A 94,759-nucleotide genomic window follows, 5' to 3' on the forward strand; every position below is an offset into this window, starting at 1 on the left:
CGGCGTTGATCTTGACGCGCAGGCCGGCAGCGGTCGCGGCCCGGATCCCCTCCAGCACCTGGGGCAGGCGGCCCCACCGGGTGATCGCCGCGAACTTGTCGGCGTCCAGCGTGTCCAGCGACACGTTTACGCGCCGCACGCCGATATCGGCCAGTTCCGCCGCGTGGCGGGCCAGCTGGCTGCCGTTGGTGGTCAGGGTCAGCTCGTCCAGGCCGTTCCCCAGGTGACGTGACACGTTGCGGAAAAAGCCCATGATGCCGCGACGGACCAGTGGCTCTCCTCCGGTGATGCGCAGCTTGCGCACGCCCAGGCCGATGAAGGCGGTGGACAGGCGGTCCAGCTCCTCCAGCGTCAGGAGATCGGCCTTGGGCAGGAACTGCATGTGTTCTGGCCATGCAATAGACGCATCGGAAATCGCAGCGGTCGGTGACCGACACCCGCAGATAGGTGATGGGGCGGGCAAACGGGTCGATCAGGGGCGGGTGCATGTCCATCCCCCATACCTAGGCGCGCCCGACCCCGGTCACAAGGCGGGGATTCGTGGGTCGGGTGGTGGACCTTGCCACGCTTGCGTGACTAATCTGCGGCAACGATGATCGAAGGAGACGCCGATGCGCCTGATCCCCCTTGCCGTCCTGGGCCTGTCGCTCGCCGGATGCACCCAGATGGCCGCGACGATGAACCCGGCCCGAAGCGCCCAAGGCGACGGCGGCCCAGACCGCGGCCCGCGACGGCCGTGACGCGCGCGCCCAGCCCCCGGCCCGCGGCACGCGCGACACCCGCACAGCTGGACACCACGACGCCCGAACAGCGCGAAGCCGCCGCCCAGGCTCCGGCGACGGCCGAGACGCGGCTTGGCACGACGTCGGATCGCTTGGCAACCCGTCCGAGGGTGGGTTCTGGATGAAGACGCCCCTGGTCGATGCGCCGGTGCAGGGGCGCATCGTGAACCCCGCCACAGGCAAGTCGGCGCAGGTCGAGTTGCGGCCCCCTGTCGGGATCGGGCACGGGCAGCCAGGTGTTCGCTGCCGGCACTGCAGCTGCTGGGCGTGCCCGCTGACCGACCTGCCGACGCTGGAAGTCTACCGCTCCTGATCGCCGTCAGGGCGGGGCGCGTCGTCGGATTGCGGCGCGTCCTCGGCCTGGGGTTCAGGCTGCGGTTCGGGCGCGACCATCGCTTCGGTGGGCGCTGTGCCAAACGGCGACGCGGTCCGGGTCGCGCTTTTCCAGGTTGCGCAGCCACAGCTTGGCCGCCTGACGCACGCCGCCGTGACGGTCGGACGCCAGGCGCAGCATCAGCTGCAGAACCTTTTCCCCGAATCTCCAGGTCCTCGGGTTTGGGGTTGTTCATCTTGGCCCAGGGCAGCGTGGCCAGCATCACGCCCGGCGCAGCCACGGGTTCCGGTTGCCGGCCCATGCCGTGATCTGATCCAGGCGGGTCGGATCGGCGACCACGCGACGGCGCGGCGGCGGTCATCACAGCATCGTCGATCTCGGCCCCGTCGATCTGCGGCGCCCAGTCCATGATCGCGGCCCAGGCCGCGTCGTCGGGCCGCATCCGGGCCTGCACCAGCAGGCGGGCGGCGGCCAGGCGCGCCTCGTGGATGTCGCTGGTCCACAGCGCCTCGGCCAGCGCGATGCGCGCGTCCAGATCGCGTTCCGCGCGCCATTCGGCGACGACCTCCTCCAGCGCGGCGGGGGTGATGCCCAGGGTCTCTCGATCACGCTTGTGGCGTGCACTGGCGCGGGCGGCGCGTTCGGGGTCGGCCAGGTCGCGCAGCCGGTCCAGTTCCTGCATGGGATTCTCCAATCCGTGATTGGCCCCCTTCTAGGGCGCGGGGGGCGCCGGCCTCAAGATGATGGTGGCAGGGGCGCGCCGGGCGGGCTAAAAGGCGCGGCAAAAACCACGAGGTAGGCCCATGTCGCATTCCGCAGACCCCCGTCCGATGACCGCCCGCCCCACCGGCCCCCTGTCGGGCGAGGCGCTGGTGCCGGGGGACAAGTCGATCAGCCACCGCGCCCTGATCCTGGGCGCGATGGCCGTCGGGAGAGACGCGCATCACCGGCCTGCTGGAAGGCCAGGACGTGCTGGACACTGCCCGCGCTATGCAGGCGCTTGGCGCGCAGGTGACGCAGCACGGGCCGGGAGAGTGGTCGGTGCATGGTGTGGGCGTGGGCGGCTTCTCCAGCCCGGCCGAGGTGATCGATTGCGGCAATTCGGGCACCGGCGTGCGTCTGATCATGGGTGCGGTCGCGACCCACGCCCGATCAGTGTGACCTTCACCGGCGACGCCAGCCTGTCGCGTCGTCCGATGGCGCGGGTGACGGACCCGCTGTCGCAGTTCGGCACCCAGATCACCGCGCGAGAGGGGGGGCGTCCTGCCCATCACCATCCAGGGCGCGGCCGATCCGGTGCCCGTCCACCTATCGCACCCCCGTGGCCAGCGCCCAGATCAAGTCGGCGATCCTGCTGGCCGGCTGAACGCGCCGGGGGACACGGTTGTGATCGAATCCGAACCGACGCGCGATCATTCCGAACGCATGCTGGCCGGTTTCGGCGCCCAGATCCGGACCGAGACCACGCCTGACGGCCACAAGATCACCCTGACTGGCCGCCCCGAACTGCGCCCGCAGCCCGTGGCGGTGCCGCGCGATCCGTCCAGCGCGGCCTTTCCGGTGGCTGCGGCGCTGATCGTGCCGGGGTCCGAAAATTCGCGTGCCGGGCGTCAGCCGCAACCCGACGCGGGACGGCCTGTACGTGACCCTGCTGGAGATGGGCGCCGACATCACCTTCGAGAACCCGCGCGAGGAGGGCGGAGAGCCCGTGGCCGACCTGCTGGTGCGCCACGGCCCGCTGAAGGGCGTGACCGTCCCTGCCGATCGTGCGGCCAGCATGATCGACGAATTCCCGATCCTGTCGGTGATCGCCGCGTTCGCCGAAGGCACCACGGTCATGAACGGCGTCGCGAACTGCGCGTCAAGGAAAGCGACCGGATCGACGCGATGGCCGTGGGCCTGCGCGCGAACGGCGTCACGGTCGAGGATACGCGCGACACCATGACCGTTCACGGCGCGGCGCAGGTGGCGGGCGGCGGCCATGCGGTGACCCATCTGGACCACCGCATCGCCATGAGCTTCCTGATCCTGGGCCTTGCGACCCAGCAGCCCGTCACCATCGACGACGCGGGGCCGATCACCACGTCCTTCCCCGACTTCGTGCCGCTGATGACCCGCTTGGGCGCGACGCTGGACTAGGCGGGATAGCCGATCCCGGCCAGGGATCGGCGGATCTCGTCCAGGATGGCGGGGTCGTCGATGGTGGCGGGCGCCTTGACCGTCTCGCCGTCGGCGATCTTAGCCATGGGTCGCGCGCAGGATCTTGCCCGACCCGCGTCTTGGGCAGGCGGTCGACGACGCAGGCGGTCTTGAAGGCCGCGACGGGCCCGATGCGGTCGCGGACCATGCGCACCACCTCGGCCACGACCTGGGCATGCTCGGTCTCGACCCCCTTCTTCAGGCACAGAAGGCCCAGGGGTGCCTGTCCCTTCAGCGGATCGGCGACCCCGATCACCGCGCAATTCCGCGACGGCGGGATGGCTGGACAGGACCTCCTCCATGCTGCCCGTCGACAGGCGGTGGCCCGCGACGTTGATGACGTCGTCGGTGCGGGCCATGATCCAGACATAGCCATCATCGTCGACGTAACCCGCATCGCCTGTCTCATAGAAGCCGGGGAAATGCTGCAGATAGGCCGCGGTTGAACCGATCCTCGGCGTTCCACAGCGTGGGCAGGGTGCCGGGCGGCAGGGGCAGCTTGATCGCGATCGCGCCCAGGGTGCCGGGGGCGACCGGGTGCCCGGCCTCGTCCAGGACCTGCACGTCGTAGCCGGGCATGGGTAGGGTCGGGCTGCCCTTTTTTACGGGCATCAGCCCCGCACCGAAGGGGTTCGCGGCGATGGGCCAGCCGGTCTCCGTCTGCCACCAGTGGTCGATCACCGGCACCTTGACCCGATCCTCGGCCCAGGTGACGGTGTCGGGGTCGGCGCGTTCGCCCGCCAGGAACAGGGCCTGCAGGCCGGACAGGTCGTACTTGCCGACCAGTCGGCCCTCCGGGTCGTCGCGCTTGACCGCACGGATGGCGGTGGGCGCGGTGAAGAAGGACTTGACCTTGTGATCCGCGATCACCCGCCAGAACGTGCCTGCGTCGGGGGTGCCGACGGGTTTGCCTTCGAACACCACGGTCGTCGCGCCCCGCGATCAGCGGTCCATAGACGATATAGCTGTGCCCCACGACCCAGCCCACGTCGGACGCGACCCAGAACACGTCGCCCGGCCCGATGCCGTAGATGTTGGGCACGCTCCACGCCAGGGCGACCAGATGCCCCGCGGTTATGGCGCACGACACCCTTGGGCTGGCCCGTCGTCCCTGAGGTGTAGAGGATATAGGCCGGGTGGTTCCCCTCGACCGGGACGCAGTCGGCGGGCTGCGCGTCCGCCACCGCCTGGCGCCAGTCCAGATCGCGGCCCGCCACCATGTCGGCCGTGCATTCGGGGCGCTGGAACACGATGGTGAAGTCCGGCTTGTGGGCGGCCTCGTCTATGGCGCGGTCCATCAGCGGCTTGTAGGGGACCACGCGACCTGGCTCCAGCCCGCAGCTTGCGGCGATGATCGCGCGGGGCTTGGCGTCGTCGATGCGCACCGCCAGTTCATGCGCGGCGAACCCGCCGAAGACGACCGAGTGGATGGCCCCGATCCGGGCGCAGGCCAGCATCGCCTGCAGCGCCTCGGGGATCATTGGCATGTAGATGATGACCCGGTCGCCCTTGCCGATGCCGCGCGCGGCCAGCACACCCGCCAGCCGGGCCACCTGGTCCTGCAGCTGGGCATAGGTCAGGCGACTGACGCTGCCGGTCATCGGGCTGTCATGGATCACCGCCAGGCGGTCGCCGTGACCGGCCGCGACATGGCGGTCGATGGCGTTCCAGCAGGTGTTCACCATGCCGTCGGCGAACCATTCCCCGGCGGGACCCTGGTCGAAATGCGCGCGGCTTGGGGGCTGGGTCCAGTCGATGGCATCGGCGGCCTGCATCCAGAACGCCTCGGGATCGGCCTTCCAGCGCGCGTAGAGATCTTGATAGGACATGGACTCCCCTCCCTGAACCTGGGTTTTGTTACGCAGGAAGGGGGGCGTCGCGCAACCTTGTTAGCGGCGTGACAGTGCGCTGATTAGCAGAAATCCGGCGATCGGGTTTGCAAACAGAACGGCGCAGCAAAGCCTCCATTGCCGCGCCGAAGTATTTGCAAAAATGCCGGCGAATCAGCCGTAATGCGTGACCGGTGTGCCGGCCAGCACCGACATGTTCAGCAGGCCGCGCGTGGTGATCGAGGGTGTCACGATATGGGCGCGGTTGCCCATGCCCATCAGGATCGGCCCGACCTCCAGGCCGCCCGCGCGCATCTTCAGCGCGTTGCGGACGCCCGATGCGGCGTCGGTGCCCGCAAAGACCAGCACGTTCGCCACACCCTGCAGCCGCGAGGTCGGGAAGATGCGTTCGCGCAGTTCGGGGTCCAGCGCCGCGTCCACATGCATCTCTCCGTCATACATGAAGTCGGGCTCGCGTGCGTCCAGCAGCGTCAGGGCGTCGCGCATCTTGCGGCCGGAATAGCTGTCGGTGTTGCCGAACTGCGAATGGCTGCACAGGGCGATCTTGGGCGTCAGGCCGAACCGGCGGACGTGACGCGCGGCGCCCATCACCGTCTCCATGACCTGCTGGGGCGTGGGGTCGTTGTGGCACTGGGTGTCCGCGATGAACAGCGGCCCGTCTTCCAGGATGATCATCGACAGCGCGCCGACCGGGTGCAGCCCGTCACGGGCCAGGATCTGGCGCACGTATTGCAGGTGCCAGCTGTACTGTCCGAACGTGCCGCAGATCAGGCTGTCGGCCTCGGCCCGGTGCACCATGACGGCGCCGATGGCGGTGGTGTTGGTGCGCATGATCGCGCGGGCGATGTCGGGGCTGACCCCGCGCCGCGCCATGATGCCGTGATACGTTTCCCAATAGTCGCGATAGCGGGGGTCGTTCTCGGGGTTCACGATCTCGAAGTCGACATCCGGACGGATCGGCAGGCCCGCGCGTTCGGCGCGGGTGGCGATCACGTCGGGGCGGCCGATCAGGATCGGGACGTCGGTCGTCTCCTCCAGCATGGCGTTGGCGGCGCGCAGGACACGTTCGTCCTCGCCCTCGGCAAAGACGATGCGGCGCGTGGCGGTGGCCGCGGCCTCGAAGACCGGGCGCATGATCAGCGCCGATCGGAAGACCGACCCGTCAAGCTTCTGCTTGTAGGCGGCCATGTCGTCCAGGGGCCGGGTCGCAACGCCCGTCTCCATCGCGGCGCGGGCCACGGCGGATGACACGACGCCCATCAGGCGTGGATCGAAGGGCTTGGGGATCAGATAGTCGGCGCCGAAGGTCAGCGTCTCGCCGCGATAGGCGGCGGCGGCCTCGGCCGCGGTGGTCGCGCGGGCCAGGGCGGCGATGCCCTCGATGCAGGCGATCTTCATCTCGTCGTTGATCGTGGTCGCGCCGACGTCCAGCGCGCCGCGGAAGATGAAGGGGAAGCACAGGACATTGTTGACCTGGTTCGGGAAATCGCTGCGTCCGGTGGCGATGATCGCGTCGGGGGCGACGGCGCGGGCCGCGTCGGGGTCGATTTCCGGGTTCGGGTTCGCCAGCGCGAAAGATGATCGGGCGCGGGGCCATGCGACCGACCATCTCGGGCGTCAGAACGCCCGGACCGGACAGGCCCAGGAACAGGTCGGCGCCGTCGATCACCTCGGTCAGGCTGCGCTTGTCCGAGGCTTGGGCATAGGCGGCCTTCTGCGGGTTCATGTCCAGCTCGCGACCCTCATGGACCAGGCCGTGGATGTCGCACAGCCAGACGTTCTCCGCGCTTGACGCCCAGTTTCAGCAGCATGTTCAGGCAGGCGATGCCCGCCGCCCGCCGCCGGTCGAGACGATCTTGATGTCCTCGAACCGCTTGCCGGCGATGCGCAGCGCATTGGTCGCGGCCGCGCCCACCACGATGGCGGTGCCGTGCTGGTCGTCGTGAAAGACCGGGATGTTTCATCCGCTCGCGGCAGATCTGTTCGACGATGAAGCAGTCGGGGGCCTTGATGTCCTCCAGGTTCACCGCGCCGAAGGTCGGCTCCAGCGCGCAGACGATCTCGGCCAGCTTGACCGGATCGGGCTCGTTCACCTCGATGTCGAAGCAGTCGATGTTGGCGAATTTCTTGAACAGGACCGCCTTGCCCTCCATCACCGGCTTGGAGGCCAGCGCGCCGATGTTGCCCAGGCCCAGGACGGCCGTGCCGTTTGAGATGACGGCCACCAGGTTGCCCTTGGTGGTATAAGCGTGCGGCGGTTGCGGGATCGGCCTTGATCTCCAGGCAGGCTTCGGCGACGCCGGGGGAATAGGCGCGGGCCAGGTCGCGGCCATTGGCCATCGGCTTGGTCGCGCGGATCTCCAGTTTGCCCGGTCGCGGGAACTCGTGATAATCCAGCGCGGCCTGTCTTGCGCTGTCCTGCCTGCGGTCTTCCATCTTTCGCCCCTCCGGTTTCGGAATTGGTTTACCGTTAAACCATTCTGACGTCGGGGAACAGCGGGGTTCTGCGCGCCCGCGCGCGTCTTGCACAACCCCGCCCGCGGGCGCAGATTGGCGGCCAGATCGAACGGGGTGAACCATGACGACGTCATTGCTGGATGCGGCGCGCGACGTGCGCGAACGGGCCTATGTGCCCTATTCGAAATTCAAGGTCGGCGCTGCCATCCGTGGCGCGTCGGGCACGGTCTATAGCGGCTGCAACGTCGAGAACGTGGCCTATCCCGAAGGCACCTGCGCCGAGGCCGGGGCCATTGCCGCGATGGTCGCCGCCGGAGAGACGCAGCTGATCGAGGTCGCCGTCATCGCCGACAGCCCGACCCCCGTGCCGCCCTGCGGCGGCTGCCGCCAGAAGCTGGCGGAATTCGCGTCCGCAGAGGTGCCGGTCCTGCTGGCCACGACCGACGGCGCGCAGATGCACACGACCGTGGGCGACCTGCTGCCCGGCCGGTTCGACGCGGGCCACATGGCGCGCACATGACCGATCCGCGACCTGTCATATCGGCGATCCGCGACGGGCGGGGCCTGGACGGGCCGGGCGCGGCGCTGATTGCGCAGGGGCTGGCCGACGGGTCGGTCAGCGACGCGCAGGCGGGTGCCTTTGCGATGGCGGTGCTGACCAAGGGCGTCGGACCGGCGGGCCGCGTGGCGCTGACGCGCGCCATGCGTGATTCGGGGCATGTCCTGCAGTGGGACCTGTCGGGTCCGGTGGTGGACAAGCATTCGACCGGCGGCATCGGCGATACGGTGTCGCTGGTGCTGGCGCCGCTTCTGGCCGCGCGCGGGGTGTTCGTGCCGATGATCTCGGGTCGCGGCCTGGGCCATACGGGTGGCACGCTGGACAAGCTTTGAGGCGATCTCCGGCTATCTGTGCGACCAGCCGGAGGACGACTTCCGCCGCATCGTGCGCACCGTCGGCTGCGCGATCGTGGCGGCCACGGGCGACGTGGCCCCTGCGGACCGTCGCCTGTACGCGATCCGCGACGAATCGGGGACGGTGGAATCGATCGACCTGATCACCGCGTCGATCCTGTCGAAGAAGCTGGCGGCGGGGCTGGATGCGCTGGTCCTGGACGTCAAGGCGGGGTCGGGCGCCATCCTGAAGAAGGCCGACAGCGCCGGTCGCCTGGCCCAGGCCCTGGTCGAGACCGCGAACGGGGCGGACTGCCGCACGTCTGCCTTCATCACCGACATGGATCAGCCGCTGGCCCGCAGCGCCGGCAATGCGCTGGAGATCCACGAGGCGATCCGCGCCCTGCGGGGCGAGGCCGGGGCGCTGCGCGACCTGACGCTGGCGCTGGCGGCGGAATGCCTGACGCTGGCCGGACGGTCCGCGGACGGTCTGGCCGACACGCTGGACAGCGGCGCCGCGGCCGAGGTGTTCGGCCGCATGGTCGCGGCCCAGGGCGGACCGCGCGACCTGCTGGACCGCCCCGAGGCGCATCTGGCCCGTGCGCCGCTGATCCTGCCCATTCCCGCGCCAGACGCGGGGCGCGTGGGGCGCATCGACGTGACCGCGCTTGGCCACGCGGTGCTGGCGCTTGGCGGCGGGCGCGTGCGCGCGGCCGAGGCGATCGACCACCGCGTGGGCCTGGACCGCCTGGCCAAGCTGGGAGAGGAGGTCGGCCCCGACCGCCCCCTGGGCATGGTTCACGCCGCCGACGACACGGCGGCACAGGTGGCCATCGCCGCCGTGCAGGCCGCCTATGTCCTGGGCGACGGCCAGCCCGGCCCACTGATCCGCGACCGGATCGTCGCATGAGCCGGGCGTTCCTGATCGTCATGGACAGCGTGGGCATCGGCGGCGCGCCCGATGCCCACGCCTTCTTCAACGACGGTCGCCCCGATACCGGTGCGAACACCGTCGGGCATATCGCGCAGTCCCGTCCGTTGCGGATGCCGGTGCTGGACGGGCTGGGGTTTGGGGCGGCGGTGCGGACTGGCCTCGGGTATCGATGCGCCGGGTCTGGGCGCCGAACCCCGCGGCCTGTGGGGTGCGGCATCCGAGGTGTCGCGCGGCAAGGACACCCCCTCTGGCCACTGGGAGATCGCGGGCGTCCCCGTGCCGTGGGACTGGACGTACTTCCCCGACGCCGACCCCGCCTTTCCTGCCGACGTGACCGCGCGGATCTGCCAGCTGGCAGGGACCGACGGCATCCTGGGCAATTGCCACGCATCGGGGACGCAGGTCATCGACGACTTCGGCGCCCGGCATCTGCAGACCGGCTGGCCGATCTGCTATACCTCGGCCGACAGCGTGCTGCAGATCGCGGCGCATGAGGAGGCGTTCGGCCTGGACCGCCTGATCGCGCTGTGCCGCGACCTGTCACCGATGCTGCACGCGATGCGCGTGGGCCGGGTCATCGCGCGCCCATTTGTTGGCCAACCAGGCGCGTTCCGTCGCACCGGCAACCGCCGCGATTTCGCGATCGCGCCGCCGGCGACACCATCCTGGACATCGCGCAGGGTGCGGGGCGGGTCACCCATGCCATCGGCAAGATCGGCGACATCTTCAGCCATCGCGGCATCACCCGCCTGCACAAGGGCGAAGATGACGCGACCCTGGCCGAATACCTGGTCCGGCTCGGCACCCAGGCCGAACCCGGCAGCCTGACATTCGCCAACTTCGTCGAATTCGACACCAATTTCGGCCACAGGCGGGACATTCCCGGCTATGCCACGCAACTGGAATGGTTCGACGGCGTCGCGGGCCGGTTCCTGGCGACGCTGTCGCCCGGCGATCTGGCAATCTTCACCGCCGATCACGGCAATGACCCGTCCTGGTCCGGCACCGACCACACCCGCGAACGCGCGCCCGTGCTGGGCTGGGGCGCGGGCGTGCGCGGCGTGGGGCAGGTGGGTTTTGCCGATATCGGCGCCTCGATCCTTGCCCATCTGGGGCTGCCCGCCCCCCAACACGGGACATCATTCCTATGAAGAAGATCGAACTGCACCTGCATCTGGAGGGTGCCGCGCCACCCGATTTCATCCGCGGCCTGGCCAAGGAAAAACGCGCCGACCTGTCCGGCGTCTTCGACGAGCGCGGGCATTACGCCTATGACGACTTTCCGGGCTTCCTGCGATGCTACGAGGCCGCGACCAGCGTCATCAACGGCCCGCGCGACTATGCCCGCCTGCTGGCCGAGGTGCTTGACCGCTGCGCTGAGGAGGGCGTGGTCTATGCGGAACTGTTCGTCTCGCCGGAATTCTGCGGCGGTGCGGACCTGTCGGCCTGGCGCGATCATCTGGCCGCGATGACCGAGGTTGCGGACCGCGCCCGGGCGGACGGCATCGACAGCCGCGGCATCGTCACCGCGATCCGTCACTTCGGCGCGGATCGTGCGCGCAAAACTGCGCGCTGTGCTGCCGAGACCGCGGGCGGCTGGATCACCGGCTTTGGCATGGGCGGGGCCGAACAGGTCGGCCGCGCCACCGATTACGGCTGGAGCTTTGACTGCGCTGCAGAGGCCGGGTTGGGCCTGACCTGCCATGCAGGCGAATGGGGCGGTCCCGACAGCGTCCGGCAGGCGCTGGACCTGGGCTGCACCCGCATCGGGCATGGCGTGCAGGCGATCGACGACCCTGCGCTGGTGCGCGACCTGGTCGAGCGCGGCGTGACGCTGGAGGTGTGTCCGGGATCGAACATCGCGCTTGGGGTCTATCCGTCCTGGGTCGCCCATCCCATCGCGCGGCTGGCCGATGCCGGGGTGCGGGTCACCGTGTCCACCGACGATCCGCCGTTCTTCCACACGACGATGCGCCATGAGTACGATCGGCTTGCGTCGACCTTTGGCTGGGGCGATACCGAGTTCCGACAGATCAACCAGTGGGCTGCCGACGCCGCGTTCTGCGACGCGTCCACCCGCGACCGCCTGAAAAAGGAATTCGCCTGATGCAACACCTGACCGTCGTCGACCACCCGCTGGTTCAGCACAAGCTGTCGATCATGCGCCAGAAAGAGGTGTCCACCGCCGGTTTCCGCCGCCTTCTGCGCGAGATCAGCCTGCTTCTGGCCTATGAGGTCACGCGAGAGCTGGAGCTGACCACCATGCACATCGAGACGCCCATGTGCGAGATGGAGGCCCCCACGCTGGAGGGCAAGAAGCTGGCCCTGATCTCGATCCTGCGGGCCGGAAACGGGCTGATGGACGGCATCCTGGAGCTGATCCCCGGCGCGCGCGTGGGCTTTGTCGGACTCTATCGCGACCCCGAGACGCTGAAGCCGGTCGAATACTACTGCAAGGTGCCGCGCGAACTGGACGCGCGGATGACCATCGTGGTGGACCCGATGCTGGCCACGGGCAATTCGTCGGTCGCGGCCATCGACATGCTGAAAGAGCGCGGCGCCAAGAACATGCGCTTCCTGTGCCTGTTGGCTGCGCCCGAAGGCGTCGAACGCATGCGCGAGGCGCATCCGGACGTGCCGATCTTCACGGCGGCGCTGGACGAACGACTGGACGATCACGGCTATATCGTCCCGGGCCTGGGCGATGCCGGCGACCGGATGTTCGGCACGAAATAAGGCCGCCCGTTAACCGCCGTTTCACGGTTCTGCGCTAGGTCTGGGGCAGGACAACGGAATGGATGGCAGATGATCGGGCACTTGCGGGTCTTGGCGATGCTTTTGCTGGGCGGGGCGGCGCAGGCCGCTCCGACGCCACCGCCCCCCGCCGATTTCGCGGGGACGCAGTATATCGACGGCAACGGCTGCGTCTTCACCCGCAGCGGCGCCGACTGGACCGCGCGTCAGGATGGGCAGGGGCAGGCGCTGTGCGGCTTTCCCCCCAGCCTGGACGTCCGGCGCACGGACCCGCTGACCGAACGGGCGCTGCCGCTGACCCAGGCACCGCCGCCGGATGTCGAAACCCTGCTGCTGGAACAGCTGTCGCGCGACCTGCGCCCCGGCGAATGGACCGCGGACCCGGCCCCGGCCGAGACCCGCGCGGAACCGGCCGCGTCGCGGGTGCCCGATCCGATCCACACCGCGCTGCAGGATGCCCTGACCATGGCGCCGACGCTGCGCGAGGCCACCGGCCTGTCGGGCAGCCCGGAGCTGTGCGCGCGTCTTGGCTATAAGCCGGACCCGTCGGCATCCGCGCAGGGCTCTACCTTGGGGTTGTGTCCCGGCATGCGCGCGGCCACCGCGACGGCGTCTTTGACCACGGGAGTTACCGCGGCACCGCCACAGCCAGAGCCGGCAGCCATCAGGACGGCCCCCGCGGCGCGGCCGACCGTTGCCGCGACCCCGCGCGCCACCGCCCGTCGTGCGGCCTCACCGACCCCTGCGGCGCCCGTCGCCGCCGCGCCCAAGCCGGTGGCTGTGCCGGGACCAGAGATGATCCCGGCATCGGCGCGGTATGTTCAGGTCGGTGCCTATGGCGACGAGGGGAACGCGATGATCGTGCTGCGGGCGCTGGCCGCGCGCGGCTATCCGACGGGGCAGGGGCGGACAACGGATGGAACGAAACCGCTGCGGCTGATCATGGCGGGACCCTTCACCGACCGCCAGGCCCTGATCGCCGCGCTGAACGATCTGCGGGCGAACGGCTATCCCAAGGCGGTGGCGCGCTAGGCGCTGCGCACCGCCTCGATCATACGGGCGACGTTGTCGGGATCGGCGTCAGGGGTGATCCCGTGACCCAAGTTGAAGACATGCGGACCGCCGCGCAGGGCGCGGGTGATCCGCTGCGCCTCGGCGACAAGTTCGGGCCCGCCCGTGACCATGTGCCGCGGGTCCATGTTGCCTTGGACGCAGCCCTCGGTCTGGACGTGGCGGGCGGCCCAATCGGTCGACACTGAATTGTCCAGCGCGACGCAGTCGGCTCCGACCGCCGCCCGAAACCCGACATAACGCTCGCCCGCCTCACGGGGGAATGCGATTACAGGCACGCCGGGATGGCGCGCCTTCAGCGCGGCGATGATCCGCTTGGCCGGGGCAATCGCGAAGTCATCGAAATCCTGGCCCTTCAGGCTGCCGGCCCAGCTGTCGAACAGCTTGACGACTTCGGCGCCGGCCTCGATCTGGCGTGACAGGTAATGGATCGTGGCATCCGTGATCAGGTCGATCAACGCGGCGAATGTCGCGCGGTCCTGATCCTTCAGCAGATGCGCCGGTCCCTGATCCTTGGTGCCGCGGCCGGCGACCATGTAGGTCGCGACCGTCCATGGCGCGCCGGCAAAGCCGATCAGCGTGGTTTCCCGCGGCAGTTCGCGCGACAGGATCCGAAGCGTCTCATAGACGGGTGCCAGCTGCGCATCGACCTGATCCGCCGGTTTCAGCCGCGCCAAATCCGACGCGCTGGTCACGGTGGACAGCCGCGGTCCCTCTCCGGTGACGAACCACAGGTCGGCGCCCAAGGCCTGGGGGATCAGCAGGATGTCGGCAAAAAGGATCGCGGCATCAAAGCCAAAGCGGCGGATCGGCTGCAGGGTGACCTCGGCGGCAAGGTCGGGATTGTAGCACAGCGACAGGAAATCGCCCGCCTGCGCGCGCGTCGCACGGTACTCCGGCAGATAACGCCCGGCTTGACGCATCATCCAGATCGGCGGGGTGGGCAGGGTCTCGCCGGCCAGGGCGCGCAGCAGAAGTTTGGTCATGGGGCCTCCTGCGCCCCTTGAAGGTCAGGCGACAGGCGTTGTCAAGCGCAGCCCCGGCGGCTATGCCGTGGCGCATGAAACAGATGCCCACTCCCACCCGACCGCTTCGGATCGGCACGCGCGGATCGGTCCTGGCCTTGGCGCAGGCCCATGAGACGCGCGATCGCCTGATGGCTGCCCATGGCCTGCCGCAGGACGCGTTCCAGATCATTCCGATCAAGACCACCGGCGACCGCGTCCTGGACCGCCCCCTGTCGCAGATCGGCGGCAAGGGCCTGTTCACCCGCGAGATCGAGGAGGCCTTGACCGAGGGCGCGATCGACATCGCCGTGCATTCGATGAAGGACATGCCCACGCTGCAACCGGACGGCTTGGTGATCGACTGCCTGCTGCCGCGAGAGGATGTCCGGGACGCCTTTGTCAGCCCGCACGTAGCCTCGATCACCGCGCTGCCGCAGGGCGCGGTCGTGGGCTCCTCCAGCCTGCGCCGCCGCGCCCAATTGGCACACCGTCGTCCAGATCTGCAGTTGGTGGAATTTCGGGGGAATGTGCAGACGCGCCTGCAGAAGCTTGCGGACGGGGTTGCCGTGGCAACCTTCCTGGCAATGGCGGGACTGTCGCGGCTGGACATGCGTCACGTCGCCCAAAGCGCCATCGATCCGGACGAGATGCTGCCCGCGGTCGCACAGGGGGCCATCGGTATCGAGCGCCGTGCCGACGATCAGGGCTGTGTGATGCTGCTGTCGTCGATCAACGATCCGCTGACGGCGCTGCGGATTGAGGCAGAGCGCGCGTTCCTGCGCCGCTTGGACGGGTCCTGCCAGACGCCCATCGCGGGGCTTGCCACGCTGGATGGTGACCGCATGACGCTGCGTGGTGAAATCCTGCGCCCGGATGGCAGCGAGGTCGTCGCCGGTGTTCGTAATGGTCTGACATCGGATGGTGCGGCCATGGGAACGGATCTGGCGGAAGAGCTGCTGTCCCGCGCCGGACCCGGCTTTCTGATCGCCTGAGAATATGCCGGGGCACAGCCCCGGCAAGCGAGTCAATAGCTGCGGATCAGTCCGACCAGCCGGCCCTGGATGCGCACGCGGTCTTCGGGAAGAAGCCGCGTCTCGTAGGCCGGATTGGCGGCCTCCAGCGCGATCATCGATCCTTTGCGGCGATAGCGCTTCAGGGTGGCTTCCTGATTGTCCACCAAGGCCACGATGATGTCGCCCGTCTCTGCGGTATCCTGTTCGCGGATCACTACGACATCGCCATCGTTGATGCCGGCCTCGATCATCGAATCGCCGGTCACCTCAAGCGCGTAGTGATGTTCACGGCCCGACAGCATCGTTCCCGGCACCGCGACATGGTGCGACACTTCCGAAATCGCCTCGATCGGCACACCGGCGGCGATACGGCCCATCAGGGGCAACTGAACCGCAGGGCTGTCGACGACCGTCATCGCGCCGCGCGGGCGGGCGGGGCGCGTGTTCGAGATGACGCGCGGCGCGAAGGCCGGACGCGTCTCTTCGGGGGCGGCGTCGGTCAGGTGGGACAGGGCGTCGGGCAGGCGAAGCACCTCGAGCGCGCGGGCGCGGTGCGGCAGGCGCCGGATGAAGCCTCGCTCTTCCAGCGCGGTCACCAGCCTATGAATCCCGGACTTGGACCGCAGGTCCAAAGCATCCTTCATCTCGTCGAAGGAAGGCGGCACGCCGTCCCGCGCCATCCGCCTTTGGATGAACTCAAGCAGTTGGATCTGCTTTTTCGTCAACATGGCCCGCCCTTTTCTTCGTGTTCCGCGTCTGTTCTAGCTTATCCACAGAATCGCGTCAATCAGTTGACCGTGAAAGGGTGAAAAAACAGTTAACTAGCGGCAAGGGGGATGTAGTCGACCAGATCGCCCGCCGATCTGGCCGGATCATGCGGCGGACGAACCAGCAGCGCATTCGCCTGCGCCATCAGCGCCAGCCGTGCCGAATCCTGATCCGCAAAGGGCGCGATCAGGGGCAGGTCCTCGCCCGCAGCCAATGTCGCCCGCAGGTAGTGCTGACGGGGTCCTTCAGCCGGCAGGTCGTGGGCCAGCCTTGCCTTGCGCAACGGCGCATCCGCCAGAAGCCCCTGCATCGCGCGGATCAAAGGTTGCATGAACAGAACCGCGCAAACTATTGCCGAAACGGGATTTCCCGGCAGGCCTAGCATGGCGCCTTTCGCCATCCGGCCCGCCATCAGCGGCTTTCCGGGACGCAGCGCGACCTTGTAGAAGGCCTGGTCGATACCGTGTTCCTGCGCCATCTTGCCGATCAGGTCATGGTCGCCGACCGATGCGCCGCCGATGGTGACCAGCAGATCCGCGTCCGCCGCCGCGCGGAAACTGGCACGCAGGCTGTCCTCGGTGTCGCGCGCGATCGGCAGGATATGCGGCTCACCGCCAGCATCACGGACCATGGCCGCAATGGCCAAGTCGTTCGAGCTGATGATCTGACCCTCCGCAGGGTCCGTGCCGGGGGGAACCAGTTCGTCTCCGCCCGCCAGGATGGCAACGCGGGGGCGCGCGGCGACCGTGACATTGTCAACGTTCATCGCGGCCAGCAGACCGATATGGGCCGCGCCCAGGATGATCCCCGGCGCGACGGTATCGCCTTGCGCAAAGTCGTTGCCGCGCGCCCGGATGTTGCTGCCCCCGGATCGGGTCACAATGCGGATCACGTCGCCGTTGCGGTCCACGTTCTCCTGCAGTTCGACATGGTCAAAGCCTTGCGGCACCGGTGCACCGGTGAAGATGCGGATGGCGGTGCCCGGGCGGGCAGTGCCGACCCACGGATGGCCTGCCGCGCTGGTGCCGATCACGGTCAGGGCGTCGTCCAGATCGGCCGCCCGCATCGCAAAGCCGTCCATCGCGGACGCATCGAAGGGTGGCTGGGCCAGCCGGGACACGGCGGGCTGCAGCAGGGCGCGGCCATGAGCGTCGGCCAGGGACACAACCTCGGGGCGCGGCGGGTTGGCAAGCGCCAGAACGCGTTCAAGGGCCTCGGCGACCGAGATCATTGCGGCGCCTCGTACGGGCCGGACTTGCCGCCATCCTTGCGCAGCAGGCGGATGTCTTGAATTTCCATCGACTTCTGCGCCGCCTTCAGCATGTCGTATACGGTCAGGCAGGCGGTGGTGACGGCGGTCAACGCCTCCATCTCGACCCCGGTGCGGCCGGTGGTGCGGACGGTCGCGGTGACGCGGATACCGGGCAGGTCTGGATCGGCCACAAGGTCGACAGCGACCTTGGCCAGCGCCAGCGGATGGCACAGCGGGATCAGATCGGCGGTGCGCTTTGCGCCCATGATGCCCGCCAGGCGCGCCACGCCCAGCACGTCGCCCTTGGCCACACCCCCCTGCGCCAGGGATAGCGTTTCCGGAGTCATGATCACGCAGCCCGTGGCCACGGCCTCGCGCGCGGTTTCGGACTTGGCCGAGATGTCGACCATATGCGCCTGACCGGCGGCGTCGAAATGCGTCAGGGTCATGCTGCGACGTCCAGGATGGCGCGGGTGGCGGCGGTCACGTCGGCCTGACGCATCAGGCTCTCCCCGATCAGGAAGCGCCGCGCGCCGGTCTGCATCATCGCGCCCAGGTCCGCCGGGGTGAACAGTCCGCTTTCGCAGACCAGCTGGCGGTCGTCGGGGATGCGCGGTGCAAGGTCGCGCGTCACATCAAGTGTGACCTCGAAGGTCTTGAGATTGCGGTTGTTCACGCCGATCAACGGCGATTTCAGGCGCAGGGCGCGGTCCAGTTCGGGCGCGTCATGCACCTCGATCAGGACATCCATGCCCCAGCCCATAGCCGCATCCTCCAAGTCGCGGGCCTGGGCGTCGTCGACCGAGGCCATGATGATCAGGATGCAATCCGCGCCCCAGGCCCTGGCCTCTGTCACCTGATAGGTGTCATAGAGGAAATCCTTGCGCAGCGCCGGCAGGTCGCAGGCGGCGCGCGCGGCCGTCAGGAACGCGGGCGCGCCCTGAAAGCTGGGGCCGTCGGTCAGCACCGACAGGCAGGCCGCGCCGCCCGCCTGATAGGCGCGGGCCACCGACGGCGGATCGAAATCGGGCCGGATTAGGCCCTTGGACGGGCTGGCCTTCTTGATCTCGGCGATCAGGGCGGGGCCGCCGGCTGCGGCCCGGTCCAGCGCGCGGGCAAAGCCGCGGGGGGCGTCGGCCGCACGGGCCTGCGCGTCGAGGTCGGCCAGCGGACGCGCAGCCTTGGCGGCGGCGATCTCTTCCAGCTTATAGGCCTTGATCTTGTCCAGAATATCCATGCCCCCGTTCTATCCCCACCGCGCGGGCGGGGAAAGGGGGCGCGGCGGTCAGCCGGTCCAGTCGATGGGCGCACGCCCCTGGTCCGTCAGCCAGTCGTTGATCCGGCTGAAGGGCCGCGATCCAAAGAACCCGCGCCGAGCTGACAGGGGCGAGGGATGGGCCGTGGCGATCACCAGATCCTGCGCGCGCGGCAGGCCCGCCACCGCTTTGCGCGCGTGATTGCCCCACAGCAGGAAGGCCAGCGGACCGTGCGCCTGCGCCTCGGCAACGGCCTGGCGGGCCAGCCGTTCCCAGCCCCAGCCCGCATGGGCCCCGGCCTGTCCCGGCGCGACCGACAGCGCGGTGTTCAGCAACAGCACGCCCTGACGCGCCCAATGCGACAGATCACCTGTCGCGGGCGCATCGCCCAGGTCGTCGCGCAGCTCGGCAAAGATATTGCGCAGCGACCGGGGCAGCGGCGTGTCGGGCGTGACCGAGAATGCCAGCCCGTTCGCATGGCCCGGTGTCGGATAGGGATCCTGACCCAGGATCACGACGCGCACATCCCGCGGCGATGTCGCCTGCAGGGCCGCGAAGATCCGATCAGGCCCGGGCAGGAACGCAGTGTCCGCCAGCCGGTCGCGGATCGCCGGCCAGTCGTCCCGAAAGAACGGCAGATGCGCCCAGTCCGACGGAGGGGTCACGATTCGGGTGCGCCGGTGACCTGCGCCAGCGCCACCAGCCGCGCCTTTGCCGCGCCGCTGTCCAGCGATTCGGCGGCCATCCGGGCCCCGTCGCGCAGGTCGGAAACCTGCCCCGCGATCAGCAGCGCAGCGGCCGCGTTCAGCAGCACCGCGTCGCGATAGGCGCCCCGTTCGCCGTCCAGCAGGGCCCGGAAGGCCGCGGCATTGTGCGACGGCTCTCCGCCCACGATCGCGGCGAAGGGGTGACGGGAAAGGCCCGCATCCTCGGGGGCGATGGTGAATTCGGTGATCTGGCCGTCCTGCAGCGCGGCCACGTCGCTGTCCTCGGCGATCGACAGCTCGTCCGTGCCGTCGCCGCCATGCACCAGCCAGGCCGATGTCGACCCCAGGTCGCGCAGCACCTCGGCCATGGGGCGCAGCCAGTCGGCACTGAACGCGCCGGTCAGCTGGCGGCGGACCCCGGCCGGATTGGTCAGCGGTCCCAAAAGGTTGAAGACGGTGCGCGTGCCTAGTTCGGTCCGGGGCGGGCCGACATGGCGCATCGCCGGGTGGTGCATCGGCGCCATCATGAAGCAGATGCCCGCCTGGTCCAGCGCGCGCTGCGCCACGGCGGGGCCGCCCAGCACGTTAATGCCCATCTGGGTCAGCGCATCGGCCGCCCCGGACTTCGACGACAGGTTTCGGTTGCCGTGCTTGGCCACGGGTACGCCGGCCCCCGCCACGACAAAGGCCGTCGCGGTCGAGATGTTCAGCGTCCCCTTGCCGTCGCCGCCGGTGCCCACGATGTCCATCGCGCCGTCAGGTGCGGTGACGCGGTTCATGCGGGCGCGCATGGCGCGGGCGGCCGCCGCGATCTCGTCCACGGTTTCGCCGCGCACGCGCAAGGCCATCAGCAGGCCGCCGATCTGGGCGGGGGTCGCCGCACCGTCGAACAGCGCAGAGAAGGCGGCCTCGGCCTCGGTTCCCGTCAGGGGGCGTTCGGCGGCAAGGCCGATCAGGGGTCGGATGTCCGTCATGCGGCGTCCTTGCGGACGGTGCAGCGGTCCAGGAAATTGCGGATCATCTCGTGTCCGAACTGCGAGGCGATGGATTCGGGGTGGAACTGCACGCCCTCGATCGGCAGGTCGGAATGGATCAGGCCCATGATCGTGCCGTCGTCCGACGTCGCGGTGACGCGCAGGCAGTTCGGCAGGGTCTCGGGTTCGACGGTCAGCGAATGATAGCGGGTGGCGTTCAGCGGCGATTGCAGCCCCGAAAATACGCCCGTACCGTCATGGCTGATCGCGTCGACCTTGCCGTGCAGGATGCGGTTGGCGCGCACGACGCGACCGCCGAACGCCTCTCCGATCGCCTGGTGGCCCAGGCAGACCCCGAACAGCGGCACGGCGCGGTCCGCAGCCGCGCGGATCAGGTCCAGGCAGATCCCGGCCTGCGCCGGATCGCACGGCCCCGGAGAGATCACGATCCCGTCCGGCGCCATCGCCAGGGCCTCGTCCACGGTGATCTGGTCGTTGCGGCGCACGACGACCTCGGCCCCGGCCTCGCCCATGTAATGGACAAGGTTCCAGGTGAAGCTGTCGTAATTGTCGATCAGAAGGATCATCGATGCACCTTGCGGCCAGAAGAAGGGGGGCGGTTTCCCCCGGAAAAAGCGTCCGCTATAGATGGGCCAAAGCGCCACCGGGGGTCAAGACCGGGCGGACGCACAGCACGGACGGGGCAGGGATGGCACGGGGATTTCTGGCGGGGGCGGCGACGGGCGGGCTGGTTGGAGTCCTGGCGCTGGCCGGGCTGTCGCTGGCGGTGCCGCTGGCGCAGCCGGGGCGCGACGCGCTGTCGATCGGCATGCCGATCGGGTCCGAATTCGGACGCGGGGGCGACGTCTCGCCGACCTTGCCCGCGCCCAGTGCGGCCAGCCTGCGCGATGCGGCCACGCCCGCCGCGGTGCCCGCACCCCAGGATGAACCGGCCCCCGTGACGAATGACACGATGCGCCCCAGCCTGCAGCCCACGGACCGCATGCCGGCGCAACCCGCCCCCGACATGGCCGCCGATGCGCCAGGCCTGACCCTGCGCGGCGATACGCCGGTGACGGTGACCGGCCCCGCGCCCCAGCCCGCGATCCGCGCGGCGCAGGACGGATTGCCGCGGATCGCGCCGTCGGACGATCTGCCGATGGACCGGGCGCCCGTGATGCCCGCGCCGGCGCTGGACCTGTCGCTGCCGCCGGACCTGACCGACCTTCGCAGAATGGAACGAGACTGACATGCGCCCGCTAAACCCCGCCCTTGCCGCGACCTTTGCCCCCCCGGTGATGGAGGCGCGCCGCTGGCTGAGCGGCGTCAGCTTCCCCGCCGACCGACCCCTGATCAATGTCAGCCAGGCCGCACCCGTCGATCCGCCGCCCGAAGGGCTGCGCCGGGCCATCGCCGAGGCGGCCCTGCACCGACCCGAGGCGCATCTGTACGGCCCCGTCCTGGGCAACAGCGATCTGCGCGATGCCGTGGCGGCGCAGTTCTCCGCCGCCTATGGTGGTGCGCTGACAGGGACCAACGTCGCGATCACCCAAGGGTGCAACCAGGCGTTCTGCGCGGTCATGGCGACGCTGGCCGGGCAGGGCGATCAGGTGATCGTGCCGACGCCCTGGTACTTCAATCACAAGATGTGGCTGGACATGGCGGGCGTCGCCACGGTCCCGCTGCCCTGCGGGGCCGACATGCTGCCCGACCCCGATCACGCGGCCGCGTTGATCACGCCCGCCACGCGGGCGATCGTGCTGGTCACGCCGAACAATCCGTCGGGCGCGGAATACCCGGCCGATCTGGTGGGGCGGTTCTTCGATCTGGCGCAGGCGCACGGGATCGCGCTGGTGGTGGACGAGACCTATCGCGATTTCGACAGCCGCGACGGGGCACCGCACGACCTGCTGACCCGGCCTGGCTGGGACGGGACGCTGATCCAACTCTACAGCTTTTCCAAGGCCTATCGCCTGACCGGGCATCGTGTCGGCGCCATCGTCGCCGGCATCGAGCGGCTGCAGCAGGTCGAGAAGTTCTTGGACACCGTGGCCATCTCTCCGTCGCAATTGGGTCAGATCGGCGCGGTCTGGGGGATGGAGCACCTGCAGGACTGGCTGGCCGGAGAGCGGGCCGAGATCCTGGCGCGCCGCGCCGCCGCCGCGGCCGCCCTTGGCGCCTTGCCCGGCTGGCGGTTGAAAAGCGCGGGGGCGTATTTCGCATGGGTCGAACACCCGTTCGCCGAAGGCTCGGCCGACCTGGCGCGGCGGATGGTGCGGGACGCAGGCGTCCTGGCGCTGCCCGGAACGATGTTCACGCCCGAGGGCGACGCCACGGGCCCGCGCCACCTACGCATCGCCTTTGCCAATGTCGATGCGGCCGGAATCGCGGCGCTGGCGGACCGGCTGGCCGGCCTTTCGGCCTGATCCACTTGTGGCTGACCCGCCCGCGCCCTAAAGACGGGCGGGACACGACCACGAGGAAGGCCGCGCCATGTCACAGCTGCGTACCAAGGGCAAATCGACCATCGTCTGGATCCTGATGGGTCTGATGGTGCTGGGGCTGGGAGGCTTTGGCATCACCAGCTTTTCGGGCGGCACGACCGAGATCGGATCGGTCGGCGACACCAAGATCACCGCCGACGACTATGCTCGCGCCCTGCAATCGGAAATGCGCGCCTTTTCCCAGCAGACCGGCCAGCAGATCACCATGCAGCAGGCGCAACAGATGGGGCTGGCGCAGTCGGTGCAGGCCAACCTGATCGCGGCGGCCGCGCTGGCGGAACAGGCGCGCGCCATCGGCGTGTCGGTGGGCGATGCGCAGGTCGCGCAGACGATCATGCAGGCGGGTGCGTTCCAGGGCCCGAACGGGTCGTTCGACCGTGCCGCCTATGCCGAGGTGCTGCGCCGCGAGAACCTGACCGAGGCCGATTTCGAGGCGACCGTGCGCGACGACGAGGCGCGCCTGCTTTTGCAGCGCGCCGTCGTGGGCGGCGTGACCGCGCCGGCGCCGATGGTCGACCAGACCGCGCGCTGGCTGCTGGAGACGCGCGATTTCAGCTGGCGCGAACTGACCGAGGACGAGTTGCCCGCGCCCGTGGCCGAGCCCGACGACGCGACGCTGCGCGCCTGGCATGCGGCCAATGGCGACCGCTTCACCGCGCCCGAGACGCGCGCGATCACCTATGCCTGGGTGACGCCCGACATGCTGTCCTCCGAGGTGCAGCTGGACGAAGCCGCGCTGCGCGACACCTATCAGCTGAACATCGACCAGTTCCAGCGCCCCGCGCGCCGGATGGTCAGCCGCCTGGTCTTCCCCGACGAGGCGCAGGCGCAGGCCGCCCGCGAGCAGATCGACGCCAACACCGCGCCCTTCGAATCCTTCGTCCTGCAGCGCGGACTGACGTTGGACGACGTCGATCTTGGCGAGGTGACCGAGGCGCAGCTGGGTTCCGCGGCTGAGGCCGTGTTCGCACTGGACCAGCCGGGGGTCGTGGGTCCCCTGCAGACCGATCTGGGCCCTGCGCTGTTTTCGGTGAACGCGATCCTGGACCCCGTCGACATTCCCTTCGAGGAAGCGCGCGAAGGCCTGCGCGGAGAGGCGGCGCTGTCCGCTGCCGCGCGCCAGATCCAGGACCGCATCGCGGATCTGGAGGACGCGCTGGCAAGCGGCGCGACGCTGGAGGAGCTGGCCGAGGATACCGAGCTGGAACTGGGCCAGATCGACTGGACCGCCGACGCGGTGCCGGCCGAGGGCAGCATCGCCGGATACGAGGCGTTTCGCGAACGTGCCGCCCAGATGGAAAGCACCGATTTCCCCGAACTGGCCGAACTGGCGGATGGCGGCGTCTTCGCGATGCGCCTGGACGAGATCGTGCCCCCGACCCTGCGCCCCTTCGAGGAGGTCCGCGACGAGGTTCTGGCCGATTGGCGCCGCGCCGAGGTCCAGCGCCAGCTGCTGGAACTGGCCGCCGATCTGAGCCTGGCCGAGGTCGCCCAGACCGAAGCCACCGCGGACGAGGCGCAGGCCGACGACGCCTCCGCCTGGACGACCGAAACCGGCTTGGCGCGCAGCGACTGGATGGACGGACTGCCCCCGCAGCTGCTGTCGCAGGCCTTTGCCGTGACCGAACCCGGTCAGGCCGAGGTCGTCGATGCGGGCGACCGGGTGTTCGTCGTGCGGCTTGACCAGATCAACGATGCCGACCTGTCCCAGCCCGATGCGGCACAGGTGCTGGACGGGGTGCGGTCGCGTCTGGATCAGTCGCTGCAGGTCGACCTGTTCGACTATTACGCCCGCTATGCGCAGCGCCAGTCCGCGGTCGAATTGAACCAGTCCGCGATCAACGCCATCAACGCCCAGGTCCAGTGATGCAGCTGACGCCGGAATTTCCGCAGTTCGAGGCCGAATGGGCCGCAGGTCGCAACCAGCTGGTGACCATCCGGCTGGCCGCGGACCTGGACACCCCGGTCAGCCTGATGCTGAAGCTGGCCGAGGCCGCACCGCAGAGCTTCATGCTGGAATCGGTCACGGGCGGAGAGCTGCGCGGCCGCTATTCGATCGTCGGCATGAAGCCCGACCTGGTCTGGGAATGCCGCGACGGTCAGGCGCGGATCAACCGGCAGGCGCGGTTCTCTCAGGACTTCGAGGATGATCCCCGCCCGGCGCTGGACAGCCTTCGGGCGCTGATCGCGGAAAGCCTGATCGACACGATGCCCGAGGGCGTGCCGCCGGTCGCGGCGGGCCTGTTCGGCTATCTGGGCTATGACATGATCCGGCTGGTCGAGGATCTGCCGGATGTAAATCCCGATCCGCTGGATCTGCCGGACGCGATGATGATGCGCCCTTCGGTCGTGGCCGTGCTGGACGGCGTGAAGGGAGAGGTGACCCTGTGTGCCCCGGCTTGGCATGACGGTACCGACAACGCGCGCGCCGCCTATGCGCGCGCCGCGGAACGGGTCATGGACGCGCTGCGCTCGCTTGACCGGCAGCCGTCAGAGCCGCGGGTGATGGGCGACGACACGCAGATCGGCGCGCCGGTGTCCAATTTCGCCAAGCCCGATTATCTGGCCGCGATCGAGACCGCCAAGGATTACATCCGAGCGGGCGACATCTTTCAGGTGGTTCCCAGCCAGCGGTGGCGGATGGACTTTCCGCTGCCGCCCTTTGCGCTTTACCGCAGCCTGCGGCGGACCAACCCGTCGCCCTTCATGTTCTTCCTGAACATGGGCGGTTTCCAGATCGTCGGTGCAAGCCCCGAGATCCTGGTCCGCCTGCGCGACGGAGAGGTGACGATCCGCCCCATTGCCGGAACGCGGCCCCGCGGCGCGGACGAGGCGCAGGATCGTGCGCTGGAGGCCGATCTTCTGTCCGACCAGAAGGAATTGGCCGAACACCTGATGTTGTTGGATTTGGGCCGCAACGACGTGGGTCGCGTCGCCAGGCCCGGCACCGTCCGCCCGACCGAGCAGTTCGTGATCGAACGCTATAGCCATGTCATGCACATCGTGTCCAACGTTGTCGGAGAGTTGCGGGAGGGCGAGGACGCGCTGTCCGCGCTGTTGGCAGGCCTGCCTGCCGGAACGGTGTCGGGCGCGCCCAAGGTCCGCGCGATGCAGATCATCGACGAGCTGGAGCCTGAAAAGCGGGGCGTCTATGGCGGCGCGGTCGGCTATTTCGCGGCCAATGGCGAGATGGACATGTGCATCGCGTTGCGCACCGGCGTGGTCAAGGACAAGGCGCTGTATATTCAGGCTGGCGGGGGCGTCGTCTACGACAGCGACCCCGAAGCGGAGTTCGAGGAAACGGTGAACAAAAGCCGTGCCCTGCAGCGCGCCGCAGAAGGCGCGTCGCGGTTCGTCCGCGGAAACAGCTGAGCGCAACGAAAAACGGCGGCCAAAGGGCCGCCGTTCTTTCGTCAGGATCGCAGATCAGTTGGCGGGTGCGGTCTCGGTCGTCGTACCGTCTGCCGGTTCCGTTGCCATCGTATCCGCCGGCTCGGTCGCCATCGTGTCGGCGGGTTCAGCCATACCATCGGCGGGTTCGGCCGCCATGTCACCTGCAGGTTCGGTCGCCATCGTGTCGGCAGGCGGAGTCGCGGTGCCGGTAGCCATTGGGTCTGCGGCAGGGGCCGCTGCCGGATCAGCGGCCGGGTCGCTCATCATGTCGCCGGCCGGGGCTTCCTGATCGCGGAACACGTATTCCGGTGCGGCCTCAGCCTCTTCGCGGGTCAGATCGCTGGTGATCTCCTGCGCGTCCGAGTTGATCGTCAGGTCGGCCCACGGCAGGGCGATCTGCTTCTGGCCGATGCCGAGGAAACCACCCACGCCGATGATCGCGGCCTTCATCTCGCCGGTGTCACCGTCCACGATCAGGTCGCTGATCGAGCCGATATCGGTGCCATCAGGGGACGTCACGCTGGCGCCGGTGATCCAGTCGATGCGCCATTCGTTCTCAGCCTGCTGAACCTCGACCTTTTCCGCGGCGGATGCGGCGGCGGCGGCTTCATCGGCGTTTTCGGTGGCCATGTCATCCGTGGCCATGTCACCCGTCGCCATGTCGCCGGATCCGGCGTCGGTCATGGGGGCGGTTTCGGCAGGCTCCATCGCGGGATCAGCGGCGGGTGCCGTGTCCTGCGCGAATGCCGCGCCAAGGGTCAGAGGCAGAGCAAGGGTGGTGGTCAAAAGCAGCTTACGCATGTCTTTGGTCTCCTGTGTGTGCCTTGCGGGTTGCTTGGGCAGCCCGCCATTGGGTGCTTAATGCACCGGCATCACGTCAGGTTCCCGCCCTGTCGGTGACAGAAATGTCAGGGGTTCGCCAAGCCCCTGATATCGTTTCAGTCTTCTCCGCGGAAAGGTTGCACGTACTGCAATGCCATGTCCCATGGGAAGAAGATCCAGGTGTCCTGGCTGACCTCGGTCACATAGCTGGCGACCATCGGCTTGCCCTTGGGCTTGGCATAGACGGTGGCCAAATGTGCCTTGGGATACATCTCGCGGATCAGTTCCAGCGTTCGTCCCGAATCAACCAGGTCGTCCACGACCAGGATGCCCTCGCCGTCGCCCATCAGCTCGGGGTCGGGGCGCTTGAGGACCTCCAGCTGGCCCTGGCCCGCTTCCGTGCCGACGCCCTTGTAGGAGCGGATCGAGATCGTGTCGATGGTCCGGATGTCCAGTTCCCGCGCGACGATCATCGCGGGGACAAGCCCGCCGCGAGTCACGGCGACCACGGCCCGCCATTCGGTGCCGTCCATGCGCCATGCCAGGGCGCGCGCGTCGCGGTGCAGCTGGTCCCAGCTGACATGGAAGCCTTTTTCGTGCGGCAGGCGGTCGTTCATCGTTGTCTCCTTCACGGGCGCAGGACCAGGGACAGGCCGAGGGCGGCGATCGCCAGCCCGGCCCCCCGGTCGATCCAGAATTTCAGGGCCGCATAGCGCCGCCGCAACAGCGGCAGGGCCATCAGGCTGGCCAGTGCGGTATAGAAGAACAGCTCGACCGACAAGGCCACGGCATAGATGGCGCCCTTGTCGGCGACACTCAGCGCGGCGGGGAAGATCGACAGCAGCACGGCGGAGTAGAACAGCGCCGGTTTCGGGTTCGACAGGTTCAGTGCCATGCCGGACCACAGGCTCATCCCGCCCGCCGCGGCGTCGGGCATCGGGTCACGGGCGTGGATCCACATCAGGATGCCGATGCGGATCAGATAGGCCCCGCCCAACAGTTTCAGCAGGATCAGGGTCCAGGGGGCGACGCGGAACAGGGCTGTCAGTCCCAGCAGCGCGACCAGGCACCAGACCGATGCGCCGATCGCCAAGCCCCACCCATAGGTCAGCGCGCGCCTGCGCCCCAGGGCAAAGGCGCCCTGGCTGACGGCGATCACGCCGGGTCCGGGCGACAGGATCGCGGCCGACAGCGTGGCCACGAAGATGCCCATCTGTTCGGCCGTGATCTGGATCATCGGGGCGGCGTGTCCGTCAGTCCTTCTTGACGGTCGCGATGTCGGGGGCGTCGACAGCCTTCATGCCCACGACGTGATATCCGGCATCGACGTGGTGCGTCTCGCCGGTCACGCCGGCACCAAGGCGCGACAGAAGGTACAGGGCGGAATTGCCGACATCCTCCTGCGTGACATTGCGACGCAGCGGAGAGTTCAGTTCGTTCCACTTCATGATGTAACGGAAGTCGCCGATGCCGCTGGCGGCCAGCGTCTTGATCGGACCGGCGCTGATCGCGTTGACGCGGATGTTGTCCTTGCCGAAATCCTCGGCCAGATAGCGGACGGAGGCCTCAAGCGCGGCCTTGGCGACGCCCATCACGTTGTAATGCGGCATGACGCGTTCGGCGCCGTAATAGGTCAGCGTCAGCATCGACCCGCCATCCTTCATCATCGCGGCCGCGCGGCGCGCGACGGCGGTGAAGGAATAGACCGAAATGTCCATCGTCATCAGGAAGTTGTCGCGTGTCGTCTCGGCATAGCGGCCGCGCAGCTGGTCCTTGTCCGAAAAGCCGATGGCATGAACGACGAAATCCAGCCCGTCCCATTTCGCACCCAGATCCGCGAACAGGGTGTCGATCGATGCCTCGTTCGAGACGTCGCAGGGCAGCACCGTGTCCGACCCCAGCTGCGCCGCCAGCGGATCGACGCGCTTCTTCAGCGCATCGCCCTGATAGCTGAACGCCAGTTCCGCACCCTCGGCCGCCAAGGCCTTGGCGATGCCCCAGGCAATCGACTTGTCGTTGGCCAATCCCATGATGAGACCGCGCTTGCCGGCCATCAGGCCGGGCCTCTGCTCGCTTGACATGTCCTGTCCCTCACGCTTTCAACCGTTTCAAAGGTGATTAGGGCAAGTGTCCTGTCGCAGCAAGCACAAGGAATGCGCGATGAGTGATCGGACCGGAATCTTTGCGGGCGACGACCCGTTCGACATCGCCCGCGCCTGGCTGGAAGAGGCGCGGGCGTCCGAGCCCAACGACCCGAATGCCATCGCGCTGGCCAGCGTCGATGCAGACGGGCTGCCGGATGTGCGGATGGTCCTGCTCAAGGATATCGACGGGCAGGGGCTGGACGGATCCTTCATCTTCTATACCAACTATGACAGCGCCAAGGGCCGCCAGATCGAGGCATCGGGCAAGGCGGCCTTCGTGATGCACTGGAAATCGCTGCACCGGCAGATCCGCGTGCGCGGCACCGTCACCCGAGAGGACGGACTCCAGGCCGACGCCTATTACGACAGCCGCGCGCTGCAGAGCAGGTTAGGGGCTTGGGCCTCGCGCCAGTCGCAACCGCTGGATGCCCGCGCGACGCTGGTGGCCGAGGCCGCCAAGGCCGGGCTGCGCCACGGTCCGCGCCCCGCGCGGCCGCCATTCTGGGGCGGCTATCGCATCACTCCGTCACATCTGGAATTCTGGGCAGACGGCGCGTTTCGCTTGCACGACCGGTTCCGGTGGACCCGCGACGCGGATGCCGGATGGTCGGTCGAACGGCTCTATCCATGACCTGCCGCGATATGTCGTCGCAGGAACGGAACCAACTTTTGTTAACCTCGTTGGCATAGTCTCGCCTCCAAGCCACTGTTGTGTTGTAGTCAGTGGAGGGGGTCATTACTGTCCTAGGACAATCGGCTAGCGTGAATACGGAAATGCGATGACAGAAGACGGCAGCCTCAAGCTGGTGACAGGGTTGGTCAAGTGGTTTGACCCCTCGAAGGGCTATGGCTTCATTCTGGACGAAAACGGCGGCAGCGATATTCTGTTGCACGGCAACGTGTTGCGCAATTTCGGCCGCAGTTCTGTCGCCGATCAGTCACGCGTGCAGGTGCTGGTGCAGCATACCAGCCGCGGCGTGCAGGCCGCAGAGGTCGTTTCGGTCGAGCCACCCGCCACCGACGGACAGGCCCCCATCGCCGACCTCGATATCGACATCATCGAGAACCTCGACAGCCTGCCGCTGCGTCCGGCGCGCGTGAAATGGTTCGACAAATCCAAGGGCTTCGGGTTCGCCAACATCTTCGGTTACTCCGAGGATGTCTTCATCCATATCGAGGTGCTGCGCCATTCCGGTTTTGCAGACCTTGCCATCGGGGAGGCGCTTTGCCTGCGCATCGTCGAGGGCCCGCGTGGTCTCATGGCGGCACAGATCGCGGCATGGGATGCGGCGCAGACGGCCCATGACGAAAAGGCACAGGCCGAATCGCTTCACAACTCGCTTCCCCATGTTGCGGAGTAGCCTTGCAGTCGCCCTGTTGCTGGCGCTGGCTGTGCCGCTTGCGGCCCAACCCATCGTCCCGGCAGCCGATGCGCAATGCAGGTCGGATGCGGCGCTGATTCGCACAACTGGCGACACGGCTCTATCTTTTCAGATCGAGGTTGCCGACACACCCGAATCACGGGCCCAAGGCCTGATGTTCCGCAGAAACCTGCCTGCGGGAGAGGGGATGCTGTTCGTCTATCCGGAACCCCAGCCGGTCAGTTTCTGGATGCGTAACACGCTGATCCCGCTTGACCTGATCTTCTTCGACGAAACCGGCGTGATCCGTCATATTCACCGCAACGCCCGCCCCTTGGACGAAACGCCGATCCCCGGCGCCGCCGTTGGCGATCCGCGGCCGGATCGCCTGATGGTCCTGGAAATCGCAGGAGGCGAGGCGGCAAGGCTGGGCCTTACCACCGGCCAGCAACTGGCCCATCCCGCGCTGGATCGCACTACCGCAGCTTGGCCATGCCGCTAGGGCTTTCCACCGCCGCGCCCTTGCGCTAAAGCGCGGGTGTCGGGGCGTAGCGCAGCCTGGTAGCGCGACGGTTTTGGGAACCGTAGGCCGTAGGTTCGAATCCTATCGCCCCGACCACCGAACACCGCGATTCTTATGGTGTGTTGCGCGCCCGCTTACGCGGTATTCTCTCGATTTTTGCTCAGAACCTATCGCGATCAAACGATCATCTGTTCAATGCCAAGGCGTTGGCATCGATCATCTCGTCCCAAAGCGTGGCGAACATCGCATCGGGAGCCGTGCTTCGGCCATGCATCAGCGGATAGGCAAGAAAGTGCGGTCGTTCGGTGTCGGGCCGGGTGGAGGCGAAATAGCGTTCCGCCAGCCCGCACAGAACGTCATCCGGCTTGACCGCCGCCATCATCTCCTGATGAAAGAACGGCGTGCGGCAGAAGACGATCTTGCGCCAGTAACGTGCCAACTCTGTCAACAGCGACCGAAAGAACGAGTCGCCAAAGATCATTAGGGTCCGCGGCGTTACCGATTTCGGGGACGATATCAGGTGCATGATTCCCATGTTCCCGGCCTGAACCCCATTGGCAGCCGAGGCGATCTGGGGGTGTACCATCGGCGAACGCCTGATCTCGCTGATTTTCGGCGTGCATTGTGTACCCAGGTCCCCCACGTATTCTCTTTCCGGACCCATGCTGGATGTAAGATCAGCCAGAACCTTGCTTGCATCGATATGCAAAGTTCGTTCAGCCACATCGGCGGCCAGATGCATGTTCGCGACGGGAGTGTAGTGACTGTCAGTCATGCTCAGCCGATCATTCCGCCCGAACAGATGGTCGATCGGATAAAGCAGATCGTTGGGCCGCGCGTCAGATGGCATCGAGCGTTCGAATATCGATCGATACCCGAGCCCTGCCGTGACGGCGTTCAGAACGATCGGATCGGGAAACACCCATTGGGAATAGGTTCAGCCGTTCTCATCCGCCCACTGCTTCCGCGTGCGATGATTGCGTCTGAAAATCTCGATGCGCTCCTCCGGCACCGTAGAACTGCCGCGTTCGAACATCTGCGCGACCCCGTGATTTCCGCCGACAAGCACAAGCCGCCCGTCCTCCAGGCGACGTATATGGGGCGGCACCGTCACGTCGGGTTGCGCAATCATCGGGATGTGTCCTTTTCGACTGTCATGCCCCTCTCAGTACCGTTCCGCAGCCTGACGTTTCAAGTTGTGACAGAACCGCATGGCGGGCCGCACCGCGACGCCCAACTAAGCCCGTGCTGAGGCATCGGGTGGCAGCCGCGGTTCTTCCGCGGTCCGAACATGAAAAAGGGGCCACGTGGGCCCCTTGCTTTCGGTGATTTTGCTGACGCTATGCGGCCTTCTGGGCGTCCAGTTCGCTGACGACGGGACGGGTGCCGTCTTCGCGGGCATAGTATCCGTACATCTGATCCAGTGCGGCATCGGCCTGCTGGCTGCGCTTGCGGTCCGCGATGCTCAGCGGCTTCTGGGTCTGGTTCGACATTGTCATTCTCCGATCAGGGCGTTTCCTCCCGTGACCGTCAGATATTGACTGCCCAGTCAAAATGAAACCGCCCTGACGCAAGGTCAGAGCGGATGCAGGGCAGCCATGCAATGCGGTCAACTCAGCCGATGCGCAGCATCCGATGCTTTTTCTTGCCGACCGAGATCTTGATGCCGCGCTCCAGCGCGGCCTGGTCCAAGGGCATCTGCGGATCGGTGACAGGCGCGTTGTCGGCGCGCAGGCCGCCTTCGGCCACCAGACGCTTGACCTCCTTGCCGCTGGCGACGATGCCCGACTGGACCAGGGCCTGCGCGATGGTGACGCCTTGCGCCTGATCGGCGGGCAGTACCGCGACCTCCAGATCGCCGCCCGCGCCGCCGTCCTGAAAGACGCTGCGCGCGGTCGCCTCGGCGCTGGCGGCGGCATCGGCGCCGTGCAACAGGGTCGTCACTTCGTTGGCCAGACGGACCTTGGCCTCGTTGATCTCGGACCCCTGCAGGGCGCCCATGCGGTCGCATTCGTCCACCGGCAGTTCGGTGTACAGCTTCAGGAACCGGCCCACATCGGCATCGGTGGTGTTGCGCCAGAACTGCCAGAACTCATAAGGCGACAGCATGTCCGCCGACAGCCAGGTCGCCCCGCCCGCCGACTTTCCCATCTTGCGCCCGTCGCTGGTCGTCAGCAGCGGAGAGGTCAGGCCCCAGACCTGCCGGTCGTCCACGCGCCGCGTCAGGTCGATGCCGTTGACGATGTTGCCCCATTGGTCCGACCCGCCCATCTGCAGCACGCAGCTATGGCGGCGGTTCAGCTCCAGGAAGTCGTAGGCCTGCAGGATCATGTAGTTGAATTCCAGGAAGCTCAGCGACTGTTCTCGGTCCAGCCGGGACTTGACCGATTCGAAAGACAGCATCCTGTTGACGCTGAAGTGCCGGCCGATGTCGCGCAGGAAGGTCAGGTAGTTCAGGCCGTCCAGCCATTCGGCGTTGTTCAGCATCACCGCCCCGTCGGGGCCGTAATCCAGATAGCGAGCGAAGACCCGGCCCATTCCGTCGATATTGGCCTGGATCGCGGCATCGTCCAGAAGCGGGCGTTCGTCGCTGCGGAAGGACGGATCGCCGACCTTGGTCGTGCCGCCGCCCATCAGGGTCAGGGGCTTGTTGCCGGTCTTCTGGAACCAGCGCAGCATCATGATGTTCAGCAGGTGCCCGACATGCAGGCTGGCCGCCGTCGCGTCATAGCCGATATAGGCCGTGACCGGTCCCGCCAGCAGCGCCTGATCCAGCCCGGCGTAATCCGTGCAGTCGGCCAGATAGCCGCGTTCGGACATGATGCGCAGGAAGTCGGATTTGGGCTGGTATGTCATGGGCTTCATCCTTGTGTATCCGCGCGATATACAGGCAGGAGCAGCGAAGGAAAAGCGATGATCCGGGCTTTGGGGATGATGTCGGGCACGTCGCTGGACGGTGTCGACGCGGCGATGATCGAAACCGACGGGGTGCGGATCGGCGGCTTTGGGGACAGCGCCTTTCGTGCGTTCGGCGACAACGAATCGGCCGTGCTTCATGCGGGGCTGGGCCTGTGGCCCGACGCGCCGGAGGTGGCGGAGCTGGCGCAGCTGGTCCAGGCGGCCCATGCCGATCTGGCACGGCAGTTTCCAGATGCGCAGCTGATCGGGTTTCACGGCCAGACGCTGGCCCACGATCCGCGCGGGCGCGGCACGCATCAGGCGGGTGACGGCGCGGCGCTGGCGCGCATGACGGATCGCCCCGTGGTCTGGGATTTCCGGTCCGAGGATGTGCGTCAGGGAGGCGAGGGCGCGCCTTTGGTACCGTTCTTTCATTGGGCCTGCGCGAACTGGGCCGTGGGGCAGGGGTGCCTGCCCGCGGCCCCCGTGGCGTTCCTGAACCTGGGCGGCGTCGGCAACATCAGCTGGGTGGACCCCACGGCCCCCGCACCCGAGACCGCCGGTGCCTGCGTCGCCTTCGACACTGGGCCTGCCAACGCGCCATTGAACGACCTGATGCGCCGGCGCCGCCGTCAGTCGCGGGACGAAGGCGGCGCACTGGCGGCCAGCGGCACCGCCGATCAGGACATCGTCGCGACGTTCCTGGATGATCCGTGGTTCCGGCGACCCGCCCCTAAATCCTTGGATCGCGATCAGTTCGCTGGCCTGACCCGCGCGGTTGCCCCGCTGTCCGATGCCGATGCGGCAGCGACGCTGGTGTCGGCACTGGCCGGATCGGTTGCGGCAGGCATGGCGTGGCTGCCCGCGATGCCTGCGCAGGTTCTGGTCTGCGGCGGGGGGCGCCACAACACGGCCATCATGGATGCGCTGACAGCAACGTTGCCCGTGCCCGTCCGACCGGTCGAGGCGATCGGTCTGAACGGCGACATGCTGGAGGCGCAGGCCTTCGGCTGGCTGGCGGTACGGGTGCTGCGGGGGCTGCCCATATCGGGGCCGATGACCACGGGCGTTCCGGCACCGGTCTGCGGCGGACGGATCAGCCACCCACGATCACGTGACTAGATCATACAAATGTTTAGGGAACGGTCTTCGAAATGCCCGCGTTGATGCAGTGAAGATGACGAAAAGACGTCATCGAAACAAGGAATTGATGCGGAGATCTAGAATGAAAACCCTCATGATGACGACGGCTGCGGCTCTGGCATTTGCGGCTCCGGTGTTCGCACAGGACGCGGCGACGCCCCCGGCCACCGACGCCATGCCGGCCGAGACGATGCCCGCAGAAACGATGCCCGCAGAGACCATGCCGGCGGATACCATGCCCGCCGAAACGATGCCCGCCGACGAGATGGCGACCGACATGAGCGACATGGAAGTGACGCTGTCGGCCGAGAATCCCGGCATCACAGCGTCGTGGCTGCAGGGCCGCGCGATCTACACGACCAACCAGCCGTCGACCACCGAATGGACCGATGCAACGGGCGATGCCGTTCCGGGTGACTGGAACGAGATCGCGACTGTGTCCGACATCGTGATGTCACCGGACGGTCAGGTCATGGGCTACATCGCCGACATCGGCGGTTTCCTGGGCATGGGCACGCACACCGTGCTGCTGGACCGCGATGTCCTGAACATGGCGATGTTCGGCGACGACACGGTTCTGGCGACCAACTACAGCCAGGAAGAACTGGAAGCGCTGCCGGAATTCGACATGGAAACCGTCCGCGACTGATCCCACCCGGTTTGTTTACAAGTTTCTTGGTTCATCGGGGCGCCCATCGGGCGCCCCTTTTGCGTTCTTTGCACCGTAATTTCAAAGATTTGCCCGAATGTGGCAAAATTCGTTCAACGCGCCCTTGACGCCGCGCGGCGGTCTGCGTAAACCCCGGCCTACTCCGGCGGGCGATCGTCCGGGGGATGAGTTGGGCGGTTGTAGCTCAGTTGGTTAGAGTACCGGCCTGTCACGCCGGGGGTCGCGGGTTCGAGCCCCGTCAACCGCGCCACAACTCATCATTCGCCCGAAGGAAATGCGCGGTTGTAGCTCAGTTGGTTAGAGTACCGGCCTGTCACGCCGGGGGTCGCGGGTTCGAGCCCCGTCAACCGCGCCATTTCTTCCCTTCCCCTTCTCGGCAGGATCACGCTAAGACAGCGTCGATTTTGCGTATCGGAGGAAGCGATGACGGACATGGTCCAAGCCCGGCAACTGATCGACGCCCTTGGCGCTGCCGCCCGAGAGGCCGCGGTGGTTCTGGCGCAGACCCCAGCCGGACCGAAACGCATGGCCCTGCTGTCCGCCGCCGACGCCATTACCGCCCATGCTCCTGATATCCTGGCGGCCAACGCCCGTGATCTGGACTTCGCGCGCGAAAAGGGGCTGTCGGATGCGATGCTGGACCGGCTGCGTCTGAACGGCGCACGCATCGCCGCGATCGCGCAAAGCCTGCGCGAGGTTGCCGAACAGGATGATCCGGTGGGGCAGGTCATCGCGGAATGGGACCGGCCCACGGGGCTGCATATCCGCCGCGTGCGCACGCCCATCGGCGTGATCGGGGTCATCTATGAAAGCCGGCCGAACGTGACCGCCGATGCGGGGGCGCTGGCGTTGAAGTCCGGAAATGCGGTGATCCTGCGCGGTGGTTCGGAAAGCCTGCATTCCAGCGGCGCGATCCATGCCTGCATGGTCGAGGGCCTTCGCGCGGCGGGCCTGCCGGAAACCGCCATCCAGATGGTGCCCACGCGCGACCGCGCGGCGGTCAGCGCCATGCTGGGCGCGCAGGGGCTGATCGACGTGATCATCCCGCGCGGCGGCAAGGGGCTGGTCGGGCTGGTTCAGGACCAGGCCCGCGTGCCGGTCTTTGCGCATCTGGAGGGGATCTGCCACATCTATGCCGACGCCGCGGCCGATCTGGAAAAGGCGCGGCGCGTAGTGCTGAACGCCAAGACGCGGCGCACCGGTGTCTGCGGGTCGGCCGAATGCCTGCTGATCGACAGGGCGTTCCATGACCGCCATGGCGCCGTCCTGATCCGAGACCTGCTGGAGGCGGGGGTCGAGGTGCGTGCCGATGGCGATTTGGCGCGCATCCCCGGCACCGTGCCGGCCAAGCCCGACGATTTCGGGCGCGAGTTCCTGGACATGATCATCGCCGCCAAGCTGGTGGACGGGGTCGAGGAGGCCATCGCCCATATCCGCCGCCATGGCAGCCAGCACACCGAATCGATCCTGACCGAGGATGACGCAACTGCCGAGCGTTTCTTTGCCGGGCTGGACAGCGCGATCCTGATGCGGAACGCCTCGACCCAGTTCGCGGACGGTGGAGAGTTTTGGCATGGGCGCCGAGATCGGCATCGCCACGGGCAAGATGCATGCCCGCGGGCCGGTGGGGGCGGAACAGTTGACCAGCTTCAAATATCTGGTCACGGGCGACGGGACGATCCGCGCCTAGAACGCGATCTCGCCCCCGGTGTCGTCGAATTCATGGCGCAGGGGGCGGTTCTCGGCCCGCGCGGCCTCGGCCAGCAGGGCGAAATGCACCTCGGACGGGGCCAGGGTGCGGGGTTGCGGGCCGTCCAGCCAGCCCCACAGGGTCGGGTCGACCTTGCTGCGGTCGCATTCCGCGACCAACCGCCATTGCGGACCATCGCGCAGCACGATCACCCGGCCGCCCCAGGGCATCGCGCTTTCCATGCACATCACCGCCAGCACCAGCATGCGGATCTCGGGCCGCGCGAAATCGCCTGCGGCGTCCAGGGTGATCGTCAGGCGGCCCTGTGCGGCGATCCCGTCCAGCAGACGGCGCAGCTCGGCCAGGCCGATCCGCTGTTCGCCCTGCGCCATGCCGAACGCCATGCGATAGGCTTGGATGCGCGCGCGTGCCGCGCCCACCGCTTCGGAGATCAGGCGCAGTTCAGGGGATTGGGCCAGGCCCGGAAAATCGGGCGACATCTCCAGCAGCTCGACCCCGTTGCCGATGGCCCCCAGGGGCGACACCAGGTCATGGCACAGCCGCGATCCCAGCAGTGCGGCCAGATCGCCCGCAGCGATCCGCGTTGTATCGACCGTCATGTATGATTACCTTCCAAAATGCAGAGAAATGGAGTTTTCGCGGTGAACGATATCCTTGAACCCGGCATGATCGTGCGTCATCCCGGCGCGCCCGAATGGGGCGAGGGGCAGGTCCAGTCCCGGATCGGCGACCGCATCACCGTGAACTTTACCGAGGCCGGCAAGCAGGTCATCGACGGACGCCGCGTGGCGTTGCAGATCCTGCGCATGGGCGACATGTAAACTCCTGATATTGCTTGCGCGACGATGCAACTGAAGGTTGCGCGATGCAAGCGGAACTTGGGTCGCACGTGTTGCATTGGCCGCGCGGCTTTCCTAGACAGGCCGCAGCCCAAGCACCGAGGCCATCGTGAACCGCGCCGACCCTGCCTTTTTCCAGATCCGCCTTGCCACGACGCCCCGCGACCTGATGGCCGCGCAGCGCCTGCGCTATCGCGTGTTCGTCGAGGAGCTGGGCGGCACCGGCCCGCTGGTCGATCACGACGCCCGGCTGGAACGGGACGAGTTCGACCCCGTCGTCGACCACCTGTGCCTGATCGACACGCGCCGCGACGCGGAGGCGCTGGATCACGTGGTCGGCGTCTATCGCCTGCTGCGCAGCGATGTGGCGGCCGATTTTGGGCGGTTCTACTGCGACGGCGAATACGACCTGGCCCCGCTGCGCGACAGCGGCCGACCGCTGCTGGAACTGGGGCGGTCCTGTGTCGATCCCGATCACCGGGGCGGGGCGGCGATGTTCCTGATGTGGAACGCGCTGGCCGATTACGTGCTGGACCACGGCATCCAGATCCTGTTCGGCGTGGCCAGCTTTCACGGCACGGACCCGACGCTGCTGGCACCGTCGCTGTCCTGGCTGCACCACAATCACCTGGCCCCGCCGGACCTGCGGCCCCGCGCGCGGCCCGACGGGTTCCAGACCATGGACCTGATCGCCCCCGACCGCCTGGACCGGCGCGAGGCGTTGGTCGGGATGCCCGCGCTGATCAAGGCCTATCTGCGCCTTGGCGGTCTGGTGGGCGAGGGGGCGTTCATCGACCGTGCCTTCAACACGACCGACGTGTTCCTGCTGATGGACACGGGCGCGATGTCCGCCAAGCACAAGCAGTTCTACGAAAGCCGCTGGCAGCCGACATGAGCCCGACCTGGCGCGATGCCGAACCGCCTGTGCCGGCCCCCCCGCGCGGGCTGCGCGACTGGCTGCGGGTGATCCGCCGCGGCGTGCCGGCGGTTTCTGGTGCTGATGCTGGGCGTGCTGCTGATCCTGCCGCTGCGCGGGATCGAGCGACTGGTGCATGGCCGCCGCCGCCCCTGGACCGGACCGCATGTCCAGATCGTCTGCCGCTTGGTTCTGGCCTGCATCGGCTTGAGTTGGCGGCGCGAGGGGACGCCCCTGCGAGGCCCCGGCGCGGTCGTGGCGAACCATTCCAGCTGGCTGGACATCCTGACGCTGAACGCCGCCCTGCCGGTCTTCTTCGTCAGCAAGGCCGAGGTCGCCCGCTGGCCCGGCATCAACGTCCTGACCCGCGTGACCGACACGCATTTCGTGACGCGCGATCCGAAACTGGCCCGCGCGCAGGCGCTGGAATTCGCCGAACGCATCCGCGCCGGGCATCGCCTGCTGTTCTTCCCCGAAGGCACGTCCAGCGACGGACGCCGCGTCCTGCCGTTCAAGCCGACCCTGTTCCAGGGGTTTCTGGCCGACGACCTGCCCGCCGGTCTGGCGATCCAGCCGGTCAGTGCCGTGTATCACGCGCCGCCGGGGCAGGACCCGCGATTCTATGGCTGGTGGGCGGATATGGATCTGGGGCCGCACCTGCTGTCGATTCTTGCGGCAAGACGCCACGGGCATGTGACCGTCCGGCTGCACCCCCCCGATTCCCGTCGCAGGAAACGACCGCAAGACCCTTTCGGCAGCATGCTATTCTGCGATAGAAGCCGATTTTCGCGGTCTTGCCACACCGGCCTGAAACCGACGGGCCGACCCCTGTCAAGACCTTGCCAGCCGCGTTCTGACGCTATATCTGGTGTCCAACCCTGAACAAACCACCAAGGAATGAGCGTATGACCCGCTTTGCCGCCCCCATCGCAGAACAGATCTGGGACATGAAGTACCGGATGAAGGATTCCGAGGGGCAGGCCGTCGACGGGTCGGTCGAGGACAGCTGGCGTCGCGTCGCGCGCGACCTGGCGCGCGTGGAAAGCGACCCGGCCAAGTGGGAGGACAAGTTCTATTCCGCGCTGGAGGACTTCAAGTACCTGCCCGCGGGCCGCATCCTGGCCGGTGCCGGAACGGGCCGGTCGGTCACGCTGTTCAACTGCTTCGTCATGGGCACCATTCCCGACAGCATGGGTGGCATCTTCGACATGCTGAAGGAGGCCGCGCTGACCATGCAGCAGGGCGGCGGCATCGGTTACGACTTCAGCACGATCCGCCCGCGGGGTGCGGTGGTCAAGGGCGTGGCGGCCGATGCGTCGGGTCCGCTGTCCTTCATGGATGTCTGGGACGCGATGTGCCGCACGATCATGTCGGCCGGCTCGCGCCGTGGCGCGATGATGGCGACGATGCGCTGCGACCACCCGGACGTGGAACAGTTCATCGTGGCCAAGCAGGACAGTGCGCGCCTGCGCATGTTCAACCTGTCGGTGCTGATCACCGACGACTTCATGGATGCCGTGCGCGCCGATGCGCCCTGGGACCTGAAGTTCGAGGGTCGGGTCTACAGCACCGTCCAGGCGCTGGACCTGTGGAACCGGATCATGAAGGCGACCTATGATTTCGCCGAGCCGGGCGTGATCTTCATCGACCGGATCAACAAGGCCAACAACCTGTCCTATGTCGAGACGATCGCGGCCACCAACCCCTGCGGCGAGCAGCCCCTGCCGCCCTATGGCGCCTGCCTGCTGGGCTCGATCAACCTGGCCCGTCTGGTCACGAATCCGTTCACCGAGACGGCCGAACTGGATCCCGAAGGCCTGGACGATCTGGTCCGCACGGCGGTCCGGATGATGGACAACGTGGTCGACGCATCGAAATTCCCGCTGGACGCGCAGGCCGAGGAGGCCCGCAACAAGCGTCGCATCGGCCTGGGCGTGACCGGTCTGGCGGACGCGCTGCTGATGCTGGGCCTGCGCTACGGCGCCGATGACGCGGTCGCGCAGACCCGCGTCTGGATGAAGGCCATCGCCCGGTCGGCCTATCTGGCATCCGTCGACCTGGCCAAGGAGAAGGGCGCCTTCCCGCTGTTCGACGCCAAGAAATACCTGGCCTCGGGGCTTCATGTCCAAGATGGACGCCGACGTCCGCGACGCGATCGCCAAGCACGGCATCCGCAATGCCCTGCTGACCTCGATCGCGCCGACGGGCACGATCAGCCTCTATGCCGGCAACGTGTCGTCGGGGATCGAGCCGGTCTTCGCCTATGCCTACAAGCGCAAGGTCCTGCAGAAGGACGGTTCGCGGACCGAGGAGGAGGTCGTCGATTACGCAGTGCAGATGTGGCGCGACCTGAAGGGCGACGCGGCGCTGCCCGATTACTTCGTGAACGCACAGACGCTGGCGCCCAAGGACCACGTCGCCATGCAGGCCGCGGCGCAGGAATGGGTCGACAGCTCGATCTCGAAGACCATCAACTGCCCCGAGGACATCAGCTTCGAGGCGTTCAAGGACGTTTACATGGCGGCCTGGGATCTGGGCTGCAAAGGCTGCACGACCTATCGTCCGAATGACGTGACCGGCTCGGTGCTGTCCGTCAGCGAGACGACCGAAAAGGCGCCGGAGGCCGACAAGGGCGCGGATGTCGTCTATCTGACCGAGCCGTTGGACCGCCCCGCGGCCCTGGAGGGTGCCACCTATAAGCTGAAATGGCCGGGGTCGGAGCACGCGATCTACATCACGATCAACGACATCATCCACGGCAACCACCGCCGCCCGTTCGAAATCTTCATCAACTCCAAGAACATGGAGCACTACGCCTGGACGGTCGCGCTGACGCGTATGGTCTCGGCCGTGTTCCGCCGCGGGGGCGACGTGTCCTTCGTGGTCGAGGAGCTGAAGGCAGTCTTTGATCCGCGCGGCGGGGCATGGATGCAGGGCCGCTATGTCCCCTCGATCCTGGCGGCCATCGGCGGCGTGATCGAACGCCACCTGATCGAGACGGGCTTCCTGGCGGGCGAAGGGCTGGGCCTCAAGTCCGACCCGCAGGCCGAAGTGATGGCCGTGGGCGAGGCGCCGCGCGGCCCCGCCTGCTCCAGCTGCGGTCAATACGGGATGCGCATGGTCGAGGGCTGCATGACCTGCCCCAGCTGCGGCCATTCCAAATGCGGATGATCTGAAGCGTTCTTCAAGCGATCATAAGAAAAAAGGCGGTCCATCTGGGCCGCCTTTTGTTCATGATCAGCGCAGTCCTACGCGTCTGGCGATTGATATCGTCGCGGGATGAGGCGCTATGAGGGGGCAGGGGTCGGCGAACATGGACCACCGGAGATGGGTGCAGCTCCGCTGATCCACATGCCGCATCACGAGCATGCCAATGCGTCACGCGCGTTTATGATCAGCCACCGACACCGTCAGACGCGCTGCCTCACCGCGATGGTCATTTGCCCTTGGCAGCAACGGCCGCCGAGACGACATCCTTGGTGCTGGGCGCCGAAGCGTTCGTCTTGGGCTTCTGCTTCTTCGGCTTCTTTTCGTCGCGTTTGCGTTTGTCCATGCCCTTGGCCATGTTCGTCTCTCCAATAGCCGCCGGGGACCGGCGGGTGGAAACGATACGCCATTGCAGGAAAAAGGATAGACACGTCGGCGGCATCACCGCCGTTTCGGGGCGATCAAGGCTCGAAGCCTGGCTCGTACTCGACGAAGGCGCTCATGCACAGATCGGCGCAGGGGTCTTTCGGGGCGGCGCAGGCGGACAGCGCCAGGATGGCACAGAGGGACAGGCGAAACATGATACTGACTCCGATACTATCGAAGCCTTATATAGGTCATTTGTTCAATTTGCTAACCTGTCTTTCCGGTCAGGACAGGCATCGCCTCTATCTGCCGCGTGGCGCCGCATAGACCGCCGCCCAGTAGCGCGTGCGCCCATCCGCGCCAAGTGCCTGCCCGATGCCGAAGTTGCTGACCTGTGGGATCATGATGTTCGAGACATGGCCCGCAGAGGCGTTCCATTCCGCCAGAACCCGATCCAGGCCGAAGGGCCCCGCGGCGATGTTTTCCGCAGTGACGGTGGGCGCATAGCCAAGCGCCTTGACCCGCTGCGACGGGCCAGAGCTGCGGCTGCCCGCATGGGTCATGCGGCCGCGTTGCGCCATGTCGCAGGCATGCCGTGCCGCGGCGCGCGCCAGCAGATCGTTCGCCTGCACCGGGGGCAGGCCGGATCGCCGCCGGAGCGCGTTGGTCGCCCGCACCCCGGCCGCCTGCTGGTCCGCCGTCGTGGCAGGGCAGGTGGCAGGACCGGGCGCCGAGGCTTGGACGTCGATCGTCGATGCCGGCCCGGTCGGGGCCGATGCACAAGCAGCCGTCAGCAGCGCCAAGGTCAGCACCCCGCAACGACCGTAGGGACCAGATGCCAACATCAGGAGCTCCCGTCATGATTGCATTATATGTCATTTGACACGCATAAGGCATGCCCTGTCACCTATTTTGTGCAGACCTTGGCCGAAACTGTCAGCGCGGCGGAACTTGGGCGGCAGACGGCTCCACCACCGTGCGGTCATGGGCGCGGCGCTGTCAGCGATCCGGCGGGCGCGTCGGTTCGCCGCGGCACCATCATGGGCGGACCCATAGCACATCACGCATGCTGCGCGTTTACCCGGATGTCCGGCCTTGGAGACGACCAGTATCTACGTGCGTCACCCGCCATCGGCAGCGGCCAAGTGAAAGTGCTAGATGGCCGCAACGGGGGAGCACCGGCCGCAGACCTGCGCCATGTGCCATTCCACGGTGCCCCCCGCATGATTGAAAGCACCGAATGTCGGCATTCCCGGCCCGTCGGCAATGGCCATAGGTCACTGCCTCGCGGCCGTCCGTCGGGCGCAGCAGATAGGACTATCCGGCGACGTTGGGGCAGGAGATATCCGCCCAACTGCCCTCGTCCGGTGGCGACCGGTCGATCACGCGGCAATCGCGCGCCGGATCGTTCGTTGTTTAGATGTAGGTCAGCCCGCCCAGGCAGGGTGGGCCAAGGCGATCAGGATCGCTGCGGCGCATCGTGTCATCAATCCTCTCTGGCCGTGGTTCCGGCAGAGGAATGCGCGGGGGCGGGCATGGGTCTCGACCAAGACGGACGCCTTGACGCAGGGGACAAGGGTCACGACTGTTGACCTGCGCGTTCCAAAAAACCATCTAGGATGACAAGACCGCCCGGTGCCATGGCCGGGGCGGGGCCCCTGACATGGATTGACGATGACGCGGTACCTGTCCTCCTCGACGCTCGCCTTTCTGGCGATCCTGGGCTTTCTGGCCTTCTGGATCGGCGGCGGCATGCTGAACCGTGAACCCCCCGCCGAGGCCGCCCCGGTCGAGGTGGCGGTTCCCCATGTCGCGGCCAGCATGTCCGTCGCCGAGGAGATCGTGCCGCGGACGGTGCTGTTCGGCAATGTCGTCCCGGACCAGACGTCGATCCTGCGGGCACGCACCGCAGGGATCGTCGAGGAGGTCGTGCGCCAAGGCCACATCGCCGATCAGGGCGAGCAATTGGCGCTGCTGTCGGCAGACGACCGCGAAGCCGGCGTGGCGCGCGCCGAGGCGGCCGTGGGGTCGGCCGAGCGCGACTATGACGCCGCGCGGCAGTTGCGGGAACGGGGCGTGACCTCGGAGGCGGAGCTGCAGTCGCGCTTCGCACAGCTGGAATCGGCCCGGGCCGAACTGCGCGCGGCCCAGCTGGAACTGCAGAACACCCGCCTGACCGCCCCGATCAGCGGCACCGTCAGCAACGTCATGGCCGAACTGGGCAGCTTCGTGGATGCCGGCGGAGAGGTCCTTGAGATCGTGCGCAACGATCCCCTGATCGCCCAGATCGAGGTCCGCCAGTCCGAGATCACCTCGGTCGCGCTTGGCCAATCCGCACAGGTCGTGTTCCAGGGCGGCCGCGAGGCCGAGGGCCGCGTGCGCTTCATCGCGCCGGTCGCCACGGCCGAGACGCGCACCTTCCGCGTCGAGGTCGAGGTTCCGAACCCCGACAATGCCGTGCCCGCGGGCCTGAGTGCGCAGATATCGCTGGCGATGGACGCGGTGCGCGCGCATCGGCTGTCGCCGGCGCTGATCCGGCTGGATGACGCCGGTCGGATCGGCGTGTTCGTTGTGGCCGAAGACGGCCAGACCCTGCGTTTCGCGCCGGTCCAGATCGTGCAGGCCCGCGCCGAGGCGATCTGGGTCACCGGGCTGGAGGACCGCGCGCGGGTCGTCACCATCTCTCAGGGCGCGCTGAGCGACGGGCAGCAGGCCCGCGTCAGCGACACGCCCGAACCCTATCGCGATGTCGTGGGCGACGGGGCGACCGATGCGGCGGCGCTGCTGGGCACGGCCCAGGCATCTGACGCCGTGGCCAGACCATGAACGGGATCATCGCGGCGGGCTTTTCCCGCGCCCGCACGGTGATGATGGTGATGGTGGGCCTGCTGCTGGCGGGCTTTACGGCCTATGTCACCATCCCCAAGGAATCGATGCCCGAGGTCGACATCCCGATCTTCATCGTGAACGTCACCTATAGCGGCGTCAGCGCCGAGGATGCCGCCACCCTGCTGGCCGAACCGATCGAGCGACAGGTGAACGCGCTGGAGGGGCTGCGGCGGATGGAGACCGTGGCCAGCGAGGGTTTCGCCTCGGTCACATTGGAGTTCCGCCCCGGCTTCGATCAGGCGCAGGCGTTGCAGTCGGTCAAGGATGCGGTCGATGACGCGGGCCCGGACATTCCGCCCGAGGCCGACGGCCCCTTCGTGCGCGAGATCGACATGGCGCTGTTCCCGATCCTGACGGTGGCGCTGTCGGGCCCCGTCCCGGAACGCGAGCTGATCCGCCTTGGCCGCGCGTTGAGCGACGAGATCGAGACCGTCAGCGGCGTCCTGCAGGCCGACCTGACCGGAGAGCGCGAGGACCAGTTGGAGATCCTGATCGATCCGCTGGCGCTGGAGACCTATGGCATCTCTCCGGGGCAACTGTCGCAGGCGATCCAGGCCAACAACCAGCTGATCGCGGCGGGGTCATTCGACACCGGGGCTGGCCGCATCGGGGTGTCGATCCCCGGCACCGTCGTCCGCCTGGATGAGATCATGTCGATCCCGGTGCTGGTCGACGGGGCCACCGTGCTGCGCGTTCAGGACGTGGCCGAGGTGCGTCAGACTTTTAAAGATCCGGTCAGCTTTGCCCGCATCGACGGACAGCCCGCCCTCGCCATCGACGTGCGCAAGACGGTGGGCGCGAACGTGATCGACACCGTCGCCGCGGTCCGCAACGTGGTGGCGCAGACCCGCGCCGACTGGCCCGAACAGGTCGGCGTCGTCTTCATGAACGACCAGTCCAAGGAGATGCGCACCCTTCTGTCGGACCTGCAGAACAACGTGATCGCGGCAGTCGTGCTGGTGATGCTGGTCACCGTGCTGTTTCTGGGCTTGCGTGCATCGCTGCTGGTGGCGGTGGCCATCCCGGGATCGTTCCTGGGCGGCATCCTGATCATCTGGGCGCTTGGCTTCACGCTGAACGTGATCGTGCTGTTCGCGCTGATCCTGGTGGTCGGCATGCTGGTCGACGGCGCCATCGTGGTGGTCGAGATGGGCGAACGCCTGATCGCCAAGGGTCATGGCAAGGCCGAGGCCTATCTGCTGGCGGCGCAGCGGATGGCCTGGCCGATCACCTCGTCCACCGCGACCACGCTGGCGGTGTTCTTTCCGCTGCTGTTCTGGCCGGGGTTGGCCGGGCAGTTCATGTTCTATCTGCCCGCCACGATGATCGCCACGCTGCTGATGTCGCTGCTGATGGCGCTGGTCTTCGTGCCTGTGACGGGCAGCGTCGTGGGCGGGGGGCAGGCGCTGCCGCCCGAACCCGATGCCGACGACACGTCGGGCGCGATGGCGCGCCTGTCGATCTGGACCATCGCGCGGCCAGGCGCCACGTTGGGACTGTCGATCCTGACGGTGCTGGTGATCCTCTATGCCTATTCGCACCTGAACCGCGGGGTCGAGTTCTTTCCCGAGACCGACGCCGAGCGCGCGCAGGTCCAGATCACCGCGAATGGCAACCTCTCCGTCCAGGAGAGCGACCGACTGGTGCGCCTGATCGAGGAACAGGTTCTGGGTTTCGAGGGCATCGAGCGCGTCTATTCCCGCACCATCGGCAGCGTCGAGGAGCGTGTCCGCTCCAGCCTCTCCAGCGACGTGATCGGCCAGATTCAGGTCGAGTTCACCGACTGGCGCACCCGCGCCCCCTCGACCGAGGTGATCGACCAGCTGCGCGCCGCCACGGCGGAGGTGCCGGGCCTGGGCATCCAGATCGAGGCCGCGGCATCCGGGCCCGGTGCGTCCCGCCCGGTCCAGATCGAGATATCGGCCTCCAATCGCCCGGCGCTGCAGCAGGCGTCGGCCAAGATCGAACAGCTGATGCAGGCGCAGGGCCGCTTCGTGGACATCGCCAACGACACGCCCCGACCCAACCCCGAGATCCGGCTGGTCGTCGACCGAGAGGAATCGGCGCGCTTCGGCATCGACATGAACACCATCGGCACCGCGGTCCAGCTGCTGACGACGGGGGTGAACCTGGGCACCTACCTGCCCGATTTCGCCGATGATGAGGTCGACATCGCCCTGCGCTATCCGTCAGATCAGCGCAATCTGGAGAACCTGTCGTCGCTGCGCGTCGCAGGACCGTCGGGTGCGCAGGTGCCAATCTCCAACATGGTGCAGATGATCCCGGCGCCGGCACCCTCCGCCATCACCCGCATCGCCGCGAGAGAGACCCAGACCCTGACCGCGGACCTGGCCCCGGGCGCCACGCTGCAGGCCGAGCTGGCGCTCATCCAGGCCAGCATCGACCAGGCCGATCTGCCCGACGACGTCGAGGTCACGTTCGGAGGAGAGATCGAGGACCAGCAGGAGGCGATGACCTTCCTGATGGGGGCGTTCGTCGCGGCGATCTTTCTGATGTTCACCATCCTGCTGATCCAGATGAACAGCTTTTATCAGGCGTTGCTGGTGCTGACGGCGATCGTGTTCTCGATCTCGGGGGTGTTCCTTGGGCTGATGGTCCGGCAGGAAGCGTTCTCGATCGTGATGAGCGGCATCGGCATCATGGCCTTGGCTGGCGTCGTGGTAAACAACAACATCGTGCTGATCGACGCCTACAACGAATATCGCGGGGCCGGCGACGACCCGGACCGCGCGGCGCGGCGTGCGGCATCGGAACGGGTGCGTCCGGTGCTGTTGACGGCCGGCACGACGGTCATTGGCCTGGTGCCGATGGTGCTGGGCATGACCATCGATTTCACCGGCCGCGACCTGTTCCTCGGCGCGCCTTCGGGCCAGTTCTGGATCCAGCTGTCGACGGGGATCGCAGGGGGCCTGGTAGTTGCAACGGCGGTCACGCTGATCCTGACGCCGACGCTGCTGGCCTGGGACGGACGCAGGCGCGTTCGCAGGCAGGCGCGACGCGCGGCGGCGCAGCCCGCGGAATAAGGCGGGTCGCCCGATGGGGCGGCCCGACCGTCGTTCAGTCGAAGGCGCGGTCGGTGATGGTCGACACCCACGCCCCTTCCGGGGCGGCCTGGATCACCGGGTCGGACCCGCCCGACAGCAGGATATCGACGGTGCGCTGGTAATCGGCCTCGGCCAGGGTGCCGTCCGAACCTTCCAGCAGCTTGGCTATCTCGGTCATCATGCGGGTCTGATGCTCCAGGGTCTGTGCGCCGGTCTCGTCGTTGTCCAGGACGATCTGGGCGGCCTCCTCGGGGTTCTCGGCCGCGTATTGCCAGCCTCGCATGCTGGCGCGGACAAAGCCCACCAGGTCGGTCACCTTCTCGCTGTCCTCCAGCGTCTCCTCCAGCACATAGAGGCCGTCCTCAAGGGTGGCCACGCCCTGATCCTCGTACTTGAAGGTCACCAGGTCGTTCTCGGCGATGCCGGCGTCGATCACCTGCCAGTACTCGTTGTAGGTCATCGTGCTGATGCAGGCCGCCTGTTTCTGCAGCAGGGGATCGACGTTGAAGCCCTGCTTCAGCACGGTCACACCCTCGGGGCCGCCCTCGGTCGACAGGCCAAGCGTGTTCATCCAGGACAGGAACGGATATTCGTTGCCCGCGAACCAGACGCCCAGGGTCTTGCCCGCGAAATCGGTCGCCGGATCGCTGATGCCGCTTTCCTTCAGACAGGTCAGCATCATGCCCGACGCCTTGAAGGGCTGGGCAATGTTCACCATCGGCAGGCCCTTTTCCCGCGCCGCCAGCGCCGCCGGCATCCATTCGACGATCACGTCCGCGCCGCCGCCGGCCAGGACCTGGGTCGGGGCGATGTCAGGACCGCCCGGCAGGATGGTCAGGTTGACGCCCTCTTCCTCATAGAAACCCTTTTCCTGCGCGACGTAATAGCCCGCGAACTGGGCCTGCGTGACCCATTTCAGCTGCAGTGTCAGATCGCCCGCCTGCGCCCCTCCGGCCATCAGCGCAAGGGCCGCGGCCCCGGTCATTAGTCGTGTCATTTCCCGTCTCTCCTGTTGGTGGGATCCGCCCCGGATGGGGATGCGGCCCCGGTTAGTTGCGCTGCGACGGGTGCCAGAACGTCACCTTCTTTTCGATCAGCGCAACGATGCCATAGAACAGCGTTCCCGCCAGCGCCGCCACGACAATTTCGGCCCAGACCAGCGGCAGGTCCAGACGCCCCACCGCGGTCGAGATGCGGAAACCCATGCCGCGCGTCGGGCTGCCGAAGAATTCGGCAACGATCGCCCCGATCAGGGCCAGCGTGGTGGTGATCTTCAACCCGTTGAACAGAAAAGGCATCGCGGCGGGCAGACGCAGCTTCCACAGCGCAGCGCCATAGGGGGCGGCCCAGCTGGCCATCAGGTCGCGCTGCATCGCGTCGGTGGCGCGCAGGCCCGCAACCATGTTCACCAGGATCGGGAAGAAGACCATCACCACCACGACCGCGGCCTTGGATTGCCAGTCGAATCCGAACCACATCACCAGGATTGGGGCGATGCCGACGATGGGCAGGGCGGCGACGAAATTGCCGATGGGCAGCAGCCCGCGCTGCAGGAAGGGGCTGCGGTCGATGGCGATGGAGGTGAGGACCGCCGCTGCCGCCCCGATCAACCAGCCGGTCAGCGCCCCCTTGAGGATCGTCTGGATGAAATCGGTCCACAGAATGCCGGTATTGGCAGCGAAACTGGCCGCGATCTGGCTGGGTGCGGGCAGGATCACGGTCGGGATCGCATAGGCGCGGACCGCCATCTCCCACAGCAGGATGATCGTGCCGCCAAAGATGATCGGCACGACGGCGCGCGTGGCGGGCGTGTCGAACCCGGCCAGCCAGGCGTTGAACAGCCACGCGATCAGCCATACCGCCAACAGCGGCGCGGCCGTCGGCGCCAGCCAGTGCGCGGCGACCAAGGCGACGATGCCCCCCGCGACCGCCTGGATGTTCTGCAGGAACCAATAGGTCCGACCAAGACGCAGCTCTGTCATCGTGCCAACCCCATGCGGCTGAGGGTGCGTCGCTCCAGCCATCCGACGATGGCGACAAGGCCCGCGGCCAGCAGGGCCGCGACGAACAGCGCCGACCAGATCTGAACGGTCTGGCCGTAATAGCTGCCTGACAGCAGGCGCGCGCCCAGGCCCGCGGTCGCCCCGGCGGGCAGTTCGCCCACGATGGTGCCGACCAGCGCCGCGGCGATCGCGACCTTGAGGCTGGCGAACAGGTAGGGCAGCGACGACGGCAGCCGCAGCCGCCAGAAGACCTGGGCGTTGCTGGCGCTCCAGCTGCGCATCTGGTCCAGCTGCATCGCATCGGGGGTGCGCAGGCCCTTGACCATGCCGACCAGCACCGGAAAGAACGAAAGCCATGCGGCGATGATCGCCTTGGGCAAAAGGCCCGTGACACCCATGCTGGACAGGACCACGATGACCATCGGCGCGATGGCCAGGATCGGAACGGTCTGGCTGGCCACGGCCCAGGGCATGACCGACTGGTCCATGCTGCGGCTGTGGACGATGCCGACCGCCAGCAGGATGCCCGCGCCGGTGCCGATGGCAAAGCCTGCCAGCGTCGCGGACAGGGTCACCCAAGCATGCCAGACCAGGCTGCGGCGCGAGGTGATGGCCTGACCGGCCAGCCCCTCCCACAGGCCGACGGCCACCTGGTGGGGCGCGGGCAGCACGGGTCGTTCCTGCACCAGGGTGCGCGCGACAAGGTCGGGCAGGGTCAGCGTCACCTCGGCCCGGGCGGCCTGGTCACGCTCCCACTGGGCGTTCATGCGGATCGCGGCCAGGTACCATACGGCGACGATGGCCAGCAGCACCGTCATCACGGGCACAAGCCGTCCCCTAGTCATGGCTGTGTCCGTCGCGCAGCCCCTCGCGGACCTCATGGGCCAGGGCGATGAATTCGGGCGTGTCGCGGATGTCCAGCGGACGGTCCGGGGGCAGGGTGCTTTCGATCACGCGCGTGATGCGGCCCGGGCGCGGCGACATGACGACGATCTTGGTCGACAGATAGACCGCCTCGGGAATCGAATGCGTGACAAAGCTGATAGTCTTGCCGGTCTTGCGCCATAGCGCCAGCAGCGCCTCGTTCAGCCGGTCGCGCACGATCTCGTCCAATGCGCCGAAGGGTTCGTCCATCAGCAAGATGTCGGCGTCGAAGGCCAGCGCACGTGCGATGCTGGCGCGCTGCTGCATGCCGCCCGACAGCTGCCACGGAAACTTGCCGCCAAAGCCCGACAGTTCGACCAGGTCCATGACCCGTGCGATGCGTTCCGCGCGATCAGCCTTTGAAAACCCCATGATCTCCAGCGGCAGAGAGATGTTCCCCGCGATCGTCCGCCACGGATAAAGCCCCGGCGCCTGGAACACGTACCCATAGGCGCGCGCCCGTCGGGCCGCGTCCGGCTCCATCCCGTTGACGCGCAGGGTGCCGTCGGTGGGCGTCTCCAGCGCGGCGATGCTGCGCAGGAACGTGGTCTTGCCGCATCCCGACGGCCCGATAAAGCTGACGAATTCGCCGGGTGCGATGGACAGGTCCACGTCCTTGAGGGCGTGCACCGGCCCGTCGGCGGTCTGGAAGGTCAGGCTGACGCCGCTTGCCTCGATGACGGTCAAGTCACACCCCGCTTGCGGGAATGCCGCCGCGCTGGACCGGGCGCGGCGCGGTCAGGTCCTTCCAGGCGGACAGCGCGCGGTTCACCTGACCGCGCGGCTCGCGGGCCACGAATTCGCCGTGCCCCTCGCGGCTGTCGACCTTGCCCTCGGTCACCGCGACGACGCCGCGGGTCAGGGTGAACCGCGGCAGGCCCTTGACGGTCTGCCCCTCGAACACGTTGTAATCGATCGCGGATTGCTGGACACCGGCGGTGATCGTCTTGGTCGCCTCGGGGTCCCAGACCACCAGGTCCGCGTCGCTGCCGACCAGGACCGCTCCCTTTTTCGGGTACATCCCCAGGATCTTGGCGATGTTGGTCGAGGTGACGGCCACGAACTCGTTCGGCGTCAGCCGCCCCGTGCCGACCCCATGCGTCCACAGCATCGGCATCCGATCCTCAAGGCCCCCGGTGCCGTTCGGAATCTTGGTGAAATCGCCGATGCCGGTACGTTTCTGATCGGTTGTGAAGGCGCAATGGTCGGTCGCCACGACCGACAGGCTGCCCGACTGCAGACCGGCCCACAGGCTGTCCTGGTGCTGCTTATTGCGGAACGGCGGCGACATGACTCGGCGTGCGGCATGATCCCAATCCGCGTTGAAATACTCGGATTCGTCCAGTGTCAGGTGCTGGATCAGCGGCTCGCCCCAGACCCGCTTGCCTTGGGCGCGAGCCCGGCGGATCGCCTCATGGCTGTCCTCGCAGCTGACATGGACCACGTACAGCGGCACACCCGCCATGTCAGCCACCATGATCGCGCGGTTCGTGGCCTCGCCCTCGACCTGGGGCGGGCGGGAATAGGCATGGGCCTCGGGGCCGGTGTTCCCCTCAGCCAGCAGTCGTGCGGACAGTTCTGCCACGACATCGCCGTTCTCGGCATGGACCATCGCCACGCCGCCCAGATCGCCCACCCGACGGAACGACGCGAACAGCTCGTCGTCATTCACCATCAAGGCGCCCTTGTAGGCCATGAAGTGCTTGAAGCTGGTGATGCCGCGGTCCACGACCGCCTGCATCTCGTCGAACACCTGCTGGCCCCACCACGTGACCGCCATGTGATAGCTGTAATCGCAATGCGCGCGCCCGGACTTGTTGTCCCACATCTGCAACGCATCCAGCAGTCCCTGGCCCGGCGACGGCAGCGCGAAATCCACGACCATCGTCGTGCCGCCCGCCAGTGCCGCCCGCGTCCCGCTCTCGAAATCGTCGGCCGAATAGGTGCCCATGAAGGGCATCTCCAGATGCGTGTGCGGGTCGATCCCGCCCGGCATGACCAGGCAGCCGCCCGCGTCCAGGACGGTGTCACCGACCAGCCCCTGACCAATCGCGGCAATACGCCCCCCCTCGATCAGCACGTCGGCCTGATAGCTCAGATCCGCCGTAACGATGGTTCCGCCCCTGATGACCGTGCTCATGGCATCCCTCTTCTTCTTTGTCCAAATACCTTGGGGGTCCGGGGGTGAAACCCCCGGCCACGGTCCGCGTCAGCGGACGATCTCGGCGGCGTCCAGCACCGCGTGCAGCAGCACGTCGCATCCCGCACGCGCCCAGTCCGGCGTGATCGCCTCGGCCTCGTTGTGGCTCAGCCCGCCTTCGCAGGGGCACATGATCATCACTGTCGGCGCAACCTTGGCAATCCAGCAGGCGTCATGCCCCGCGCCCGACACGACATCCATGTGGCTATATCCCAGCTTCTCGGCCGCGCCGCGCACCTTGCCGACCAGGTCGGAATCAAAGGTCACCGGGTCGAAATGCCCGACCGGCTCGATCTCGATCCCCAGCCCCAGTTCCGCGGCGATCTCAGCGGCCTCCGCTTCCAACCTCGACCGCATCGATGTCAGCTTCTCCAGATCGGGCGACCGGAAATCGATGCAGAACACCGCCTTTCCCGGAATGACATTGCGGCTGTTCGGAAAAAGGTTGGCTTGGCCGACGGCGCCGACCGCATCCGGCTGGTGGCCCATCGCGATGCGATGCACCGCCTCTATGATCCGCGCCATGCCAAGGCCCGCATTCACGCGCATCGCCATGGGCGTGCTGCCCGTATGGGCGTCCTTGCCGGTCAGCGTCACCTGCAGCCACCACAGTCCCTGGCCATGGGTGACCACGCCGATCTGCTTGCCCGCTGCCTCAAGGATCGGGCCCTGTTCGATATGCAGTTCGAACATCGCGTGGATCTTGCGGTCGCCCGGCGCTTCGGTTCCGCGCCAGCCGATCCTGTCCAACTCGTCGCCGAAACGCTTGCCATCGGCATCCTGACGGCTGTTGGCGTAATCCTCGGTCAAGACGCCCGCAAAGACGCCCGACGCCAACATGGCGGGCGCGAAACGCGCGCCTTCCTCGTTGGTCCAGTTCGTCACCACGATGGGGCGGCGCGTGCGGATGCCCAGGTCCCGGATCGACCGGATCACCTCCAGCCCGGCAAGGACGCCCAGCACCCCGTCATAGCGCCCGCCGGTCGGCTGCGTGTCCAGGTGGCTGCCGATATAGACGGGGTCCAGATCGGGCTCGGCCCCCTCATGGCGCATGAACATGCTGCCCATCCGGTCGACGCCCATCGTCATGCCGGCTTCTTCGCACCAGCGCTGGAAAAGGCTACGTCCCTCGGCATCGGCATCGGTCAGGGTCTGGCGGTTGCAGCCGCCCGCGATGCCGGGGCCGATCTGGGCCATCTGGTCCAGACTGTCCCACAGCCGGTCGCCATCGACGGTCATGTTCGCAGCCGTCATCACGCCACTTGCGTCGCTCATTTGCAGTCCTTCCTGTCGGGCCGCCCCGTTCTGTCGCGGGGTCGGCTGGATGGGTTTGGCCGCTTACGCGGCGGTCTTCAGCACCTCGCCAAGCGTGCCGATCAGATGATCGATCTGCGCCTCGCTGATGATCAGGGGCGGCGACATGGCGATGATGTCGCCCGTCACGCGGATCAGGATGCCGGCCTCGAACGCGCGCACGAAGATGTCGAAGGCGCGCTTGCCCGGCTGACCCTCGATCGGCGCCAGCTCCACGGCGCCGATCAGGCCCATGTTGCGGATGTCGATCACGTTCGGATGGTCCCGCAGCCCGTGGATCGCCTCTTGCCAATAGGTTTCCAGCGACGCGGCGCGCGTCAGCAGACCTTCCTCGGCATAGGTGTCCAGGGTTGCGATGGCCGCCGCGCAGCTGATCGGGTTCCCGGAATAGGTATAGCCGTGGAACAGTTCGATGATGTGCTCGGGGCCCTGCATGAACGCGTCATAGATCTCCGCGGTGGCCAAGACCGCGCCCATCGGGATCACGCCGTTGGTCAGGCCCTTGGCGCAGGTGATCATGTCGGGGACAACGCCGAAATGCTGGGCCGCGAAGGGGCTGCCCAAGCGTCCGAAACCGGTGATCACCTCGTCGAAGATCAGCAGGATGCCGTGCTTTTTCGTGATCGCGCGCAGCTTTTCCAGATAGCCCTTGGGTGGCATCAGGACGCCGGTCGAACCGGCCATCGGCTCGACGATGACGGCGGCGATCGTCTCGGCTCCGTGCAGGGCCACGATGCGCTCCAGCTCGTCGGCCAGGTTGGCGCCGTGTTCCGGCTGCCCCTTGGTGAAGACGTTCTCGGGCAGATGGGTGTGGGGCATGTGGTCGACGCCCGCCAGCAGGGTGCCGAAATGGCGGCGGTTGTTCACGATGCCCCCGACCGAAATCCCACCGAAGCCCACGCCGTGATAGCCCCGCTCGCGCCCGATCAACCGCGTGCGGGCCGCGTCGCCCCGCGCCCGGTGATAGGCCAGCGCGATCTTCAGCGCGGTATCGACGGCCTCGCTGCCCGAATTCGTGTAGAAGACATGGTCCATCCCGTCGGGCGCGATGTCCACGATGCGGTTGGCCAGCTCGAACGCCAGCGGATGGCCCATCTGGAAGGCGGGGGCATAATCCAGCTCTCCGACCTGGGCCCGCACGGCCTCGGTGATCTTCGGGCGGCAGTGGCCGGCGTTGCAGCACCACAGGCCTGCCGTCCCGTCCAGGATCTGGCGACCGTCTGCGGCCGTGTAATGCATGTCCTTGGACGCAACCAACATCCGCGGCGCCGACTTGAACTGACGGTTCGCGGTATAGGGCATCCAGAAGGCGCGCAGGTCATTCGGGGCGGGCTTGCGGTCAAGCGGCATGGGCATCGTCCTCACGGATTATTGACCAAACGGTCAGGATCAGGCTAGCACGGGGCAGGGGGCAGTCAAGCGTCCTGACAAGCCGGGTGACAATTCCGACCGATCTGCCCAAAATCGGATCATGCCAGAGCCGGAGCTTCGATGACAGAGACCAGCATGCCCCAGATGACCCGGATTCAGCAGAAAAACAGGGAGCTGATCCTGAACGGGGCGTTGGAGGCGTTTTCGGCCAACGGACTGCGCGGCGCGACCATCGACCAGATCGCGCGGGCAGCGGGCCTGTCCAAGCCGAACGTCTTGTATTACTTCGGCTCCAAGGACGAAATCCACAAGGCGCTGCTGACGACCCTGCTGGAGATGTGGCTGGCGCCGATGCGCCAGATCGACCCCGACGGAGAGCCGCTGGCCGAGGTGCTGCGCTATGTGCAGGCCAAGCTGTCGATGTCGCAGGATTATCCCCGCGAAAGCCGCCTGTTCGCCCATGAGATCCTGCAGGGCGCGCCGCATCTGACCGAAATCCTGGGCGGCGATCTGCGACAGATCGTCGACCGAACGGTCGCGGTTCTGGAAGGCTGGATGGACCAAGGGCTGCTCGCGCGGGTCGAGCCGCGCCACCTGATCTTCTCGATCTGGTCGATGACCCAGCACTATGCCGATTTCGAGACGCAGGTCCGCGCCGTTCTGGGAGACGGTCGCGACCCCGTGGCCGAGGGTGCGGCATTCCTGGACGATCTGTACCGAAAGCTGCTGACGCCTTAGCTGGGCTTGTCCAGCATTTCGGCCGCCGTCAGGATCAGCGACAGGTTCTCATGCGCTGCGGCGATGAAATCCTCGCGCGCGCCCGACACCCAATCCTTGGTCGCGGCGTTCGTCGCGGCGATGATCGCGGCGGCCAAAATCTCGATCACGCGTTCGTCCGACCCGGGCATCCGCCGATGCAGCAGCGTACGCATCTGCGCACGGCGCGCCAGCATGGCGCTGTTGCGCAGCGCCTCCAGCTTGGGGTCCTTGTCGGACAGGGCCAGCATCGCGCCGATCAGCTCGCGTTCGTTCAGATATCGGGCCAGATGCGCCTCGATCAGCAGGCCCAGATCCTCGATCAGGCGACCCTTGCCCGCGATGAAGATCTCGGACGCCTCCGGCGGATAGTCGGGCGGCGGACCCATCAGGGCCGCCTCCTTGTAAGGGTAGTAGTTGAAGAAGGTCCGCGTGCTGATGCCCGCATGTCGGGCGATCGCCTCGGTCGTGACATTGGGAAGACCGTCGCGGACGGCCAGTTCGATGGCTGCGGCCTGGATTTTCTTGGCGGTTTTGAAACGGCGCGTCTCGAGAGGGCTCATGCAGGTCCGATCTTGTCTTGTTGTTCCGGCCAGCGTCGCAAGCCAGCGTTGCGGCGGCAAGCCCGAAAAATGCGGAAAACGCCGTCTGCGGATGGCAGAGGGCGTTTGCGCCTTGCGAAAAGGTCGTCTGAAATCAGCTGCCCCAGGTGCGGACGGGACCGCAATCCATGTGCACGAAGTTCGACCGGCTGTAGCGTCCCACGCCACCGGCGCGGCAAGCCACGGCAGCCTGGTACATCTGACCGACCGACCGCGACTTCAGCCGCAGGTCGGCCGCCTTGCCCGTCAGGTGCAGCGAGTTCTGCGCCACGCCGCTGGACTGCCGCCGCAGCATCGCGTTGGTGCGGGGCGAGCGGTATCCCGACAGCATCATGTAGGGTTCGTTGGTCTGCAGCAGGCGCGAGGATGCGGCCGCCACGTCGATCATCCGCGGGTCGATGCCGATCACCTCGCCCGTGCGCCAGTCGCGCATGAAGACGTTGATCTCGTTCAGGGCCTCACGGATGTATTTCCCGTCGACCCAATAGACCGTGTCGATGCTCTCGCCGGTCCGGCCGTTGTACATCTTGACCCGCCGCATGTCGCCCGCATTGCCGCGCAAAAATCCGAAGGCATTCGCCATCACCGGGGTCGCCGCAACACTGGTTGCCGCGAACACACCCAAGATGCCGCGACGGGAGATAATGTCCATTGTCATGTCAGATCGCCTGTCCTGCTTCGTTTTTTTAAGCCGGCGACACGTCGCGGCCTGTCGTGGTTTATCCCCGACCTGATTAACAATATGTCAAAAGCGCGTGCGCGACGAAACGGATTCTGCCGGGATGGCCGATCCTAACCCGAATTTCGGCAAGATTTCGCCTAAAACGGGTAATGTTGCACATCGGCGGCGGCGCTGTGACGTTTTGGCAACCACTGCTTTTCCACTGCACAAACAGATGCGTGGGGTGTGGCGCGCGCACGGCGGTCGTGGGACAATACGGGCAGAATTTCGGAGGTTCAGATGGCGGTTCGAATGGTCCGGGGCGTGCTGGCGCTGACACTGGCAGGGGTCGTCGGCTGGCTTCCCGTTGCGTCCGTCGCACGCGAACCTCTCGCTGCCGTGAGCGTGGCCGCGGCGCCACGGCTGGATTTCACGCCGCAACAGATGGCCTTGGCGCTGGCAGTGTCGGACGATGCCGATCTTGCCTCGTTCTATGGCAGCAACGGATTGCGCCCGATCTTCCTTGGCCCCGAGGGAGAGGCCCGGCGACTCGCTTTGCGGGACGCGATCGGGAACGCCACGCGCCACGGCATCCCCGTTGCCCGATACCAGCCCGACCGCCTGACGGCGACCGAAGGCCTTGCGGCCGAGATAGCCCAAGCCCATGCCCTGTCGCGCCTGCTGCGCGATCTGACCGGCGGCGTGCTGAACCCAATGCGCGTCGACCCCGAGATCAAGCGACAGCCCGTGCGGACCGCGGTTGTCCCGCTGCTGGCGCGGTTCGAGGCGGCGGCGGATCCTGCGGCGGTCCTTGCCGGGGCCGGACCGGACCATCCGGCCTATCTTGCGCTGCAACACGCGCTGTCCGGGCCGGCCGATCTGGTGGTGCCGCAGAGCCTACCAAGGATTGCGACCGGTGTCTGGCGGCCAGGCCAAAGGGCCGCGGCGATCGCCGACCTGCGCACGCGCCTGGCGGCCATCGGGTTTGCCGCCGATGCGCCGGATGCCACGCTGTATGACGATGCCCTTGCGCGGGCGGTCTCGGATTATCAGCGTGCGGCCGGCCTACCGGATGACGGCGTCGCGGGCCCGCGGACCATCGCGGCGCTGAACGGCGATGGCGGCACCGGACAGGACGCGCGGCAACGCGCGATCCTGGTGGCGATGGAGCGGATGCGCTGGATGGCGTCCGAGGATCTGGACAGCCGCCATGTCTGGGTGAACATCCCGGAATTCAGCACGACCATCGTGGAAGACGGGGCCGAGGTGTTCCGCACTCGCAGCGTCATGGGCAAGGACACGCCCGAGATGCGCACGCCCGAATTTTCCGAGATGATGGCCAATGTCGTGGTCAATCCCAGCTGGAACGTGCCGCGGTCCATCGCCGTTCGCGACTATCTGCCCCGCCTGCAGGCGAACCGCCATGCGCTGTCGCATCTGGACGTGGTGGATGGCGCGGGGCGGGTGCTGGCGCGGGACGGCATCGACTTTGGCCGCTATAGCGCCGCCAGCTTTCCGTTCAGGCTGCGCCAGAAGCCAAGCGACGACAATGCCCTTGGCGTGGTCAAGTTCATCTTTCCCAATCCCTGGAACATCTATCTGCACGACACGCCCTCCAAGCACCTGTTTGCGAACCGGGTGCGGGCGGAATCGAATGGCTGCATCCGCATCGGCGACCCGGTCGATCTGGCCCGTGCGCTGCTGTCGCGCCAGACCGATGATCCGGCTGCCATGTTTCAGCGCGCCCGCGACCGGGAACGCGAGACCTGGCTGAAGCTGACGCCGCCGGTTCCCGTGCATCTGGTCTATTTCACCGCCTGGCCCGGCCCGGATGGGCGCATCCGGCTGTTCGACGACATCTATGGTCGCGACGCCCGCATCTGGGAGGCGCTGCAGGCCCAGGGCTTTGGCGCGGCAGCGCCCGCCATGGTCGCGGACCTGAACCCGGGGTTGTGACCCGCCCCGGAACGCGGGCACTGGAAGCAGCCTTGCAAACAGGCTAAGTCCTTGCGCGAAAGGGGGGCCATGGTCCTGACGATGGGTGAGCTGGCGCGGGCTCTGGACGCGCAATGCTGGGGGCGACCAGTCGATCCGCGTGACGGGTGCGGCGGAACCCGCGGCGGTCGGTCCGGTCGACGCGGATGGCGGCACGCTGGCCATGGCCATGGCGCCCAAATACGCCGAGGCGTTTGAAGCCCGGCAGCATCGCCATCCTTGCCGAAGGGATGGACCCCGAGGCTTATGGCCTGAAGGCCGCCATCTTTGCCCCCCGCCCGCGGCTGGTCATGGCCGGTCTGACGCGGGCCTTCGACCGCGGCCCGGACATTGCGCCGGGCATTCATCCGACCGCGGTCATCGACCCCACGGCCACGATCGGCGACGGCGCGGCCATTGCGCCGTTTGTCGTCATCGGCGCGCATGTGCGGATCGGGCAGGGCGCCCGCATCGGGGCGCATGTCAGCATCGGTCGCGGCGCCCGCATCGGCGATCAGGCACTGATCCATCCGGGCGTGCGGATCGGCCATGACGTGACCGCGGGCGACCGTCTGATCGTGCAGCCGGGCGCGTCCATCGGCGGAGACGGGTTTTCCTTCGTCACCCCCGAGGAGTCGGGGATCGAGGAGATCCGCCGCACCCTGGGTGCCCGTGCCGCGGTCAACCAGCAGCACTGGACGCGCATCCATTCGCTTGGCGCGGTCGAGCTGGGTCATGACGTCGAGATCGGCGCGAACGCCACCATCGACCGCGGCACGATCCGGTCGACCCGCGTGGGCGACGGCACCAAGATCGACAACCTGGTGATGCTGGGCCACAACGTCGTCGTGGGCCGTGACTGCCTGCTGTGCAGCCAGGTGGGCGTAGCCGGATCGTCGGTGATCGGCGACAGGGTCGTGCTGGCCGGGCAGGTGGGCGTCAACGACAACATCCAGATCGGGGACGACGTCATCGCGGGCGGTGCCGCCAAGATCTTCACCCGCGTGCCGGCAGGCCGGGTGATCCTGGGCAACCCCGCGGTCAAGATGGAGACCCAGCTGGAGATCCAGAAGGCCATGCGGCGGCTGCCGCGTTTCGCACAACAGCTGTCCAAGCTTCAGGAAACCGTTACACGCCTGTTGGAAAAGGGCTGAACAGGAGGCGACATGACAGACGACATCACGCAGCGCATTCGGGCCATCATCGCGGAACAGGCGATGCTGGAACCCGACCAGATCACCGATGACGCGACCCCCGCCGAACTGGGCATCGACAGTCTGGGCCTGGTCGAATCGATCTTTGCCATCGAGGAAGAGTTCGACATCTCGATCCCGTTCAATGCGAACGAGCCCGAGAAGTCCGACTTCGACATCTCGAACATGGGCACGATCATCGCCGCGGTGCATCGGCTGGTCGCGGAAAAGGCGGAATGACCGCCCCCGTGGACGAGGCGCTGATCGACGCAGGCCGCGCGGCACCCGCGATCCGGCCTGCGGCCGAGACGACCGGCCGCGGCGGGCTGCGCCGCGTGGTGATCACCGGCGCCGGCACGATCAACGCGCTTGGCCACGATGTCGCCACCACCCTAGAGGCGTTCCGCGAGGGTCGCTGCGGGATCACGCAGCTGGATTTTCGCGATGTCGATCGCCTGTCGATCCAGATCGGTGGACAGGTCCACGACTGGACGCCCGAGACCTATTTCAACCGCCAGCAGATCCTGCTCTATGACAAGTTCACCCAGTTCACCCTGCTGGCTGCCAAGCAGGCGGTCGAGCAGTCGGGCCTGCACTTTCAGGGCGCGCTTGGCCTGCGGTCGGGGGTCATCCTGGGCACGGCCGGCGGTGGGCTGAATACCTGGGACGAGAACTATCGCGCCGTCTATGAGGAGGGGAAGAACCGCGTCCATCCCTTCGTGGTCCCCAAGCTGATGAACAATGCCGCGGCCAGCCATGTCAGCATGGAGTTCGGCCTGCGCGGCCCCGCCTTCACCGTCGCCACCGCCTGCGCCAGCAGCAATCATGCGATGGGCCTGGCGTTCCAGATGGTGCGGTCGGGCGCGGCCGACGTCATGCTGTCGGGCGGGTCCGATGCGATGCTGTGCTTTGGCGGCGTCAAGGCATGGGAGGGGCTGCGCGTGATGTCCAAGGACGCCTGCCGCCCCTTCAGCGCCAATCGCAACGGCATGGTCCAGGGCGAAGGCGCAGGCGTCTTCGTCTTCGAGGATTTCGAACACGCCCGGGCGCGTGGCGCCGAGATCCTGGCCGAGGTCGTGGGCTTTGCCATGTCGTCGGATGCGCAGGACATCGTCATGCCATCGGCCCAGGGCGCCGAGCGAGCGATCACCGGGGCGATGGTCGATGCCGGCCTGAACCGCGAGGATATCGGCTATATCAATGCCCACGGAACGGGTACTGCCGCAAATGACAAAACGGAATGTGCGGCGGTCGCCCATGCCTTTGGCCATCACGCGGACCGGTTGATGATGTCGTCGACCAAGTCGATGCACGGCCATCTGATCGGCGGCACCGGCGCGGTCGAACTGCTGGCCTGCATCATGGCGCTGCGCGACGGGGTGATCGCGCCCACGATCGGCTATCAGGAGGCCGACCCCGAATGCGCGCTGGACGTCGTTCCCAACGAGGCCCGTGAGGCGCGGGTCGATGCCGTCCTGTCCAATGCCTTCGCCTTTGGCGGACTGAACGCGGTCATCGCCCTGCGCCGCGTCTGATCGTCATGGGGGACACATGAAAAAGGCCGCGCCCAGGGGACGCGGCCTTTTCCGTTCATGCGATGGCAGGGGCGATCACTCGGCCGGTGCGTCCTCGGCGGGGGCATCCTCTGCCGGTTCTGCATCGGCGGCCGGGGCGGGCGCCGGTGCGGCGGCATAGGCGGCCAGTTCATCGAACGCGGCGGTGAAGCCGGTCAGCGACATGCTCAGCTGGACCGGCGAATCCGGGTCGCCGCCGAAGGGCAGCAGCTGCACGGCCGCGGTGCTGCCGGCCTTCATGCTTGCCAGTTCCTGGTTGGTGAAGCCAAGGCGCGCGACGCAGCCGACCGGCGCGCAGAAGCTGAACGGATAGCCGCGCATCTCGCCTGATCCGATCTGGAAGCCCAGGCCGTCGATCAGGTCCGTCTCCAGCGGCGCAACCAAGGTGGCGCCGGCAGCGACGTCGCCGTTCGACAGCGGAACCATGGTCAGTTCGGCAACCGGGTTGTCGTCGGCATCGGTCAGCAGCTTGTACATCTCGCACGGATCCTTGCCTTGATCGGCGCGGATGCAGCGGATGGTCCAATCGCCATGCTCGGACTTGGCGTAGTAGCTGCCAGGTCCGTTCGGATCGCGCGCGGGCTGACCCGCGGGCGCGTTCTCGGCCGCGGGGGCATCGGCGGGCACGGCTGGCGTCTGTGCATCGGCAGGTGCGGTGGCCGGCGCGTCTGCGGCGGGGGCATCTGCGGCGGGTGCGGCGGTCGCGGGCGCATCGGCGGCGGGGGCTTCCGCCGCGGGGGTTTCGGGCATGGCCGGCGCCGGGGTGTCCTGGGCGAATGCGGGCCCGGTGATCAGGGCGAGGGCGGCCAACAGCGCGTGCGAATGTCTGATGAACATCAATCTTTCTTTCTTTTGCTCAACGCATTGCGGCTGATCTAGCACGGCGCCGGGGCCTTGTCAGTCCCCTGCCAAGACACGCGTTGTCACCAACCCTTGAGGTCGGGACATTGCACGGGATTGCGCATTGAAAAAGTTGCGTGGGAACCGAACCGGCCTGACACGCGTCATGAATTGACGCGAAAGGCCGTGGCTTTCACCACGGCCCCCGACGCGTTGCGTTATTCTCCCTGCCGGACTGGCCGGTCATCATTGAGACGCACGCTAATCGCGTTGGCGTGATCCGTCAACGGTCTATGGATTTTCCCCCGATCACATAAAAAAAGCCGCGCCCGAGGGCGCGGCAGTCCAACAGGGAGGAAGGTCCGGGTCACGGCTGCGATCCGGACAACTTCACCTTGCCATGAAAGCGTTAAAATTGTCTTTTCAAGGCGTGCGTTGCGCAATTTGTTGGTGGGGGATGCGATGGGCCCGGTTCTGGACCTGGATGCGGGAACGATCTTCGTGGGCGGCGCCGGCGCCGGATACGCCACCCCCGAGACGATGCTGCTGAAGCTGGCAAACCGGCACGGGCTGGTCGCGGGTGCGACGGGGACGGGCAAGACCGTCACCCTGCAGACCTTGGCCGAAAGCCTGTCGGCTGCGGGCGTTCCGGTGTTCCTGGCGGATGTGAAGGGCGACCTAGCGGGGCTGGCCAAGGCAGGATCGGATCAAGGCAAGTTGCACGAGCCTTTCCTTGCGAGGGCCGGTCAGATCGGGATCGATCTGACATATGCATCCTATCCGGTGACATTCTGGGATGTCTGGGGACAGCAGGGCCATCCCGTCCGCACCACGCCGGCCGAGATGGGACCGCTGCTGCTGTCGCGCCTGCTGGACCTGACGGAGGCGCAGGAGGGAGTCATGGCGATCGCCTTCCGCGTCGCCGACGAGGAGGGGCTGCCGCTTCTGGACCTCAAAGACCTGCAGTCGATGCTTGTCTGGGTCGGACAGAACGCCGCCGACCTGTCGACGCGCTATGGCAATGTCAGCACCGCCAGCGTTGGCGCGATCCAGCGCGCGCTGCTGGTGCTGGAGACCGAAGGCGGAGCGAACCTGTTTGGCGAGCCGGCGCTGGCACTGACCGACATCATCCGTCAGGACGCGGACGGGCGCGGTGTCATCAGCATCCTGTCGGCAGAGCGCCTGATGAACGCACCTCGCCTGTACGCGACATTCCTGCTGTGGCTGTTGTCGGAGCTCTTCGAGCAGCTGCCCGAAGTGGGCGATCCGGACAAGCCCCGCGTCGCGTTCTTCTTTGACGAGGCGCATCTGCTGTTCGACGACGCGCCGAAGGCCCTGATCGAAAAGGTCGAGCGGGTGGCACGATTGATCCGGTCGAAAGGCGTCAGCATCTGGTTCGTCACCCAGAACCCCGCCGACATTCCCGAATCGGTGCTTGGCCAATTGGGCAACCGGGTTCAGCACGCGCTGCGTGCGTTCACTGCCAAGGATCAGAAAGCCTTGCGCGATGCGGCGCAGAACTATCGGACCAACCCCGATTTAGACATCGCCGAGACGATTCAGCAGGTGGGGACGGGCGAGGCCGTGACCTCGTTCCTGCAGCAGAAGGGTGTGCCGGGCATCGCGCAGCGGACGCTGATCCGACCGCCGTTCAGTCAGGTCGGCCCGATCACGGACCAGGAGCGCGCAGCGATCCGGGCCACGTCCCCGATGGGGCCGAAATACGACACTGCCCTGGATCGTGATTCCGCGCATGAGATGCTGGCACGAAAGACCCAGGCCGCAGCCCAGGCGGCCAGTGCGAAGAAGGATGACGACGGGTTGTTCGACATGCCCGCCGGTGCGGGACGGGGGCGACCATATCAGGCGCCGGCACGCGAGAAGGCTGCCCCACGCGGGCGGTCCGACAGCATCGTGCAGACCTTTGGCAAGAGCCTTGCCCGGCAGTTGGGGACCCGGACCGGGCAGGCGCTGGTCCGGGGCGTTCTGGGTTCCCTGATCAAGAAGCGCTGATGGTCACAGCGCGATGGCCGTGGCCGGCATCGGCGCGGCATCGATCGCGGCACGCATCTCTGCCAGGATGGCGATGACCAGCAGGACGTGGCGGCGCAGGTCGTATTCGGCGGCCTGGGTGACGCGCATGTCGTTCTGGATCTGCTCCTCGGCCCGCAGGCGGGACAGGACGGCGCCCGGCGCAGGGCAGCGGTCGCTGCGCAGCAGGCGGGGCAGGTCGCGATCGCGCTTCCAGGTCTTCTGACCTTCGCGGGCGGCCCGGATCAGCGTTCCGGGACGGCGCAGGCCCTGATTCGTCGGGCGGGGGCGAAAAACGATCACGTTCGAGACTGCGGTCATGGGGCTGATCCTTTGCGTTTGCCACGAGGTCACCTTCACACAACCTTGAGGTGTGTTGCCAAAAGCCCTGCCGCAGCGCGCGGTGGAGCAAGGTTTCTTTAGGAATTGTTAGGGAATGTTGCGGCTATGTGCAGAAACACCCTGTTAACCACAGGGAAAGATTTCAACCCAGGGTAGTCTACTGCCGGGCTGCCCGAGGACGACAAGGGACCTGACATGACCATATTGACCGGTGATTTCGCAATCCACACGGGCATCGCGGAGCACCGTGCGCAGGTGCAAGGGCAGACCTGCGCGCAAGACGACCTGAGCGAGGACGCGCGTCTTTACCTGCGCCATGTCGACCAGGGGGTGACGATCCGTGCCCTGGCGCGCGAGGCCGGTGTTCATGCCTCGACCATCCTCCGCCGCATCCGCCGGTTCGAGGCGCGCCGCGACGATCCGCTGGTGGATGCCGCGCTGGCACCGCGGGCCGAGGGGGCCAATGCGCCTGATGAGCGTCAGGCCCTGCGCGTGCTGCGCCGGTTGGCAGAGCCGGGTGCGTGCATGGCATCGGCCCCCGGCATGGACAAGGCGATCGTCACGCGCGACGACATCCGTACCGCCGTTCTGGAACGCGCCCTGGCAGAGATGATGGCGCTGAAGGGATGGGTCGTGCAGACACGGGGCGGGGGGCGCATCCAGCGCTATGTCATCGCGCCGGCAGGGCGCGAGGCCCTGCGCCAGATGCTGCGGTCGCCCCGCCAGCGCAGCGCCGTGCCGGGGCCATCGTCGTTTGCGGACGCCCACCCGGTCCACGAGGACGCCCAACCCGTCCACGGCATGGCCGAGGCCCAGGCGGCGTTTGACCACGGCGACCGTCACCGGGTGTGGGAGGATCGCGTGATAGACGACCCCGAGGATGGCCGCCGTCGCCAGACCCGGGTGAACATCGCGGAAAGCCCGCTTCTGGTGCTGGCGCGGCGGCGTGACCATGATGGGCAGGCATTCCTGACCCCGGGCATGGTCACCGCGGGCGAACGCCTGCGCGAGGATTTCGAGTTGGCCCAGATGGGTCCGCGCGTCACCCAGAACTGGGACGGCTTCATGACCTCGGGGATCGACGTGTCGCGTGGCGGCGGCGGTTATCGCGGCGGATCGGAATCCGCGCGCGACCGGGTGGCCGTCGCGCTGCGCGACCTGGGTCCGGGCATGGGCGACATCGTCCTTCGGGTGTGCTGCTTTCTGGAGGGGATCGAGATGACGGAACGGCGTCTTGGCTGGTCCGCACGGTCTGGAAAAATCGTCCTGCGTCTGGCCCTGATGCGGCTGGAGCGGCACTATGAGGAAACCTACGGCAAGGGATCGCGGCTGATCGGCTGAAGGTCATTGCCGCAGACGGGGACTGGTCGATAAGATGGTGGGCGTTGACCGCGCGTCGTTGATCAGGCCCCCTTATGAATATCACCCTGCGCCAGCTGCACTATTTCTTGTCCCTGGCGCAGCACACCCATTTCACACGCGCCGCCGAATCGATCAACGTCACGCAACCCGCGCTGTCCATGCAGATCCGCGCGCTGGAGGAGGAGATCGGCGCCCGCCTGGTCGAACGCACCCCGCAAGGTGTCGTCCTGACCCCGCAGGGCCGCGCGCTGCAGGACCACGCCCAACGGGTCATGGCCGCGATGACCGATCTGGAACAGGACCTGCGGCAGCCGGGGCAGGGCGGCCGGTTGATGCTGGGCATGATCCCCACCGTCGCGCCCTATCTGCTGCCCGAGGCGCTGCCCCTTTTGCGGGCGCGCGACATCGGGCGCGACCTGCATCTGCGCGAGGCGCAGACAGACCGCCTGTTGGACGAACTGCAGGCGGGGCGGCTGGATGCCATCGTTGTCGCCAGCCCGCCTGAGGGGCCTGGCCTGCAGGCCATACCGCTGTTCGCCGACCGCTTTCTGCTGGCCGGCAGCGCGGCGCGAATCGCCGATCTGCGCAGCCGACCGCTGTCCCCTGACGCGCTGGATCCCGGCCAACTTCTGTTGCTGGACGAGGGGCATTGCCTGGGGGACCAGGCCCTGGAGGTCTGCGGGCTGAACCGCCGCGCGGCGCGATTGGACCTGGGGGCTGCGTCGCTGTCGACCCTGTGCCGCCTTGCCGCGCAGGGCATGGGCCTGACCTTCCTGCCCGAGATCGCCCGCCGGCAGGAGCTGGCCGCGGCACCCGGTCTGACGGCCGTCAGATTTCCCGACCCCCAGCCCGCGCGGCAGGTCATGCTGATGCGCCGCGCATCGACTCCGGGGCAGGGCTGGTTCGACGATCTGGCCCGCCTGCTGACCGCGGCGGCGCGGCCGCTGCTGGATCTGGGCTGACCGCAAGGCAGCCATGTGGACGCAGGGGCAGGGGATGCGTTGCCAAATCGTTGCAAAGCCCCTATTTCTGCCCGAACCGCGACCGAAAGGACCATGACCTTGCGCGACCTCAGGATCCCGGATCAGCGCCACCCGGAAAAGGCGCACCGACCCGATCAGGCCCAGCCCAAGAAGCCGGACTGGATTCGCGTCAAGGCGCCCACCTCTGCGGGGTACAAGCAGACGCGCGACCTGCTGCGCGAGAACCGCCTGTCAACCGTCTGCGAGGAGGCGGGCTGTCCCAATGTCGGCGAATGCTGGAGCCAGGGCCACGCCACCATGATGATCATGGGCGAGATCTGCACCCGCGGCTGCACGTTCTGCAACGTCGCGACGGGCAAGCCGCAGGCGCTGGACACGTTCGAACCCGGCCGCGTCGCCCATGCCGTGCAGAAGCTGGGTCTGAACCACGTCGTGATCACCAGCGTCGATCGCGACGACTTGGACGATGGCGGGGCCGAGCATTTTGCCCAGACCATCCGGGCGATCCGACACCGCTCTCCGACCTCCACGATCGAGGTGCTGGTGCCCGACTTTCTGAAGTCAAAGCCTGGCGCCTTGGAGACCGTGGTCGAGGCGCGTCCCGATGTGTTCAACCACAACCTTGAAACGGTGCCGGGCCTGTACCCGGAGGTCCGTCCCGGCGCCCGCTATTTCCATTCGCTGCGCCTGCTGCAGCGGGTCAAGGAACTGGACCCGTCGATGTTCACCAAATCCGGCATCATGGTCGGATTGGGAGAGGATCGCCAAGGCGTGCTGCAGGTCATGGACGACATGCGCGCGGCTGACATCGACTTCATCACCATCGGCCAGTATCTGCAGCCCAGCCCCAAGCACCATCGTGTCGACCGCTTCGTCACGCCCGAGGAATTTTCGGGCTATGAGAAGGCCGCCTATGGCAAGGGTTTCCTGATGGTCTCGGCGACGCCGCTGACCCGGTCGTCGTATCATGCGGGCGATGACTTTGCGCAGCTTCGCGACGCACGACTGGTCAAGCTGGGTCGCGCCTGAGGCCGCGGGGCAGGGGGCGCACGCCGCCCCTTGCAAATCGCCGCGACTGGATTTACGCCAAGCCCAACGGTCCGCACGGACCGCCGCCGAAAGGGCGCCGGGACCAGTCCGGGGGCGTGGCGGAATGGTAGACGCGACGGATTCAAAATCCGTTTCAGCAATGAGTGCCGGTTCGAGTCCGGCCGCCCCTACCACGCCCTTTCGCGTTCAACACTGGCAAAGATTTTGCTGCAGTGCGGGAACAATCCAGACCCTGTGACGGTTTGTCCATCGACGGTGACAAGACGCCGATGAAAGGACATTACCATGGCACATAACCCCACTGCTGACGACATCAAACGCGACGCCCGTTCGGCTGCGAACGAAGCCCACGGCGACCTGAAGGATGGTGCCCGCAAGATCGCGGACGACGTTCGTGACACCGCACGCGAACTGTCCGACAACTCGGGTGCGGCACGCCTGAAAGAGCGTGGCGCAGCACTGGCCGATGATGCCGTCGAAACGGGCAAGTACTATGCCGAACGCGCCCGCGAGACCGGTCAGGATTATGCCGACCGCGCGCGTCTGGAAGCAGAGCGCCTGTACGAAGCAGGCCAGCAGAAGGCGACCGAAGTCGCGCATTACGCCGAAGAGCGTTATGACGAAGTGTCCGAGATGGTTCGCCGCAACCCGGCGCAGGCCTTGGGTATCGCGGCCGGTGTCGGCTTCCTGGTCGGTCTGCTGATCTCGCGTCGCTGAGGTCGGGCATATGTTCGATTTCGCCCGACGCGTTCAGGAAGCTGTCGGCGACACGGTCCGGCGCACGGCCATGAAGGCCGTCGCCGGAATGGTCGGACTGATGGCTGGCGGATTCTTGACGGCTGCCTTGTGGTCGTGGCTTGCCAACGATCTGGATTGGGGCTCGACCTTGGCGTCGTTGACCATCGGAGTAGGATTGATCCTGCTGATGATCATCCTTCTGGCCATGTCGGCTAAGCGCAAGCACACTATGCCGACAACCGATGATCTAAAACGTGAGGTTGAAGCTCGGGTTTCTTTGGCGACCGATGCGGCGGCGACGCGTGCGCGGGCGGAGGCCACGCGAATTGTCGAACTGGCCGAAGCGAAGGCACATTCGCTGATGGATCAGGCTGGCTCTCGCGCGACCAAACTTGCTTCGGATGCCGAGGAAAAGTTGTTTGGCAGCGTCCGCAATACCGCCCGCGCGGCCGGTCTGACGTCGTCCAACGTTACTGCTGCAAAGGAGTCGTTTCAAAACGGCGCGCATCAGTTACGCCAAGCGACCGACAGCAATGCTGGAACGATGACGAAGCTGGTTGGAGCGTTCGCTGTCGGTGTCACGTTGGCCGCAGCAATGCAGGAACGTCGACACGACAGGATGGATTACGACCCCGACGACATGATGTGAAAAAGGGCGCCTCGGCGCCCTTTTTTTGTTCCAGATCAGGCATTTGCCTCGCGGATCTTGTTGGCCGCGTCCTTGTCGAACGCGACGCCCTTTTTTTCCAACAGCTGATCAAGCTCTCCTGACAATGTCATCTCGGTGATGATGTCGCAGCCACCCACGAACTCACCCTTGACGTAAAGCTGGGGAATGGTGGGCCAGTCGGAGAAATCCTTGATCCCTTGGCGGATGTCAGCGTCCGACAATACGTTCACGCCCTCGTAAGGCACGCCCATATAGTTCAGAACGCCGGCAACTCTGCTCGAAAAACCGCATTGGGGCATCTCGGGCGTGCCTTTCATGAACAGGACCACATCGTTGCGGTCGATCATGTCTTGGATGCGCGTGTTCGCGTCGCTCATATCGGCAATCCTTGTAATGGGGCAGGGGGCGCGTCAGTCTGGCGCCTTGGTGGTCAGGGCAAGCGCATGCAACTCTCCGGCGGGGCCGTCCATCTTGCCCTGAAGGGCGGCATAGACGGCGCGCTGTTGCTGCACGCGGTTCAGCCCGCGAAAGCTTTCGTCGATAACTTCGGCGGCATAGTGGTTTCCATCACCGGCCAGATCAGTGATCGTGATCTTTGCCTGGGGAAAAGAGACCCGCAGAAGGGCCTCGATATCATGCGCTTCCATGGCCATGGGCGGATCCTTGTCTTTGTCACACATGATGTAGGGGATGCCGGCAAGGGCTGCAAGACCGGCACGAAAACGGCCGCGTTCCAGAGAAACGCGGCCGCCACGATTAATCTTATCAAGGTTTACTGCGTTGCGCTGACCGCACCCACGGTTCCGCCGACAACCGCGCCGGCCGGACCCGCCACGGCCGCACCGCCAAGACCGCCGGTCGCAGCGCGCTCGCCAACCGTCGTCCCGCATGCAGAAAGCGCCAGCATCGCGCCGCACAGACCCACAGCTACATATTTCATGATGAATGTCCTTTGATGTCAGGTTCTGTCAAACAGACGCAAACCAAGGGTCACAGGTTCCGGGATTGCCGTAGAAAGGCGGTCGAAAGCAGGGGGACGCGTTTTGGTGATAATCTGTATTATGTACCATAAAAGTCTTTCCGGTTAGCCTTTCAACCTTTTCACCACTTGTCCCTATGGCACGCATCTTTCAAGGTTCCGGAAAATGGATCGGAGGATCACATGGCCGTATCGCCACCCGTCTGCGATTTCGATGCGCCTTGGCACGACTTTGCGCTGCGCGATACGGACGGATGCGTCGTGACGCTTTCGCAGGTCGCCGGATCGCGCGGGACGCTGGTGATGTTCATCTGCAACCATTGCCCCTATGTCAGGTCGATCCTGGACCGCATCGTCCGCGATGCGCATGCGCTGATGGACCACGGCATCGGCGTCGTTGCCATATCTTCGAACGACGTCGCGGCCTATCCGGAGGATAGCCCGGCGCATATGAAGGACTTGGCGCAGCGAAACGGTTTTCGCTTTCCCTACCTGTATGATGCGGATCAGTCGATCGCACGGGCCTATGGCGCCGAATGCACGCCTGACTTTTTTGGCTATTCCGCCGACGGTCGGTTGCAGTATCGCGGTCGACTGGATGCCTCGACCCGCACGGCGGCGGCGACGGACGCCCGCCGCGACCTTTATCTGGCCATGGTGCAGATCGCGGAAACCGGGCAAGGTCCGCGCGATCAAGTTGCATCAATGGGATGCTCGATCAAATGGAAGGCCGCATGACCATGGACAGACCCTGCCCGATCATATTCGACCTGGACGGCACGCTGATCGACAGCGCGCCCGACATCCACGCCTGCGTGAACGCGGTCCTGCGACAGCATCAGATCGCACCGCTGCCCCTGGCGCGGGTGCGCAGCTTCATCGGTGGCGGGGTCGAGCTGCTGTGGACCCGGATCATCGCCGCCTGCGGTATCGAGCCGGTGCATCGGCCCGCGCTGATCGCGGCCTTCATGGCGCGCTATCATGATGCCACGGCCCTGACGCGCCTGTTTCCGGGCGTTATCGAGGCTGTAGGGCGGCTGGCCGATGCGGGTCATCCCTTGGGCATCTGCACCAACAAGCCGATGGGCCCGACGCGCCGCGTGCTGCAGCATTTCGCGCTGGATCGTCTGTTTTCCTGTCGTTGTCGGAGGGGACAGCCTGCCGCAGCGCAAGCCCGACCCCGCGCCCTTGCGCCTGGCCCTGCAAATGCTGGGCGTGGAGGGGAATGCACCCCGTGCGCTCTATGTCGGTGACAGTGAATTTGACGCGAATTGCGCGGCGGCGGTGCCAGTGCCGTTCCTGATCTATTCGGGCGGCTATCGCATGACGCCCATCGCCGATCTGCCGCATCACGCGGCCTTCGATCGCTTTGACGATCTGCCAGGTCTGGTGGATCAGGCGATGGCGCTCTAGGCAGCCGGCTTGACAACCGGCGGCGAAAGACGCCACTTCGGGGCGGACCCGTGCACGAAAGGCCCCATGATGGATCTGCGCCAAATCAGCCCCAACCTCGCCGTCTCTCCGCAGATCCTGCCCGAGGATGTCCCGGCCTTGGCCGACGCGGGTTTCAAGGTCCTGGTCAACAACCGCCCCGACGAGGAGGTCGAGGCCGAGATCGATCACGATGCGATGGCGCAGGCGGCAGAGGCTGCCGGAATGCGTTATCATTACCTGCCGTTCCACCCGGGCCAGATCACGCCGCAGCTGATCGCGGATTTCGGGACGGCGACCGTGGGACAGGGGCCGGTGATCGCATATTGCCGGTCCGGCAACCGCAGCACGGTCCTGTGGGCCCTGACGCAGGCCGGGCGCATGCCCGAGGATGAGATCCTGAAGACGGCCGACGCCGCCGGGTATGACCTCAGCGGCGTGCGACCGCTGATCGCATCGCTGGCCAGCCGCAAGGGCTAGACCGGGCAGGGCAGTCCCCCCTGCCCTGCCCCGTGTCGTCAGGCAGGCACGCCAAATGACCGCTTGACATTTGCGGTCCAACCAAGTCCGGAAAGATCGTCGGCGCGAATCGCCGGGCGCTTCATCACGCTCGGCTTTTCGCCCATCATGGCGACCGGATCGGCCGCGCGCTGGTCCTCGGACATGCCGCGCCATGTCAGGCTTGCGCGGTTGATGATCTTGTCACCGAACTGCGCGACAAGGGCCGCGTGTTCCTCCGCGGACAGCGGCTCCTTCTGGACATCGCGGAACTGTACCGTCCATCCGTTGTCCTGCAGGTCGGCCTGCGCCTTCTGGCAGGTCGAACAATGGGCAAGGCCGTACATCGTCAGCGTCTTGGACATGGATACCTCGTCAGATTAAGGGAACGAAGGGCACGCCGCAGGCAGTCAGGGTCAGGGTCGCCAGCAGGGCAAGGGTCAGGCGCATCGGTCGTGGTCCTTCATGGGTCAGGCCCGATGTATCGCCCCCCGCAGCAGGTGCCACAAGTCACAAATCGTCGCTGCCAGGGTCGTGGAACTGCGCGCGCACCCGGCGCATCGCCCACCAGACGCCCAGCACCGTCAGGGGCGTCAGCACGGCGACGACCAGCGTCTTGTCCAGCCCCGCGCGCCCTGCCAGCGGCGCCAGCGCATAGCTCAGCAGGCCCACCGCGTAATAGCTGATGGCGACGACCGACAGCCCCTCAACGGTGTGCTGCAGCCGCAGCTGCATGTCGGCGCGGCGGTCCATGCGGTGCATGATCTTCTGGTTCTGGGCGCTGCGTTCGACATCGACGCGCGTGCGCAGCAGCTCGGCCGCGCGGGCTGTGCGTTCCAGCATCGTGGCCAGCCGCCGTTCCGCCGATTTCGCCGTGCGCATGGCCGGCTGGTACCGTCTGCGCATGAATTCGGTCAGCATCTGGCGGTCCAGGAACCGCGTCTCCCGCAGGGCGGCAATCCGGTCATGCACGATCGCCTCATAGGCGCTGTTGGCGCCGAACCGGAAGGAATGCAGGACAGCCTGCGCCTCCAGCTGGGTCGAGACCGCCAGCAGGTCAGGCAGCAGCTGTTCGGCGGGCTGCGCGTCGTCGGTCATCGATTCCAGGATCGCGGTCAGGCGCGGCTCCAGCTCGTTCAGGCGGTTGACCAGACCGCGCGCGCGTCCAAGGCCCAGCATCGACATGGCGCGATAGGTCTCCAGCTCGACCAAGCGATGCACCAGGCGCCCGATGCGGCCGTCCGACGTGCCGGGCCGCACGAAGATCGCGAACCGCATCCAGCCATCCGCGTCGATGCGGAAATCACCCGCGACCATCGCGGTCTCGTCCAGCGCCCAGATCGCGGCCAGGCTGTCGCGCGCGAACCAGCCGTCGATGCGGGCCAGCGCCTCGGCCGGGTCATCGGGCAGCAGGTCGACCTGGATCATCACCGCCGCGACGCGCTTGCCAGGCGCGGCGTGCTGCCAGGCGTCGGGAAAGATCGCCGCCGCCGATGGATCGAACGGACGGATCGGAAGACCCGGCGTCATCGCCATATAGGTCACAAACTCGGTGTGGCTCTCCCATTTCAGTTCGTGACGGCCAAGCTGGCCCTGATAGTGGCTGTCATCGGGATCGGGGCGTGGACCGCCATGGCGGCTGACCAGCTCGCCCAGATGCGCGAGATCCTGTGCCCGGTCGCGGTTGGCGGCGTCGCGCGGTTCCTTGAACGCCACGAAGACCGCGGTCGCCGGCGCGGTGATCCGCGGCGAGGGCCGGGCATGCAGTTCGTTGACCAGCGCATAACGCAGGGGATGTTCTGTGGCCGGGTTCATCTGCCGCTCCTGAAGACGGGGCAACGGCCCCTGCCCCATTTCAAGACCACCGCGACAGGCGGCACAAGTGGGAACGCCCGCCGGCTGTGAACCGGCGGGCGTCCGTGGCACGATTGCGCCGGATCAGTCGATCATGGGCAGCAGCTTGTTGATGCTGTCCTTGGCGTCGCCATAGAACATCCGGGTGTTCTCCTTGAAGAACAGCGGGTTCTCGATGCCGCTATAGCCGGTGCCCTGCCCGCGCTTGGACACGAAGACCTGCTTGGCGCGCCACACCTCCAGCACGGGCATGCCGGCGATGGGGCTGTTCGGATCGTCTTGGGCCGCGGGGTTCACGATGTCATTGGACCCGATGATGATGACGACGTCGGTCGAGGGGAAATCCTCGTTGATCTCGTCCATCTCCAGCACGATGTCATAGGGGACCTTGGCCTCGGCCAGCAGCACGTTCATGTGGCCCGGCAGACGCCCCGCGACGGGGTGGATGGCGAAGCGCACCGTCTTGCCCGCCGCGCGCAGCTTGCGCGTCAGTTCGCTGACCGCGCCCTGCGCCTGCGCCACGGCCATGCCATAGCCCGGCACGATCACGACGCTGTCCGCCTCGTTCAGCGCGGATGCCACGCCGTCCGCATCGATGGCGATCTGTTCGCCCTCGATCTCGGCTGCGGGGCCGGTCTCTCCGCCGAAACCGCCCAGGATCACGCTGACGAAGTTCCGGTTCATCGCCTTGCACATGATGTATGACAGGATCGCACCCGACGATCCGACCAGCGCGCCCGTCACGATCAGCAGATCGTTCGACAGGGTAAAGCCGATCATCGCCGCCGCCCAACCGGAATAGCTGTTCAGCATCGACACCACGACCGGCATGTCCGCGCCGCCGATGCCCATGATCAGGTGATAGCCGATGAAGAACGCCAGCAGCGTCACCAGGATCAGCCAGAACACCGCCGGACCGACGCCGGTGAAATACAGCACCCCGATCAGCAGCGACAGCGCCAGCGCGCCCGCGTTCAGCATGTGGCCGCCCGGCAGCTTCTTGGGCTTGCCGTCGACACGGCCCGCCAGCTTGCCGAAGGCCACGACCGACCCGGTGAAGGTCACCGCGCCGATAAAGATGCCCAGGAAGACCTCGATCTTCAGCATGGCGATCTCGGGGGCGGTCTTGTGGGCCAGCAGGGCCGCAAAACCGGTCAGTTCGGCCTCGAACCCTTCGGCACGCAGGCGCAGGACGCGCGACAGCTCGATCTGGGCGTTGAAGCCGACAAAGACCGCGGCCAGACCGACCAGCGAATGCATCGCCGCGACCAACTGGGGCATCTCGGTCATCTGCACGCGCTTGGCGACCAGCCAGCCGCCCGTCCCGCCGATGGCGATCATGATCAGCGACAGCAGCCAGTTGCCCGCGCCCGGCCCGAACAGCGTCGCAACGACCGCAAGGCCCATGCCGACGATGCCGTACCAGATCGCGCGCTTGGCGCTTTCCTGTCCCGACAGCCCGCCAAGCGACAGGATGAACAGGACCGAGGCGACCACATAGGCCGCAGTGGTGAATCCGTATTCCATTGTCCCGACCCCTTACGACTTCTGGAACATGGCAAGCATGCGCCGGGTGACCATGAAGCCACCAAAGATGTTGACCGATGCCATCAGCACGGCCAGCGCGCCCAGGATCACGACCCAGGCCGATCCCGACCCGATCTGCATCAGCGCGCCCAGGATGATGATCGAACTGATCGCGTTCGTGATGGCCATCAGCGGCGTGTGCAGCGAATGCGCCACGTTCCAGATCACCCGGAAGCCCACGAAACAGGCCAGCACGAAGACGATGAAATGCGACATGAAGCTGGCGGGCGCGATCAGCCCGATCAGCAGCACGACCAGGCCACCGCCCAGCAGAAGCTTGATCTGGCTGGCGGTCTCGGCCTTGAAGGCCGCGGCGTCGGCGGCGCGGCGTTCGTCGGGGGTCAGCTCCTTCTTCTTCTCCTTGGGCTTCTGCGCCGCGATGGCGGCGACCTTGGGCGGCGGGGGCGGCCAGGTCACGTCATGATCATGCACGACCGTCGCGCCGCGGATGACGTCGTCCTCCATGTTGTGGACGATGACGCCATCCTTCTTGGGCGTCAGGTCGGCCACGAAATGGCGGATGTTGTTGCCGTACAGCTCGGAGGCCTGCGCGCCCATGCGCGACGGAAAGTCGGTATAGCCGACGATGACCACGCCGTTGTCGGTGACGATGCGTTCATCCGGCACGGTCAGTTCGCAGTTGCCGCCCTTTTCAGCCGCCAGATCGATGATGACGCTGCCCTGCTTCATCATGGCCACCATGTCGGCGGTCCACAGCTTGGGCGCGTCGCGGCCGGGGATCAGCGCCGTGGTGATGACGATGTCCATCTGGGGTGCCAGCTCGCGGAACCGGGCCAGCTGCTTCTCGCGGAACTCGGGGCTCGACGGCGCGGCATAGCCGCCCGTGGCGGCGCCGTCCTGCGCGGGCGCGTCGAAGTCCAGATAGACGAACTCGGCACCCATCGATTCGATCTGTTCGGCCACTTCGGGGCGCACGTCAAAGGCATGGACCTGCGCGCCAAGGCTGACCGAGGTGCCGATGGCCGCAAGACCCGCGACCCCTGCCCCCACGACCAGCACCTTGGCCGGCGGGACCTTGCCTGCCGCCGTCACCTGTCCGGTGAAGAAGCGGCCAAAATTGTTCGCCGCCTCGATTACGGCGCGATAGCCCGCGATGTTGGCCATCGACGACAGCGCGTCCATCTTCTGCGCGCGGCTGATGCGCGGCACCATGTCCATGGCGATCGCGGTGATGCCTTGGTCCTTGGCCTGCGCCAGCAGTTCGGCGTTCTGCGCCGGATAGAAGAACGAGATCAGCGTCTGCCCCGGCTTCATCTGGCCGATCTCTGCCGTGGTCGGCTGGCGCACCTTGGCCACCACGTCCACCGCATCGATCAGCTCCGCCGCGGTCTGGCAGACCGTCACGCCGGCACCGCGATAGTCGTCGTCAGCGAAACCCGCGCGCGCGCCCGCGCCGCTTTCCACGAACACGTCATGCCCCAGCTTGCCCAGATGCGCGGCGGTGGATGGCGTGATCGCCACCCGCGCCTCGCCCTCGAAACTTTCCCTCGTTGCGCCAATCTTCATGGCTCTGATGCCCCCCGGTCTGGTGATCTTTCGTCGCAAACGTCATAGCATCGCGAAATATTGTTTCACAAGGCTGCGCTGTCGCGACCGGCTCGGAAAGACAACTGTGGCGGCTTGGGAACAACCGGTTCAGCGCATGTGAAAACGGCCCGGATGCGGATGCATCCGGGCCGTTCCGTGACCTGACCGGTCGGATCAGTTGGCCGGGGCCGGGGTCGTGGTGGTCGCCGGCGCGGTGGTCGCAGGCGCAGGGGTGGTCGCGGGCTCTTCGACGCTGACGGCGTCGTCAACAGCGTCAGCCGCGCTGTCGGCTGCATCTGCTGCGGCATCCGCTGCGTTCGATGCGGCCTCGCCTGCACCGTCAACGGCGTTGTCGATCGCGGTGCCGGCTGCGTCGGCTGCATTGCCTGCGGCTTCGACCGCGCTGTCGGCAGCGGCGCCGGCGGCATTGGCGGCGTCGTCGGCTGCATCGGCGGCACCGGCGGCGGCGTCATCGGCGGCCTCTGACGCGCTCTCGGCTGCGGCCTCTGCTTCGGCTGCCGCGTTGTCGGCAGCGGCTTCGGCCTCGGACGCCGCGGCATCGACTTCGGGTTCTTCGACGACGGCGGGGGCCGTGGTCGTCTCGGGGGCGGCCTCGGTGGTTGTCACCGTGGTGGTGTCACCTTCGACGACGGTCGTGTCATCAGCCATGAAACGCTGCAGCACGAAATAGGCCAGCGCCAACGCCAGCAGGACACCGATGATCAGCGGCAGCGCGGACGACTTGCGCTCCACGGGCTCGACATAGGTTTCCTTGGGGGTGGTGCCGGGTTTCACGCGGTTCGGATCGTTGGGATCATAGCTCATGCAGGTCTCCGATTCAGACTGTATTTTGACCGGGTTAGGTCGCGAAGCTGTGGCGTGTGACCGTTCGGCTGTCAACCGCCAACGCCCGACGCCACGCCTTGCGAGCCGGCGTTCAGGCGATTAACACCGACTAAAGGCCGGGGTTCCGCTTGCGGCCGCATTTTTACGAAAGGCCGCTGACCATGTCCGTCGAGAAACCGCAGCCTGTCCAGCACCTTGCCGATTACCGTCCCTGGCCGTTCACCCTGTCACAGACCCGGCTGGACGTGACCCTGGCCCCCCGCGACACGGTCGTTCTGACCGAACTGGACCTGGAGCCGTCGGACCAGCCGGTCGATCTGGTGCTGGATGGCGGCGCGGGGCTGCGGTTGCAGTCGCTGCGCATCGACGGGCTGACCGTGGACCCGGCCCACGTCCTTCGCGACGACGAGACGCTGACCATCCGCGCCTCCGCCCTGCCCCGCGTGCCCTTCACGCTGGCGACCGACGTGCGCATTGATCCGCAGGACAATACCGCCTTCGAGGGGCTGTATCTGTCGGGCGGCATCTTCTGCACCCAGTGCGAGGCCGAGGGGTTTCGCCACATCACCTTCTATCCCGACCGCCCGGACGTGATGACCACGTTCCGCGTCACGCTGCGCAGCGACCTGCCGGTGCTGCTGTCGAACGGCAACCCCGTGCGCGCCCAGGACGGCGTCGCGGAATGGGACGATCCCTGGCCCAAGCCTGCCTATCTGTTCGCGCTGGTGGCGGGCGATCTGGTGGCGGTCAGCGACAGCTTTACCACCCGGTCGGGGCGCGCGGTCGATCTTAACGTCTGGGTCCGTCCCGGCGATCAGGACCGTGCGGGCTTTGCGATGGAGAGCCTGATCAAGTCGATGCGCTGGGACGAGGACGTCTATGGCCGCGAATATGACCTGGACGTGTTCAACATCGTCGCGGTCGACGATTTCAACATGGGCGCCATGGAAAACAAGGGGTTGAACATCTTCAACTCGAAACTGGTGCTGGCCTCTCCGGATACCGCGACCGATGGCGACTATGAGCGGATCGAGGCGGTGATCGCGCATGAGTATTTCCACAACTGGACCGGCAACCGCATCACCTGCCGCGACTGGTTCCAGCTGTGTCTCAAGGAAGGGCTGACGGTCTTTCGCGACCAGCAGTTCACCAGCGACCTGCGCTCGGCCGCGGTCAAGCGGATCGAGGATGTGCAGACCTTGCGCGCGCGGCAGTTCCGCGAGGATCAGGGTCCGCTGGCCCATCCCCCGCGTCCCGACCGGTACGAGGAGATCAACAACTTTTATACCGCGACGGTCTATGAGAAAGGCGCAGAGGTCATCGGCATGCTGAAGCGGCTGGTCGGTGACGACGGCTATGCCCGCGCGCTGGACCTGTATTTCGACCGCCACGACGGCGATGCCGCCACCATCGAGGATTGGCTGAAGGTCTTCGAGGATGCCACCGGCCGTGACCTTGCCCAGTTCAAGCGCTGGTACACCGACGCCGGGACCCCTGTTCTGACCCTGCAGGAAACCTGGCAGGACGGCACGCTGACGCTGGACTTCACGCAGCAGACGCCGCCCACTCCCGGTCAACCCGACAAGCTGGCCCGCGTCATTCCGATCGCGGTCGGCCTGATCGGCCCGAACGGCGACGAGGTCGCGCCGACCCGCGTCCTGGAGATGACCGAGGATCGGCAAAGCTTCAGCTTCGAGGGTCTGGGTGCACGGCCCGTCGCGTCGGTCCTGCGCGGGTTCTCGGCCCCCGTGATGCTGCAGCGGCAGATGGACGATGCGACGCGGGCCTTCCTGCTGGCCCATGACACCGACCCCTTTGCCCGGTGGGAGGCGGGGCGCGAACTGGCGCTGTCCGCCTTGACCCAGCTGGCGCGCGGAGCGGATGCGGGCGACGACTACATCACCGCGATCGGCGCGCTGGCCGGCGATGCCGAGGCCGATCCGGCATTCCGTGCGTTGTGCCTGAACCTGCCCGGCGAGGAGGAGATCGCGACCCGTCTGGCCGCTACCGGCACCACGCCCGACCCCGATGCGATCCACCAGGCGCGTGCGGGGCTGGCCCGCCGCATTGCCATGGCGCATCAGGATCTGCTGGCAGAACTGTACGACACGATGACCGTGCCGGGCGCCTATTCCCCCGATGCGGACGCGGCTGCGCGCCGGTCGCTGCGCATCGCGGCGCTGGGGTTGTTGGGGCGGATCGACGGCGGCGACCGGGCCGAGGTGCTGTTCGGCATCGCGGGCAACATGACCGAACGCATGGCCGCACTTGCCGTGCTGCTGCGCCTTGGCCGCGGCGACAGTGCGTTGCGGATGCTGCACGACGAGTTCGCCGACAACCGGCTGGTCATGGACAAATGGTTCGGCATCCAGGTCATGGCCGCGCCCCCGTCTGACGCCGTCGCCATCGCGGAACGGCTGGCCGCGCGCCCCGATTTCGACTGGAAGAACCCCAACCGCTTTCGCGCGCTGCTGGGCGGTCTGGCGGCGAACCATGCGGGCTTTCACGCGGCCGACGGGTCGGGCTATGCATTCACGGCGGATTGGCTGATGTGCATGGATGCGGTCAACCCCCAGATCGCCGCGCGCATGTCCACCGCGTTCGAGACATGGCCCCGCTATGACGCCGCGCGCCGCGATCACGCGCGCAATGCATTGGAACGGATCGCATCTCTCGCGGGTTTGAGCCGCAATACACGCGAGATGGTCTCGCGCATGATCGCTGCGGGACGCTGAGGGGGACGCGATGGGCAAGCATGAGGAGGCCCGCGCCGAGATGCAGGCGCGCCTGGACCCGCTTGATCGCGGAGCGGGCGCCCTGGCTGTTTTCGGGCCGTCCCCGCGATCGCGTGGCGCGGTGGGCGATGATGCATCTTCTGCGCTATCCCCGCACCGTCGATCTGGGCGCCGAGTTTCGCGACCTGCCCCCGGCCGAGATATTCCGTCGGATGAGCGACCTGATCGTCCGCGATCTGCAGGTCGATGGGTTGGAGCATATCCCCGCCACCGGCCCTGCCCTGATCGTGGCCAACCATCCCACCGGCATCGCGGACGGGATCTTCCTGAATGCGGTGATCTCGCAGCTGCGCGACGACGTGTTCATCTATGCCAACCACGACATGATCCGCGTCTTGCCGCAGATGATCGACATGATCGCCCCGGTCGAATGGCGGGTCGAAAAGCGCAGCCATGCCAAGACCCGCGCGACGATGGACTATACTCGCGACGCGATTGCGGCGGGCCGGATCGGCCTGATATTTCCGTCGGGTCGCCTTGCCAAGCGCACCGGCCTGACCCTGAACGAGCGTCCCTGGATGGCGAGCGCCGCAATGATCGCCCGCAAGTTCGACCTGCCGGTGATCCCGCTGCGCATCCGGGCGCGAAATTCGGCGCTGTTCTATCTGTTCGACAAGATCCATCCGACGCTGCGCGACGTGACGCTGTTCAACGAGGTGTTGAATAAGACCGGCCAACCCTATCGCGTGACCATCGGCGCACCGATCATGCCAGCGGACCTGCCGCGCAGCAGCGACGAGGCGATCCTGGCGTTGCGGCAGGCCGTCCTGTCGCTGCCCACGCCGGGCAGCACCGCGATCCGCCTGACCCGCAGCCGCGGCGTCGCCCGCCTGACAGGAGCCCGGCGCCCCGTAGGCGGCTGATTGCGTCCCGCGACGGCCGGGGGGCCAGCCCCCCGGACCCCCCGCCCGGTGCCTCTGCCCGACGGGACGTCAGACGTCCGTCACGTCACCATGTCATCGCGATGGATCAATGCCGCCCGACCGGGATAGCCCAGGATCGTCTCGATCTGTGCCGAGTGATGACCGGCGATGGCCCGCGCTTCGGTTGCGGTATAGCGGATCAGCCCGGTCGCCAGACGCTGGCCGGCGTGGTCGGTGATCGCCACCGGATCGCCGCGCCCGAAATCGCCCTGCACCTGCGTCACGCCCGCAGGCAGCAGCGATTTGCCACGGCCAAGCGCCAGGCGCGCACCATCGTCCACGATGACCGTGCCCTTGGGCTTCATCGCGGCGATCCAGCGCTTTCGGGCAAGCTGCGGATCCGCCTCGGGCAGGAACCACGTAGTCCGGGCGCCCTGTGCAACGGCCGACAGCGGGCGGAGGACCGACCCCTCGGCAATCGCCATCGCACACCCGCCCGCCACCGCGGTGCGCGCAGCCATCAGCTTGGTCTTCATGCCGCCCTTGGACAGGCCCGACACGGGGTCGCCGCCCATCGCCTCGATCTCGGGGGTGATCGTCTCGATCACCGGCAGATGGCGGGCCGTCGGATCGGTCTTGGGGTTTGCCGTATAGAGCCCGTCGACATCCGACAGCAGAAGCAGTTGGTCCGCGCCGCAGGTCACGGCGATCTGCGCGGCCAGGCGATCGTTGTCGCCAAAGCGGATCTCGTCGGTGGCGACGGTGTCGTTCTCGTTCACGATGGGCACGACGCCCAGGCCCAGCAGGGTCTGCATCGTCGCGCGGCTGTTCAGATAGCGGCGACGGTCGGCACTGTCTTCCAGCGTCAGCAGAACCTGTGCAGTGATGACGCCGTGGGGTGCCAGAGCCTCCTCATAGGCGCGGGCCAGGCGGATCTGGCCCACGGCCGCCGCGGCCTGAGCCTGTTCCAGCGGCAGCGCGCCGGAAGGCAGGCCCAGCACCCGCCGCCCTAGCGCGATCGACCCTGAACTGACCAGCACGACGTCGCAGCCTTGCGCCCGCCATGCCGCCACATCGTCGCACAGCCCGCGCAGCCAGTCGCCGCGTAGGCCCTCGGGGCCGACCAGCAGCGCCGAGCCGATCTTGACGACCAGCCTGCGGGCCCCGCCAAGCTGCGGCATGCTCACGGCTGCCATGTCCCCTCGGGCGTTTCGGGGGCGGCGGGGGCGCGCGAGGGCTCGATCTGGGTCCACAGCGCGCGCAGCACGTCGGTCACGCCGGTCCGGGCCACGCCCGACATCAGCATGACCGGATGGCCCAGCTCCGCCTCCAGCGCGGCGCGGCGCTCGGCGATCTCCTCCTCCTCCAGCGCATCGATCTTGTTCAGCGCGGTCACGCGGGGCTTCTGCATCAGAACCGGCGAATAGGCCTCCAGCTCGGTCAGGATGGTGCGCGCATCCTCGGCCACGGTCTCGGATGTGCCGTCCACCAGATGCAGCAGCACGTTCGACCGTTCGACATGGCCCAGGAACTGATCGCCCAGGCCCCGGCCCTCGCTCGCGCCCTCGATCAGACCCGGAATGTCGGCCATCACGAATTCGCGCCCGTCCACGCCGACGACGCCAAGGTTGGGGTGCAGCGTGGTGAAGGGGTAGTCGGCGATCTTGGGACGCGCGTTCGACACGGCGGCCAGGAAGGTTGACTTGCCGGCATTGGGCAGGCCCACAAGGCCCGCATCCGCGATCAGCTTCAGCCGCAGCCAGATGGTCCGCTCGACCCCCTCCAGCCCAGGATTGGCAGTGCGCGGGCTGCGGTTGGTCGAGGACTTGAAATGCAGGTTCCCCCAGCCCCCGTTGCCGCCCTTGGCCAACAGCACGCGCTGTCCGACCTCGGTCATGTCCGCGATCACGGTCTCCTCGTCCTCGTCCAGGATCTCGGTGCCGACGGGCACCCGCAGCACGACGTCGTCGGCGGACTTGCCGGTCATCTGGCTGCCCATGCCGTGCTGGCCGGACTTGGCAAAGAAATGCTGCTGATAGCGGAAGTCGATCAGGGTGTTCAGCCCATCGACCGCCTCAGCCCAGACATCGCCGCCGCGGCCGCCGTCACCACCATCGGGACCGCCGTATTCGATGAACTTCTCGCGGCGGAACGACACGCAGCCCGCGCCACCCCCGCCCGAGCGGATATAGACTTTGGCGAGGTCGAGAAATTTCATGGGACAGCTCCTTTTGCCGGATGCCGATACGCCCTTGACGCCTGTGGCGCAAGGGTTCCGGGCTGGCAATGCCGGGATGCGCGCCTATGTAATGGTCAAAGGAGACCGCGATGATCCGTTTCGACAACAGCTATGCCCGGATGCCGCAAGGGTTCTTTGCCCGCGTGGACCCCACCCCCGTGACCGCCCCCAGCCTGCTTGCGCTGAACGGACCGTTGGCGGATCGGCTGGGGCTGGACCGCGACGCGCTGACGGTCGAGATGCTGTCGGGCAATGCCGTCCCGCAGGGTGCGGCGCCGCTGGCCCAGGCCTATGCCGGGCACCAGTTCGGCGGCTTCGTGCCGCAGCTGGGCGACGGGCGCGCCGTCCTTCTGGGAGAGATCGTGGCCCCCGACGGGGCGCGGTTTGACATCCAGCTGAAGGGATCGGGACCGACGCCCTTCTCTCGTCGCGGCGACGGGCGGGCCTGGATGGGGCCGGTGCTGCGCGAATACCTGGTCAGCGAATTCATGGCGGCGATGGACGTGCCGACGACCCGCGCGCTGGCCGCCGTCGCCACCGGCGATCAAGTGTGGCGCGAACAGGGCGGCCTGCCCGGCGCCGTCCTGACCCGCGTCGCCGCCAGCCACATCCGCGTCGGCACGTTCCAGTACTTTGCCGTGCGCGACCGCAAGGATGCACTGGCGGCCCTGACCGACCCACGTGATCGCGCGCCACTATCCCGACGCGGACGGCCCCCTGGCCCTGCTGGACCGGGTGGTTGCCGCGCAGGCCGAAACGATCGCGCAATGGATGGCGCTGGGCTTCATCCACGGGGTGATGAACACCGACAACATGGCGATCTCGGGCGAGACGATCGATTACGGGCCCTGTGCCTTCATGGACGTCTATCACCCCGACACGGTCTTTTCCTCGATCGACCGCCAAGGGCGCTATGCCTGGGCGAATCAGCCCCAGATCGCGGTCTGGAACCTGGCCCAGTTCGCGACCTGCCTGATCCCCCTGATGGGAGAGGAGGAGGCCGCGGTCGAGGCCGCCACCACCGCCGTCCATCGCTTTGCACCGCTGTATCAGGCCGCGTGGCTGCGCCGGTTCGGCGACAAGCTGGGCATCGACGGCGCCGCGAACCAGTCGCTGATCGAGAGCCTGCTGCAGATGATGGCCGAACAGCGGGCGGATTTCACCCGTGTCTTCGCGGGGCCTGTCGGACGGGACCGCGCGCGACGAATTCGCAGATCTCGCGCCCTTCGACACCTGGGCCCCGCGACTGGCAGGCGCTGTCGCCCGACACGACCGCGATGGTCCGGGCCAACCCGCGGCGCATTCCGCGCAACCACCGGGTCGAACAGGCGATCGCATCCGCCGTGGCGGGCGACATGGCGCCTTTCGAACGACTGTTCGACGCGATCACCCATCCGCGCGACCTGCGCACCGATTGGGCAGATCTGGCGCAGGCACCGACGCCTGCGCAGGCGGTTCGCCAGACGTTCTGCGGCACCTGACGGGGTTGTGCGCGCCTGCCCCTTGTGCGTGACGCAGACCCCGCCAAGATCACCCGCAACGCCAGTTCGGACGGATTGATGCTGAAGATCGCAAGCTACAACCTGCACAAGTGCCGTGGGATGACCGGCCCGCATGCGCCGCTGCGCAATCTGGCGGTGATCCGGTCGCTGGACCCGGACATCATCGCCCTGCAGGAGGTTGATTTTCGCCTTGGCGCCCGCCCCGAGGCCCTGCCGCGCAACCTGATCCAGTCGGAAACGGGGCTGGTGCCTGCCGACATCTACGGCACGACCGAAAGCAGCCTGGGCTGGCATGGCCAGACGATCCTGATGCGTCCGCATCTGGCCGAACAGGCGGTGCTGCGCCGCTTGCCCCTGCCGGGTCTGGAGCCGCGCGGCGCGGTGGCCCTGCGCCTGCCGGGCCTGACACTGATCGGCGCCCATCTGGGGCTGGCGCGATCGTCGCGGCGCGCGCAGCTGGCCCGGATCACCGCGCAGGCCTCTCGGATCGCGGACGACCACATCGTGATGATGGGCGATTTCAACGAATGGCGCGACGACCGGGGCCTTGAATCGCTGGCCGGGTTCAGGGTCGTGGCGCCGGGACCGTCCTGGCCCGCACCCCTGCCCCGGCTGCGGCTGGACCGGATGGCCCTGTCCACGAACCTGCACGTCCTGGAAACCGGCGTCTTCAACGAGGCGGGCGCGCGCGACGCGTCCGACCACCTGCCGATCTGGGCGCGCATCCGCTTTCCGTGAAGATTGCGAAACCGGGCTTGCGGCGCTAACAAGGCGCCAAGCATCAACCGGAGTGCGCTTATGACCGCCATCATCGACATCTTCGCCCGTGAAATCCTGGACAGCCGCGGCAACCCGACCGTCGAGGTCGACGTGACCCTGGAAGACGGCACCATGGGCCGCGCGGGCCGTTCCCTCCGGCGCGTCGACCGGCGCGCACGAGGCGGTCGAAAAGCGCGACGGCGACAAGTCCCGCTATATGGGCAAGGGCGTGCTGGAGGCGGTGGCCGCCGTCAACGGCGAGATCGCCGAGAACCTGGTGGGCGAGGATTCGACCGAACAGCGCGCCATCGACATGATGATGTGGCGAGCTGGACGGTACGCCCAACAAGGGGCGCCTGGGCGCCAACGCGATCCTAGGCGTGTCGATGGCGGTGGCCAAGGCCGCGGCGGATGCGACCAACCAGCCGCTCTACCGCTATGTCGGCGGTACCAGCGCGCGCATCCTGCCGGTCCCCGATGATGAACATCATCAATGGCGGCGAACATGCGGACAACCCTATCGACATCCAGGAATTCATGATCATGCCCGTCGCCGCGGAGAACATCCGCGAAGCCGTACGCATGGGCTCGGAGATCTTCCACACGCTGAAAAAGGAGCTGTCGGCGGCGGGCCTGTCCACGGGCATCGGCGACGAGGGCGGCTTTGCCCCGAACCTGTCGTCCACCCGCGACGCCCTGGATTTCATCCTGAAGGCCATCGAGAAGGCCGGCTATCGTCCCGGCGACGACATCATGCTGGCGTTGGACTGCGCCTCCACCGAATACTTCAAGGGCGGCAACTACGAGATGAAGGGCGAGGGCAAGTCCCTGACCCCCGGCGAGAACGTCGATTACCTGGCCGCCCTGTGCGACGCCTATCCGATCCTGTCGATCGAGGATGGCTGCGCCGAGGATGACTGGGACGGCTGGAAGCAGCTGACCGACCGTCTAGGCGATCGCGTGCAGCTGGTCGGCGACGATCTGTTCGTGACCAACCCCGTGCGCCTGGCCCAGGGGATCGAGCGCGGCTGCGGCAACAGCCTGCTGGTCAAGGTCAACCAGATCGGCACGCTGTCGGAAACGCTGGACGCCGTGCGCATGGCCGACCGCGCGGGCTATACCAGCGTCATGTCGCATCGTTCGGGCGAGACCGAGGACGCGACCATCGCCGACCTGGCCGTCGCCACCAACTGTGGTCAGATCAAGACCGGTTCGCTGGCCCGTTCCGACCGGTTGGCCAAGTACAACCAGCTGATCCGCATCGAGGAAATGCTGGGCGCCACCGCCGAATACGCCGGCCGCAGCATCCTGCGCTGAGGCCTCAGTCCGGCCCCGCCTCGGGGCCGGACCTTGCCATCTGGCCCAGGGTATGCAGCGCGGCGGCCAGCCTGTCGCGCGGCATCCGACAGTTCAGCGCGATGCGCACTCCCTGCACCGGCGCCTGTCCCGGTCCGCAGAAATCCGACGACGGGCGCACGATCACCCCCGCCGCCGCCGCGCGCGACGCGAAATCGGCGGCCGTCCACGGCGCGGGCAGCGGCAGCCAGACCATCGGCACGCCGGCCTGACCCCGCGCATCCAGACCCGCCAACGCCTCCTGCGCCAAGGCCAGCCGATCCGCCACCTGCGCCTGAACCTCGCGGGCGATCCGATCGCCATCGCCGGACCGCAGCAGCCGCGTCACAAGCCCGGTGATCGGCTGTGACAGGCCCATATGGCTGTGCTGCGCGGCCACGCGCCCCGCCTGGCCCATCCCCTCGGGACAGATCAGCACGCCGAAGCGCAGGCCCGCGGCGATGATCTTCGACAGGCTGCTGACATGCCAGACCCGCTCGGGCGCCAGCGCGCGCAGGCTGGGGGGCGCATCGGGACGCGGGCTGGGCGCATAGCATTCGTCCTCGATGATCTGCAGGTCGTGACGGCGGGCCACCTCGACGATGCGGTCGCGCCGGGCGGCCCCATCGACGCCAGCGTCGGGTTCTGCGCCGAGGGCGTCAGGCACACCAAGCCGCGCCCCCGTGGCGCGGGCGACGCGGTCCAGATCCTCGGGGATCATGCCCTGATCGTCCAGCGCCACCGCCTGTGTCTGGGCGCGCATCAAACGCGCCGCGTGGGTGATGCCGGGATAGGTCAGCGCCTCGACCATGACCTGCGCGGGCTGATCCGCCAGGCACAGCGCCATGACCAGCGTGATCGCGTGCTGACCGCCGTGCGTCAGGACCATGTCGTGGTCGGCCACCGTCCCCAGGGGTCGGACGGACATCCAGTCCAGCGCCGCGCCCCGGCAATCCTGGTCGCGGCTGAGCGGGGTGTAATCCAGGACCGACGCGTCCATGTCCGCCGCCATCGCCGCCAGATGCGTGGCCAGGACGCGCGCCTGACCGCAATCGGGCAGCTGCGGGATGCGCAGGTCGGCCGGGCCCTGCGGGGATGCGGGGTGGTCCAGGCTTTCGTACAGCAGCGGCTGCGGCACCGGGCGACGGGGGCGCGCCGCGGCGATGAAGCTGCCGCGTCCCACATGGCTTTCCACGACGCCTTCGGCGGCGGCCACCTGATAGGCCCGGGCGACGGTCCCGGTCGTGACCTTCAGCCGCCAGGCCAGGTCGCGCATCGGCGGCAGGCGCGTGCCGGGCGCCAACTGGCCCGACCGCGCGGCCTCGCGCAGGGCGTTGGCCAAGGCCCGGAACTTGGGTCCGGGCTGGCCGGTCAGGTCGGGCTGCCAATCCTCGATGCGCATCTGAGCCTCCTTGCCGCGACATCCCTGATAATGCGCCGTTTTTGCGGGCACAATCGCCTGCGTGCGGTTGCGCGACCGCATCAGGGCCGGCGGCGCGAAATAACTTTGGGGGATCGGTCTCAGAACACTCGACAGGCCTGAAAGCGGGGCTAAACTGTCGGCCATGCAGGGTGGGAAGTTGCGGGCCGAGGGGGCCCACCGACCCAAGCGGAGGAGACAGAATGAAAGATTCCAAAGCGTTGGACCGGCGGTCCTTCATCGCGCGGGCGTCCATCGGCGGTGCTGCGGCGGCAGCAGGCAGCGTGCTGGCCGCGCCCGCCATCGCGCAAGAGGCACCGCAGATCAACTGGCGCCTGGCCTCCAGCTTTCCCAAGTCGCTGGACACCATCTATGGCGGCGCCGAGGAAATCTCTCAGCGCCTGTCCGAGGCGACCGACGGCCGCTTCCAGATCCAGGTGTTCTCGGCCGGAGAGATCGTGCCGGGCCTGGACGCCATCAACGCGACCACCGACGGCACCGTCGAATGTTCGCATTCGGTGGGCTACTACAACTGGGGCAAGGACCCGGCCTTCGCCTGCGGTGCCGACCTGCCGTTCACCTTCTCGGCCCGCGCCAAGAACGCCTACAACTATCAGGGCGGCGGCATCGAGAACTACAACACCTTCCTGGAAAAGTACAATCTGGTCAGCTATCCGGGCGGCAACACCGGCGTGCAGATGGGCGGCTGGTATCGTAAGGAAATCAACTCTCTGGCCGACATGCAGGGCCTGAAGATGCGCATTTCCGGCCTGGCGGGCCGGGTCGTCGAGAAGCTGGGCGTGGTGCCGCAGCAGATCGCCGGCGGCGACATCTATCCCTCGCTGGAGCGCGGGACGATCGACGCGGCCGAATGGGTCGGCCCCTATGACGACAGCAAGCTGGGCTTCCAGAAGGTCGCGCCCTATTACTACTATCCCGGTTTCTGGGAGGGCGGCCCGACGGTCAGCTTCTTCGTGAACAAGGGCAAGTGGGACGAACTGCCGGAGAACTACAAGTCGCTGTTCCGGACCTGCGCGCAGGCTACCGACCAGAACATGCTGGCGAAATACGACATGAAGAACCCGACCGCGCTCAAGGAGCTGGTCGGTTCGGGCGCTCAGCTACGCTCGTTCAGCGAGGAGGTGCTGGCCGCATCCTTCGCCGCCGCGAACGAGGTCTATGCCGAGGTCTCGGCCGAGAACGAGTCCTTCAAGACGCAGTACGAGGCGATGCTGCAGTTCCGCGACGACTGGTACCTGTACCAGCAGACTGCGGAGTACACGTTCGACACCTTCATGATGATCCAGCAGCGCAACGGCACCCTGGCCGTCGGCGGCTGATCGGTCGACCCGACCGGAATGCGAAACCCCCGCGCAGGTGCTGCGCGGGGGTTTTTCTTTGGTGCATCGGGCCCGCGGTGACGGGCCCGCCCGTCAGTTCCCCGACAGGCCCGGAGGAGGCCCGCCGAAGCCCAGGCCCATCCCGCCGGAGGGTGCCGCCGCCTCGGGGGTCGCGGCTTCCGGCGCAGGGTTGGCCGGTGCGGGTGCGTCCGGGGCGGTTGCGTCCGGGGTCGGCGTCGCCGGAGCCGGCTGCTGCTGGCCGAAAGGCGATCCGCCCAATCCGCCAAGCGTGCCGAACCCGCCGCTGCCGCCCTGCGGGGCCGCGCCGCCACCGCCCAGCCCACCACCGAGGCCACCACCGAGACCGCCGCCAAGCCCCCCACCATGGCCGCCGCCCATGGGGATCTCGATCCGCATGTTCGACGTGTCCACGACCGGTCCCTTGTAGTGCATGACCATCCCCGGGAACGCGATCACCGCCGCAATCATCAGGACCTGAAGCCCCACGAAGGGAACCGCGCCGCGATAGATGTTCAGGGTGGTGATCGGGTCCATCATCAGACCGGTGATCTTGTCCCGATAGGATTTCCGCGGCGCGACCGAGCGCAGATAGAACAGCGCAAAGCCCACGGGCGGCGTCAGGAACGATGTCTGCATCGTCACCGCCAGGATCACCCCGAACCAGACCAGATCGACGCCGAGCGCATTCGCCGCCGGGATCAGCAGCGGCACGATGACGAAGGCCAGTTCGAAGAAGTCCAGGAAGAAGCCAAGGATGAAGATGATGATGCAGGACACGATCAGGAAGCCCGTGACCCCGCCGGGCAGTGCGGTCAGCAGGTCGCGCACCCAGATATGGCCGTTGACCGAATAGTAGGTCAGCGAGAAGACGGTCGCGCCCAACAGGATGAACATCACGAAGGCCGACAGCTTGACCGTCGACAGCAGCGCCTGGTTCAGCACGTCGAAGCTGAGGCGACGCTTGATCGCCGAGAGGATCAGCGCGCCCATCGCGCCCATCGCGCCGCCTTCGGTGGGCGTGGCGATGCCCAGGAAGATCGTGCCCAGCACCAGGAAGACCAGCGCCAGGGGCGGGATCATCACGATGATGACCTGCCGCGTCATCGGCGACAGCCAGCGTCCACCCGTCGCGCGGTCGGCGACCGCCAGGATCAGCAGGACCACGACCGCCAGGGTCGCCGCCCAGATGGGTGCGTTCGTGACGCCGTTGGCGTCCATCCAGCGGCTGGCCAGCTGGAAGATCGCGACGGCCAGCACAATCACCACGGCCAGCGACCAGCCGCCGCCGCCCAGGCTGCGCGCCTCCAGCGGCAGGGCGGGCATGGCCTTGGGGCGCAGGATCGACAGGATCAGGACATAGACGATGTAGACGCCGACCAACGCCAGCGCCGGGACCATCGCCGCCTTGTACATGTCGCCCACGGAACGTCCCAGCTGGTCGGCCAGCACGATCAGCACCAGCGACGGCGGAATGATCTGCGCCAGCGTCCCCGACGCCGCGATCACGCCCGTCGACAGGCTTTTGTCATAGCCGTAGCGCATCATGATCGGCAGAGAGATCAGGCCCATCGAGATGACCGAGGCCGCGACCACGCCGGTCGTGGCCGCCAGCAGCGCGCCGACCAGGATCACCGCATAGGCAAGGCCCCCACGGACCGGGCCGAACAGCTGGCCGATGGTGTCTAGCAGCTCCTCGGCCATGCGGGACCGTTCCAGCACGATCCCCATCAGCGTGAAGAACGGGATGGCCAGCAGCGTGTCGTTGCGCATCACGCCGAAGACGCGGTCCCCAAGCGCCCCCAGCAAATTCCAGCCCAGGTTCACCTGGTCGGACAGGGGCGTCAGGAACACCCCGAAGAAGAAGAACAGCAGCCCGTTGGCCGCCAGCGCAAAGGCGATCGGATAGCCGAACAGCAGGAACGCCACCATCGAGAAGAACATTATGGGGGCAAGGTTGTGGGCGATAAGGTCGATCACGGGCGGCGCTCCGGTTCATCGGTCTGGTCGGTGCGGCCCGTCAGCATTAGCCCGGCCTCGTGATTGGCGGCCTCGTTCGGGCCGGTGTTCTGGTGCGGATCGGGAATGATGCCGCGCATGACGGCGATCTTTTTCACGATCTCGGACAGGCCCTGGGCGAACAGCAGACCAAAGCCCACCACCAGCACGCCCCGCGCCGGCCAGAGCGGCAGGCCGCCCGCGTTCATCGAGATCTCTCCAGTGCGGATACTACCCATCAGGGCGGGCCAGGTCAGCCACAGCATGACCGTGGTGAAGGGCATCAGGAACAGGATCGTGCCCAGAAGGTCGATCCAATGCTGCACCCGGCGCGACCAGCGGCCATAGATCACGTCGATGCGGATATGTTCGTTCTCAAGAAGCGTCCAGGCCGAGGCCAGCATGAAGGCCGCGCCGAACAGGTACCACTGTGCCTCCAGCCAGGCGTTCGACGACATG

The 94,759-nt window shown here is 67.0% G+C and carries 81 protein-coding genes, 4 tRNA genes and 15 pseudogenes (1 of these 100 only partly in view); 52 read left to right on the plus strand and 48 right to left on the minus strand.

Going from position 1 to position 94,759, the window contains the following annotated elements; translation table 11 throughout:
• Positions 1-488: pseudogene (moaA, locus tag F1642_RS03005) on the minus strand (GTP 3',8-cyclase MoaA); it reaches 517 nt to the left of the window's first position.
• A 123-nt stretch (positions 489-611) separates the two neighbouring features.
• Here moaA and F1642_RS15320 point away from each other — a divergent pair.
• Both F1642_RS15320 and F1642_RS15325 read left to right on the plus strand, forming a co-directional pair.
• Complete coding sequence (locus F1642_RS15320; protein WP_255522063.1) at positions 612-740, plus strand: hypothetical protein; 129 nt, start codon at positions 612-614, stop codon at positions 738-740.
• Between the two features lie 163 nt (positions 741-903).
• A complete protein-coding gene (locus F1642_RS15325) occupies positions 904-1,095 on the plus strand; it encodes a hypothetical protein (protein WP_255522064.1) in 192 nt (63 codons plus the stop codon).
• 54 nt (positions 1,096-1,149) lie between these two features.
• On the opposite strand, the gene F1642_RS15330 is transcribed toward F1642_RS15325, so the two are convergent.
• A complete protein-coding gene (locus tag F1642_RS15330; protein WP_255522065.1) occupies positions 1,150-1,296 on the minus strand; it encodes a hypothetical protein in 147 nt (48 codons plus the stop codon).
• A 187-nt stretch (positions 1,297-1,483) separates the two neighbouring features.
• Positions 1,484-1,798: pseudogene (locus F1642_RS16290) on the minus strand (DNA alkylation repair protein); the annotation flags it as partial.
• 121 nt (positions 1,799-1,919) lie between these two features.
• On the opposite strand from F1642_RS16290, the pseudogene aroA reads away from it, so the two are divergent.
• A pseudogene (gene aroA, locus F1642_RS03015) lies at positions 1,920-3,255 on the plus strand (3-phosphoshikimate 1-carboxyvinyltransferase).
• Here aroA and F1642_RS03020 read toward each other — a convergent pair.
• Together F1642_RS03020 and F1642_RS03025 are read right to left on the minus strand one after the other, a co-directional pair.
• Positions 3,252-5,144 (minus strand): annotated as a pseudogene (locus F1642_RS03020) (propionyl-CoA synthetase). The pseudogenes aroA and F1642_RS03020 sit on opposite strands and share 4 nt — an antisense overlap.
• A 174-nt stretch (positions 5,145-5,318) precedes the next feature.
• A pseudogene (locus F1642_RS03025) lies at positions 5,319-7,601 on the minus strand (NADP-dependent malic enzyme).
• Between the two features lie 142 nt (positions 7,602-7,743).
• Between F1642_RS03025 and F1642_RS03030 the strand changes: the two are divergent.
• The 6 genes and pseudogenes from F1642_RS03030 (at position 7,744) to F1642_RS03055 (ending at position 13,233) form a co-directional block, all read left to right on the plus strand.
• Positions 7,744-8,142, plus strand: coding sequence for a cytidine deaminase (locus F1642_RS03030; RefSeq protein WP_194885406.1), 399 nt, complete (start codon positions 7,744-7,746; stop codon positions 8,140-8,142).
• Positions 8,139-9,423 (plus strand): annotated as a pseudogene (locus F1642_RS03035) (thymidine phosphorylase). Before F1642_RS03030 ends, F1642_RS03035 begins: the two are co-directional and overlap by 4 nt.
• A pseudogene (locus F1642_RS03040) lies at positions 9,420-10,598 on the plus strand (phosphopentomutase). The pseudogenes F1642_RS03035 and F1642_RS03040 overlap by 4 nt, the downstream one beginning before the upstream one ends.
• Positions 10,589-11,554, plus strand: coding sequence for an adenosine deaminase (locus F1642_RS03045; RefSeq protein WP_194885486.1), 966 nt, complete (start codon positions 10,589-10,591; stop codon positions 11,552-11,554). The pseudogene F1642_RS03040 and the gene F1642_RS03045 overlap by 10 nt, the downstream one beginning before the upstream one ends.
• On the plus strand, positions 11,554-12,183 hold the full coding sequence (upp, locus tag F1642_RS03050) for a uracil phosphoribosyltransferase (RefSeq protein ID WP_176695016.1): 630 nt from the start codon (positions 11,554-11,556) through the stop codon (positions 12,181-12,183). Before F1642_RS03045 ends, upp begins: the two co-directional genes overlap by 1 nt.
• 69 nt (positions 12,184-12,252) lie before the next feature.
• On the plus strand, positions 12,253-13,233 hold the full coding sequence (locus F1642_RS03055; RefSeq protein ID WP_194885407.1) for an SPOR domain-containing protein: 981 nt from the start codon (positions 12,253-12,255) through the stop codon (positions 13,231-13,233).
• Here the strand turns inward: F1642_RS03055 and hemE are convergent.
• Positions 13,230-14,258 carry a uroporphyrinogen decarboxylase gene (hemE, locus tag F1642_RS03060; RefSeq protein WP_194885408.1) on the minus strand — a complete coding sequence of 343 codons (1,029 nt, stop codon included), beginning with the start codon at positions 14,256-14,258 and terminating at the stop codon, positions 13,230-13,232. The genes F1642_RS03055 and hemE overlap by 4 nt on opposite strands.
• A gap of 83 nt (positions 14,259-14,341) precedes the next feature.
• Between hemE and hemC the strand changes: the two genes are divergently transcribed.
• A complete protein-coding gene (hemC, locus tag F1642_RS03065; RefSeq protein ID WP_194885409.1) occupies positions 14,342-15,271 on the plus strand; it encodes a hydroxymethylbilane synthase in 930 nt (309 codons plus the stop codon).
• A 32-nt stretch (positions 15,272-15,303) separates the two neighbouring features.
• Here the strand turns inward: hemC and lexA are convergent, their stop codons facing one another.
• From lexA to F1642_RS03100, 7 genes are all read right to left on the minus strand, one after another.
• Entirely contained in the window at positions 15,304-16,020 is a 717-nt protein-coding gene (lexA, locus tag F1642_RS03070) for a transcriptional repressor LexA (protein WP_194885410.1), read from the minus strand.
• 89 nt (positions 16,021-16,109) lie between these two features.
• Positions 16,110-17,291 carry a gephyrin-like molybdotransferase Glp gene (glp, locus tag F1642_RS03075; RefSeq protein WP_194885411.1) on the minus strand — a complete coding sequence of 394 codons (1,182 nt, stop codon included), beginning with the start codon at positions 17,289-17,291 and terminating at the stop codon, positions 16,110-16,112.
• Positions 17,288-17,761, minus strand: a complete 474-nt coding sequence (moaC, locus tag F1642_RS03080) for a cyclic pyranopterin monophosphate synthase MoaC (RefSeq protein ID WP_194885412.1) — start codon at positions 17,759-17,761, stop codon at positions 17,288-17,290. The genes glp and moaC overlap by 4 nt, the downstream gene beginning before the upstream one ends.
• On the minus strand, positions 17,758-18,549 hold the full coding sequence (trpC, locus tag F1642_RS03085) for an indole-3-glycerol phosphate synthase TrpC (RefSeq protein ID WP_194885413.1): 792 nt from the start codon (positions 18,547-18,549) through the stop codon (positions 17,758-17,760). The genes moaC and trpC overlap by 4 nt, the downstream gene beginning before the upstream one ends.
• A gap of 48 nt (positions 18,550-18,597) precedes the next feature.
• Positions 18,598-19,233 carry a uracil-DNA glycosylase gene (locus F1642_RS03090; RefSeq protein WP_194885414.1) on the minus strand — a complete coding sequence of 212 codons (636 nt, stop codon included), beginning with the start codon at positions 19,231-19,233 and terminating at the stop codon, positions 18,598-18,600.
• Positions 19,230-20,249 (minus strand): anthranilate phosphoribosyltransferase, encoded by a 1,020-nt coding sequence (gene trpD / locus F1642_RS03095; protein WP_194885415.1) that lies wholly within the window; start codon positions 20,247-20,249, stop codon positions 19,230-19,232. The genes F1642_RS03090 and trpD overlap by 4 nt, the downstream gene beginning before the upstream one ends.
• A complete protein-coding gene (locus F1642_RS03100) occupies positions 20,246-20,836 on the minus strand; it encodes an aminodeoxychorismate/anthranilate synthase component II (RefSeq protein WP_045980829.1) in 591 nt (196 codons plus the stop codon). The genes trpD and F1642_RS03100 overlap by 4 nt, the downstream gene beginning before the upstream one ends.
• A 122-nt stretch (positions 20,837-20,958) precedes the next feature.
• Between F1642_RS03100 and F1642_RS03105 the strand changes: the two genes are divergently transcribed.
• From F1642_RS03105 to trpE, 4 genes are all read left to right on the plus strand, one after another.
• Entirely contained in the window at positions 20,959-21,498 is a 540-nt protein-coding gene (locus F1642_RS03105; RefSeq protein ID WP_194885416.1) for a hypothetical protein, read from the plus strand.
• 1 nt (position 21,499) lies between these two features.
• Entirely contained in the window at positions 21,500-22,675 is a 1,176-nt protein-coding gene (locus F1642_RS03110) for an aminotransferase (RefSeq protein ID WP_194885417.1), read from the plus strand.
• Between the two features lie 67 nt (positions 22,676-22,742).
• The gene (locus F1642_RS03115) at positions 22,743-24,620 is read left to right on the plus strand and encodes a SurA N-terminal domain-containing protein (RefSeq protein ID WP_255522066.1); all 1,878 of its coding nucleotides are present in this window, start codon (positions 22,743-22,745) and stop codon (positions 24,618-24,620) included.
• Entirely contained in the window at positions 24,620-26,125 is a 1,506-nt protein-coding gene (gene trpE, locus F1642_RS03120; RefSeq protein WP_194885418.1) for an anthranilate synthase component I, read from the plus strand. Before F1642_RS03115 ends, trpE begins: the two co-directional genes overlap by 1 nt.
• A gap of 54 nt (positions 26,126-26,179) precedes the next feature.
• On the opposite strand, the gene F1642_RS03125 is transcribed toward trpE, so the two are convergent.
• The 4 genes from F1642_RS03125 to fabI all read right to left on the minus strand — a co-directional run bounded on the left by F1642_RS03125 (position 26,180) and on the right by fabI (position 29,049).
• Positions 26,180-26,947, minus strand: a complete 768-nt coding sequence (locus tag F1642_RS03125; protein WP_194885419.1) for a PRC-barrel domain-containing protein — start codon at positions 26,945-26,947, stop codon at positions 26,180-26,182.
• Between the two features lie 137 nt (positions 26,948-27,084).
• The gene (gene gpt / locus F1642_RS03130; protein ID WP_045980835.1) at positions 27,085-27,585 is read right to left on the minus strand and encodes a xanthine phosphoribosyltransferase; all 501 of its coding nucleotides are present in this window, start codon (positions 27,583-27,585) and stop codon (positions 27,085-27,087) included.
• Positions 27,586-27,596: 11 nt separating this feature from the next.
• On the minus strand, positions 27,597-28,205 hold the full coding sequence (locus tag F1642_RS03135) for a LysE family translocator (RefSeq protein ID WP_206692642.1): 609 nt from the start codon (positions 28,203-28,205) through the stop codon (positions 27,597-27,599).
• A 16-nt stretch (positions 28,206-28,221) separates the two neighbouring features.
• The gene (gene fabI / locus F1642_RS03140; protein ID WP_045980836.1) at positions 28,222-29,049 is read right to left on the minus strand and encodes an enoyl-ACP reductase FabI; all 828 of its coding nucleotides are present in this window, start codon (positions 29,047-29,049) and stop codon (positions 28,222-28,224) included.
• A gap of 79 nt (positions 29,050-29,128) precedes the next feature.
• Between fabI and pdxH the strand changes: the two genes are divergently transcribed.
• From pdxH to F1642_RS03160, 4 genes are all read left to right on the plus strand, one after another.
• The gene (pdxH, locus tag F1642_RS03145) at positions 29,129-29,743 is read left to right on the plus strand and encodes a pyridoxamine 5'-phosphate oxidase (protein WP_045999288.1); all 615 of its coding nucleotides are present in this window, start codon (positions 29,129-29,131) and stop codon (positions 29,741-29,743) included.
• Positions 29,744-29,891: 148 nt separating this feature from the next.
• A complete protein-coding gene (locus F1642_RS03150; RefSeq protein WP_045999287.1) occupies positions 29,892-30,473 on the plus strand; it encodes a cold-shock protein in 582 nt (193 codons plus the stop codon).
• Positions 30,460-30,975, plus strand: coding sequence for a DUF192 domain-containing protein (locus F1642_RS03155; protein ID WP_045999286.1), 516 nt, complete (start codon positions 30,460-30,462; stop codon positions 30,973-30,975). Before F1642_RS03150 ends, F1642_RS03155 begins: the two co-directional genes overlap by 14 nt.
• Before the next feature lie 40 nt (positions 30,976-31,015).
• Positions 31,016-31,092 (plus strand) — tRNA-Pro (locus tag F1642_RS03160).
• Positions 31,093-31,180: 88 nt separating this feature from the next.
• Here F1642_RS03160 and F1642_RS03165 read toward each other — a convergent pair.
• From F1642_RS03165 to tyrS, 4 genes are all read right to left on the minus strand, one after another.
• On the minus strand, positions 31,181-31,918 hold the full coding sequence (locus F1642_RS03165) for a hypothetical protein (RefSeq protein WP_194885420.1): 738 nt from the start codon (positions 31,916-31,918) through the stop codon (positions 31,181-31,183).
• A gap of 15 nt (positions 31,919-31,933) precedes the next feature.
• Complete coding sequence (locus F1642_RS03170; protein ID WP_194885421.1) at positions 31,934-32,128, minus strand: hypothetical protein; 195 nt, start codon at positions 32,126-32,128, stop codon at positions 31,934-31,936.
• A gap of 208 nt (positions 32,129-32,336) precedes the next feature.
• Positions 32,337-32,489, minus strand: a complete 153-nt coding sequence (locus tag F1642_RS03175; RefSeq protein WP_157001283.1) for a hypothetical protein — start codon at positions 32,487-32,489, stop codon at positions 32,337-32,339.
• Positions 32,490-32,610: 121 nt separating this feature from the next.
• Positions 32,611-33,852: a tyrosine--tRNA ligase gene (gene tyrS / locus F1642_RS03180; protein WP_194885422.1), complete on the minus strand. Its 1,242-nt coding sequence runs from the start codon at positions 33,850-33,852 to the stop codon at positions 32,611-32,613.
• A 57-nt stretch (positions 33,853-33,909) separates the two neighbouring features.
• On the opposite strand from tyrS, the gene F1642_RS03185 reads away from it, so the two are divergent.
• From F1642_RS03185 to F1642_RS03205, 5 genes and pseudogenes are all read left to right on the plus strand, one after another.
• Entirely contained in the window at positions 33,910-35,016 is a 1,107-nt protein-coding gene (locus F1642_RS03185; RefSeq protein ID WP_194885423.1) for an anhydro-N-acetylmuramic acid kinase, read from the plus strand.
• Positions 35,017-35,131: 115 nt separating this feature from the next.
• On the plus strand, positions 35,132-35,686 hold the full coding sequence (locus F1642_RS03190) for a PRC-barrel domain-containing protein (protein ID WP_194885424.1): 555 nt from the start codon (positions 35,132-35,134) through the stop codon (positions 35,684-35,686).
• A gap of 194 nt (positions 35,687-35,880) precedes the next feature.
• Positions 35,881-35,957 (plus strand) — tRNA-Asp (locus F1642_RS03195).
• Positions 35,958-35,985: 28 nt separating this feature from the next.
• Positions 35,986-36,062: transfer RNA gene (locus F1642_RS03200), tRNA-Asp, on the plus strand.
• Between the two features lie 68 nt (positions 36,063-36,130).
• A pseudogene (locus F1642_RS03205) lies at positions 36,131-37,397 on the plus strand (glutamate-5-semialdehyde dehydrogenase).
• On the opposite strand, the gene F1642_RS03210 reads toward F1642_RS03205, so the two are convergent.
• A complete protein-coding gene (locus tag F1642_RS03210; protein WP_045980844.1) occupies positions 37,394-38,017 on the minus strand; it encodes a histidine phosphotransferase family protein in 624 nt (207 codons plus the stop codon). The pseudogene F1642_RS03205 and the gene F1642_RS03210 overlap by 4 nt on opposite strands.
• A gap of 42 nt (positions 38,018-38,059) precedes the next feature.
• Here F1642_RS03210 and F1642_RS03215 point away from each other — a divergent pair, with 42 nt between their 5' ends.
• From F1642_RS03215 to F1642_RS03230, 4 genes and pseudogenes are all read left to right on the plus strand, one after another.
• Complete coding sequence (locus tag F1642_RS03215) at positions 38,060-38,239, plus strand: DUF3553 domain-containing protein (RefSeq protein WP_042249936.1); 180 nt, start codon at positions 38,060-38,062, stop codon at positions 38,237-38,239.
• Between the two features lie 187 nt (positions 38,240-38,426).
• The gene (locus F1642_RS03220) at positions 38,427-39,152 is read left to right on the plus strand and encodes a GNAT family N-acetyltransferase (RefSeq protein WP_194885488.1); all 726 of its coding nucleotides are present in this window, start codon (positions 38,427-38,429) and stop codon (positions 39,150-39,152) included.
• Positions 39,153-39,257: 105 nt separating this feature from the next.
• Complete coding sequence (locus tag F1642_RS03225) at positions 39,258-40,055, plus strand: lysophospholipid acyltransferase family protein (protein ID WP_255522106.1); 798 nt, start codon at positions 39,258-39,260, stop codon at positions 40,053-40,055.
• 23 nt (positions 40,056-40,078) lie between these two features.
• Positions 40,079-42,344: pseudogene (locus F1642_RS03230) on the plus strand (adenosylcobalamin-dependent ribonucleoside-diphosphate reductase).
• A gap of 265 nt (positions 42,345-42,609) precedes the next feature.
• Here the strand turns inward: F1642_RS03230 and F1642_RS15335 are convergent.
• Together F1642_RS15335 and F1642_RS03235 are read right to left on the minus strand one after the other, a co-directional pair.
• Positions 42,610-42,738 (minus strand): hypothetical protein, encoded by a 129-nt coding sequence (locus F1642_RS15335; protein WP_255352761.1) that lies wholly within the window; start codon positions 42,736-42,738, stop codon positions 42,610-42,612.
• A gap of 310 nt (positions 42,739-43,048) precedes the next feature.
• Positions 43,049-43,591: a CAP domain-containing protein gene (locus F1642_RS03235; protein WP_194885425.1), complete on the minus strand. Its 543-nt coding sequence runs from the start codon at positions 43,589-43,591 to the stop codon at positions 43,049-43,051.
• An 829-nt stretch (positions 43,592-44,420) separates the two neighbouring features.
• Here F1642_RS03235 and F1642_RS03240 point away from each other — a divergent pair.
• Both F1642_RS03240 and F1642_RS03245 read left to right on the plus strand, forming a co-directional pair.
• Entirely contained in the window at positions 44,421-45,572 is a 1,152-nt protein-coding gene (locus tag F1642_RS03240) for an efflux RND transporter periplasmic adaptor subunit (RefSeq protein WP_194885426.1), read from the plus strand.
• Positions 45,569-48,679, plus strand: coding sequence for an efflux RND transporter permease subunit (locus F1642_RS03245; protein ID WP_194885427.1), 3,111 nt, complete (start codon positions 45,569-45,571; stop codon positions 48,677-48,679). The genes F1642_RS03240 and F1642_RS03245 overlap by 4 nt, the downstream gene beginning before the upstream one ends.
• A gap of 34 nt (positions 48,680-48,713) precedes the next feature.
• On the opposite strand, the gene F1642_RS03250 is transcribed toward F1642_RS03245, so the two are convergent.
• From F1642_RS03250 to F1642_RS03280, 7 genes are all read right to left on the minus strand, one after another.
• The gene (locus F1642_RS03250) at positions 48,714-49,697 is read right to left on the minus strand and encodes an ABC transporter substrate-binding protein (RefSeq protein ID WP_045999277.1); all 984 of its coding nucleotides are present in this window, start codon (positions 49,695-49,697) and stop codon (positions 48,714-48,716) included.
• A 52-nt stretch (positions 49,698-49,749) separates the two neighbouring features.
• Positions 49,750-50,682 (minus strand): ABC transporter permease, encoded by a 933-nt coding sequence (locus tag F1642_RS03255; RefSeq protein WP_194885428.1) that lies wholly within the window; start codon positions 50,680-50,682, stop codon positions 49,750-49,752.
• A complete protein-coding gene (locus tag F1642_RS03260; protein ID WP_127898412.1) occupies positions 50,679-51,548 on the minus strand; it encodes an ABC transporter permease in 870 nt (289 codons plus the stop codon). Before F1642_RS03260 ends, F1642_RS03255 begins: the two co-directional genes overlap by 4 nt.
• Positions 51,541-52,314, minus strand: a complete 774-nt coding sequence (locus F1642_RS03265) for an ABC transporter ATP-binding protein (protein ID WP_194885429.1) — start codon at positions 52,312-52,314, stop codon at positions 51,541-51,543. The genes F1642_RS03260 and F1642_RS03265 overlap by 8 nt, the downstream gene beginning before the upstream one ends.
• Position 52,315: 1 nt before the next feature.
• A complete protein-coding gene (hydA, locus tag F1642_RS03270; RefSeq protein ID WP_194885430.1) occupies positions 52,316-53,767 on the minus strand; it encodes a dihydropyrimidinase in 1,452 nt (483 codons plus the stop codon).
• Between the two features lie 69 nt (positions 53,768-53,836).
• A complete protein-coding gene (locus tag F1642_RS03275) occupies positions 53,837-55,102 on the minus strand; it encodes a Zn-dependent hydrolase (protein WP_370582759.1) in 1,266 nt (421 codons plus the stop codon).
• A 63-nt stretch (positions 55,103-55,165) separates the two neighbouring features.
• On the minus strand, positions 55,166-56,491 hold the full coding sequence (locus F1642_RS03280; protein WP_194885431.1) for an aspartate aminotransferase family protein: 1,326 nt from the start codon (positions 56,489-56,491) through the stop codon (positions 55,166-55,168).
• A gap of 141 nt (positions 56,492-56,632) precedes the next feature.
• Between F1642_RS03280 and F1642_RS03285 the strand changes: the two genes are divergently transcribed.
• A complete protein-coding gene (locus F1642_RS03285; protein ID WP_232303252.1) occupies positions 56,633-57,250 on the plus strand; it encodes a TetR family transcriptional regulator C-terminal domain-containing protein in 618 nt (205 codons plus the stop codon).
• On the opposite strand, the gene F1642_RS03290 is transcribed toward F1642_RS03285, so the two are convergent.
• Both F1642_RS03290 and F1642_RS03295 read right to left on the minus strand, forming a co-directional pair.
• On the minus strand, positions 57,247-57,831 hold the full coding sequence (locus tag F1642_RS03290; RefSeq protein WP_052714525.1) for a TetR/AcrR family transcriptional regulator: 585 nt from the start codon (positions 57,829-57,831) through the stop codon (positions 57,247-57,249). The genes F1642_RS03285 and F1642_RS03290 overlap by 4 nt on opposite strands.
• Positions 57,832-57,964: 133 nt before the next feature.
• Positions 57,965-58,528 carry a DUF882 domain-containing protein gene (locus F1642_RS03295; RefSeq protein ID WP_045980855.1) on the minus strand — a complete coding sequence of 188 codons (564 nt, stop codon included), beginning with the start codon at positions 58,526-58,528 and terminating at the stop codon, positions 57,965-57,967.
• Positions 58,529-58,831: 303 nt separating this feature from the next.
• Between F1642_RS03295 and F1642_RS03300 the strand changes: the two genes are divergently transcribed.
• The 4 genes and pseudogenes from F1642_RS03300 (at position 58,832) to F1642_RS03315 (ending at position 63,233) form a co-directional block, all read left to right on the plus strand.
• Entirely contained in the window at positions 58,832-60,487 is a 1,656-nt protein-coding gene (locus tag F1642_RS03300) for a murein L,D-transpeptidase (RefSeq protein WP_255522068.1), read from the plus strand.
• A 69-nt stretch (positions 60,488-60,556) separates the two neighbouring features.
• A pseudogene (locus F1642_RS03305) lies at positions 60,557-61,659 on the plus strand (UDP-3-O-(3-hydroxymyristoyl)glucosamine N-acyltransferase).
• Positions 61,660-61,671: 12 nt separating this feature from the next.
• Entirely contained in the window at positions 61,672-61,938 is a 267-nt protein-coding gene (locus F1642_RS03310) for an acyl carrier protein (protein WP_045980857.1), read from the plus strand.
• An 86-nt stretch (positions 61,939-62,024) separates the two neighbouring features.
• On the plus strand, positions 62,025-63,233 hold the full coding sequence (locus F1642_RS03315; RefSeq protein ID WP_045980892.1) for a beta-ketoacyl synthase: 1,209 nt from the start codon (positions 62,025-62,027) through the stop codon (positions 63,231-63,233).
• Between the two features lie 75 nt (positions 63,234-63,308).
• On the opposite strand, the gene F1642_RS03320 is transcribed toward F1642_RS03315, so the two are convergent.
• Complete coding sequence (locus F1642_RS03320) at positions 63,309-64,109, minus strand: invasion associated locus B family protein (protein ID WP_194885432.1); 801 nt, start codon at positions 64,107-64,109, stop codon at positions 63,309-63,311.
• 465 nt (positions 64,110-64,574) lie between these two features.
• On the opposite strand from F1642_RS03320, the gene F1642_RS03325 reads away from it, so the two are divergent.
• Positions 64,575-66,125: a helicase HerA-like domain-containing protein gene (locus F1642_RS03325; RefSeq protein WP_194885433.1), complete on the plus strand. Its 1,551-nt coding sequence runs from the start codon at positions 64,575-64,577 to the stop codon at positions 66,123-66,125.
• A gap of 3 nt (positions 66,126-66,128) precedes the next feature.
• Here F1642_RS03325 and F1642_RS03330 read toward each other — a convergent pair whose 3' ends face one another.
• On the minus strand, positions 66,129-66,464 hold the full coding sequence (locus F1642_RS03330) for a DUF6477 family protein (protein ID WP_045980859.1): 336 nt from the start codon (positions 66,462-66,464) through the stop codon (positions 66,129-66,131).
• 216 nt (positions 66,465-66,680) lie between these two features.
• On the opposite strand from F1642_RS03330, the gene F1642_RS03335 reads away from it, so the two are divergent.
• The 6 genes from F1642_RS03335 to F1642_RS03360 all read left to right on the plus strand — a co-directional run bounded on the left by F1642_RS03335 (position 66,681) and on the right by F1642_RS03360 (position 71,267).
• The gene (locus F1642_RS03335; RefSeq protein ID WP_157020396.1) at positions 66,681-67,826 is read left to right on the plus strand and encodes a DUF6456 domain-containing protein; all 1,146 of its coding nucleotides are present in this window, start codon (positions 66,681-66,683) and stop codon (positions 67,824-67,826) included.
• 74 nt (positions 67,827-67,900) lie between these two features.
• Positions 67,901-68,809, plus strand: a complete 909-nt coding sequence (locus F1642_RS03340; protein ID WP_194885434.1) for a hydrogen peroxide-inducible genes activator — start codon at positions 67,901-67,903, stop codon at positions 68,807-68,809.
• 93 nt (positions 68,810-68,902) lie between these two features.
• Positions 68,903-69,859 (plus strand): lipoyl synthase, encoded by a 957-nt coding sequence (gene lipA / locus F1642_RS03345; RefSeq protein ID WP_148911670.1) that lies wholly within the window; start codon positions 68,903-68,905, stop codon positions 69,857-69,859.
• A gap of 110 nt (positions 69,860-69,969) precedes the next feature.
• Positions 69,970-70,053 (plus strand) — tRNA-Leu (locus F1642_RS03350).
• A 112-nt stretch (positions 70,054-70,165) separates the two neighbouring features.
• Positions 70,166-70,597, plus strand: a complete 432-nt coding sequence (locus tag F1642_RS03355) for a YqjD family protein (protein WP_194885435.1) — start codon at positions 70,166-70,168, stop codon at positions 70,595-70,597.
• 10 nt (positions 70,598-70,607) lie between these two features.
• A complete protein-coding gene (locus tag F1642_RS03360; protein WP_194885436.1) occupies positions 70,608-71,267 on the plus strand; it encodes a phage holin family protein in 660 nt (219 codons plus the stop codon).
• Positions 71,268-71,302: 35 nt separating this feature from the next.
• Here F1642_RS03360 and grxD read toward each other — a convergent pair whose 3' ends face one another.
• The 3 genes from grxD to F1642_RS03375 form a co-directional block, all read right to left on the minus strand.
• Positions 71,303-71,665: a Grx4 family monothiol glutaredoxin gene (grxD, locus tag F1642_RS03365; protein WP_045999222.1), complete on the minus strand. Its 363-nt coding sequence runs from the start codon at positions 71,663-71,665 to the stop codon at positions 71,303-71,305.
• A 33-nt stretch (positions 71,666-71,698) separates the two neighbouring features.
• Positions 71,699-71,941 (minus strand): BolA/IbaG family iron-sulfur metabolism protein, encoded by a 243-nt coding sequence (locus F1642_RS03370; RefSeq protein WP_045999221.1) that lies wholly within the window; start codon positions 71,939-71,941, stop codon positions 71,699-71,701.
• A 119-nt stretch (positions 71,942-72,060) separates the two neighbouring features.
• Positions 72,061-72,228 carry a hypothetical protein gene (locus F1642_RS03375; RefSeq protein ID WP_176695092.1) on the minus strand — a complete coding sequence of 56 codons (168 nt, stop codon included), beginning with the start codon at positions 72,226-72,228 and terminating at the stop codon, positions 72,061-72,063.
• A 222-nt stretch (positions 72,229-72,450) separates the two neighbouring features.
• On the opposite strand from F1642_RS03375, the gene F1642_RS03380 reads away from it, so the two are divergent.
• From F1642_RS03380 to F1642_RS03390, 5 genes and pseudogenes are all read left to right on the plus strand, one after another.
• Positions 72,451-73,005, plus strand: coding sequence for a thioredoxin family protein (locus F1642_RS03380; RefSeq protein ID WP_194885437.1), 555 nt, complete (start codon positions 72,451-72,453; stop codon positions 73,003-73,005).
• Positions 73,006-73,007: 2 nt separating this feature from the next.
• A pseudogene (locus F1642_RS16295) lies at positions 73,008-73,343 on the plus strand (HAD hydrolase-like protein); the annotation flags it as partial.
• A pseudogene (locus F1642_RS16300) lies at positions 73,312-73,506 on the plus strand (hypothetical protein); the annotation flags it as partial. The pseudogenes F1642_RS16295 and F1642_RS16300, both read left to right, overlap by 32 nt.
• A gap of 51 nt (positions 73,507-73,557) precedes the next feature.
• Positions 73,558-73,680, plus strand: coding sequence for a hypothetical protein (locus tag F1642_RS16305; RefSeq protein WP_370582766.1), 123 nt, complete (start codon positions 73,558-73,560; stop codon positions 73,678-73,680).
• Positions 73,681-73,749: 69 nt separating this feature from the next.
• On the plus strand, positions 73,750-74,178 hold the full coding sequence (locus tag F1642_RS03390) for a TIGR01244 family sulfur transferase (protein WP_045980867.1): 429 nt from the start codon (positions 73,750-73,752) through the stop codon (positions 74,176-74,178).
• 38 nt (positions 74,179-74,216) lie between these two features.
• Here F1642_RS03390 and F1642_RS03395 read toward each other — a convergent pair whose 3' ends face one another.
• From F1642_RS03395 to F1642_RS03415, 5 genes are all read right to left on the minus strand, one after another.
• Positions 74,217-74,561 carry an arsenate reductase family protein gene (locus tag F1642_RS03395; RefSeq protein ID WP_255522071.1) on the minus strand — a complete coding sequence of 115 codons (345 nt, stop codon included), beginning with the start codon at positions 74,559-74,561 and terminating at the stop codon, positions 74,217-74,219.
• A 145-nt stretch (positions 74,562-74,706) separates the two neighbouring features.
• Entirely contained in the window at positions 74,707-76,011 is a 1,305-nt protein-coding gene (locus F1642_RS03400) for a DUF3422 family protein (protein WP_194885438.1), read from the minus strand.
• A 123-nt stretch (positions 76,012-76,134) separates the two neighbouring features.
• Entirely contained in the window at positions 76,135-77,577 is a 1,443-nt protein-coding gene (locus tag F1642_RS03405) for an NAD(P)(+) transhydrogenase (Re/Si-specific) subunit beta (protein WP_045980869.1), read from the minus strand.
• A gap of 12 nt (positions 77,578-77,589) precedes the next feature.
• Positions 77,590-79,164: a Re/Si-specific NAD(P)(+) transhydrogenase subunit alpha gene (locus F1642_RS03410; RefSeq protein WP_194885439.1), complete on the minus strand. Its 1,575-nt coding sequence runs from the start codon at positions 79,162-79,164 to the stop codon at positions 77,590-77,592.
• Positions 79,165-79,359: 195 nt separating this feature from the next.
• On the minus strand, positions 79,360-80,010 hold the full coding sequence (locus F1642_RS03415) for a hypothetical protein (RefSeq protein ID WP_194885440.1): 651 nt from the start codon (positions 80,008-80,010) through the stop codon (positions 79,360-79,362).
• A gap of 182 nt (positions 80,011-80,192) precedes the next feature.
• Here F1642_RS03415 and pepN point away from each other — a divergent pair, with 182 nt between their 5' ends.
• Both pepN and F1642_RS03425 read left to right on the plus strand, forming a co-directional pair.
• Positions 80,193-82,766, plus strand: coding sequence for an aminopeptidase N (pepN, locus tag F1642_RS03420; RefSeq protein ID WP_194885441.1), 2,574 nt, complete (start codon positions 80,193-80,195; stop codon positions 82,764-82,766).
• A gap of 40 nt (positions 82,767-82,806) precedes the next feature.
• Positions 82,807-83,689: pseudogene (locus F1642_RS03425) on the plus strand (1-acyl-sn-glycerol-3-phosphate acyltransferase).
• Positions 83,690-83,769: 80 nt separating this feature from the next.
• Here the strand turns inward: F1642_RS03425 and proB are convergent.
• On the minus strand, positions 83,770-84,885 hold the full coding sequence (gene proB / locus F1642_RS03430) for a glutamate 5-kinase (RefSeq protein WP_194885442.1): 1,116 nt from the start codon (positions 84,883-84,885) through the stop codon (positions 83,770-83,772).
• A complete protein-coding gene (obgE, locus tag F1642_RS03435) occupies positions 84,873-85,907 on the minus strand; it encodes a GTPase ObgE (RefSeq protein ID WP_194885443.1) in 1,035 nt (344 codons plus the stop codon). Before obgE ends, proB begins: the two co-directional genes overlap by 13 nt.
• 110 nt (positions 85,908-86,017) lie before the next feature.
• Here obgE and F1642_RS03440 point away from each other — a divergent pair.
• The 3 genes and pseudogenes from F1642_RS03440 (at position 86,018) to eno (ending at position 89,506) form a co-directional block, all read left to right on the plus strand.
• Positions 86,018-87,409: pseudogene (locus F1642_RS03440) on the plus strand (YdiU family protein).
• Positions 87,410-87,487: 78 nt separating this feature from the next.
• The gene (locus F1642_RS03445) at positions 87,488-88,168 is read left to right on the plus strand and encodes an endonuclease/exonuclease/phosphatase family protein (protein WP_045981399.1); all 681 of its coding nucleotides are present in this window, start codon (positions 87,488-87,490) and stop codon (positions 88,166-88,168) included.
• A 60-nt stretch (positions 88,169-88,228) separates the two neighbouring features.
• A pseudogene (gene eno / locus F1642_RS03450) lies at positions 88,229-89,506 on the plus strand (phosphopyruvate hydratase).
• Positions 89,507-89,510: 4 nt separating this feature from the next.
• Here eno and F1642_RS03455 read toward each other — a convergent pair.
• Positions 89,511-90,926, minus strand: a complete 1,416-nt coding sequence (locus F1642_RS03455) for a PLP-dependent aminotransferase family protein (protein WP_194885444.1) — start codon at positions 90,924-90,926, stop codon at positions 89,511-89,513.
• Between the two features lie 239 nt (positions 90,927-91,165).
• Between F1642_RS03455 and F1642_RS03460 the strand changes: the two genes are divergently transcribed.
• Positions 91,166-92,284, plus strand: coding sequence for a TRAP transporter substrate-binding protein (locus F1642_RS03460; RefSeq protein WP_139598623.1), 1,119 nt, complete (start codon positions 91,166-91,168; stop codon positions 92,282-92,284).
• A gap of 93 nt (positions 92,285-92,377) precedes the next feature.
• Here F1642_RS03460 and F1642_RS03465 read toward each other — a convergent pair whose 3' ends face one another.
• Positions 92,378-94,282: a TRAP transporter large permease subunit gene (locus tag F1642_RS03465; protein WP_194885445.1), complete on the minus strand. Its 1,905-nt coding sequence runs from the start codon at positions 94,280-94,282 to the stop codon at positions 92,378-92,380.
• On the minus strand, positions 94,279-94,759 hold a 481-nt coding region (locus tag F1642_RS03470; protein WP_194885446.1), incomplete at its 5' end, for a TRAP transporter small permease subunit. The genes F1642_RS03470 and F1642_RS03465, both read right to left, overlap by 4 nt.

Origin of the sequence: Paracoccus sp. NBH48 (assembly GCF_015390265.1) — a bacterium.
Taxonomy (GTDB): Bacteria; Pseudomonadota; Alphaproteobacteria; order Rhodobacterales; family Rhodobacteraceae; genus Paracoccus; species Paracoccus marcusii.

Bases quoted from the DNA above. Each gene is read 5' to 3' on its own strand.
- F1642_RS15320 (WP_255522063.1), top strand. From the start codon at position 612: ATGCGCCTGATCCCCCTTGCCGTCCTGGGCCTGTCGCTCGCCGGATGC.
- F1642_RS15325 (WP_255522064.1), top strand. From the start codon at position 904: ATGAAGACGCCCCTGGTCGATGCGCCGGTGCAGGGGCGCATCGTGAAC.
- F1642_RS15330 (WP_255522065.1), bottom strand. From the start codon at position 1,296: ATGCTGCGCCTGGCGTCCGACCGTCACGGCGGCGTGCGTCAGGCGGCC.
- F1642_RS03030 (WP_194885406.1), top strand. From the start codon at position 7,744: ATGACGACGTCATTGCTGGATGCGGCGCGCGACGTGCGCGAACGGGCC.
- upp (WP_176695016.1), top strand. From the start codon at position 11,554: ATGCAACACCTGACCGTCGTCGACCACCCGCTGGTTCAGCACAAGCTG.
- F1642_RS03055 (WP_194885407.1), top strand. From the start codon at position 12,253: ATGATCGGGCACTTGCGGGTCTTGGCGATGCTTTTGCTGGGCGGGGCG.
- hemE (WP_194885408.1), bottom strand. From the start codon at position 14,258: ATGACCAAACTTCTGCTGCGCGCCCTGGCCGGCGAGACCCTGCCCACC.
- hemC (WP_194885409.1), top strand. From the start codon at position 14,342: ATGCCCACTCCCACCCGACCGCTTCGGATCGGCACGCGCGGATCGGTC.
- lexA (WP_194885410.1), bottom strand. From the start codon at position 16,020: ATGTTGACGAAAAAGCAGATCCAACTGCTTGAGTTCATCCAAAGGCGG.
- glp (WP_194885411.1), bottom strand. From the start codon at position 17,291: ATGATCTCGGTCGCCGAGGCCCTTGAACGCGTTCTGGCGCTTGCCAAC.
- moaC (WP_194885412.1), bottom strand. From the start codon at position 17,761: ATGACCCTGACGCATTTCGACGCCGCCGGTCAGGCGCATATGGTCGAC.
- trpC (WP_194885413.1), bottom strand. From the start codon at position 18,549: ATGGATATTCTGGACAAGATCAAGGCCTATAAGCTGGAAGAGATCGCC.
- trpD (WP_194885415.1), bottom strand. From the start codon at position 20,249: ATGACGGACATCCGACCCCTGATCGGCCTTGCCGCCGAACGCCCCCTG.
- F1642_RS03100 (WP_045980829.1), bottom strand. From the start codon at position 20,836: ATGATCCTTCTGATCGACAATTACGACAGCTTCACCTGGAACCTTGTC.
- F1642_RS03105 (WP_194885416.1), top strand. From the start codon at position 20,959: ATGGCACGGGGATTTCTGGCGGGGGCGGCGACGGGCGGGCTGGTTGGA.
- F1642_RS03110 (WP_194885417.1), top strand. From the start codon at position 21,500: ATGCGCCCGCTAAACCCCGCCCTTGCCGCGACCTTTGCCCCCCCGGTG.
- F1642_RS03115 (WP_255522066.1), top strand. From the start codon at position 22,743: ATGTCACAGCTGCGTACCAAGGGCAAATCGACCATCGTCTGGATCCTG.
- trpE (WP_194885418.1), top strand. From the start codon at position 24,620: ATGCAGCTGACGCCGGAATTTCCGCAGTTCGAGGCCGAATGGGCCGCA.
- F1642_RS03125 (WP_194885419.1), bottom strand. From the start codon at position 26,947: ATGCGTAAGCTGCTTTTGACCACCACCCTTGCTCTGCCTCTGACCCTT.
- gpt (WP_045980835.1), bottom strand. From the start codon at position 27,585: ATGAACGACCGCCTGCCGCACGAAAAAGGCTTCCATGTCAGCTGGGAC.
- F1642_RS03135 (WP_206692642.1), bottom strand. From the start codon at position 28,205: ATGATCCAGATCACGGCCGAACAGATGGGCATCTTCGTGGCCACGCTG.
- fabI (WP_045980836.1), bottom strand. From the start codon at position 29,049: ATGTCAAGCGAGCAGAGGCCCGGCCTGATGGCCGGCAAGCGCGGTCTC.
- pdxH (WP_045999288.1), top strand. From the start codon at position 29,129: ATGAGTGATCGGACCGGAATCTTTGCGGGCGACGACCCGTTCGACATC.
- F1642_RS03150 (WP_045999287.1), top strand. From the start codon at position 29,892: ATGACAGAAGACGGCAGCCTCAAGCTGGTGACAGGGTTGGTCAAGTGG.
- F1642_RS03155 (WP_045999286.1), top strand. From the start codon at position 30,460: ATGTTGCGGAGTAGCCTTGCAGTCGCCCTGTTGCTGGCGCTGGCTGTG.
- F1642_RS03170 (WP_194885421.1), bottom strand. From the start codon at position 32,128: ATGATTGCGCAACCCGACGTGACGGTGCCGCCCCATATACGTCGCCTG.
- F1642_RS03175 (WP_157001283.1), bottom strand. From the start codon at position 32,489: ATGTCGAACCAGACCCAGAAGCCGCTGAGCATCGCGGACCGCAAGCGC.
- tyrS (WP_194885422.1), bottom strand. From the start codon at position 33,852: ATGACATACCAGCCCAAATCCGACTTCCTGCGCATCATGTCCGAACGC.
- F1642_RS03185 (WP_194885423.1), top strand. From the start codon at position 33,910: ATGATCCGGGCTTTGGGGATGATGTCGGGCACGTCGCTGGACGGTGTC.
- F1642_RS03190 (WP_194885424.1), top strand. From the start codon at position 35,132: ATGATGACGACGGCTGCGGCTCTGGCATTTGCGGCTCCGGTGTTCGCA.
- F1642_RS03210 (WP_045980844.1), bottom strand. From the start codon at position 38,017: ATGACGGTCGATACAACGCGGATCGCTGCGGGCGATCTGGCCGCACTG.
- F1642_RS03220 (WP_194885488.1), top strand. From the start codon at position 38,427: ATGGCCGCGCAGCGCCTGCGCTATCGCGTGTTCGTCGAGGAGCTGGGC.
- F1642_RS03225 (WP_255522106.1), top strand. From the start codon at position 39,258: ATGCTGGGCGTGCTGCTGATCCTGCCGCTGCGCGGGATCGAGCGACTG.
- F1642_RS15335 (WP_255352761.1), bottom strand. From the start codon at position 42,738: ATGGCCAAGGGCATGGACAAACGCAAACGCGACGAAAAGAAGCCGAAG.
- F1642_RS03235 (WP_194885425.1), bottom strand. From the start codon at position 43,591: ATGTTGGCATCTGGTCCCTACGGTCGTTGCGGGGTGCTGACCTTGGCG.
- F1642_RS03240 (WP_194885426.1), top strand. From the start codon at position 44,421: ATGACGCGGTACCTGTCCTCCTCGACGCTCGCCTTTCTGGCGATCCTG.
- F1642_RS03245 (WP_194885427.1), top strand. From the start codon at position 45,569: ATGAACGGGATCATCGCGGCGGGCTTTTCCCGCGCCCGCACGGTGATG.
- F1642_RS03250 (WP_045999277.1), bottom strand. From the start codon at position 49,697: ATGACACGACTAATGACCGGGGCCGCGGCCCTTGCGCTGATGGCCGGA.
- F1642_RS03255 (WP_194885428.1), bottom strand. From the start codon at position 50,682: ATGACAGAGCTGCGTCTTGGTCGGACCTATTGGTTCCTGCAGAACATC.
- F1642_RS03260 (WP_127898412.1), bottom strand. From the start codon at position 51,548: ATGACTAGGGGACGGCTTGTGCCCGTGATGACGGTGCTGCTGGCCATC.
- hydA (WP_194885430.1), bottom strand. From the start codon at position 53,767: ATGAGCACGGTCATCAGGGGCGGAACCATCGTTACGGCGGATCTGAGC.
- F1642_RS03275 (WP_370582759.1), bottom strand. From the start codon at position 55,102: ATGAGCGACGCAAGTGGCGTGATGACGGCTGCGAACATGACCGTCGAT.
- F1642_RS03280 (WP_194885431.1), bottom strand. From the start codon at position 56,491: ATGCCGCTTGACCGCAAGCCCGCCCCGAATGACCTGCGCGCCTTCTGG.
- F1642_RS03285 (WP_232303252.1), top strand. From the start codon at position 56,633: ATGACAGAGACCAGCATGCCCCAGATGACCCGGATTCAGCAGAAAAAC.
- F1642_RS03290 (WP_052714525.1), bottom strand. From the start codon at position 57,831: ATGAGCCCTCTCGAGACGCGCCGTTTCAAAACCGCCAAGAAAATCCAG.
- F1642_RS03295 (WP_045980855.1), bottom strand. From the start codon at position 58,528: ATGACAATGGACATTATCTCCCGTCGCGGCATCTTGGGTGTGTTCGCG.
- F1642_RS03300 (WP_255522068.1), top strand. From the start codon at position 58,832: ATGGCGGTTCGAATGGTCCGGGGCGTGCTGGCGCTGACACTGGCAGGG.
- F1642_RS03310 (WP_045980857.1), top strand. From the start codon at position 61,672: ATGACAGACGACATCACGCAGCGCATTCGGGCCATCATCGCGGAACAG.
- F1642_RS03320 (WP_194885432.1), bottom strand. From the start codon at position 64,109: ATGTTCATCAGACATTCGCACGCGCTGTTGGCCGCCCTCGCCCTGATC.
- F1642_RS03325 (WP_194885433.1), top strand. From the start codon at position 64,575: ATGGGCCCGGTTCTGGACCTGGATGCGGGAACGATCTTCGTGGGCGGC.
- F1642_RS03330 (WP_045980859.1), bottom strand. From the start codon at position 66,464: ATGACCGCAGTCTCGAACGTGATCGTTTTTCGCCCCCGCCCGACGAAT.
- F1642_RS03335 (WP_157020396.1), top strand. From the start codon at position 66,681: ATGACCATATTGACCGGTGATTTCGCAATCCACACGGGCATCGCGGAG.
- F1642_RS03340 (WP_194885434.1), top strand. From the start codon at position 67,901: ATGAATATCACCCTGCGCCAGCTGCACTATTTCTTGTCCCTGGCGCAG.
- lipA (WP_148911670.1), top strand. From the start codon at position 68,903: ATGACCTTGCGCGACCTCAGGATCCCGGATCAGCGCCACCCGGAAAAG.
- F1642_RS03355 (WP_194885435.1), top strand. From the start codon at position 70,166: ATGGCACATAACCCCACTGCTGACGACATCAAACGCGACGCCCGTTCG.
- F1642_RS03360 (WP_194885436.1), top strand. From the start codon at position 70,608: ATGTTCGATTTCGCCCGACGCGTTCAGGAAGCTGTCGGCGACACGGTC.
- grxD (WP_045999222.1), bottom strand. From the start codon at position 71,665: ATGAGCGACGCGAACACGCGCATCCAAGACATGATCGACCGCAACGAT.
- F1642_RS03370 (WP_045999221.1), bottom strand. From the start codon at position 71,941: ATGGCCATGGAAGCGCATGATATCGAGGCCCTTCTGCGGGTCTCTTTT.
- F1642_RS03375 (WP_176695092.1), bottom strand. From the start codon at position 72,228: ATGAAATATGTAGCTGTGGGTCTGTGCGGCGCGATGCTGGCGCTTTCT.
- F1642_RS03380 (WP_194885437.1), top strand. From the start codon at position 72,451: ATGGCCGTATCGCCACCCGTCTGCGATTTCGATGCGCCTTGGCACGAC.
- F1642_RS03390 (WP_045980867.1), top strand. From the start codon at position 73,750: ATGGATCTGCGCCAAATCAGCCCCAACCTCGCCGTCTCTCCGCAGATC.
- F1642_RS03395 (WP_255522071.1), bottom strand. From the start codon at position 74,561: ATGTCCAAGACGCTGACGATGTACGGCCTTGCCCATTGTTCGACCTGC.
- F1642_RS03400 (WP_194885438.1), bottom strand. From the start codon at position 76,011: ATGAACCCGGCCACAGAACATCCCCTGCGTTATGCGCTGGTCAACGAA.
- F1642_RS03405 (WP_045980869.1), bottom strand. From the start codon at position 77,577: ATGGAATACGGATTCACCACTGCGGCCTATGTGGTCGCCTCGGTCCTG.
- F1642_RS03410 (WP_194885439.1), bottom strand. From the start codon at position 79,164: ATGAAGATTGGCGCAACGAGGGAAAGTTTCGAGGGCGAGGCGCGGGTG.
- F1642_RS03415 (WP_194885440.1), bottom strand. From the start codon at position 80,010: ATGAGCTATGATCCCAACGATCCGAACCGCGTGAAACCCGGCACCACC.
- pepN (WP_194885441.1), top strand. From the start codon at position 80,193: ATGTCCGTCGAGAAACCGCAGCCTGTCCAGCACCTTGCCGATTACCGT.
- proB (WP_194885442.1), bottom strand. From the start codon at position 84,885: ATGGCAGCCGTGAGCATGCCGCAGCTTGGCGGGGCCCGCAGGCTGGTC.
- obgE (WP_194885443.1), bottom strand. From the start codon at position 85,907: ATGAAATTTCTCGACCTCGCCAAAGTCTATATCCGCTCGGGCGGGGGT.
- F1642_RS03445 (WP_045981399.1), top strand. From the start codon at position 87,488: ATGCTGAAGATCGCAAGCTACAACCTGCACAAGTGCCGTGGGATGACC.
- F1642_RS03455 (WP_194885444.1), bottom strand. From the start codon at position 90,926: ATGCGCATCGAGGATTGGCAGCCCGACCTGACCGGCCAGCCCGGACCC.